The sequence below is a fragment of the Alkalisalibacterium limincola genome (assembly GCF_008017755.1).
GTDB lineage: Bacteria > Pseudomonadota > Gammaproteobacteria > Xanthomonadales > Xanthomonadaceae > Alkalisalibacterium > Alkalisalibacterium limincola.
Window position 1 is genome coordinate 227,869 of record NZ_VRTS01000003.1, and the last position, 115,343, is coordinate 343,211.

Annotated in this window: 90 protein-coding genes, 2 tRNA genes and 9 pseudogenes (2 of these 101 only partly in view); 41 read left to right on the forward strand and 60 right to left on the reverse strand. The window is 67.1% G+C overall.

Going from position 1 to position 115,343, the window contains the following annotated elements:
* Positions 1-2,144 (reverse strand): annotated as a pseudogene (locus FU658_RS15150) (amino acid adenylation domain-containing protein); its annotated part reaches 1,087 nt to the left of the window's first position; the annotation flags it as partial.
* Between the two features lie 23 nt (positions 2,145-2,167).
* Here FU658_RS15150 and FU658_RS06150 point away from each other — a divergent pair.
* Positions 2,168-3,574, forward strand: a complete 1,407-nt coding sequence (locus tag FU658_RS06150; protein ID WP_255505450.1) for a TIGR03013 family XrtA/PEP-CTERM system glycosyltransferase — start codon at positions 2,168-2,170, stop codon at positions 3,572-3,574.
* Here the strand turns inward: FU658_RS06150 and FU658_RS06155 are convergent.
* Complete coding sequence (locus tag FU658_RS06155; RefSeq protein ID WP_147891280.1) at positions 3,532-4,065, reverse strand: J domain-containing protein; 534 nt, start codon at positions 4,063-4,065, stop codon at positions 3,532-3,534. The genes FU658_RS06150 and FU658_RS06155 overlap by 43 nt on opposite strands.
* Positions 4,066-4,230: 165 nt before the next feature.
* Here FU658_RS06155 and FU658_RS06160 point away from each other — a divergent pair, with 165 nt between their 5' ends.
* The 18 genes and pseudogenes from FU658_RS06160 (at position 4,231) to FU658_RS06250 (ending at position 26,876) form a co-directional block, all read left to right on the forward strand.
* A complete protein-coding gene (locus FU658_RS06160; protein ID WP_255505451.1) occupies positions 4,231-4,797 on the forward strand; it encodes an XrtA/PEP-CTERM system exopolysaccharide export protein in 567 nt (188 codons plus the stop codon).
* Positions 4,794-6,344: an XrtA system polysaccharide chain length determinant gene (locus FU658_RS06165; protein ID WP_147891282.1), complete on the forward strand. Its 1,551-nt coding sequence runs from the start codon at positions 4,794-4,796 to the stop codon at positions 6,342-6,344. The genes FU658_RS06160 and FU658_RS06165 overlap by 4 nt, the downstream gene beginning before the upstream one ends.
* Positions 6,345-6,354: 10 nt before the next feature.
* Complete coding sequence (locus tag FU658_RS06170) at positions 6,355-6,882, forward strand: P-loop NTPase family protein (RefSeq protein ID WP_147891283.1); 528 nt, start codon at positions 6,355-6,357, stop codon at positions 6,880-6,882.
* Positions 6,883-6,911: 29 nt separating this feature from the next.
* Positions 6,912-7,100, forward strand: coding sequence for a P-loop NTPase family protein (locus FU658_RS06175; protein WP_147891284.1), 189 nt, complete (start codon positions 6,912-6,914; stop codon positions 7,098-7,100).
* Positions 7,101-7,159: 59 nt separating this feature from the next.
* Positions 7,160-8,449 carry an outer membrane beta-barrel protein gene (locus tag FU658_RS06180; protein WP_187265952.1) on the forward strand — a complete coding sequence of 430 codons (1,290 nt, stop codon included), beginning with the start codon at positions 7,160-7,162 and terminating at the stop codon, positions 8,447-8,449.
* Between the two features lie 14 nt (positions 8,450-8,463).
* Positions 8,464-9,654 carry a glycosyltransferase gene (locus FU658_RS06185; RefSeq protein WP_255505452.1) on the forward strand — a complete coding sequence of 397 codons (1,191 nt, stop codon included), beginning with the start codon at positions 8,464-8,466 and terminating at the stop codon, positions 9,652-9,654.
* The gene (locus FU658_RS06190) at positions 9,651-10,916 is read left to right on the forward strand and encodes a glycosyltransferase (protein WP_147891286.1); all 1,266 of its coding nucleotides are present in this window, start codon (positions 9,651-9,653) and stop codon (positions 10,914-10,916) included. Before FU658_RS06185 ends, FU658_RS06190 begins: the two co-directional genes overlap by 4 nt.
* Positions 10,906-12,018 (forward strand): glycosyltransferase, encoded by a 1,113-nt coding sequence (locus tag FU658_RS06195; RefSeq protein ID WP_147891287.1) that lies wholly within the window; start codon positions 10,906-10,908, stop codon positions 12,016-12,018. Before FU658_RS06190 ends, FU658_RS06195 begins: the two co-directional genes overlap by 11 nt.
* On the forward strand, positions 12,015-13,262 hold the full coding sequence (locus FU658_RS06200) for a glycosyltransferase family 4 protein (RefSeq protein WP_147891288.1): 1,248 nt from the start codon (positions 12,015-12,017) through the stop codon (positions 13,260-13,262). Before FU658_RS06195 ends, FU658_RS06200 begins: the two co-directional genes overlap by 4 nt.
* Entirely contained in the window at positions 13,259-14,554 is a 1,296-nt protein-coding gene (locus FU658_RS06205) for an O-antigen ligase family protein (RefSeq protein ID WP_147891289.1), read from the forward strand. Before FU658_RS06200 ends, FU658_RS06205 begins: the two co-directional genes overlap by 4 nt.
* Before the next feature lie 59 nt (positions 14,555-14,613).
* Positions 14,614-16,488 (forward strand): asparagine synthase (glutamine-hydrolyzing), encoded by a 1,875-nt coding sequence (asnB, locus tag FU658_RS06210; protein WP_147891290.1) that lies wholly within the window; start codon positions 14,614-14,616, stop codon positions 16,486-16,488.
* A 22-nt stretch (positions 16,489-16,510) separates the two neighbouring features.
* Complete coding sequence (murJ, locus tag FU658_RS06215) at positions 16,511-18,067, forward strand: murein biosynthesis integral membrane protein MurJ (protein WP_147891291.1); 1,557 nt, start codon at positions 16,511-16,513, stop codon at positions 18,065-18,067.
* A 199-nt stretch (positions 18,068-18,266) separates the two neighbouring features.
* Positions 18,267-19,391, forward strand: coding sequence for a hypothetical protein (locus tag FU658_RS06220; protein ID WP_147891292.1), 1,125 nt, complete (start codon positions 18,267-18,269; stop codon positions 19,389-19,391).
* Positions 19,392-19,484: 93 nt separating this feature from the next.
* The gene (locus FU658_RS06225) at positions 19,485-20,321 is read left to right on the forward strand and encodes a class I SAM-dependent methyltransferase (protein WP_147891293.1); all 837 of its coding nucleotides are present in this window, start codon (positions 19,485-19,487) and stop codon (positions 20,319-20,321) included.
* Between the two features lie 34 nt (positions 20,322-20,355).
* Positions 20,356-22,349, forward strand: a pseudogene (asnB, locus tag FU658_RS06230) (asparagine synthase (glutamine-hydrolyzing)).
* A gap of 347 nt (positions 22,350-22,696) precedes the next feature.
* Positions 22,697-24,193, forward strand: a complete 1,497-nt coding sequence (locus FU658_RS06240) for a hypothetical protein (RefSeq protein WP_187265953.1) — start codon at positions 22,697-22,699, stop codon at positions 24,191-24,193.
* Positions 24,194-24,578: 385 nt separating this feature from the next.
* Complete coding sequence (locus FU658_RS06245; RefSeq protein WP_147891296.1) at positions 24,579-26,063, forward strand: hypothetical protein; 1,485 nt, start codon at positions 24,579-24,581, stop codon at positions 26,061-26,063.
* A gap of 120 nt (positions 26,064-26,183) precedes the next feature.
* A complete protein-coding gene (locus tag FU658_RS06250) occupies positions 26,184-26,876 on the forward strand; it encodes a 4'-phosphopantetheinyl transferase family protein (RefSeq protein WP_147891297.1) in 693 nt (230 codons plus the stop codon).
* Between the two features lie 34 nt (positions 26,877-26,910).
* On the opposite strand, the gene FU658_RS06255 is transcribed toward FU658_RS06250, so the two are convergent.
* Together FU658_RS06255 and FU658_RS06260 are read right to left on the reverse strand one after the other, a co-directional pair.
* The gene (locus tag FU658_RS06255) at positions 26,911-29,280 is read right to left on the reverse strand and encodes a phosphoketolase family protein (RefSeq protein ID WP_147891298.1); all 2,370 of its coding nucleotides are present in this window, start codon (positions 29,278-29,280) and stop codon (positions 26,911-26,913) included.
* Positions 29,277-30,401 (reverse strand): acetate/propionate family kinase, encoded by a 1,125-nt coding sequence (locus FU658_RS06260; RefSeq protein ID WP_147891299.1) that lies wholly within the window; start codon positions 30,399-30,401, stop codon positions 29,277-29,279. The genes FU658_RS06255 and FU658_RS06260 overlap by 4 nt, the downstream gene beginning before the upstream one ends.
* Before the next feature lie 109 nt (positions 30,402-30,510).
* On the opposite strand from FU658_RS06260, the gene FU658_RS06265 reads away from it, so the two are divergent.
* Positions 30,511-30,891, forward strand: coding sequence for a hypothetical protein (locus tag FU658_RS06265; RefSeq protein ID WP_147891300.1), 381 nt, complete (start codon positions 30,511-30,513; stop codon positions 30,889-30,891).
* Between the two features lie 1,464 nt (positions 30,892-32,355).
* Here FU658_RS06265 and FU658_RS06270 read toward each other — a convergent pair.
* The 3 genes from FU658_RS06270 to FU658_RS06280 all read right to left on the reverse strand — a co-directional run bounded on the left by FU658_RS06270 (position 32,356) and on the right by FU658_RS06280 (position 34,960).
* Positions 32,356-32,652, reverse strand: coding sequence for a hypothetical protein (locus tag FU658_RS06270; RefSeq protein WP_147891301.1), 297 nt, complete (start codon positions 32,650-32,652; stop codon positions 32,356-32,358).
* Positions 32,653-32,749: 97 nt separating this feature from the next.
* A complete protein-coding gene (locus tag FU658_RS15980) occupies positions 32,750-33,193 on the reverse strand; it encodes a CopL family metal-binding regulatory protein (protein ID WP_147891302.1) in 444 nt (147 codons plus the stop codon).
* 186 nt (positions 33,194-33,379) lie between these two features.
* Positions 33,380-34,960 carry an amino acid adenylation domain-containing protein gene (locus FU658_RS06280; protein ID WP_187265954.1) on the reverse strand — a complete coding sequence of 527 codons (1,581 nt, stop codon included), beginning with the start codon at positions 34,958-34,960 and terminating at the stop codon, positions 33,380-33,382.
* A 498-nt stretch (positions 34,961-35,458) separates the two neighbouring features.
* Here FU658_RS06280 and FU658_RS06285 point away from each other — a divergent pair.
* Both FU658_RS06285 and istB read left to right on the forward strand, forming a co-directional pair.
* A pseudogene (locus tag FU658_RS06285) lies at positions 35,459-36,333 on the forward strand (Mu transposase domain-containing protein); the annotation flags it as partial.
* Positions 36,334-36,370: 37 nt separating this feature from the next.
* Positions 36,371-37,140 (forward strand): annotated as a pseudogene (gene istB, locus FU658_RS06290) (IS21-like element helper ATPase IstB).
* A 442-nt stretch (positions 37,141-37,582) separates the two neighbouring features.
* Here istB and FU658_RS06295 read toward each other — a convergent pair.
* A complete protein-coding gene (locus tag FU658_RS06295) occupies positions 37,583-38,740 on the reverse strand; it encodes a ScyD/ScyE family protein (protein ID WP_147891304.1) in 1,158 nt (385 codons plus the stop codon).
* 680 nt (positions 38,741-39,420) lie between these two features.
* On the opposite strand from FU658_RS06295, the gene FU658_RS14710 reads away from it, so the two are divergent.
* From FU658_RS14710 to FU658_RS06315, 5 genes are all read left to right on the forward strand, one after another.
* Positions 39,421-40,395 (forward strand): ShlB/FhaC/HecB family hemolysin secretion/activation protein, encoded by a 975-nt coding sequence (locus FU658_RS14710; RefSeq protein ID WP_222708364.1) that lies wholly within the window; start codon positions 39,421-39,423, stop codon positions 40,393-40,395.
* On the forward strand, positions 40,350-41,093 hold the full coding sequence (locus FU658_RS14715; protein WP_222708365.1) for a BamA/TamA family outer membrane protein: 744 nt from the start codon (positions 40,350-40,352) through the stop codon (positions 41,091-41,093). The genes FU658_RS14710 and FU658_RS14715 overlap by 46 nt, the downstream gene beginning before the upstream one ends.
* A gap of 50 nt (positions 41,094-41,143) precedes the next feature.
* Positions 41,144-43,261: a two-partner secretion domain-containing protein gene (locus tag FU658_RS06305; protein WP_222708366.1), complete on the forward strand. Its 2,118-nt coding sequence runs from the start codon at positions 41,144-41,146 to the stop codon at positions 43,259-43,261.
* 4 nt (positions 43,262-43,265) lie between these two features.
* Positions 43,266-43,904 (forward strand): L,D-transpeptidase, encoded by a 639-nt coding sequence (locus FU658_RS06310; protein WP_222708367.1) that lies wholly within the window; start codon positions 43,266-43,268, stop codon positions 43,902-43,904.
* Positions 43,905-43,994: 90 nt separating this feature from the next.
* Complete coding sequence (locus FU658_RS06315; protein ID WP_147891306.1) at positions 43,995-44,237, forward strand: hypothetical protein; 243 nt, start codon at positions 43,995-43,997, stop codon at positions 44,235-44,237.
* A gap of 21 nt (positions 44,238-44,258) precedes the next feature.
* Here FU658_RS06315 and FU658_RS06320 read toward each other — a convergent pair whose 3' ends face one another.
* The gene (locus FU658_RS06320) at positions 44,259-45,890 is read right to left on the reverse strand and encodes a GGDEF domain-containing protein (protein WP_187265957.1); all 1,632 of its coding nucleotides are present in this window, start codon (positions 45,888-45,890) and stop codon (positions 44,259-44,261) included.
* A gap of 228 nt (positions 45,891-46,118) precedes the next feature.
* On the opposite strand from FU658_RS06320, the gene fabA reads away from it, so the two are divergent.
* Both fabA and fabB read left to right on the forward strand, forming a co-directional pair.
* A complete protein-coding gene (fabA, locus tag FU658_RS06325) occupies positions 46,119-46,628 on the forward strand; it encodes a 3-hydroxyacyl-[acyl-carrier-protein] dehydratase FabA (protein WP_147891308.1) in 510 nt (169 codons plus the stop codon).
* A gap of 2 nt (positions 46,629-46,630) precedes the next feature.
* Entirely contained in the window at positions 46,631-47,845 is a 1,215-nt protein-coding gene (fabB, locus tag FU658_RS06330; protein ID WP_222708368.1) for a beta-ketoacyl-ACP synthase I, read from the forward strand.
* A gap of 20 nt (positions 47,846-47,865) precedes the next feature.
* On the opposite strand, the gene FU658_RS06335 is transcribed toward fabB, so the two are convergent.
* The 12 genes from FU658_RS06335 to ppsR all read right to left on the reverse strand — a co-directional run bounded on the left by FU658_RS06335 (position 47,866) and on the right by ppsR (position 58,771).
* Positions 47,866-50,346 (reverse strand): TIGR00730 family Rossman fold protein, encoded by a 2,481-nt coding sequence (locus FU658_RS06335; RefSeq protein WP_147891309.1) that lies wholly within the window; start codon positions 50,344-50,346, stop codon positions 47,866-47,868.
* A 258-nt stretch (positions 50,347-50,604) separates the two neighbouring features.
* Positions 50,605-51,933 carry a TolC family protein gene (locus FU658_RS06340; RefSeq protein ID WP_147891310.1) on the reverse strand — a complete coding sequence of 443 codons (1,329 nt, stop codon included), beginning with the start codon at positions 51,931-51,933 and terminating at the stop codon, positions 50,605-50,607.
* Entirely contained in the window at positions 51,930-53,231 is a 1,302-nt protein-coding gene (locus FU658_RS15985; protein WP_425477588.1) for an efflux RND transporter permease subunit, read from the reverse strand. The genes FU658_RS06340 and FU658_RS15985 overlap by 4 nt, the downstream gene beginning before the upstream one ends.
* A 2-nt stretch (positions 53,232-53,233) precedes the next feature.
* On the reverse strand, positions 53,234-55,093 hold the full coding sequence (locus tag FU658_RS15990; RefSeq protein WP_425477589.1) for an efflux RND transporter permease subunit: 1,860 nt from the start codon (positions 55,091-55,093) through the stop codon (positions 53,234-53,236).
* Complete coding sequence (locus FU658_RS14720) at positions 55,093-55,671, reverse strand: permuted SH3 domain-containing protein (protein ID WP_187265980.1); 579 nt, start codon at positions 55,669-55,671, stop codon at positions 55,093-55,095. Before FU658_RS14720 ends, FU658_RS15990 begins: the two co-directional genes overlap by 1 nt.
* Positions 55,668-56,165 (reverse strand): heavy metal-binding domain-containing protein, encoded by a 498-nt coding sequence (locus FU658_RS15155; RefSeq protein WP_147891312.1) that lies wholly within the window; start codon positions 56,163-56,165, stop codon positions 55,668-55,670. Before FU658_RS15155 ends, FU658_RS14720 begins: the two co-directional genes overlap by 4 nt.
* Complete coding sequence (locus FU658_RS15995; RefSeq protein ID WP_425477590.1) at positions 56,048-56,590, reverse strand: heavy metal-binding domain-containing protein; 543 nt, start codon at positions 56,588-56,590, stop codon at positions 56,048-56,050. The genes FU658_RS15155 and FU658_RS15995 overlap by 118 nt, the downstream gene beginning before the upstream one ends.
* Positions 56,591-56,651: 61 nt before the next feature.
* Positions 56,652-57,089: a hypothetical protein gene (locus FU658_RS14370; RefSeq protein WP_187265960.1), complete on the reverse strand. Its 438-nt coding sequence runs from the start codon at positions 57,087-57,089 to the stop codon at positions 56,652-56,654.
* A 91-nt stretch (positions 57,090-57,180) separates the two neighbouring features.
* Positions 57,181-57,255 (reverse strand) — tRNA-Glu (locus tag FU658_RS06365).
* An 18-nt stretch (positions 57,256-57,273) separates the two neighbouring features.
* Positions 57,274-57,349, reverse strand: a tRNA-Ala gene (locus FU658_RS06370).
* Between the two features lie 43 nt (positions 57,350-57,392).
* On the reverse strand, positions 57,393-57,893 hold the full coding sequence (locus tag FU658_RS06375; RefSeq protein ID WP_147891313.1) for a DUF1249 domain-containing protein: 501 nt from the start codon (positions 57,891-57,893) through the stop codon (positions 57,393-57,395).
* Between the two features lie 56 nt (positions 57,894-57,949).
* Positions 57,950-58,771 carry a posphoenolpyruvate synthetase regulatory kinase/phosphorylase PpsR gene (ppsR, locus tag FU658_RS06380; RefSeq protein ID WP_147891314.1) on the reverse strand — a complete coding sequence of 274 codons (822 nt, stop codon included), beginning with the start codon at positions 58,769-58,771 and terminating at the stop codon, positions 57,950-57,952.
* 158 nt (positions 58,772-58,929) lie between these two features.
* Between ppsR and ppsA the strand changes: the two genes are divergently transcribed.
* Both ppsA and FU658_RS06390 read left to right on the forward strand, forming a co-directional pair.
* On the forward strand, positions 58,930-61,308 hold the full coding sequence (gene ppsA, locus FU658_RS06385) for a phosphoenolpyruvate synthase (RefSeq protein ID WP_147891315.1): 2,379 nt from the start codon (positions 58,930-58,932) through the stop codon (positions 61,306-61,308).
* Between the two features lie 133 nt (positions 61,309-61,441).
* Positions 61,442-62,326: a mechanosensitive ion channel family protein gene (locus tag FU658_RS06390; protein WP_147891316.1), complete on the forward strand. Its 885-nt coding sequence runs from the start codon at positions 61,442-61,444 to the stop codon at positions 62,324-62,326.
* Between the two features lie 89 nt (positions 62,327-62,415).
* On the opposite strand, the gene orn is transcribed toward FU658_RS06390, so the two are convergent.
* On the reverse strand, positions 62,416-62,985 hold the full coding sequence (gene orn / locus FU658_RS06395; RefSeq protein WP_147891317.1) for an oligoribonuclease: 570 nt from the start codon (positions 62,983-62,985) through the stop codon (positions 62,416-62,418).
* A gap of 61 nt (positions 62,986-63,046) precedes the next feature.
* Here orn and FU658_RS06400 point away from each other — a divergent pair, with 61 nt between their 5' ends.
* Positions 63,047-63,529, forward strand: coding sequence for a DUF2721 domain-containing protein (locus FU658_RS06400; RefSeq protein ID WP_147891318.1), 483 nt, complete (start codon positions 63,047-63,049; stop codon positions 63,527-63,529).
* 21 nt (positions 63,530-63,550) lie between these two features.
* Here the strand turns inward: FU658_RS06400 and tadA are convergent.
* The 4 genes and pseudogenes from tadA to folD all read right to left on the reverse strand — a co-directional run bounded on the left by tadA (position 63,551) and on the right by folD (position 68,155).
* Positions 63,551-63,996, reverse strand: a pseudogene (gene tadA / locus FU658_RS06405) (tRNA adenosine(34) deaminase TadA).
* Between the two features lie 121 nt (positions 63,997-64,117).
* A complete protein-coding gene (gene guaA, locus FU658_RS06410) occupies positions 64,118-65,686 on the reverse strand; it encodes a glutamine-hydrolyzing GMP synthase (protein ID WP_147891319.1) in 1,569 nt (522 codons plus the stop codon).
* Positions 65,687-65,737: 51 nt separating this feature from the next.
* Positions 65,738-67,195: an IMP dehydrogenase gene (gene guaB / locus FU658_RS06415; RefSeq protein ID WP_147891320.1), complete on the reverse strand. Its 1,458-nt coding sequence runs from the start codon at positions 67,193-67,195 to the stop codon at positions 65,738-65,740.
* Positions 67,196-67,291: 96 nt separating this feature from the next.
* Entirely contained in the window at positions 67,292-68,155 is an 864-nt protein-coding gene (gene folD / locus FU658_RS06420) for a bifunctional methylenetetrahydrofolate dehydrogenase/methenyltetrahydrofolate cyclohydrolase FolD (RefSeq protein WP_147891321.1), read from the reverse strand.
* Between the two features lie 65 nt (positions 68,156-68,220).
* Here folD and FU658_RS06425 point away from each other — a divergent pair, with 65 nt between their 5' ends.
* Positions 68,221-68,532 (forward strand): DUF1244 domain-containing protein, encoded by a 312-nt coding sequence (locus tag FU658_RS06425; protein ID WP_147891322.1) that lies wholly within the window; start codon positions 68,221-68,223, stop codon positions 68,530-68,532.
* 241 nt (positions 68,533-68,773) lie between these two features.
* On the opposite strand, the gene der is transcribed toward FU658_RS06425, so the two are convergent.
* The 7 genes from der to ndk form a co-directional block, all read right to left on the reverse strand.
* Positions 68,774-70,174 (reverse strand): ribosome biogenesis GTPase Der, encoded by a 1,401-nt coding sequence (der, locus tag FU658_RS06430; RefSeq protein WP_147891323.1) that lies wholly within the window; start codon positions 70,172-70,174, stop codon positions 68,774-68,776.
* A gap of 16 nt (positions 70,175-70,190) precedes the next feature.
* Positions 70,191-71,369 carry an outer membrane protein assembly factor BamB gene (gene bamB, locus FU658_RS06435; protein ID WP_187265961.1) on the reverse strand — a complete coding sequence of 393 codons (1,179 nt, stop codon included), beginning with the start codon at positions 71,367-71,369 and terminating at the stop codon, positions 70,191-70,193.
* A 4-nt stretch (positions 71,370-71,373) separates the two neighbouring features.
* Entirely contained in the window at positions 71,374-72,009 is a 636-nt protein-coding gene (locus tag FU658_RS06440; RefSeq protein WP_187265962.1) for a YfgM family protein, read from the reverse strand.
* 80 nt (positions 72,010-72,089) lie between these two features.
* Positions 72,090-72,980, reverse strand: a complete 891-nt coding sequence (locus FU658_RS06445) for a helix-turn-helix domain-containing protein (protein ID WP_147891326.1) — start codon at positions 72,978-72,980, stop codon at positions 72,090-72,092.
* A gap of 5 nt (positions 72,981-72,985) precedes the next feature.
* Positions 72,986-73,717, reverse strand: a complete 732-nt coding sequence (pilW, locus tag FU658_RS06450) for a type IV pilus biogenesis/stability protein PilW (protein WP_187265963.1) — start codon at positions 73,715-73,717, stop codon at positions 72,986-72,988.
* A gap of 10 nt (positions 73,718-73,727) precedes the next feature.
* Positions 73,728-74,879, reverse strand: coding sequence for a dual-specificity RNA methyltransferase RlmN (rlmN, locus tag FU658_RS06455; protein WP_484476959.1), 1,152 nt, complete (start codon positions 74,877-74,879; stop codon positions 73,728-73,730).
* A gap of 18 nt (positions 74,880-74,897) precedes the next feature.
* On the reverse strand, positions 74,898-75,323 hold the full coding sequence (gene ndk, locus FU658_RS06460) for a nucleoside-diphosphate kinase (RefSeq protein ID WP_147891328.1): 426 nt from the start codon (positions 75,321-75,323) through the stop codon (positions 74,898-74,900).
* Between the two features lie 243 nt (positions 75,324-75,566).
* Between ndk and FU658_RS06465 the strand changes: the two are divergent.
* From FU658_RS06465 to FU658_RS06475, 3 genes and pseudogenes are all read left to right on the forward strand, one after another.
* Positions 75,567-76,192 (forward strand): annotated as a pseudogene (locus FU658_RS06465) (TetR/AcrR family transcriptional regulator).
* A gap of 57 nt (positions 76,193-76,249) precedes the next feature.
* Positions 76,250-78,616: a 3-hydroxyacyl-CoA dehydrogenase/enoyl-CoA hydratase family protein gene (locus FU658_RS06470; RefSeq protein ID WP_147891329.1), complete on the forward strand. Its 2,367-nt coding sequence runs from the start codon at positions 76,250-76,252 to the stop codon at positions 78,614-78,616.
* Positions 78,617-78,769: 153 nt separating this feature from the next.
* A pseudogene (locus FU658_RS06475) lies at positions 78,770-79,965 on the forward strand (acetyl-CoA C-acyltransferase).
* A gap of 139 nt (positions 79,966-80,104) precedes the next feature.
* Here the strand turns inward: FU658_RS06475 and FU658_RS06480 are convergent.
* The 4 genes from FU658_RS06480 to FU658_RS06495 form a co-directional block, all read right to left on the reverse strand.
* Entirely contained in the window at positions 80,105-80,464 is a 360-nt protein-coding gene (locus FU658_RS06480; RefSeq protein ID WP_147891330.1) for a hypothetical protein, read from the reverse strand.
* 114 nt (positions 80,465-80,578) lie between these two features.
* Entirely contained in the window at positions 80,579-81,727 is a 1,149-nt protein-coding gene (locus FU658_RS06485) for an NAD(P)-dependent alcohol dehydrogenase (RefSeq protein WP_222708370.1), read from the reverse strand.
* Between the two features lie 232 nt (positions 81,728-81,959).
* Positions 81,960-83,339 (reverse strand): serine hydrolase domain-containing protein, encoded by a 1,380-nt coding sequence (locus FU658_RS06490; RefSeq protein ID WP_147891331.1) that lies wholly within the window; start codon positions 83,337-83,339, stop codon positions 81,960-81,962.
* A 210-nt stretch (positions 83,340-83,549) separates the two neighbouring features.
* Complete coding sequence (locus FU658_RS06495; protein ID WP_187265965.1) at positions 83,550-84,044, reverse strand: nuclear transport factor 2 family protein; 495 nt, start codon at positions 84,042-84,044, stop codon at positions 83,550-83,552.
* Between the two features lie 520 nt (positions 84,045-84,564).
* Here FU658_RS06495 and FU658_RS06500 point away from each other — a divergent pair.
* A complete protein-coding gene (locus tag FU658_RS06500) occupies positions 84,565-85,029 on the forward strand; it encodes a hypothetical protein (RefSeq protein ID WP_147891333.1) in 465 nt (154 codons plus the stop codon).
* Positions 85,030-85,200: 171 nt separating this feature from the next.
* On the forward strand, positions 85,201-85,824 hold the full coding sequence (locus FU658_RS06505) for a tyrosine-type recombinase/integrase (RefSeq protein ID WP_147891334.1): 624 nt from the start codon (positions 85,201-85,203) through the stop codon (positions 85,822-85,824).
* 196 nt (positions 85,825-86,020) lie between these two features.
* Here the strand turns inward: FU658_RS06505 and FU658_RS06510 are convergent, their stop codons facing one another.
* The 3 genes from FU658_RS06510 to FU658_RS06515 form a co-directional block, all read right to left on the reverse strand.
* Positions 86,021-88,105: an alpha-2-macroglobulin family protein gene (locus FU658_RS06510; protein ID WP_187265966.1), complete on the reverse strand. Its 2,085-nt coding sequence runs from the start codon at positions 88,103-88,105 to the stop codon at positions 86,021-86,023.
* Positions 88,068-90,701, reverse strand: coding sequence for an alpha-2-macroglobulin family protein (locus tag FU658_RS14375; RefSeq protein ID WP_187265967.1), 2,634 nt, complete (start codon positions 90,699-90,701; stop codon positions 88,068-88,070). Before FU658_RS14375 ends, FU658_RS06510 begins: the two co-directional genes overlap by 38 nt.
* Positions 90,702-90,894: 193 nt before the next feature.
* Positions 90,895-91,719 carry a hypothetical protein gene (locus FU658_RS06515; protein ID WP_147891336.1) on the reverse strand — a complete coding sequence of 275 codons (825 nt, stop codon included), beginning with the start codon at positions 91,717-91,719 and terminating at the stop codon, positions 90,895-90,897.
* Positions 91,720-91,833: 114 nt separating this feature from the next.
* Here FU658_RS06515 and FU658_RS06520 point away from each other — a divergent pair, with 114 nt between their 5' ends.
* Complete coding sequence (locus tag FU658_RS06520; RefSeq protein WP_147891337.1) at positions 91,834-92,829, forward strand: RNA polymerase sigma factor; 996 nt, start codon at positions 91,834-91,836, stop codon at positions 92,827-92,829.
* A 142-nt stretch (positions 92,830-92,971) separates the two neighbouring features.
* On the opposite strand, the gene FU658_RS06525 is transcribed toward FU658_RS06520, so the two are convergent.
* A complete protein-coding gene (locus FU658_RS06525; protein ID WP_147891338.1) occupies positions 92,972-94,111 on the reverse strand; it encodes a serine hydrolase domain-containing protein in 1,140 nt (379 codons plus the stop codon).
* Positions 94,112-95,391: 1,280 nt separating this feature from the next.
* Between FU658_RS06525 and FU658_RS06530 the strand changes: the two genes are divergently transcribed.
* Entirely contained in the window at positions 95,392-97,047 is a 1,656-nt protein-coding gene (locus tag FU658_RS06530) for an amino acid adenylation domain-containing protein (RefSeq protein WP_147891339.1), read from the forward strand.
* A gap of 145 nt (positions 97,048-97,192) precedes the next feature.
* On the opposite strand, the gene FU658_RS06535 is transcribed toward FU658_RS06530, so the two are convergent.
* The gene (locus FU658_RS06535; RefSeq protein ID WP_147891340.1) at positions 97,193-97,375 is read right to left on the reverse strand and encodes a hypothetical protein; all 183 of its coding nucleotides are present in this window, start codon (positions 97,373-97,375) and stop codon (positions 97,193-97,195) included.
* A gap of 124 nt (positions 97,376-97,499) precedes the next feature.
* Between FU658_RS06535 and FU658_RS06540 the strand changes: the two genes are divergently transcribed.
* Positions 97,500-97,706, forward strand: coding sequence for a hypothetical protein (locus FU658_RS06540; RefSeq protein ID WP_147891341.1), 207 nt, complete (start codon positions 97,500-97,502; stop codon positions 97,704-97,706).
* A gap of 68 nt (positions 97,707-97,774) precedes the next feature.
* Here the strand turns inward: FU658_RS06540 and FU658_RS06545 are convergent, their stop codons facing one another.
* The 18 genes and pseudogenes from FU658_RS06545 to hisC form a co-directional block, all read right to left on the reverse strand.
* Positions 97,775-98,533, reverse strand: a complete 759-nt coding sequence (locus tag FU658_RS06545) for a cell envelope integrity TolA family protein (protein ID WP_147891342.1) — start codon at positions 98,531-98,533, stop codon at positions 97,775-97,777.
* Between the two features lie 351 nt (positions 98,534-98,884).
* Complete coding sequence (locus tag FU658_RS06550) at positions 98,885-99,712, reverse strand: GIY-YIG nuclease family protein (RefSeq protein ID WP_147891343.1); 828 nt, start codon at positions 99,710-99,712, stop codon at positions 98,885-98,887.
* A 165-nt stretch (positions 99,713-99,877) separates the two neighbouring features.
* Entirely contained in the window at positions 99,878-100,984 is a 1,107-nt protein-coding gene (locus FU658_RS06555) for a serine hydrolase domain-containing protein (RefSeq protein ID WP_187265968.1), read from the reverse strand.
* Between the two features lie 341 nt (positions 100,985-101,325).
* The gene (locus FU658_RS06560; RefSeq protein ID WP_147891345.1) at positions 101,326-101,694 is read right to left on the reverse strand and encodes a VOC family protein; all 369 of its coding nucleotides are present in this window, start codon (positions 101,692-101,694) and stop codon (positions 101,326-101,328) included.
* Between the two features lie 27 nt (positions 101,695-101,721).
* Complete coding sequence (locus FU658_RS06565; RefSeq protein ID WP_147891346.1) at positions 101,722-102,348, reverse strand: RNA polymerase sigma factor; 627 nt, start codon at positions 102,346-102,348, stop codon at positions 101,722-101,724.
* Positions 102,349-102,384: 36 nt separating this feature from the next.
* Positions 102,385-103,713, reverse strand: coding sequence for a sialidase family protein (locus FU658_RS06570; protein WP_147891347.1), 1,329 nt, complete (start codon positions 103,711-103,713; stop codon positions 102,385-102,387).
* Between the two features lie 80 nt (positions 103,714-103,793).
* Positions 103,794-104,144, reverse strand: coding sequence for a tRNA-binding protein (locus tag FU658_RS06575; protein WP_147891348.1), 351 nt, complete (start codon positions 104,142-104,144; stop codon positions 103,794-103,796).
* 181 nt (positions 104,145-104,325) lie between these two features.
* Complete coding sequence (locus tag FU658_RS06580) at positions 104,326-105,639, reverse strand: NAD(P)/FAD-dependent oxidoreductase (protein WP_321167734.1); 1,314 nt, start codon at positions 105,637-105,639, stop codon at positions 104,326-104,328.
* Positions 105,623-106,525 (reverse strand): UTP--glucose-1-phosphate uridylyltransferase GalU, encoded by a 903-nt coding sequence (gene galU / locus FU658_RS06585; RefSeq protein ID WP_147891349.1) that lies wholly within the window; start codon positions 106,523-106,525, stop codon positions 105,623-105,625. The genes FU658_RS06580 and galU overlap by 17 nt, the downstream gene beginning before the upstream one ends.
* Positions 106,522-108,435, reverse strand: coding sequence for a polysaccharide biosynthesis protein (locus FU658_RS06590; RefSeq protein WP_255505453.1), 1,914 nt, complete (start codon positions 108,433-108,435; stop codon positions 106,522-106,524). Before FU658_RS06590 ends, galU begins: the two co-directional genes overlap by 4 nt.
* A complete protein-coding gene (locus tag FU658_RS06595; protein ID WP_187265969.1) occupies positions 108,432-109,292 on the reverse strand; it encodes an MraY family glycosyltransferase in 861 nt (286 codons plus the stop codon). The genes FU658_RS06590 and FU658_RS06595 overlap by 4 nt, the downstream gene beginning before the upstream one ends.
* A 182-nt stretch (positions 109,293-109,474) precedes the next feature.
* Positions 109,475-110,647: a lipopolysaccharide assembly protein LapB gene (lapB, locus tag FU658_RS06600; protein ID WP_147891351.1), complete on the reverse strand. Its 1,173-nt coding sequence runs from the start codon at positions 110,645-110,647 to the stop codon at positions 109,475-109,477.
* Positions 110,644-110,937, reverse strand: coding sequence for a LapA family protein (locus FU658_RS06605; protein ID WP_147891352.1), 294 nt, complete (start codon positions 110,935-110,937; stop codon positions 110,644-110,646). The genes lapB and FU658_RS06605 overlap by 4 nt, the downstream gene beginning before the upstream one ends.
* Before the next feature lie 86 nt (positions 110,938-111,023).
* The gene (locus FU658_RS06610; RefSeq protein WP_147891353.1) at positions 111,024-111,323 is read right to left on the reverse strand and encodes an integration host factor subunit beta; all 300 of its coding nucleotides are present in this window, start codon (positions 111,321-111,323) and stop codon (positions 111,024-111,026) included.
* Between the two features lie 74 nt (positions 111,324-111,397).
* Positions 111,398-113,071, reverse strand: coding sequence for a 30S ribosomal protein S1 (gene rpsA, locus FU658_RS06615; RefSeq protein WP_147891354.1), 1,674 nt, complete (start codon positions 113,069-113,071; stop codon positions 111,398-111,400).
* A 196-nt stretch (positions 113,072-113,267) separates the two neighbouring features.
* Positions 113,268-113,953, reverse strand: a pseudogene (cmk, locus tag FU658_RS06620) ((d)CMP kinase).
* A 9-nt stretch (positions 113,954-113,962) separates the two neighbouring features.
* Positions 113,963-115,263 (reverse strand): annotated as a pseudogene (gene aroA / locus FU658_RS06625) (3-phosphoshikimate 1-carboxyvinyltransferase).
* Positions 115,260-115,343: the 3' end of a histidinol-phosphate transaminase gene (hisC, locus tag FU658_RS06630; protein WP_187265970.1), read on the reverse strand. It continues 1,032 nt past the right edge of the window; the window shows 84 of its 1,116 coding nt (coding positions 1,033-1,116); its start codon lies beyond the right edge, outside the window; it ends in the stop codon at positions 115,260-115,262. Before hisC ends, aroA begins: the two are co-directional and overlap by 4 nt.

Sequence of the window (115,343 nt, forward strand, 5' to 3'; positions counted from 1 at the left end):
GCCATGCCGACGATGGCGATGGCCCCTCCGGTCGCCTTTCGCGCCTGCACCGGGCCCGTGTCCCTGCCACGATGGAGTTTCTCGAGGGCGGCAATCGTGGGCCGGTCGTAGATGTCGCCGACCGTGACCGTTGCGACGCCCGACTCGCGCATGCGCGAAAGGAACGCCAGCACGGTCACCGAGCGGGCACCCGCGTCGAACAGGTTGGCCGAGTCGGGCAGGTCGGGCTGGCCCAGGAGCTCGCGCCACAAGCCGCCTATCGAAAGGGATTGGGCGGAGTCATCGGTCGAGCTCCCGTTCCTTGCCTGCGGCGTGGAGAACGCGGGCGACGGCAGGGCGCGGCGGTCGGTCTTGCCGCTCGACAACAGGGGCAGGGCGTCCATCGCCACCACCGCATCGGGCAGCATGTAGTCGGGCAGCTGGTCGCGCAGGAAGTCATGGACGTCGTGCAGCGAGGGCGCAGCGGCCCCCGAAGGCACGAGGTGGACGACCAACCGTGTTTCCCCGAGCGGATCGGGCAGGGCGGATGCGACGCAATCGCGAAGGCCGGGGTGACGGCGCAGGCGGGCTTCGATCTCGCCGAGTTCGATGCGGTTGCCGCGGATCTTGACCTGGTGGTCGATCCGGCCTAGGCACTCCACGACGCCGTCGGGGGTCCAGCGACCGAGGTCGCCGGTGTGGTACATGCGCTGGCCCGGGTGGAAGGGGTCGTCCTTGAACACCGCCTCCGACAGCTCGGGTCGCCCGAAGTAGCCCTGCCCGACCTGGACGCCGGCGATGACGATTTCGCCCTCCTGGCCCGGCGCGACCCTCCTGCCTTCCGGGTCGAGCACATAGATCCGCGTGTTCGCCACCGGCGCGCCGATCGGGACCGGGTTGCGCTCATGCGCCGGGTCGCATTCCCAGCGGGTGACTTCGATCGCGGCCTCGGTCGGCCCGTACAGGTTGGACAGGCGTACCCCCGGCAGGCACTCGTGGAAGCGACGCACGGAGTCGGCGGGGAGTGCTTCGCCCGAACACATCACCCGGCGCAGCGAACGGCACTGGGCAGCCGAAGGTTCGTGCAGGAACAGCCTGAGCATCGAGGGCACGAAGTGGGCGAGGGTGATGCCCTCGTTGCGCACCAGGCTGGCGATGTAGGCGGGGTCGCGATGGCCGCCTGGCCTGGCGACGACCAGCATGGCGCCGGTGGTCAGCGGCCACAGGTATTCCCAGACCGATACGTCGAAGGTGAAGGGGGTCTTCTGGATTACCCGGTCCCCGGGGCCGATCGGCCAGTCAAGCTGGCCCCACAGCAGCCGGTTGACCACGCCTCGATGGGCGTTCACGGCCCCCTTGGGGCGACCGGTCGAACCCGAGGTGAAGATGACATAGGCCGGATCGTCGGCCGAGCCCGCGACCTGCAGCGGTTCGTCCCCCGGAGCCTCCGCCCCGGCGAGGCCTTCGACCGCCAGGCGCGGCGTGGCCCGGGGCAGGGACGTGGCGGCCAGGGACAGGTCCGCTTCAGGGCCGATGACCGCCGACAGGTCGGCATCCTCGCAGACCTCGCGCATGCGCTCGCCAGGCATGGCGGGGTCCAGCGGGACGAAGGCCGCGCCGGACACCAGTACCCCGAGCAGGGACTGGAACATGCCGTGGCCGCGCTGGGCGCATACGCCCACACGGTGCCCGGGGCCGATCCCATGGCTGGCAAGGGCCCGCGACACGCGGCCGACCTGGGCTGCCAGCGTGCGGTAGTCCAGGTCGTGTCCCTCGAAGCGCAGCGCCACTTCTTCCGGATGTCGGATCGCGGCGGATGCGAACAGATCCCCCAACCGCAGCGTCGGGTCGAAGTCGATGATCGGGCCGCTGTCTGGATCCGCTGGTGCCGCTTGCCGGGGTTGTTCCCCCGAAGAGGTGCTCGATGACATTCCCGCGCTGCTCCGTAAGGTGCGCGGTGCCTTCCGGGCGTTAGCGGCGCAGGCCGGTCGATACGCCCGGCACACCCTGATTCCCCCGTCATGCAACCGCCTGATACCTGCACACAACGAAGGGCGCCAGATCGAGAGGACATCGGCCCGCAGTGTGGCCGGGGGTTGTCCTGAGCCGGTTGTTCGACGCGTTGGGGTCGGAGCCAGACGGGAATTCCCGTCCGGCGATCTCATCGGGGAGTTCCAGGATCCATGTCGTGCGAACGCTGATCGCCCTCTTCAATCCAGCCCGGAAGTGGTTGCTGCTCCTGCTGCTGCTGGAGTTCGTGGGCCTGGTGGCGATGTTCCACCTGGCCACCTGGACGCGCTTCATGGGTGACGAGGAGCAGGTGGCGAGGTTCTTCGGTGAGGTGATGCCGCGCAGCATCATCTTTGCACTCGTCCAGATCCTGGCGATGACCGCGCTGGGCCTTTACGTCATCCAGTCGCGCGAAGGCCTGCGCGGGCAGGTCGTGCGCACCGTCGTGGCCTTCGCCGCCGGTGGCGTGCTGATGATCATCGCCCAGTACCTCCTGCCCCTGGATCCCACCGGGCGCGGGGTGCTGTTCCTCGCCCTCGTCTTCGGATTCACGATGGTGGTGGTGCTGCGCACGCTGTTGCAGGGCCTGTTCTCCACCCGCTGGCTGCGTCGGCGCATCCTGGTGCTGGGCGCCGGCGAGCGTGCGGTCCACATCAACACCCAGCTCAGGCGGGATGCCGACCGCCGCACCTTCCAGATCGTCGGGTTTTTGGGCGTGGACGGCGTGAGCGAACAGGTCCCGGTCGAGCAGCGGGTCCACGCCACCGGACCGCTTCACGAGCTGTGCCGGCGCCTGAACATCGACGAGATCGTCGTGGCGCCAAACGATCGGCGCGGCACGCTACCGATGGACGACCTGGTGGAGTGCCGCCTGCGTGGCGTGCGCATCGTGGAGCTGTCGGAATTCTTCGAGGAGGAGACGGGCAGGATCACGCTCAGCGCGGTCAATCCGTCCTGGATGGTGTACTCCTCGGGCTTCAACCTGGGGCTTGCCCGCAGGGTGACCAAGCGGGCGTTCGACATCGTTGTCGCCAGCGTGGTGCTGGTGCTTGCGCTGCCGGTCATGGCGCTGACCGCGCTGGCGATCATGATCGAGTCCGGCCTCCGAAGTCCGGTCATCTATTCGCAGGACCGTGTCACACAGGGGCACAGGCACTTCCGGGTGTACAAGTTCCGCAGCATGCGGACCGATGCCGAGCGCGATGGCGTCGCACGCTGGGCCACTGCCGACGACGACCGGGTGACCCGGGTGGGGCGCGTGATCCGCAAGCTGCGCGTCGACGAGCTGCCGCAATTGATCAACGTGCTCAGGGGCGACATGAGCTTCGTGGGCCCCCGTCCCGAGCGCCCCGTCTTCGTCGACGAACTCAGTGCCGCGATCCCGCACTACGGTCTGCGCCATGCGATCAAGCCCGGGATCACCGGCTGGGCACAACTGCGCTATGCCTACGGCTCTTCCGTCGAGGATGCACGCGCCAAGCTCGAATACGACCTGTTCTACGTCAGGAACCACAGCCTGGTCTTCGACCTGCTGGTGCTGCTTCAGACCGTGGAGGTGGTGCTGTTCCGCAAGGGGGCAAGGTGATTGCGGTCCCGGGCCGTGGAGACGAGCGCGGGTGGCGAGCACTCCTCCACGCAGGCGCGCACCCCCGGGCCACCGCGGTCGCGGACGCCCATGCGCTCCAGCAGGACCCACACAAGTATGGCCAGCAATGCCAGGAGGGAAGCATTGAAAAGCGCCAGCAGCCAGGTGCGGCCGGCACCCTTGAGCCGGGGACTGCGCTCGGGCTCCCAGTGCCCATCGCCCGCGGCCCGGGGACCGGGTGCAGGCGGCGATCCCGGCATGCGGCCGTGCCGGCGCTGGAAATCCCGCAACCGGCGGTAGGCCCCGTTGATCTCGGCCAGCACATCGCGGGCGTTGGTGTCGCCGTTCAGGTTGGCTGGACGCACGCGGTCGGGATGCAGATCGCTGACACGGCGGCGCCATGCGGCCTCCAGCTCTGCAGGCGAGCAGCCGGGCTTCGCGCCGATCGTGGCGAAATCCGCAAGATAGTCCTGGCCAGGTTTGCTGCGCATCGTCCGGTGCTGACCCCCTTCCACGTTGGACTCTAACGCGACCGATGCTGTCTGTCGCCGTCGTCGTCCACACTCGCCTACCGGGGAATAGACATGTCCATCTCAGGTTCCAACACGTGGCTCTCCGGCCTTTTCGTTCTGCTTGTCCTCCTGTTTACGGTTTCCGTGGCACAGGCCAGACAGGAGGGGTCGGCAAATTCCACCGTCGGGGGAATCACCACCGACGAGTACCACATCGGTGTCGATGACATGGTGCAGGTGGAGGTGTGGCGAAACCCCGAGCTCAGCGTCACCGTCCCGGTCCGCCCGGACGGCATGATCTCCGTGCCCTTGATCGGTGATGTTTCGGCGGGTGGACGATCCGCCCAGGACGTGGCGAGGGACATCGAGCAGCAACTTGCCGAGTATGTGCGCGAGCCGAAGGTGGCGGTGATCCTGACTGAATTGCGCAGCCACGAATTTCTCTCCCGGGTTCGCGTGACGGGAGCGGTCAACCGCCCGGTGTCGCTGCCCTACCGCCAGGGGATGACGGTGCTCGATGCGGTCCTGGAAGCCGGCGGCGTGAACGATTTCGCCGCCGCGGGGCGCACCCGCCTGTACCGCAAGGACAACGGCGGCGCGACCCGCAGCCTCCCGGTCAACCTGCAGCGGATCCTGCGGCGTGGCGACCTGGAGACGAACATCGAAGTCCAGCCCGGTGACGTGATCACCGTCCCGGAGCGTGCGCTGTGAATGAACGTCGTCTTCCAGGGCCGCCGGGGAGCCGGCGGCCCCAGGGGCCCGACCTGTTGGCCGAGGTGCCGGTGGTCGTGGCCGAATTCCGTCGCCGCAGCCTCGTGCTTGCCATCGCGTTCGCGCTCATCGCCCTTCTGGTCCTGGGCGTGGGCATGATGTGGCCGAAGCGCTACGTGGCCACCGCCACCATCGTCGTGGGCGAAAGCAACATCATCGAGCCCCTGATGCGTGGCACCGCGGTGCCGACCGAGGTGGCCGACCGGGCACGCATCGCCCGCGAAGTAATCTTCTCCAATCGCGTCATGGCCGACGTGGTGGAGCGCGGTGGCTGGGACACCCGGTCGCTCGACCCCGTGGCAAAGGAGCGCCTGTTCAACGAAGTCAGGCGCCGTACCGACATCGGCGTTCCCGGACCAAACCTGATACGGCTGAGCTATAGCGATAGCGATCCGGAGCGGGCTTTCCGGGTCGCCGACCATTTCGTGGCCAACTTCGTCTCGCAGAGCCAGGAGGCCAAGATGGCCGAGAGCCGCGAGGCCTACGAGTTCATCGCCAAGCAGGTGGACGAGTACCACACCAAGCTGATTGCGGCCGAGGAGCGGCTGAAGAAACTCCGCGACGACAACCTCGATGCCCGCCCCGGTGCCGAGGTGGATGTGTCGCGGCGCATCGCCGAGATCCGCCGGACCCTCGAAGACGCCCAGACCAACGTCGCCGAGCTGCAATCGAGGCGTCGGGCATTGCTGTCGCAGATCTCCGGCGAGGCGCGCGTGTCCGACGAACGGATGCGCTCATCCCAGGTGTCCACCCGGTTGCGCGAGCTGCAAAGCGAACTCGATCGCCTTCGCCTCGACTACACCGAGCAGCACCCCGACGTGATCCGCACGCGCAACCAGATCGAGGAGATGCAGTCGGGCGCGCGTCGAGACACCGGCCAGGCATCCACCGGCTTCGGCTCGGTCGATCCGACCATCAATCCGCTCTACCAGCAGCTTCGCGCCGAGCTGGCACGGGTGGACAGCGACCTTGCGTCGCAATATGCCCGCGTAGCCCAGACGCGAACCCAGCTTGATTCGGAAATGGGTCGTGCCCGACGGGTATCGGATTCCGACATCACCCTGGCCGAACTCACGCGCGACTACGAAGTCAACCGCGAGCTCTACCAGGACCTGTTGCGACGTCGAGAGAATGCGCGGGTGTCGATGAACCTCGACGAGGATCGCAAGGGGCTCAACCTGTGGGTGCAGGAGCCGCCCACGGTGCCCTTGAGCCCGGAGGGACTCCGCCTGGCGCACTTCGCCGTCGCCGGCGTGGTCCTTGGCTTCGCGATCCCGATCGGGATGCTGATCACCGTGTTGCGCCTGGATCCGCGCTCACGTCTTTCCGGGCAGCTCGGTGCCGCCTCCGGCCTGCCGATGCTGGTCGGCATACCCGAGTATCGGACGCGCCAGGACCGGCGACGGATCCGCGGCAGACAGCTGGCTGCCATCGCGGCGGTCCTCGCGGTACTCGCCATCTATGCAGTGGTTGCGCTGACCCGATGAGGATCAATCCGTGAACATGCCACATCTGAAGAAGGAAAACGGCTCAGGCGCCAGCACTCCCGAGACCGGGAGGACGCTGGTGCGGGCCAACGAGAATGCCCTGACGCTGACGCGCAAGGAGATCGACGCGCGGCGCATCATCCATCACGGCATGGAGGACGAGGGGCCTGCCGATGCATTCCGCGACCTGCGCACGCAGTTGCTGGCGCGCGCGGGGAGCCGGACGATCAGCGTCCTGGTCACCCCGGTGGCGCGTGGCCGCGGCGGCAGCTTCGTCGCGATCAACCTGGCCGCCGCGCTGGCATTCGACGAGCGCCAGGCGGTCGTGCTGATCGACTGCAACCTGCGCCATCCGTGCCTGCACCAGCGCCTGGGCGTGGCGCCGGCACCGGGCCTCACCGACTACCTGAGTGGGCGCACCGACTCGCTGGAGGCAATCACCCACGCCACCTCGGTGCCCCGCCTGTTCCTGATCCCGCGGGGGGCACGACCGAGGCCGGAGGCGAGCTCCTTGCCTCCAACCGGATGCTCTGGCTGATCGATTCACTACGAGGGACGGATGACGACGTGTCCATCGTCCTCGACGCACCGGCGGTATCGAGCTCCCCGGACGCGCGCATCGCGTCGGGTCTTGCCGAGCAATCAATCCTCATCGCGGCCTACGGCCGGGATACACCGCAGGCTGTCGCAGAGGCCGGGCGGGCACTTTCGCCCGACCGTTTTTCGGGGGTCGTCTTCAACAGGGTGCCAGCATGAACCATCAAACGGGGGGGCGTCGCCGCGGGCGGCGCAATGGGCATGGCCAACGATTGGCCGTGATATGGGGAGCCTTGCTGCTGATGGTCCCGCCGGGCCTCGCGAGCGCGGCGGAACTCGACTACCGGCTGGGCGTGTCGCTGCAGTACAGCGACAACATCGCGCTCTCCGAGACCGACGAGATATCGGAAACGATCCTCATTCCATCGGCGGCCTTTGTCTACACGCAGGAGGGCGAACGCCTGGACCTGCAGGCGGCGGGCAGCCTCGAGCACCGCAGCTACCTGGACAACTCGTTCTCGAGCGAATTCCGCTCGCAGTTGGCCTTGAAGGCCGACGTTGCAATCCTTCCACAGGCCCTGACCTGGACCCTCCAGGACTACCTGGCCACGCTGCCGATCGACGCGCAGGATCCGGCACGCCCCGACAACGTCCAGACCACGAACCTGTTCCTCACCGGCCCCACCTGGATCGTGAGGCCCTGGGAGCGCACGCGCCTGCAGCTCGAGGCCCGCTATGCCAACACCTACGCCGAGACCACCGACGAGTTCAACAGCGACCGCTTGAGCTTCGCGGTCCGGGGATTCCACCAGACCAGTCCCCTGGCCACCTGGTCCTGGCACGTCGAGTTCTACGACGTGAATACCGATGACAGCATTGCCACGGTCTATGACTACGAGCGCCGCGACATCTATGGTCGTTACGAGCGCAACCTCCCGCGCTGGGGCATGGCTGCCGAGGCCGGCATCACCCGCGTGCGTCCGGAAGGGCAGGGCTGGGACGAGGAGCCGCACGTGGTCGTGGAGGCCTCGTGGACCCCGAACGACAGCTTCCGTGCCAATGCTGCGCTCTCTCGCCGTGTCAGCGATGCGGCCTTCGACATCATCCGCAATGCGCCTACCGTGGGCGATTTCGACCTCGACCATGCGATCCCCGCGCTGCAGATCAACGAGCCCACTGCCCAGTTGTTCGTGGAGAACCGGGCCAACCTCCGGATGACCAATCGCGGCCGGGGCAACACGCTGACCGTCAACGCGTTCTACCGCGAGCAGGAATACCTCGAGGACGCGTTCCTGGACCAGTCCAGCCATGGGGCTTCGGTGGTGTTCAACCGGCAGGTCCGGGCGCGGGTTGCCATCGGTGCCTACGTGCGCGCCGAGCAGCGCCGCTACGAATCGGTTTCGCGGCGCGACCGCGACTTCGAGGGGGGCGTGAACTGGACCTGGTGGTGGCTGCGCAACGTGGCTGTCTCTGCTGGCGTCAGCCACATGCGCCGTGACAGCAACGCGCCGGGGCGGGACTACACCGACAACCGCGCGACCGTCAGCCTGATCTACCGGCGTCGCTGAGGAGGTGGGTGCGCGTGGCGATCGCTGTCTCTCTTCCCTTGCTCGTCCTGGCGGGCTCGCTCGCGCTGATCGGCTGGACCTACATCGGGTATCCACTGCTCATGGCGCTGATGGCCCGGGGATGGGCGCGGCCGGTGGTGACCGCCAGCTGGGAGCCCAGCGTGTCGGTGTGCCTGTGCGTGCATAACGCGATGGCGTGGCTTCCGGCGAAGGTCGCCGACGTGCTCGGCCACGACTATCGCGGCCGGCTCGAACTGGTGGTCATCGACGACGGATCCACCGACGGGACGGGCGAGTGGCTCAGGGCGCTTGCCGGCGACGCCAGGGTTTCGGTGCAGTCGATGGACCAGCGGCGCGGCAAGTCCGCGTGCCTGTCCGATGCCGTCGCGTTGGCACGCAACGAGGTCCTCGTGTTCACCGACGTGCGCCAGCATTTCGAGCCCGGAAGCATTTCCAGGCTCTGCGAGGCGCTGTGGAGTGGCGGCTACCGGGTGGTCGGGGGCGCGCTGGCATTCAGGAGTGCGGAAGGTTATGCGCGCTCCCTGGACGCCTATCGCCGCTACGAAGCCTGGTTGCGTCGAAACGAGTCGGCCAGCGGATCGGTGGTCGGGGTCAGTGGGGCCCTGTATGCCCTGCGCCGAACCGATATGCCGGTCCCGCCACAGGGATTGATCCTCGACGACGTCTGGGTGCCGATGATGGTCGCCCGGCAGGGCGGACGCGTCGGTCTGGAACCCCGGGCGATCGCCTGGGACCAGCCCTGTGCGAACCCGGCCCAGGAGGCCCGCCGCAAGCGCCGCACCCTCGCGGGAAACTGGCAGCTGCTGGCGCTCTGGCCCGGCCTGCTCCTGCCGTGGAGAAACCCCCTGTGGTTGCGCTTCGTCAGCCACAAGGTCCTGCGCCTGCTGGTCCCGTTCGCCATGCTCGCCACACTGGTGGCCAACGTGGTCTTGCTCAACGCGCACCCGGTGATGGGCGTGCTGCTCGCCGGGCAGGCGGCGGGGTACGTGCTCGCACTGGCCGGCTGGGCCTGGCCCGTCCTGCGCCGCGCCCTGCCGGTTCGCCTGGCCAGCACCTTCCTTGAAATGAATGCCTACGCTGCGCTGGGCCTGCTCGACTACCTTCGCGCCCGGCACTCACATCTGTGGTCCTCGTCCGAGGCGCCGGCGTCCGCGCCGAGGGCGCCGCTGGAGACGCGCCGATGAACAGGTCACGCGACATGCGTCCACGCAGGGTGCTCTATGTGGTTTCGATGTTTCCGTGCCTGTCGGAGACGTTCATCGTCCGCGAGATCGAGCAACTCATCGAGCGCGGCGTCGACGTGCACATCGTCAGCCTGAAACGCTGCTCCCAGTCGATCGTGCAGTCGTCGGCCGCGGCGTTGATGCCGCGCGTGCTGCAGCCGGTGGGATGGCGCACCTCCCTGCGCGGACTGGCGCAGGCCCTGGTGTCGCGCCGGGGGCCGCTCGGCACCTGCGTCGCGGGCCTGGTGGGCGGCCTGTGGCGCCAGCCGGTGGTCCTGGGAAAGACCCTGGTCGCACTTTGGCGCACCCTGGGCGTCCTCGGGGAAATCGAACGCTTCGATCCCGACCTGGTGCACGCGCATTGGGCCACCTATCCGTCGTCCATTGCGTGGTGCGTCCGGATCCTGCTGGACGTGCCGTTTTCCTTCACCAGCCACGCGCACGACATCTTCGTCGAGGACCAGATGCTGGCGCGCAAGCTGGCGGAAGCAGCGCTTTCAGTGACCATCTCGGAGTTCAATGTCCGCTACCTCACCTCGCGCCACGGGCAGGCGTGGGCCCCGGGGCAACTGCAGGTGATCCACTGCGGCGTCGACCGGCGTCGCCTTCCAGACCCGGCCCAGGCTGCGGACCGGGAGGAAGGCCTGGTGGTGTGCGTTGGACGGCTGGACCCGATCAAGGGCTTCGACGTGCTGATTCGCGCGCTGGCCCAGTTGAAGGGCTGCGCCGTCGACTTCCGTTGCGTGATCGTCGGTGAAGGGCCCCTGCGCCACCCGCTCGAGCGCCTGCGCGAGGAGCTGGGACTGGGCTCGTGCATCGAGATGCCCGGTGCCATGCCCCAGGAGCAGGTGCAGTCGCTGATGGCCCGTGCCAGCGTCTTCGTCATGCCAAGCGTGGTGACCCCGGAGGGCAATCGCGATGGCATCCCGGTGGCCCTGATGGAAGCGATGGCAGGCGAGGCGGCGGTGGTGGCCACCCGGGTTTCGGGCATTCCCGAGCTGGTCGCCGACGGGGTGACCGGCCTGTTGGTGGAGCCCGACGATGCCCAGGCATTGTCCCGGGCGATGCGTCGCCTGCTGACCGACCCGGTCCTGCGCTCGCGACTGGGCGCTTCCGGCCGCGGCCACGTCCTCGAGTCGTTCGAGGTCAGTGTCCAGACCGAACGGCTGCTGTCGCATTTCTCCCGCGCATTGATGCAAAGGACTCCCCACCATGTTGGCTGAGCGGATCCTGGTGGTGATCGACGAGATGGAGGTCGGGGGCAGCCAGCGCCAGGTCGTGAACCTGCTGCTGGGGCTTGCCGCGCAGGGCCGGCAGGCCGAGCTGCTGTACTTCCGGTCGCCCTCGTTCCTCGTGTCCGAGCTCGCCGGTGCCGGCGTCCGGGTCCATCGCATCCTCAAGCGCGGTCGCTACGATCCGGTGTTCGTCTGGAAACTGGCGCGTTTCCTCCGCCAGGGGCGCTACGACCTCGTGCACTGTTTCTCCATCACCGCGGAAGTCTGGGTCCGCCTGGTCCTGCCGCTCGTACCGGGAACGCGCTTCGTGTGTTCCGTGCGCGGGTTGTCGACGGAGCTTTCCCCGCTGACCTGGCGTGCGAAGCGCTGGGTGCTGCGCCGGGCGGAGGCAACGATCTCGAATTCCACCGTGGCGGCAGCCTACGTGGCCCAGCGATGCGGTATGCCGGTGGACAGATTCGACGTGGTGCCCAATGGCCTGGAGCTGCGCGAGGAGCGTGACCTGCAGACGCGCAACGCGCATCGGGCCCTGCTCGGGCTCCCCTTGTCCCAGCCGCTGCTGTTGTTCGTCGGGCGACTGGTGCCGCAGAAGAACCTAGGGACACTGTTGCAGGCGATGGCCTTGATCCCCGCTGGCCGGCGACCGTTGCTGTGGCTGGCAGGGGAGGGGCCCGAGCGCACCATGATCGAAGCGCTCGTCCGTCGACTCGACCTCTACCGCTGCGTGCGCCTGCTCGGCGAGCGCGACGATGTCGAGGTGTTGATGGCCGCAGCCGACATGCTGGTGTTGCCATCGCGCGAAGAAGGCCTGTCCAACGTCATCCTCGAAGCGATGGCCTCCGGCCTGCCGGTGGTGGCCAGTGCCGTGGGTGGCAACACCGAGCTGATAGAACACGGTCGCACCGGGTTGCTTTGCGATCCGTCGAGCGCTCAGTCGATCGCAGAGTCGATCATGCGTCTGTTCGACGAACCCGACCTGCGCCGGCAGCTGGCGCGCTGCACGCGCGAGAAGGTCGAGCGCGAGTACTCGATGGAAGGGATGGTGGAGCGCACGATGGCCATCCACGACCGCTGCATGGGTGTGGCATGAACGCTTCGGCGGCCAACCCGGTCAAGAAGCCCGCTTGCCCCGGTGCGTCGTCGGACCCGGGCGGCGTCGCGGCGTCGTCTGCCACGCTGCCTCCGGTGCGCGTACTCATGGTGGTGCAGGGTTACTTCCCGTCCGTGGGTGGGGCCGAGCGGCAGGTGGTCACCCTGGGCCGTGCCCTCCAGGAGGGTGGGCACCACGTCGAGGTGCTGTGTCCGCGTTTCGACGACGAGCATCCCGCCGGAGCGGGAAGCTGCAAGGGGCTCCCGGTCTGGCGCATCAACTATCCCCGCTGGCCGGTAGCGGGCACGCTGGTCCTGTTGTCCAGGCAGCTGTATTTCCTGTGGTCGCGGCGCCACACCTACGACGCCATCCACGTCCAGATCGCGGACCAGATGGGCGCGCTGGCTGCCGTGGCGGGCCGCTGGCTCGGCAAGCCCGTGGTGGTCAAGTTCGCCGGGTCCTGGGAGCGCGAGCATGGCTCGCTGCGGCGCGACGGGTTCCTGCCGAAGGTGTTGCGCATGATGCTGCGCAGGGCCTCCGCGATCCAGGCCACCAGCCTGCGTTTCATGGACGAACTCGGGGCCCTGGGCTTCAGGGCCGACCGGCTCCATTGGCTGCCCAATGCCGTGGACCTGAGCCACTTCCGCAAACGTCCCGACGAGGTGCGGCGGGTCGATGCGCAAGGTCGACGCACGCTGCTCTTCATCGGACGCCTCGAACCCGACAAGGCGCTCGACGTGCTGCTCGAAGCGTGGAGCCGATCGCTTGGTAGCACAACGGCCGCCTGGCGCCTGCGCCTGGTCGGGGAGGGTGGGCAGGAGGCGCGCCTGCGCGAGCTGGCCCGGACACTCGGCGTGGAATCGAGCGTGGAGTTCGTCGGCGAGATCCCGCTGGTGGAGGACGAACTCTGGGGCGCGGACGCCAGCGTCCTGCCATCCCTGCGCGAGGGCCTGTCCAACGCATTGCTTGAAGCCATGGCGGCTGGCCTTCCGGTGATCGCCACACGGGTCAGCGGCAGCGAGGATTTCATCCGCACCGGCGAGAACGGATGGCTGTGCGAGCCCGGGGACGTGGCGTCGCTGACCGCGGCACTGGACGCACTGGGGGCGACGTCGCCGCAGGTGCTGGCCCGGCTCGGGGCCCGCGGACGCCAGGTCGTCGAGGCACGTGCCTCGTTGCCCGTCGTGACCGGGCAACTGCTGTCGCTGTATCGGGGGAATACGCCAACGGGGGAGTCGGCGTGAAGGTCCTGCTTGCGCTGATCCTCGCGTACACGACGTTCCAGGTCCATCTCCCGTCCTACCTGGGCATCCCCGGCGTCAACGTCATCAACATCCTGGTCGCGGTGGCCTTCGTCATCATCTTCCTCGTCGGGCGACGCGGTGAACGCCTCGATCGGCCCATGCTTGCCGGGCCGATGCTGGCGTACTTCGCTGCAATGATCCTGGCCACGGTGATCGCGGTTGCGGCCCGCCAGGACAACCTGATGGACGACCTGACGTATCTCAAGACGACGCTGTTCTACCCGCTTTTCTACCTGTTGTTCTATTACGGAATCCGGACGCGCCGCGAGGTCTGGAGGCTGGTGGCACTCGGACTCGTCCTGGCCGTGTTGGCTGCGGGCGAGGCGTGGTGGCAGGCGATCGAGCTGGGCGTGGGGATCTACGAGGAATCCCACCGCGCCTGGGGACCGTTCGGGGAGAACCACCGGTCCTCCAACCTGGCGGGCCTGTTCTACGCCATGTTCGTGCCGGTGTTCGCCTCGCTGCTCGTCCTGCAGCGCTCGAGCACCGCATTGCGGGTCGTGGCGGCCATCGCGCTCGTGATCACGCTGGGCGCCGTCGTATTCACCTATTCCCGCTCCGCCTATGCCGTCACCCTGATCGCCCTGGCCCTCGTGGCCTGGAAGCGCGGCGTCGGAACGATCGCCGTGCTGGCGCTGATGGGCATGTTGGCGCTTCCCTTCCTCCCGGAAGGGGCCACGCAACGCGTCCAGGAAACCCAGGTGGTGGACGAGCACGGCATGGTGCGCCTGGAGGAAAGCGCCGCGAGCAGGCCCGAGATATGGGCCGGTGCGCTGGAGATGTGGTCGCGCGCTCCGATGGGCGTCGGCCATGGTCGCTTCCCGGAGGAGATCGGGCACTACAGCGACCATGCCGGCATGGATGCCCACAACTTCTTCGTCCTGACCCTGGCCGAGGCGGGCGTGTTCGGCCTGCTGGCCCTGGTATGGCTGGTGGCCCGACTCTGGCGGCTGGGCCGCTGGATGACGTGGTGGTCGACCAGCGACCTCGCGGCCATCGTGACCTGGAGCTTCCAGGCAATGCTCATATGCATCGTCCTGGGCAACATGTTCAGCAGCTTCTTCCGGGAGGGGGCATTGATGGGCATGGTCTGGGCCCTGGCCGGCAGCCTGGAGCGCCTCACCCAGATCAGTTACGAGGAGGCCATGGAAGAAGCCGGGGAAGCAGGCGAGCCCGGGACCGACACCCAGGACGCCGACATCGGGATGGCGTCGTCGGGGTCCACGGCATGATCGGGCTTGTTCGCCCGGCGCGCCTGGCGTCTTCCCGATCCAGGGGAGGAGGCTGAGCCATGTGCGGAATCGTCGGCGTGGTCACCGATGGGCACCATGCCCCTCCCTCGACGCAGGTGGGGCAGGCGATGAATGCGGCCATGCTGCATCGGGGGCCGGACGAGGGCGGGGTCTACCGCGATGGGCAGGCGCTGCTGGGCATGCGGCGGCTCGCCATCATCGACCTGGCGGGTGGCCACCAGCCGATGCAGGCCGGGGACGGGCGCTTCCACCTGGTCTTCAATGGCGAGATCTACAACCACCGGGCCGTTCGCAGGCAGCTTGAAGCACTCGGACACCACTTCGCCACCGCATCGGATACCGAAGTGGTGCTCCACGCCTGCATGCAGTGGGGCGGGGACGCCTTCGCGCGACTCGACGGGATGTTCGCGATCGCCTTCTGGGATGCGCAGGAGCGTCGGCTGCTGCTGGCGCGCGACCGGATGGGCAAGAAGCCCCTGTTCCTGTGGCAGGGTCCGGGGCGGCTGGGCTTCGCCAGCGAACTCAAGTCGCTGCTGCATGTCCCTGGCGTGGAGCCCGAATTCGACCGTGCGGTGCTCCCGGCCTACCTGGCGTTCGGCTACATCCCCACGCCACGCTCCTGCTTCGCCGACGTCACCAAGCTGCCGCCGGGACATTTCGCGATCTACCATGCCGGCCAGCTCGACGTGCACCGTTACTGGTCGCTGGATTTCGAACCCGGCTTCCAGGGCAGCGAGGCCGAAGCCGCGGATGCGCTGGCCGGATTGCTCGACGCCGCGGTATCGCAGAGGCTGATGTCGGATGTCCCGTTCGGGGCGTTCCTCAGCGGTGGACTGGACTCCAGCGTCGTCGTGGCATTGATGGCCCGGCACATGGACCGGCCGGTGAAGACGTTCACCATCGGCTTCGCCGAGCAGCGCTACAGTGAACTGGCCGATGCGTTGAAGGTGTCCCGGCACCTGGGCACCGAACACCACGAACTCGTCGTCACGCCCGATGCCACGCAGTTGATCGAACGCCTGGTATGGCACCTCGACGAGCCCTTCGCCGATGCCTCGGCCATTCCCACTTTCCTGGTTTCGGAGCTGGCCGGTCGGCACGTGAAGATGGTGCTGTCGGGGGACGGAGGCGATGAGGCCTTCGCCGGCTACGAGCGCTACCTGCGGTGGCTGACGCTGGAGCGGCTCGGTCCGCTGAAGGGCGTCACGGCGAGGGGCCTGAGGCTTGCCGCCGGCGTACTCCCGGGCATGCAGGGATTCCGTCTGCGCGGCATCGCCGAGCGCCTGGGCCAGCCCTATCCGGACAGCTACCTCAGCGGTGTGGCGCTGAGCAGGCCGGCACAGATGGAGGCGATGCTGGGCGAGGCGGGCAGGGAAGGGTATGCGTCGCTGCATCCGCTGTTCAGCCACGACGACCGCCGGCCGGGCATCGACCGGATCGTCGACGCCGACATCCGCAGCTACCTGCTCGACGACATCCTGGTCAAGGTCGACCGGATGAGCATGGCCGCGTCGATCGAGGCCCGCGCCCCCTTGCTGGACCATCGGGTGGTCGAGTTCGCCGTACGCCTGCCGCAGCACATGCGCATCCGCGGTGGTCGCGGCAAGCACCTGCTGCGCGAAGTGGCCCGTCGCTGGCTGCCCGCCGACGTGCTCGACAAGCCCAAGCAGGGCTTCGGGATCCCCCTGCGCGAGTGGTTCCGCGCCAGCCTCGGTGACATGGCGGCGGACGTGTTCGCCTCGCGCTGCTTCCGCGAGCGCGGCTGGCTCGACCCCGTGGCCGTGGATTCGCTGCTTCGGGCCCACCGGACCGGTGACCAGGACCAGTCCGGAACCCTGTGGCAGGTGCTTTGCCTGGAGCTGTGGGCGCGCCAGTTCATCGACCAGCCCTGCGCCCTCCAGGCGGTGTCGTGAGCGGCGGCCGGGGTGATGCGCGATGAGCCGATTCGGAAGCGCCATGGGACTGTCGGCCATCGGGATGGCCAGCAAGGTCCTGGCGATCGCCAAGACCATGCTGATCGCCGCGCTGTTCGGCGCCGGTGCCAGCCTGGATGCCTTCTGGGTGGCCTACACGCTGCCGCTGTTGCTGCCGGCGCTGCTGACCAACGTCGTGACGGTGGCCTTCGTGCCACGCTTCATGGCCAGCCTGGAGGGATTCGAAGGGCCGGAGGCATGGCGCGGCGCCAACACCCTGTTCACCACGATTCTCCTGCTGTCGGTATTCGCGGCAGCGGCGATGATGCTGTGGGCACCGGTACTGGTGGGCGTGCTGGCGCCCGGCCTGGCGCCGGAGACCCAGGCCGAGGCCGTCCGCCTGACGCGGATGCTGATGCCGACCATTCCGCTGCTGACGGTCTCCTCGCTGCTCAGTGCGATCAGCAACGCCCGCGAGCGCTTTACATTGCCGGCGCTCGAGGGCGTCCTGACGAACGTCGCCGTCATCGCCTGCGCATTGGCGCTGGTGCGCCCGCTGGGCGTGGGGGCATTGATCATCGGCGTGGTGGTCGGCCTGGTGGCGCAGGCCATCGTGCTGGTGTCGGGCAACTGGTCGATGCTGGTGCGCAACGTGCGGCCGGCGCTGGACTGGCGGCATCCCGATTTCCGCGCACCGGCCGCACACCTGATGCCGCTGCTGATCGGTTCGGCGGGTGCGATCCTCGCCAGCCTGGTCAGCCAGTTCTTCCTCTCCCACGGGGAAAGCGGCGCGATCTCGCTGATGGCCTACGCGATGATGTTCGCCTTCCTGCCCGTGGAGGTGTTCGCCCAGGCGGTCATCACCACCTTCTATCCCACCTTCGGTCGCCACTTCGCGCGCGGCGAGCTCGTGCAGGCCGCGGAAGCCTTCGCGGACGGCATCCGCTTCGTGCTCTTCCTCACCGTGCCCTGTGCGATCCTGCTGCTGGTATACGCCGAGCCGCTGATGGTGCTGCTGCTCGAGCGCGGCGAGTTCACCGCCTCGGATTCACGGGCAGTGGCGACGTTGGCCGCGATTCTTGCCGTGGCAATGGTGTTTCGCGCATTCGCCTACTTCAATCACCGCATCCTGCATGCCGCTCTGAAGCCCTGGCTGCAGGTCGGCATCGGGCTGGCGTGCGTCGCCACGCATATCGTCCTGTGCGCGCTGTGGATCTCCGACCATGGTGCCGTGGGTGTCGCCTTCGCGATGCTGTCGGCCACCGTCCTGGAGGCGTTCCTGTCGGTGGCGGCAGCCGGCTGGGTGCTGCGCATCCGCTGGCACACCCGGCTGGTACGCGAGATCGGGCGCCTGGCGCTGGTCGCGTTGCCGATGGCCCTGGTCGCGGTCGTGGGCTTCGAATGGATCTGGCCGCCCGAGGAACAGGCACGGGTGCGCATCAGCCTCGTCGGCATGGGCCTGGCGGCGGTCAGCCTGGTGGTGGGCCTGGCAGTGGCCCGGCTGGTCAGGCAACCCGACCTGCAGTGGCTTCTCGGCGTGCTCCACCTGCGCCGACTGGCCAACGCCGAACGACCCTGACTAGAGGAGACGGCCACATCCAATGAACGCCTTCCGAAACCCCAAAGGGATGGCCTTCGCGGCGGCGCTCACCGGGGGCATCCTGGCCGTCCCGGCGAACACGTTCGCTTCCGGTCCCGTTCCGGGGCAGGGCGCGTGCCCGGGATATCCGGTGGCGTCGTCCGCCCCGGCATCGGGCCAGTCGCCGGCAGGGGCGAGGATGAGGCCATCGTTGGGCCAGGCGATCTCCGGGCCCGGCGACTCGACCTGCATCGTCCGCGCCACCGACCACAGGTCCCAGCCGGTGGGGGATTTCGCCCGGGTTCCGTACTCGCGCACCCAGGCCTTCAATGCCGACGACACGCTGATGGTCGTGTTGGCCGGAGATGGAATGATCCACCTGCACTCGGTGCAGGAGCTCGCGCATGTGCGCGAGCTGCCCGACGTGGGCGGCATCGATGGAGAGCCGCAATGGCACCCCGGCACGCCGCACCTGCTGAGGTATTTCCCGCGCGCGAACCGGGCAGCGATCGCGGAGCTCGACCTCGACTCCGGGGAGTCGCGGGTGCTCGTGGATTTCACGAGGAAGCCGCTGCCGTGGGTGGGTGTGGACCGGGTCACCACGCGCTGGGAAGGCAGCCCCTCCGCAGACGGGCGCTACTGGTGCCTCATGGCCTACAGCCGAGGGGAGCATTTCCAGGGTGTGTTCACCTACGACCTCGAGCAGGACGTGGTGCTGGCCCACCGGACCATGGACCGCGCTCCCGATCACGTGAGCATGTCGCCCTCGGGCCGACACTGCGTGGTGTCGCACGAGCGCGATGACGGCGGGACGCGGGTGTGGGACCGGGCACTGGGCCGGTCGAGGCTCCTGCATGCCGCCTCGGAGCACTCGGACCTGGCGCGGGGTCGGGGCGGCGAAGACCTGTATGTCTTCGTCGACTACGACACCGACGGCTACCTGGTGGCGCTGGACCTCGACACGCTGGTCCGGACCCGGCTCCTGCCGACCTACATCGACGGCAGCACGACCGCCTACCACGTGTCGGCGCGCAACATCGACCGACCCGGCTGGGTGGTCATGTCCACCTACGCCAGCAAGGGGCCGGAGCAGCCACTGCATGGCCGCGTCCTGGCGGTGGAACTGGTCGAGGACCCGCGGGTGGTGGAACTGGCCCGACACCACTCCAGGTTCTCGAACTACTGGACGGCACCGGTAGCCACGGTCAACCGCCAGTTCACGCGGGTGCTCTTCAACTCCAACTGGGGCAGCGGGCGCGAAGGCGACATGGACGTCTATTTGATCGTCGTGCCGCCAGCGCTGCTGCAGGGTGCGCGGGAATGACGCACGCATCGCGGCGGCGTCGATGGCCGTTGCCGGCCACTCACGACGTGACCTACGGGGAATCGCATCGAATCTGTGCTGGTGGGAAACACAATGGAAATGACACGAACCGACTTCGACACAAGCGAGCGTTTCGAGTTCGGTGAGAACTGGTCACGGTTCCTGGGCGTGCTCAACGACGAGCGCATCGACGAAGCCCAGGCCGCACTCGAATCGATGCTGGGCGAGGGCTCGCTTGCGGGGAAGAGCTTCCTCGACATCGGTTCCGGCAGCGGGCTGTCCAGCCTCGCCGCGCACCGGCTCGGGGCGCGCGTGCGCTCGTTCGACTTCGATCCGCAGTCGGTGGCCTGTACCCGTGAACTGCATCGCCGCTATGGCGCGGAGCGCGGGAAGGAATGGCAGGTCGGGCAGGGCAGCGTCCTCGATGGCGCCTTCATGGCGCAACTGGGCCAGTTCGACGTGGTCTATTCCTGGGGCGTGCTCCACCACACCGGCTCCATGTGGCTGGCCCTGGAGAACACGATCCAGCGCGTGGCCGACGGCGGGCGCCTGTTCATCGCGATATACAACGATGAAGGCTGGTGGTCGCGCGTGTGGTGGCTCATCAAGTACTACTACATCCGCATGCCCCGCATGCTCAAGACGCCTTATGCCTACACGGTGTCGCACACCCTCACCGCACTCAACATCATCAAGCAGACGTTGAAGTTGAGGCCGATGGTCGCGATTCGCCCGTTGCTGGAGTACAAGCCAGGGCGTGGAATGAGCGCGAAGTACGACCTGCTCGACTGGATGGGCGGCTTTCCCTTCGAGGTGGCACGCTACGAAGTGCTGGTCGACTACATGGGCGCCAGGGGTTTCGACCTGTTGAAGGGGATTCCAAACCGGGGGTCGGGATGCCACGAGCTCGTGTTCCAGAAACGCGCCTGAGACCCCTCGCGGGCGCCTGCGAAGGGAGTGGGACATGTGCGGGGTAGCCGGGGCGTGGGGACTTAGCCACTTCGCCCGCCTTCGCGATTGCCTGCCGCTGATGACCCGGTCGATCGCGCACCGCGGCCCCGACGACGAGGGCGTGTGGAGCGATGAGACGGCCGGCATTGCACTGGGCCACCGGCGCCTGGCGATCCTCGATCTGAGCGAGAGCGGGAACCAGCCGATGGTGTCGGCCTCCGGTCGCTGGGTGATCGTGTTCAACGGCGAGATCTACAACCACGAATCGCTGCGGCATGCACTCGAGGAGGCTGGCAAGGCCCCTGCCTGGCGCGGACACTCCGACACCGAGACCTTGCTCGCCGCGATCGACGCCTGGGGCTGCATCGAGGCGATCCAGCGCTGCACCGGCATGTTCGCGATCGCCCTGTGGGACCGGCGCACGCGCGAGCTGTGGCTGCTGCGCGATCGGATCGGTGAGAAACCGCTGTGCTACGGCTACGTCGACGGGGCCTTCGTGTTTGCCTCGGAGGTGCGGGCCCTGCGCCACGTGCCGGGGTTCCAGGGCGCGATCGACCGGGATGCGCTAGGGCTGATGCTCAACTACAACGCGCTCCCGGCGCCCTACGCGATCTACGCCGGGATCCACAAGCTACCCGCCGGAACCTGGCTGCGCCTGCGTGAGCGCGACCTGCGCGGCGCGCACCTGCCGCAACCGCAGGCGTACTGGTCGGTGGCCCAGGCCGCGGCCGAAGGCGCGCGACATCCCTTCCCGGGCAGCGCCGAAGAGGCTGTCGACCAGCTGGAAGGACTGCTGGGGGATGCGGTGGGCCTGCAGATGGTGGCCGACGTGCCGCTTGGGGCGTTCCTCTCGGGGGGCGTGGATTCCTCGACCATCGTCGCGTTGATGCAGGCGCGCAGCCGCCGGCCCGTGAAGACCTTCACCATCGGCTTCGACGAGGAGGGGTTCAACGAAGCGGGGCATGCCCGTGAAGTGGCCCGCCACCTGGGCACCGAGCATACGGAGCTGTATGTTCGGCCGGAGGATGCGCTGGATGTGGTCCCGCGCCTGCCCACGTTGTATGACGAGCCGTTTGCCGACAGTTCCCAGATTCCCACCTACCTGGTATCGGCCCTGGCCCGACAGCACGTCACGGTCAGTCTGTCCGGCGACGGCGGCGACGAGCTGTTCCTGGGCTATCCGCGCTATCTGGAGGCCAGCCAGCAGAAGCGCGGCCTGGAACGCCTGCCGGGGGCCATGCGACGCGCGCTGGGCCATACCGCCCAACGCACGCCAGGATGGGTGCTGGCCGGCCTGAGGCAGGTGGGGGCGAGGGTGCCCGCCGCGTCCAGACTGCGCCACCTCGACGCCGCCCGCCTGGAACGGTTCGGGGATCTGCTGTTGGCCCGGGACCCGATGGCCCGCTACCACGCGATGATGTCGGGCTGGACCGGCCTGGAATCCGTCGTGCTGGGGGCTCGCCCACGAGACACCGCCTACCAGCAGACCGCCGCGTGGCGCGGGGCGATGGGGTTCGCCGAGAGCCTGGGGGTCATCGACCTGCTGGAGTATCTGCCCAACGACATCCTCGCGAAGGTCGATCGCGCGGCCATGGCCGTGAGCCTGGAGACCCGGATCCCGATCTCGACCACCGGGTGGTGGCCTTCGCGCTCTCGTTGCCACTGGACAGGAAGTGGCGCGATGGACAGGACAAATGGGTGTTGCGGCAGCTTTTGTACCGCTACGTGCCCCGCAAGATGATCGATCGACCCAAGATGGGTTTCGGCGTTCCCATGGCAGCCTGGCTGAGGGGCCCGCTTCGGGAGTGGGCCGACGCCCTGCTGGATCCCGCAGCCATGCGGGCCCAGGGGTACCTCGACGTGCCCAAGGTGCAACGCAAGTGGGCCGAGCACCGCTCGGGGCAGCGGGACTGGCAGTACCATTTGTGGGGAATCCTCATGTTCCAGGCATGGCTCCAGGCGCAGAGCGTGGCGGCAAGCCCCCACAGGGAACGGTTGGCGGGGTAGGGCGGGGCGGTTGCGACGCCCGGGGAAGGCGGAGGGCCGAGCCCGGCGCGTGAATCCCCCGTCAAATTTTCGGGCCGGTCGCTCCCGGGGCAAGGCCGATTCGGTCGCGTGAAGGCCGTGTGGACAACTGTCGGCGCCCTTTTCCGGGATTCGAGTATGAATTAACGCTGAACAGTTGACGGAGGATCCGCTTTCCCCTGCCCGTATCGAGCGGCTCGACGGCCCTTTCGGCGCCCCGAAGTTCCTTGGGTGAAAAATTTTGACACCGCTGTCACAGATTTGACTCGCAGCTTAAAAGCAAAGTTCGCCCTGCTACGCATCCCCCAGCGTAGAGAGCGAGGAAGAAATTGAAGCGAGCAAATTTCGGTGTACTTGCCGTTCCGGCAGTAGCCTTCATCCTGGGTGTCGTGGGTTCCGCGGCTCCGATCTCCGTCTCCGCCAACGACCGCCTGATGGTCGATACCGGAAGTTCAGCCACCCCATCCTCACCGCCGCCGCACTCGCGTGGCCGTGCCCGCCGTGTGATCGAGGAGAACCTGCCCCAGCCGGAGCCCGAGCCGACCCCGCCGCCGCCGCCACCGGAACCCACTCCGCCACCGCCGCCGCCGCCGGAACCCACGCCGCCGCCGCCCACCCCGCCGTCGGGTTCGATGGTCAACGCGTGCGCCACGCACTACGACAACGGCTATACCCCGGTGCTTGGCCAATCGTCGCTGACCCAGCCCTCGGCCTCTCGTCCGGCCAAGAACGTGCGCACCACCGATGCACGTTTCGGTACCTGCGTTGTTCGCGTGACCGACCACCGCAACGAGCCGACCAACCAGTTCGCCCGGACGCCGTATTCACGCAAGCAGGCGTTCAACGTCGATGACTCGCGCATGATGATCGTGGCGGGCGACGGCACCTACCATCTCTACGATGGCAACAGCCTCGCCTACATCCGGGCCCTGCCGGAGCTCGGCGGCGATGATGCCGATGCCCAGTGGCACCCGACCGACCCGGACCGGCTGCGCTTCTTCGACCGCAACAACCGCATGCGGCTGGCCGAGATCAACGTCCGCACCGGTGCCGTCACCACGCTGGTCGACTTCAACAACGTCGGATTGCCGTGGAGCGGGGTGACCCGGGTCTGGACACGTTGGGAGGGCGCTCCGTCGAAGGACGGTCGCTACTGGTGCCTGATGGCCCAGGGGAGCAACGACAGCATGCGCGGCGTGTTCACGTTCGACCTGCAGACCAAGTCGATCATCGGCACGCGTTCGATGAGTGCACGCCCCGATCACGTCAGCATGTCGCCCTCGGGCCGCCATTGCGTGGTCTCGCATGTGCGGGCGAACGGAGGCACCACCTCCTGGAACCGCAACCTGACCCAGTCGCGCCACCTGCACGCCGCCTCGGAGCACTCGGACCTGGCCCTGGCCAAGAACGGCGACGACCTGTACGTGTTCGTGGACTACGACACCGATGGCAGCCTGAAGATGATCAATCTGGATACCGGGGCCCATACCTCGATGTTCAGCACGTACATCAGCGGCTCCGCTACCGCGTACCACATCTCGGCACGGAACCTGGACACCCCGGGCTGGATCCTCCTGTCGACCTACAGCAGCAGCGGTACCGAGCGTTGGCTGCACCGCAAGGTGATGGCGGTCGAGCTCAAGCAGAACCCGACCATCATCAACCTGGCGCACCACCATTCGGCCTCCAACGGCTACTGGACGGCACCGACGGCCACGGTGAACCGCGACTTCACGCGCGTGGTGTTCAATTCGAACTGGTCCTCGACGTCGGCTACCGACGTGGACGCCTACCTGATCCAGTTGCCGCACGGACTGGTGGAGTAAAGGGGGCTGATGCCCTGGCTGCTCCGGACACGCCCCGCTCGCGCGGGGCGTGTTCGTTTGGACGATCCCATGCCTGCCAACCCACCAGTTTCCAGCCTACAGGTTTGAACTGGCACTTAACCCGTGCGCAAGGCCTGGGCCTGAGATCCCGCCCTTACGCGAACCCGGGGGCTGTCCAATGTTCCAGTTCCTTGGACGAAAAAAAATGCGGCGCAGTTCACAGTTTTGATTTTCAAAATTTCACACAGTCTTCGCACTGCCCACCCCCCAGGGCAGCGTGAGGTTAACTTTGAATATCAAGCACCTGCGTGCCATTTCTGGCACTGTACTTTCGATAGCGCTGGTCTCCGGGCTGGCAAATGCCCAGGCCCTGCCGGAGCTGGCCATGCCCACGTGGTCGCAGCAACCACTGACGTGGAGCAGCGCTGCGGTCACCAACATCGCCGGCCAGACGCCCATCAATGCCACCCCGGTACCGATCCTGCCCGCGCAGACGGTGGGTGCGCACACCGTTCCGTTCGACTATTTGAATTTCGCCTGGGCCTTTCCGAGCGCCGCCCCGCCCGTGGTGACGCCGCCTCCGGGTCCCGGCCCTGCCCCGACGCCGCCGCCCCCGGGCCCCACGCCGCCGCCTGCTCCTACGCCGCCGCCGCCGTCTCCGGCGCCGCTGCCGCCGGGCCTGAGTGTCGAGGCCTGCGCCGGCCACTATGACGGTGGCTACACCCCGATCCTGGGCCAGTCCAACGTGGCTCCCGATTCGCGGCCCCGCCCGGCGAAGGGTGAAGCCGTGACGGACTCGGCCTACGGCACCTGTGTCGTTCGCGCCACCGACCACCGCAACGAGCCGACCAACCAGTTCGCCCGGACCCCGTATTCACGCAAACAGGCGTTCAATGCCGACGACTCCCGCATCATGGTCGTCGCCGGTGACGGCACCTACCACCTCTACGACGGCAACAGCCTCGCCTACATCCGGGCGCTGCCAGAGCTGGGGGGTGACGATGGCGATGCCCAGTGGCACCCGACCGATCCGGACCGGCTGCGCTTCTTCCACCGCAACAACCGCATGCAGCTGTCCGAGATCAACGTCGAGACGGGCACCGTCACCACGCTGGTCGACTTCAACAACGTCGGGTTGCCGTGGAGTGGTGTCACCCGGGTCTGGACGCGCTGGGAAGGTGCCCCGTCCCATGACGGCCGTTACTGGTGCCTGATGGCCCAGGGGTCGGGCGACACGATGCGCGGCGTCTTCACCTACGACCTCCAGACCCAGTCGGTGGTGGGAACGCGTTCGATGAGTGCGCGCCCCGACCACGTCAGCATGTCCGCATCGGGTCGCCACTGCGTGGTCTCCCATGTCCGGGCCAACGGCGGTACGACTTCCTACAGCCGTGACTTCAGCTCGTCGCGCCACCTGCACGCGGCCTCGGAGCATTCCGACCTGGCGCTGTCGAAGGCGGGCGAGGACCTGTACGTCTTCGTCGACTACGACACCGACGGCAGCCTGAAGATGATCAACCTGGACACCGGCGCCCACACCTCGATGTTCAGCACCTACATCGGCGGCACGGCCACCGGTTACCACATCTCCGCGCGCAACAGCCAAGTGCCCGGCTGGGTCCTGCTGTCGACCTACGGCAGCAGCGGCAACTGGTTGAGCCAGAAGTTGATGGCGGTCGAGCTCAAGGCCAACCCGACCATCATCAACCTGGGCCACCACCGTTCGTCCGCGAACAGCTACTGGTCGACCCCCGTGGCGACGGTCAACAACGACTTCACCCGGGTGATGTACAACTCCAACTGGGGCTCGTCTTCGGACGGCGACATCGAGGCCTACATGCTCCAGCTCCCGCACGGGCTGGTGGAGTAGGGCTCCGGCATCACCCGTTGAAGGAAGAAGGCGCCCCGCTCTAGCGGGGCGCCTTCGTTTGCGCGGCGCCAGCGCCGATCGGGCTGGTCGGCGTGGCACGGCGCATGCGAAATTGAACCCATGCACCCAGAAGCGAACGCATGGCGGGGCGGCTTACAGGTCTTCGACATCGATCTGGACGCCCTCGATGGAAGGTCGGCCCTGAACGGGCTTGACCTGCTCGACGACGAGGAACGCCGGCGTGCCGCCCGGATGGCGACACCTTTCCTGCGGCAGCGTTTCGTCGCAGCTCACGCTGCCACGCGCCTCGTCCTCGCCGAAGCGCTCGGCGTGGACGCCGCGAGTCTCGGGTTTGCCACCGGCTGCCACGGCAAGCCCTTGCTTGCCACGCCCCGGCTGCAGGGATTCCACTTCAACCTGAGCCATTGCCAGGGGAGGGCACTGCTGGCGATCGCGGATTGCGAGGTCGGCGTCGACGTCGAGGGCTGGATCGGTCGCGACACCGGGCGACTGGCGGTGGACGTGTTGTCTGCCACAGAACTGGCCCGGTTCCATGAATGTCCGTCCCACGACCAGCCGCGCGAGCTGGCCCGTCACTGGTCCGCCAAGGAAGCGCTGCTCAAGGCGTGCGGGCTCGGCCTGCAGCTGGATCCGCTGTCGGTTCCAGTCGACACCCGCGGCGGATGGCACAGGCTGCCGCCACCGGCCGGTTCTTCACCGTGGTGGCTTCAGCGGATCGAACTCGACGGACCGTTTTGCGCCTTCGTGGCCAGCGAACGACGCATCGATGCCGCCCTGGTAGCGTATCCGTGAGCGGCACCGCCACCCAATAGACCGGTCCGGCGAGTCAATGCGGCCAGGTCCACTCGCGGATCGCGGCCTTGTCCACGCCGTACTCGTGCGCGTGGCGGCGGCAGTCGATCTGCTCGTCACGCAGCTTCTCCTTGACGTGGGCCCCGGTGGCGGCCAGCTGCGGCACCCGGTTGATGGCTTCGATGGCGAGGCTGAACCGATCGATGTTGTTCTCGATCGCGAGCTCCATCGGGGTGTTGATGCCCCCGCGCTCCTTGTACCCCCGGACGTGAAGGTTGCCGTGGTTGGTCCGACGATAGGCGAGCCGGTGGATCAGCCACGGGTAGCCGTGGAAGTTGAAGATGATCGTCTTGTCGCGCGTGAACAGCGAGTCGAAGTCGGCATCATCGAGCCCGTGGGGGTGCTCCTCGCGTGGCGTCATCCGGAACAGGTCGACCACGTTGACGAAGCGGATCTTCAGCGCCGGGAAGTGCTCCCGGAGCAGGGCGGTGGCCGCCAGCGCCTCCAGGGTGGCGATGTCGCCGCAGCCGACCATGACCAGGTCGGTTTCGCAGCCCTGGTCGTTGCTTGCCCAGTCCCAGATGCCGATGCCCTTGGTGCAGTGTCGTATCGCGGCCTCCATGTCCAGGAACTGCAGGTGGTCCTGCTTGTCGCAGACGATCACGTTGACGTTGTCATGGCTGCGCAGGCAGTGGTCTGCCGTGAACAGCAGGCAGTTGGCATCCGGTGGCAGGTAGATGCGGGCGACTTCCGGACTCTTGTTGACGACGATGTCCAGGAACCCCGGGTCCTGGTGGGTGAAGCCGTTGTGGTCCTGCCGCCAGACGGTGGACGTGATGAGCAGGTTGACCGAGGCCACCGGCGCGCGCCACGGCAGGTCCCTGCACATCGCCAGCCATTTCGCGTGCTGGTTGTACATCGAGTCGATGACATGCACGAAGGCTTCGTAGGTGGCGAAGAGGCCATGGCGGCCGGTCAGCACATAGCCCTCCAGCCAGCCTTCGAGCGTATGTTCGGAAAGGATCTCCATCACCCGGCCCTCCGGGTCCAGGTGGCCACCGTCGGCGTCCTCGGGAAGCATGCCGTCGAGCCAGAACTTCCCTGACGCCTCGTAGACCGCATCGAGCCTGTTCGAGCTGGTCTCGTCGGGCCCGAAGAGTCGGAAGTTGCCCGGATTGCGCTTCATGATGTCGCGCAGCATCTCCCCCAAGGGCCGCGTGTTCATCGCCCGCAGCGTGGCGGGGGTGCCTGCCGCCACCGCGTAGCTGCGGAAGTCGGGCATGCGCAGGTCGCGACGCAGCAGGCCACCGTTTGCATGCGGGTTGGCGCCCATGCGGCGGGTGCCGCGCGGAGACAGTTCGCGCAGGGCAGGGACGAGGCGCCCGTGGTCGTCGAACAGCTCCTCGGGTCGGTAGCTGCGTAGCCAGTCCTCCAGTGCACGCCGGTGTGCCTCGTTTCCGCGGGCATCCTTGAGTGGAACCTGGTGGGACCGCCAGGAGCCTTCGACCTTGTGCCCGTCGACCTCCTTGGGCCCGGTCCATCCCTTGGGCGAGCGCAACACGATCATCGGCCAGGTCGGTCGCGTCACTTCGTCCGTCTGCCGGGCCTGCTGCTGAATCGCACGGATCCGTGACAGGCAGTGGTCCATCGCCTCGGCCATCTGCCGATGCATATCCATCGGCTCGCTGCCCGACACCATGATGGGTTCCCAGCCATAGCCACGCAGCAGGCTGACCAGCTCTGTTTCCGGTATGCGCGCCAGCACCGTGGGGTTGTTGATCTTGTAGCCGTTGAGGTGCAGCACCGGCAGCACGGCGCCGTCGCGCTTCGGGCTCAGGAACTTGTTCGAATGCCAGGCGGTGGCCAGCGGTCCGGTTTCCGCCTCCCCATCGCCGACCACGGCGACCACCAGCAGGTCGGGATTGTCGAAGGCCGCGCCAAAGGCGTGCGAAAGGCTGTAGCCCAGCTCGCCACCCTCGTGGATGGAGCCGGGCAGCTCCGGCGTGCAGTGGCTGCCGAAGCCTCCCGGGAAGGAGAACTGCTGGAACAGGAGCCGCATGCCTTCCTCGTCCTCGCCCTTGTCGGGATAGGTCTCGGAGTACGCGCCTTCCAGGTACACCGGCCCAAGCACGCCCGGCGCGCCGTGTCCGGGGCCGGCAATGAAGATCGCATCGACATCGTGATCGCGAATCAGGCGGTTGGTGTGCACGTAGACGAACGACAGCCCGGGGCTGGAACCCCAGTGCCCCAGCAGGCGCTGCTTGATGTGTTCAGGCTCGAGCGGTCCACGCAGCAGGGGATTGTCCTGCAGGTAGATCATGCCCACGGCGAGGTAGTTGCAGGCGCGCCAGTAGGCGTCCAGCGCGTCCAGCTCCTGCTCGTCGATCGATGTGCCGTTGCTCATTGCTGCTCTCCTTGCCGATCCATCATCAGGCGCCACTGGCGTACCATTTCCTCTTCTTCATTGGCACGCATCGCCAGCACCGTAACGGCCGAGGAGGGTGCGCTGACACGCACGACGTCCTCGACCGACGCATCGTTGCTGGCCGGGTCCAGGACGACTCCGAACGGCGCCAGCGTGGCGCAGGCCTCTTCGCGCAGGGAGGCATCGTTCTCGCCCACGCCCCCGGTGAACACCAGGGCGTCGACCCGACCGAGCACCGCGATGAGGCCGCCGATGCAACGCCGCAGGCGATGGACGTACACAGACAGCGCGAGTCGCGCTGCCGGGTCCCCAGTGCGCGCCGATTCCCGGACCCGACGCATGTCGGCGTGCCCGCAAAGGCCAAGCAGGCCGCTTCGCCGGTTCAGGAGGTCGTCCAGCCCTCCGGCATCGAACTCCCCGGACCTCAGGAGATGCACGATCGCGCCGGGATCCAGGTCACCGCAGCGCGTTCCCATCACCAGACCCTCCGTGGGCGTCATGCCCATCGACGTGTCCACGCTTCGCCCCCCGGAAATCGCGCAGGCACTGGCCCCGAAGCCCAGGTGCAGGCTGATGATGTTCAGCTGCTCCGGCGACCTGTCCATCGCCTGGGCAGTGCGCCGGGCGACGGCGGCGTGGGATATGCCGTGGAAACCGTAGCGACGCACTCCGTGGTTTTGGGCAAGCGAGGAGGGCAGTGCGTACGTGGCCGCCTCGGCGGGAATCGTATGGTGGAACGCGGTGTCGAAAACCGCGGCCTGCGACGCCCCGGGCATGCGGCTCTGGCATGCATCCATGAGTGCGAGACTGATGGGGTTGTGCAGCGGGGCAAGCGGCGCGAGGCGGGCGATCTGCGCGCGGACCTCCGGCGTCACCAGCACAGGCTGCCGGAACAGCGCACCGCCGTGCACCACCCGATGGACGACCCATGCCGGTGGATCGAGGCCAGCGTCGGCAAGCGTCTGCTCCAGGGCCGTAGTGGCTGATTCCGGCACATGCCAGTCCACCGGCACGCTGGTCGCCTCGAGCCGTGGGTATCCATCGTCGGAAAACCAGCAGGACTTCAGGGAAGAGCTGCCGGGGTTGAGGACCAGGAGCACGGGGGCAGTCCCTAGGACGGCGGCGGGGACGGAACAGCCATACGGACTTCAGGCTAGCATGGCCGCTGCGTTCTACCCGGACCGGTTCGTGGCCCAAAAGGAGTGAACCATGCGTTCTCGTGTTTGCATCAGCTGGTCGGCCGTACTCGTGGTTCTCGTGGGATGCGCGTTCGAGCGCGGCAATGCCCAGTGGCCTTCGATTGGCCGGGTGGCAACGATCGATGGCGTGGTGACGAGCTACGACAGGGATCCCTGGATGGTCGATGGCGACGGCATCATGATGGTGGATTCATCTGCGCACGGCCGCGTCACCGTACTGGTTCCGGCAAGGATCAATCTCTGCCAGGCCCGGGGAATGGACGTGGCGACGTCGGCAGAGCCCGGCGACCGATTGCGGGTGACCGGCGAGGTGGTCGGCCACGCACGCATCAGTGCATGCAGGTCCACGGAGCACGAGGTGGCTCGGCTCGTGGTTGACGCCATAAGGTGACCCCACCGTAAGGTATTGAATAAAGGGCCTCGGGGCGGAGTGCGCGTTTCGCTAGTTGGCTGTGCGTGCGTCAACAAGACGCCCCAAATTTCGTGAAAGCGCCAAGTCTCACCCCAACTTTTGTCAAAGCGGCAACAGGACGCCCGATATTCCTGTGAGGCGCCAAAGCGCCGCCTCATATTTCATCGAAGCGCCAACAAGTCGCCCCAATTTCGGCGAAGGTTAGGTCTCAGGAGGATCCGGCAGGCCATGTGCTGCCCCAATCTCACTTAGATTTCTTGCAGAGTTTGGGTTTGGAGGAGCGGGGGCGTCGAGCTGGGCGAGAGATTCGACGTACCGGGTCGTCAAATGGGGCCAATTCGCACTGTTCGTTGAGACTCATCGGAACCCAATGCAGGTGAAGCTCCACAATCCGTCCTGCATCGAGCTTCAGCAGACAATAGGGCCAACTGAGAGATGGGGCGGGCCCCTCTCGCAGCTTGCCGTTCGGGGATCGCGAGTGAGACGCGAGTACTCGAATCGCGCCTTCCCAAAGGCCCCGCGCCAAGATTCGTCGGATCACTAAGACACAGCATCCAACATCGTCGCTGTTCAGCAGGCGCTTGCTTCTCCTCACGTCCGGGGCCATCGGAGGGAGGAGTGGACTGATGTTTGCTGCGTGATCTGGAACCAGCCAAACCACCAGCCTGCCGACCAGGGCCAACGCGGGACTGGGGATTGCCGTCAAGTTCATCCAGGGCGGGGATGCATCTCCGTTATTGCTAAAAGGTGGGATCACCCGAGAGGGTTTCAGATGCCTCACTAGGCTAGATGAGGCGTCTGGAGCCTGAGCGGCGAGAACAGCAGCTTCCCAAACCCGAAACAGCGGATTCGCTGTCTCCAACGACAGCCGTCCGAACGGCAAGGGCTTGTCGCTTGCAAGCTGCGTGAGCGTAAATACATCGGCTTCATCAAATCTGAGCGGCCGTCGGGGAGCTTTGATTCTGCGGTGTGTCATCCCGAGTGGCCTGCGAGATTCGTCAGCATCGAATCCTGAAGAACCGATAAGGCAGTCCAGTGTGGCATCGGCTGGACAACGGCCATCAGGGCTCAACACCGTCCAAGTTGCTCGATGCGAACAAGCACGAATCCAATCCCCGAGGCCAACCCGAAGCACATCTCCCGCAGGAAACTCCTTCTGCCGGACGCTGGCTCGGCCATGGGAGAAGAAGTCGTGGGTACACCTGCAAACGCCGATATCATCAGACCCAGGAAAGTTTGGGTGCAGGTCGGACTTGCAACGGGGGCAAGCACTAAGAAGACGAACTCGATGCCATGGACATCGCTTGATGTGCGGAAGCTGATGAATCGAGGAGTGGTATCCAAAACGAGCGCATTCCGGGCACAGCGACAGGGGTCGAGCAGCCGGGTCCCATGTACCGGGTAGCTGGACCGGAAGCCACGCCTCTTCAGGCCAGTAGCGAGTCAACTGCGGACGAACGCTTCAGCCGCTCCTATGCCAAGCCTTGACCATGCGATCTTCAGGTCGGGATTTCCGGCAAGCGCAAGGCTCACTGCGTGTTCGCGTTCCAGTGGCAGCATCAGCAGGGCCTGACGCTGCTCCGCAGTTGAAGCCTCGTTTTCGCTAGCAGCTGGACCTATTGGCACTGCCGCCAGCTCCAGGGCCTGCTCGCCAGCGCGTTGGGGAGAGAAACTGGCGCAGGCGACCAGCGCCGGCAGCAACGCGGCCAGGCCCAAGGCCCGGTATAGGGGTTTGGTCATTGGTGACTCCGAAAATCGGGTGGCGGCCCTCGGTAGGGCCAGGCATGGCGCGCAAGTGGGCGGGTTGCACTACCCGCGCGGCGCGCCGTCCACGGAGTCAGGCGATCGGTGGCCTAAGGGGACTGCCAAACGGCCGGGCACGCGTTGCACCGGCCGGGCCAGGCCACAACGCTGGAGAAGCGATCCATCCAGCAGGGCTGGCGCTGCTCAAAGGAAGCGCGGTGCCGCACGCCATCGCGCAGCTGCAGCCTTGGCAGCTGCCGACGTCACAACAATCGCCGCACGCTTCGCCGGCGCCCCCCAGGCGCTCAGTCCGTTCATGGCAGTCGGGCAAACCGGCAACTTGATCGGCTCCCGCGGCTGCCGCTGGACCTTTCACGTGCGCGTGCGCAGCAGGAGCCCAGCCGCTAAACGCCAGTGCGAGCAACAGCAGCAGACGGATCAAATTGGCGGACAACGCGGGCATTTTCGGAGTATAGGCCGCTGCTTCTCGCCGCGCGAACTCGAGGGGTGCCGCCGAGTCGAGGATTGGGCGGCCCATTCAGGAACGCGTGGAAGCGACAAGAGGCATGGATAAATCTGCTCGTCCGCCCGGAGGGCCTCTTGTCCTCGCACTTGGCCGACCACAAAGATTGAACCTAACGGTCGCTTCTGGCGGCAGGGTGCCGAGGCTGGGATCGGTTGTCGCCCGTGGGCAGGCGCGGGGAGCGCGCGAGCAGCCTCGCGCTCATGACTCCGCCGAATCGAGCTTCCCGTCCTGCTGCGGCGCACGCTCCAGCCAGGTGAGCCGGGGCAGCCCGATGGGGTTGGGCAGGGCGCGACGGTCGATTTTGCCGTTGGGTGTGAGCGGCAGCGCAGGCAGCACGGCCAGATGTTGTGGCCGCATGTAGGCGGGAAGCCACTGCGCGAGATGGCGGCGCATCGCCGCTATGTCCGGTTCACGCCCGAAGGCCGGTGTCAGGTAGGCCACCAGGCGGACATCGTTCGCACCGAATTCAAGGGCGACGACGACCGCCTGGTCTACGTCGGGGTGCTCGCGGAGCCGAACTTCGATTTCACCGGGTTCCACCCTGTATCCGCGAATCTTGAGCTGGAAATCAATCCGGCCCAGGTGCTCGAGTTCGCCACGGGTGTCCCAACGCCCCAGGTCCCCTGTTCTGTAAAGTCGCGCGGTCGGGTCCGCGCCCGCGGGGTCGGGGATGAAGCGCTCGGCAGTCAACTCCGGACGCCCGAGGTAGCCCAGGGCAACGCCTGCGCCACCGATGCAGATTTCGCCCGTGTGTCCGGGTGTACAGGGCTCCAATTGCTGGTCGAGGAGCACGATGTGGGTGTTGCCCACCGGCCGGCCGACGCGGATTCCGGCTGCAGGCTCGTGGACCTTCCACAGCGTCGACCACACCGTGGTCTCCGTGGGACCGTAGAGGTTCCACACTTCGACTGCGCGGTCGAGCAGCTGTCGTGCCAAGTCCGGTGCCAGGGCTTCGCCACCCACAAGCACGCGGAAATCCGCTCGCCCTTGCCAGCCCTCGCCCATCAATCCGATCCAGGTCGGTGGCGTCGCCTGAAGGACGGTGATCTGCTCCACTTCGATAGCCTGCATGATCTCCAGCGGGTCGATGAGATCCAGAATAACGAGACGTGCACCGACCAGCAGGGGCAGGAAGAGCTCCAGCACGGCGATGTCGAAGGATAGGGTCGTCAGTGCGCCCATCGTGTCGCGTGGGGAAAGTCCCGGGTGCTGACGCATGCTCATCAGGAAATTGACCACCGAATGATGGCTCAGCACTACGCCCTTCGGACGACCGGTGGAGCCGGAGGTGTAGATCAGGTAGGCCGGTTCCCGGGCACTGTCGCTGTCCGGGATCTCGGGTGGCATCGCCAGCGCCATTCCACCGTGATCCTTCACCGTGGAGGGGTCCAGCAGTGGCGTGCCCCCGGCCCAGGGGACCTGGCTTGCGGTCGTGATCAGCAGGTCCAGCGACGCGTCCTCGGCGATCATGGCCAGGCGCGCCTCGGGAAACAGCGGGTCCATGGGCACGTAGCAGGCGCCGGCGCGCAGGACCGCAAGGGGTGCGGCCAGCATCCAGAATTCGCGTTCCAGGCAGATGCCGACCCGACAGCCAGGTCCAATCCCGCGCGCTCGCAGCATAGACGCTAGCGCCTCGACCGCCTGGCGCAGCTGCCGGCCATCATGGCGATCGGGACCGCAGATGATTTCCTGGTCAGGGGAAAGGTGGCGCAGGATGAAGTCATCAAGCCGCAGTTCACGCGGTACGGGCAGTGTCGGGCCACTCACCGACGCCGCCAACCAGCGTTCGCTCTGGCCAGGCGCCCTCGGGCCGGGTTCGGAATCGACGTCGAAAACACCCATCACGCATCTGCCCTGCCAAGCTCTGGTAACTTGCTGGAACGCGCGTGCGGACGGGCAGAGGACAACGGTTACTTGCCCAAGATTCAGCGAGAGCCATAGTCAGCTATGGGGCCGCTCAGGTTGGATGGGGACAATTGTCAGTCGGGCGCAAAGCGCTTGCCTTGCCGAACGTCCCCCTATGGCCGGCAGCCAAAGTGACGACCGACGGCCCGGCTCGACCCGAAGCATCGGTAATCGGGCGGACTGACTCTCGGTCGAGCTCGCCCTAAGGCCAGAAAGCCCGGCCTTGGGTTAGGAGAAGTGAAATGACCGACTACACAGGCTTGGATGTCTCGGGGTGCTCCGTGTCGATCTGCATCATCGACATTCCCTAAACCCTTGTGGTGGCGACGGCATCCGTGAGGCAGAATCCACACACTGGCCGTTCCGGGGCCGGGCCGGGCGCGCAAGGTGAACACCCGGTTCCTGGCGATGGCGACGCACTATCTGTTCGAGCCGGACTTTTGCAACGTGGCGTCGGGCTGGGAGAAGGGCCGGGTCGAGAAGGCGGTACTGGATGGCCGGCGGCGGATCTGGCAGCGGGCGCAGGAAGAGCGCTGGAGCAGCTTCGCCGAGCTCAACGTGTGGCTGGCGACCCAGTGCACGCAGGGCTGGTCGGCGCCGCATCCGGACTGTCGGGACATGAGCATCGCCGAGGCGCGGGCCTTGGAACTGCCGGAGCTCATGCCGGTGCCGGCGGCGTTCGACGGCTACGTCGAGGCCGATGCCCGGGTGTCGAGCACCTGCCTGGTGACGGTGGCCCGCAACCGCTATTCCGTGCCGTGCGCCCTGGCCGGGCACCGGGTGGTGGTGCACCTGTACCCCGAGCGGGTGGCCGTGGTGGCGAACCGCGCCGTGGTGGCTGAGCACGCTCGGATCCTTGACCGGGACCGGGTGGTCTACGACTGGCGGCACTACGTACCGCTGATCGAACGCAAGCCCGGCGCGCTACGCAACGGGGCGCGTTCGCCGACTTGCCTGAGGCGTTGCTGCAACTGAGCCGGCACTTGCTGCGCCGGGCCGGCGGCGACCGGGTGATGGCCCAGGTGCTGGCGGCGGTGCCGCGGTTTGGCCTGGAGGCGGTGCTGGTGGCGGTGGAACTGGCGCTGGAATCGGGCCGGCCCAGCGGCGAGCACGTATTGAACCTGCTGGCGCGGCTGCACGAAGGCCCCCCACCGGATCGTGTGGAGACGGCGCTGACCGTGACCACCGCCCCGCTGGCTGACACAGCCCGCTACGACCACCTGCGTGCGGAGGTGGCCCGTGAGTGAGCTGATCGCGGCATTCAAGGCCTTGCGGCTGCACGGCATGGCCGGCGGCTATGCCGAGTTGCTGGACAATGGCGGCCCCGACGTGGCCGCGCCGAGTGGATCGTGCGGCATCTGCTGGAAGCGGAGACGACCGACCGCGCCTTGCGGTCAGTGCGCTACCAGATGCACGCGGCCCGATTCCCGCTGCACCGGGACCTGGCGGGGTTCGAGTTTGAACAGTCCAAGGTCGACCGGCGTCAGATCGAGCAGTTTGCGACCTTGGCGTTTACTGAGCGGGCCGAGAATATCGTTCTGATCGGCGGCACCGGAACCGGCAAGACCCACTTGGCCACGGCGCTTGGCGTGGAGGCAGTGGGCCGGCACGGCAAGCGCGTGCGGTTCTTCAGCACGATCGAGCTGGTGAACGCCCTGGAGCAGGAGAAGGCGGCCGGCAAGGCCGGCCGCCTGGCCAACCAGCTGCTGAATCTGGACATGGTGATCCTGGACGAGCTGGGCTACTTGCCCTTCAGCCAGGCCGGCGGAGCGCTGCTGTTCCACCTGCTATCCAAGCTTTACGAACACACCAGCGTGGTCATCACCACCAATCTGCTGTTCGCCGAGTGGGCGAACGTATTCATCGACGCCAAGATGACCACGGCGCTGCTGGACCGGTTGACCCACCACTGCCACATCGTCGAGACCGGCAACGACTCCTACCGGTTCCGGCACAGCAGCCGGACGGTCAAGGCCAAGATCCGGGCCCGGGAGCAGGCCCGGACACAACAGGCGAAGGAGGATGCCGAGCCGGCTACCGAAAGCGGCGGCTGAGGCTACACTGCGAACAACCCCGGGGCTGGACTCCCCCGGTCCATGCCCTGGTCAATTTTCATCGCGCAGGGCTGGTCAATATTGGACGCGCCTTAACAGCCTCGCCGAAAGATGAGGCGACTTGTCGACCGCGCGCAAAAATTGGGGTGGGTTGTTGGCACTGAAAACGGGCGAGTGTTGACACTTGCGGGTGTAACTTGTTGACGTCAAACACCGACCAATCCGATCCCGGTCGGTGTCACTAGCTGGAACGCGCGTGTAGACGGGCAGCGGACAACGTTACGTGCCCCAGACCCAACGAGAGCCATCGCCGGCTATGGGGCCGATCAGGTTGGATGGGGACACTAGTCGGTCGGGCGCCGAGTTGCTGGTCTTGGCGAACGCCCCCCTACGGCTGGCAGCCGGCGCCGGATTGACTCCGACGCCGGGACAGTCGCGTCTATTACCAATCTATTCGGCGAACAGTCGGTGCGAACACGTTGTCCAGCAGCCAGAGGTTGTCGTTCCTGTCGAAAGTAATGGCGCCCGGTAGAAACAGGCTGCCGTCGCCGCCGACAATGATTTCGCAGCTGTTTTCGGCAACGTTGCAGCGCTTGACGCTTCCACCCACCACGGGAATCCCGAGATCGGGGGCCACCGCGGCAAGGAAGCCGTTTTCCTCGAACTCGACAACGTAGAGCTGTCCACCAGGTCCGAATTCGATATCGATGATCGAATTCAGGCCAGTGACTACCTTGGCGCATTCATCCGACGGACACTTGACGTTACGCGCTTCAGGCTCGATTCGCCATACGCTGGCAAGGCCTGGCGGTGTGGGCTGGCCGAGAAAGTTCTCGCCCACGGCACCAGTGAGCTCAGCGACGTAGTAGGCTCCATCAGCCCCGACAGCAACCGCGGTCGGAACCGGTTCGACCGGACAATTGGTGTTCTCATCCAGCGGGAACTGCACCAGGGGCTCCTGGGTGTCCGGATCGACTACCGGGTCGAATGTGGCAACAACGTCGACCTTGCCCCTGCGGTTGGCATGCAGCAAGGTGTTGCCCGCCGCATCGGCAATCAGCACATCGTTGGGGGACAGGGCCGTAAGATGGTACGGATTGGTCTGCGGGCCGGCTGAGAACCCACCAGGCGGCTCGCACGCGAAGTTCTTCCAGCCGGGCTTCTGTCCCGGGGCATTGACCGGCCAGTTACCTAAAGTGAAGCTCTCGATATCTGCGGCAACACGTAGATGCTCCCTTGAACCAGGGTTCGCGCGGAACAGTGCGGCCCCCACGGCCAGGTCCAGTCCAGAGCGGGTGGCAAAGAAACTGCGATTGCCAATCGGCTCCAGCCCATTGATGAAAGTCGGCGCGATTGCACCAAAGCCGCCTTTATCCATGACAACCGGCAGTGAAATGAGGTCGCGGACACCGTTGGCGCGAATTTCCCTGACGGTATCGAAATCGGCCACCAGGATACTGCCGCTGGGAGTCGCGGCAATGTCGAATGCCGGGCCGGTAAACGTGAACGTTTCATGCGGCTGAGGTCCATTGGCCAGCGCCAGGCTGCTGAGCAGCAACAGGCCGGGTGCGATCACACGAGTTGTTGATGCAATAGTCATGAGGATCTCCGGTTTCTGGGTTGTCGTGCGGAGTGGGTACCCGGCGGCAGCCGCATTCTTCGGCGGCACGCAGGCACGCAGGCACGCAGGCACGCAGGCACACACATGTAGTGTTTTGCTCCCCGGGTACTTTTGGTCAACGGGAAGGGGTCGGCCGAGCGGACACGCCCGCCTCCTTAATAGCGCATAATGTATATTATGTAACTTACAGCATTGCGAAGCCTGAGCTGCGTTCTCAAGCCCACGCACCCCGGCCTCTTGTCGCGGATCTTCTCCCCTCGGGATCGATGGGTGTGCTGTATTCCTCCCTCCGTGTGCACACCCCACTGGAGGAACAAACGCGGGTTCATCTCGACCCCGGGCACCTCGAGGTGCCCGTCGAGCATTGGAATCAGCGACCACGTCACGGACTCGGACGTCCCGCTGTGCTGGCCGTCTCCCGGCACATGAACCGCGTCCATGGTGCCTGCACGACCTGCCTTGACCACGCCCGGAAAAAGGCGCTTATGGCTCCCACGCCTACCCGGTCTTCCATCTGCCCGGCCTTCGTCCCGACCCCTGCACCGGCAGATGACCCGGTTCCCCCCGGATAGAGGCAAGCGCCCTTCCGGGCACGAACTCCCCCGTTCCACCCGCCCACCGACCGTGGGCGCGGCACAGTCCCTCCGGGGAAGGTATCCATGACGATCCGAATGAAGCTCCTGCCCTTGGCGCTGCTTGCGTTGAGCCACACCGCCTACGCGCAACAGCCGCCGGGCGCCGGCAGCCAGTACATCCAGCTGCCCCAGCCGGTCGACCAGCCCCGCGCTGCGCCGCGACTGCTCATCGAGGAATCGACGACCGCCGTCGACCCGGGCACCGAGGGCACCCGGGTGCTGGTCAACGAGCTGCGCTTCACCGGTGCCACGGCCTTCCCGGACGCCGAGCTGCGGTCCGCTTCCGGCTTCGTGCCGGGCACGCAATCCACCCTGCCCCAGCTTCGGGCCATGGCCGAGCGGGTCACGGCCTACTACCGCGAGCGCGGCTACTTCGTGGCGAACGCCTATCTGCCGGCCCAGGACATCAGCAACCACGCCGTTACCATCGCGGTGAGCGAGGGCCGCCATGGCGACGTGATCGTTCGCAACAACAGCCGACTCTCCGACAGCCTGGTCCACGATGTCCTCGGCGACCCGGGCACCGGCGAACCGATCCTGATCGAACCGCTGGAGAGCCGCCTGCTGCGTCTGTCCGACATTCCGGGCGTCAACTTCCGCTCGACGCTTGCGCCGGGCACCGCCCCCGGCAGCAGCGACCTGATCATCGAGGTCGACCCGCATCGCCGGGTCACCGGATTCGTCGACGCCGACAATGCCGGCAACCCCTACACCGGCGAGTATCGAGTCGGCGGCCAGGTGAACCTCAACAACCTCGCCGGCCGCGGAGACGTTGCCAGCCTGCGCCTGCTGACCTCCGGGTCGGGCCTGAACTATGGCCGCGCGTCGTACCAGACGATGCTGGGACGCGCCACGCTCGGCGCCGCCTACAGCCATCTCGACTACGAACTGGGCAAGCAGTTCGCGCCGCTGGGCGCGAACGGCACCGCCAAGGTCGCCAGCCTGTTCGGGTCGTGCCGCTGGTCCGGTCGCGCCAGACCAACCTCCATGCGGGGCTGACGCTGGAACACAGGCAGTTCGAGGACCGTCTGGACCTGTTTCCGGAAGCCACCCGCCGCGCCAATGCCAACGTGGCAGGCCTTTCCTTTTACGGCGACTTCCGTGACACGCTCTTCGGCGGGGGCGACAGCCGCTTCCACATGATGCTGTCCGGCGGCCGACTGGACATCCGCTCGCCGGTTCCGCGGGCCAACGACGCAGCGACCGCCCGCACCCACGGCGACTACGGAAAGCTCTGGGTCCATGGCAGCCGCGTGCAGTACGTCACCGACACGTTCTCGATCAACACCGCCCTCACCGCGCAGCTGGCCTCGAAGAACCTCGACCCGTCGGAGAAGTTCGTGCTCGGTGGCATGGACGGCGTGCGCGCCTATCCGCAGGGCGAAGGCGTCGGCGACGAGGGCGTGGTCGCCAGCGTCGAAGGCAGGCTGCTGATGTCGCGCATGTCCGGCCACGTCCCTGGCCAGGTGCACCTGCTGGGATTCGTGGACGCCGGCCGCGTCACCGTCAACAAGAATCCGTGGGCGGCCGGCGACAACACGCGCGACCTCAGTGGCGCCGGCATCGGTGCGATGTGGAGCGAGCCCGGCAACTGGCTGGTGCGCAGCTACTACGCCCGTCCGCTGGGAAACGAGGAGTCCGTGACCGTACCCCACGAGTCCGGTCAATTCTGGATCCAGGCCGTCAAGTACTTCTGATGATCCTGCCGTACCCGCGCCGCTTCACGCGGCCAACGATGGAATCCGCAATGAACAATTCAATCGCTTCCAGCCCCACGCGCTTCGCGGTGTCCACCCTTTCCGCGGCCCTGCTCCTCGCCCTCGCCACGCCAGCGCTCGCGCAATCCACGGCGCCCACCGGCGGCCAGGTCGCCGCAGGCGAGGCCGGCATCGTCCACAGCGGCAACCAGACCACGATCACCCAGGGCAGCGACCTGGCGATCATCAACTGGCAATCCTTCAGCATCGGCGCCGACCAGACCGTCGTGTTCCAGCAGCCCGGTGCCAGCTCGATCGCGCTCAACCGCGTGGTCGGCGCCGATCCGTCGGTGATCATGGGCACGCTGACTTCCAACGGCCAGGTATTCCTGGTCAACCCCAACGGCGTGTTGTTCGGCAACGGCGCGTCGGTGAGTGTCGGCGGCCTGGTCGCCACCACGATGAACCTCGGCGACGCCGACTTCCTCGCCGGCAACCTCCGCTTCACCGACGCGGGCAGCGGCGACGTGGTCAACGAGGGCAGCCTGCAGGCCAACAACGGTGGCTATGTGGCCCTGATGGGCCGCAACGTGCGCAACGACGGGGTGATCCTGGCGCAGTTGGGCAGCGTCGCGCTGGTCGGCGGGGAAGCCGTCACGATCGACGTCGCCGGCGATGGCCTGCTCAACGTGTCGGTGACCCAGGGAGCGGTCAACGCACTGGTCGAGAACGGCGGCCTGATCCAGGCAGATGGTGGGCGCGTGCTGTTGACGGCCCAGGCAGCCGGCACCCTGCTCAACACGGTGGTCAACAACACCGGCGTGATCCAGGCGCAGACACTTGAGAACCGCGAAGGAACGATCCGGCTGCTGGCCGACGTCGCCACCGGCACGGTCAACGCTGGCGGTGTCCTCGACGCCAGTGCACCGACGGCCGGCGCCGGTGGCTTCATCGAGACCTCCGCCGCCAACGTCAACATCGGTGCCGGTCTGCTGGTGAGCACGGCCGCCGCGAACGGCAGTACCGGCACCTGGCGGATCGGCTCGCAGGACTTCACCATCGGCAGTGCCGACGGCGACAACATCGCGGGTACGACGCTTTCCGCGCAGCTGGTGACCAACAACATCACCATCGACACCACCGGTTCCGGCACGGGCAGCGGCAGCATCTTCGTCAACGACGCCGTCTCCTGGACCGCCAGCGGTGCGCCCACCACGCTGAGCCTGGTCGCCGACGGCAACGTCGAGATCAATGCCGCGATCACCGCCACCCACGGCAATCTTTCCGTGTGCTGCGGCCAGGACATCAACGTCAACGCCGCGATCACGACGACCAACGGCAGCGTGCTGCTGGCGGCCGGCCGCGACGTCAACCAGTTCGCCGACATCACCGTGACCGACGGCAACCTGGCGATGTGCGCCGCCAACGACGTCAACATCGACGGCGCCATCACCGTCACGCGCGGCACCGACGACCCCACCCGCAGCCTTGGCCTGTCCCGCGGACTGACGCTGCGTGCGGACACCGACGGCACCGGCCCGGGCGTCGAGGGAGGCACCGTGCGCTTCGCGCCACTGGCCCCGCAGGCCACGGTCACCGCGGCTCCGGTAGCCATCTTCTACAACCCGGAGTCCTACACGGCGCCGACGGACTACAGCACCCATTTCACCCTGACCGAAGGGGCGGCGCTGAGCAGCTACATGCTGGTGTTCGCCCGGGCCGTCGGCCGTGAAGCCGACGGCACCACCACCGCGATCCTCGACGGCCTCAAAGGCGATCCCAACGGGGTGAGCCTGGTTGCCGGGCCGAATGCGGTGGCCAACTACGCTTCGGCCGAAGCGGGCACCCACGGCATCACCTACAGCGGCTACACCCTGGGCGGAGCAGACGCCGGACTCTACGCACTGGCGGAGAATTGCTGCGGCCCCGTGACGGCGCACACCACCGGCACCATCGCAGCAGCGGCACCCACTCCGCCGCCGCCACCGCTGCTGCCAGCGCCGATCGTGTCGCCAGTCCTTGCACCCGCAACCCTGGTGGCGGTTTCCCAGCCGCCACCGCCCGCCACCATGCTCACGGTCGTTCCCGCCGAGGAAGAGGTGCATGAAGTCCCTGAAGCACCGCCCTACGCTGCCCCGGTACGTGCGCCCAAGCCCTACCGGAACTGATCGCATGTCCGCACCACGGGCATGGTTCCGGGGTGTCGCGCTGGCGGCTTTGTGCACCGCCTGCGCGACGGTTTGGGCAGGCAACGACATCGCCGGCCCGGACTTCGGCGACCACGAGGCGTCCACCGAGGTCAGGCAGGTGGCGCAATGGGTCGGCAGCGCCCGCGACAACGATGGGCTGCCGTTCATGCTGGTCGACAAGGTCGCTGCCCGCGTCTACGTGTTCAACGCCGTCGGCGACCTGCTGGGCATCGACTCGGCCCTGCTCGGCTCGGCGCGTGGGGACACGACCGCCCCTGGCATCGGCGACCTGCCGCTGGCGCAGATCCGCCCCGAGCACCGCACCACGCCGGCGGGCCGGTTCGTGGCCCACCTGGAGAAGGACGTCCGCGGCAGCAGCATCCTGGTGATCGACTACGAGGCCTCCATCGCCCTGCATCCGCTGGTGCCCGGCTCGCCCCACGAGCGGCGTGCCGAACGCCTGCGCAGCGACGACCCCGACGAGAAGCGGATCTCCTTCGGCTGCATCAACGTGCCGCAGGATTTCTATGAATCCGTGGTCCGGCGCGCCTTCGCCGGAACCGCGGGCGTCGTCTACATCCTTCCGGAAACGACGCCGATCAGCGACTTCCTCCGTGAGTAGATCCACGGGCTGAGCGCTGGTTTGACTTCAGTCAGCGTGGATTTTGGCGTTTCGCGTTGTCATGGATGAACGACCACCCCGGAGAACGACATGCCCCGCATCTACGACCGACGCAGTGGCCGCACGCTGGCCCATCTCGACGACGCAGAGTTCAAGCGCTTCATGACCCTGTTCGAGGAGCCGGTGCACGACGAGGAGGCAGCGACCCTCGATCCGATGGCAGTCGAACGGCTCAACGACGCCGGCGACGCGGGCACCGTCGGGCTGCTCGTCGAGCAGATCCTGGCCGGACCCGACGACATCGACATCGCCTGGGATGACTCCACGCCCTGAGGATTCGACGCAGCAGCGCTCCTACGCCAGGGCATCGTCCGTTTCGGCGGCGTTGCGGGCCGCCTCGACACGGTTGCCACCACTGCGCTTCACCGAATACATGGCCTGGTCCGCACGCTCCAGCAGGTCCGAGGCCGACTCCCCGTCACGGGCGGTGGCGATTCCGATCGAGACGCTGACCGATGCCGGTCCCCGGCCTGCGGCGTCCGCGTCCGGCCCCAGCGTCGCGATCGCGCGGCGCACGCGTTCGCCCACCACCCGAGCCTCCTGTCGCGACGTGCCGGGCAGCAGGATCACGAACTCGTCTCCACCGAGCCGTGCCAGGGCGTCGCCGCTGCGCATCTGCAGTTTCATCGCCGAGCTGACCGCCTGCAGCATGGCGTCGCCGTGGACGTGGCCCAGCGCGTCGTTGAGCTGCTTGAATCCGTCGAGGTCCGCGAACAGCAGGCTGACCGGCTCGCCACGCCCCCTCACCTGCAGCACCGTGGCCAGCTTCTCCTCGAACGCACGGCGGTTCAGCGCGCCGGTCAGGGCGTCCTGAGAGGCCTGCACGATCGCCTCGTCGCGCTGTCGCGCCATCGACGCGGCGCGGTCGGCCAGTCCCGCCGAAAGGACCAGCGCCTCGAACGCGGCCGCCACCAGGGCGGTTTCCGTCGCCAGGAACCAGCCGGGCCAGAGCCCGTAGACCTGCAGGCTTCCCGCCACGGTCAGCAGCAGCAACGGCGTCCACCCGACCAGGAAGAAGCCCGCATAGCGGGAGCCGCGACGCCAGGCGGACCACGCCACTGCCAACACCAGCGGACCCCCCAGGAGGATCAACGGGTTGGCCAGCCCGGCCGCGCCCAGCGCGGCCACCGTCCACGGCACGAACCCGAGCACCCCCAGCACCGCCACCAGGCCCACGTAGCCCCGCAGCCAGGGCATCGCCGCCGGAAGGAACCGCTTCACCTGGGCGAAGTGGATCAGGAACAGGACCGAGGTGACCAGCGACACCACCACCGCTGCCCTGCCCCACTCCCGCGGCGCCTGTGCCACCCAGCTCCACCCCAGCGGGCTGCCCGCGAAGCCGGTCTGGATCAGTTGCACCAGCGCGTAGGCCAGCAGGTAGCCGGCGTAGTAGAGGAAGGTGCGGTCACGCAGCCTCACGAAGAACACCAGGGCGATCGCGGCCATGCCCGCCAGGAACGCCAGGCAGGTGCTGACCAACGCGATCCAGGCCGCGTCATCGGCGAGCACGTCGGCCCGGCTGGCGATCTCGAAGGCGAGCCGCCCGTTCACGGCCGCCTGCTGCTGCAGCTCGAACTCGAACGGCGCGTCCGCACGGGGCACGGTTTCAAGTTCCACCGCGATGCGCCCATGTCCCAGCCAACCCACCCGCTGGACGTCGAGCAACGCGGCACCGACGGCTTCCCCAGAGCGCGGGGATACCCATTGCAGGCGTTCCATCGACGGGCTCAGCACCACCAGCATCGGTTCGCCGATCGCGCCGTCGCCACCCTCGACCCACAGCCGGATCCGGGCGGGTGCGGCCTGGCGCGGAATGCGCTCCAGGCGAGCCGGGTCGAAGCTGTTCCATTCGCGGGCTTGTGCGTCGCCCTCCAGCGCCTGCCAGGCGCCACGCAGTTCCGCCCCGTGCGCCGCCCCGCCGTGCACGGGAGCTCCCCAGGCCAGCCACGCCAGCCCGAGGACAAGCACACACAGTGAAATTCGGCGCACGTGGAACCCTGCGAAGGCGGACGCGTGGCCCATCATAGCTGCCCTCGGGCCACCGCTCCCATGCGGGAGACGGGCCACCATTCGCAGGCGAATGTATCCAATCGCGTCCTGCGGCCCGATAATGCCCAGTCCTCCCGCTGACCGGCGCCACGCCAAAGCCCTCCGATGTCCGACTCCTTTACCCGCGAACAGCTCATCGCCTCCGGCAAGGGCGAACTCTTCGGCCCCGACAGCGGCCGGCTGCCGTTGCCCCCGATGCTGATGTTCGACCGCATCACCCACATCGCCGACGAGGGTGGTGAACATGGGCAGGGCCAGGTCATCGCCGAGCTCGACATCAGCCCCGACCTGTGGTTCTTCCAGTGCCATTTCGAAGGCGACCCGGTCATGCCCGGCTGCCTGGGCCTGGACGCGATGTGGCAGCTGGTGGGCTTCTACCTGACGTGGAAGCGCCTGCCGGGCCGCGGTCGCGCGCTGGGGGTGGGCGAAGTGAAGTTCACCGGCCAGGTCCTGCCCACGGCCAGCAAGGTCACCTACATCATCGACATCAAGCGGGTCGTGGCGCGCAAGCTCAAGCTGGCGATCGCCGACGCACGCATGGAGGTCGACGGGCGCGAGATCTACCGCGCCAGCGACCTGCGCGTGGGCCTGTTCTCCGACACCTCGCAGTTCTGACCATGCGCAGGGTCGTCATTACCGGTCGCGGCATCGTCTCCTGCCTGGGCAACGACCTGGGCAGCGTCACCCGCTCGCTGCGCGAGGGCGAATCCGGCATCCGCCACGACGCGAAGTTCGAGGAAATGGGCTTGCGCAGCCATGTTTCGGGCGCACCACGGATCGAGCTGGAAGCCCGCATCGACCGCAAGCTGCGCCGCTTCATGGGCGACGCGGCGGCCTATGCCTACGTGGCGATGGCCGATGCGATCGAGGAGTCCGGCCTGCCGACCGACGTGGTGTCCAACCCGCGCACCGGCCTGCTGATGGGTTCGGGTGGCGGCTCTCCGGAACACCAGATCGAGGCGGCCGACACCCTTCGCGCCAAGGGCGTGCGGCGCGTCGGCCCCTACCAGGTCACCCGGACGATGAGCTCGACCGTCTCGGCCTGCCTGGCCACGGCGTTCGGGATCCGTGGGCTGAACTACTCCATCTCCTCCGCCTGTGCCACGTCCGCCCATTGCATTGGCGCGGCGGTGCAGCAGATCCAGTGGGGCATGCAGGACGTCATGTTCGCCGGCGGCGGCGAGGAGCTCAGCTGGGGCATGGCATCGCTGTTCGACGGCATGGGTGCCCTGTCGACCAAGCGCAACGACTCCCCTGCCCTCGCTTCGCGCGCCTACGACGCCAGCCGCGACGGCTTCGTCATCGCCGGCGGCGGTGGCGCCCTGGTGCTGGAAAGCCTCGAGCACGCACAGGCGCGCGGCGCACGCATCCTGGCCGAAGTGGTCGGCTATGGCGCCACCTCCGATGGCGTGGACATGGTCGCGCCCTCGGGTGAAGGCGCGGCTGCCTGCATGCGCCAGGCCATTGCCGGCATCGACGGCGGCATCGACTACATCAACACCCACGGCACCTCGACCCCGGTCGGCGACACCTGCGAGCTGGGTGCGCTGCGCGACGTGTTCGGCGATGCGGTGCCTCCGTTCTCCTCGACCAAGTCGCTCTCGGGCCACTCGCTGGGCGCGGCCGGCGTGCACGAGGCGATCTACTGCCTGGCGATGATGGATCACGGCTTCATCGCCGGATCGATCAATGTCGAGGATCCGGACCCGGCCGTGGCCGGCATGGACCTGGTCACGCGCTCGCGCGACGCCGAGGTTCGCACGGTGCTGTCGAACAGCTTCGGTTTCGGTGGCACCAACGCCAGCCTGGTGCTGCGCCGCTTCGAGGACTGAGCGCCCGTTCGCCTGTCGGATCAGGCGAACGAGGCCATCACCGGCCCCTGGCCTCGTGCCATCTCGACCGCCGTGCCGATCGCGTGTGCGAGCACCGGAGGCACGCCGGGGCTGTCGCTTTGCCGCGCCGCCTCCAGGATCGCCATCGCCAGCGCCGGTTTCGATCCCCGTCGCGCCGCCTGTTGCAGCGTGCGGGTCGCCGGGCTCGCCGCCGGCCGTTCCCCGCCCTCCCCGTCGACATCCAGCGCCGCCACCTGGCGGATCAGGGTCTCGTAGCCGGCATTCCACAGGCAGCGTTCGATATCGGGCTCGCGCAGCTGGCTGATGTGACGCTGCGCGGGTCGTCCTTCCAGCAGTCCTTCCGCCACGCTTCGATAGGTGTTGCCCGCGCCATCGCCGTCGCACAGCACGTGCCACTCGATGCCCAGCGCGTCGGCCATGCGCACCAGCGGACGGATGCCGCACTGGGCGAACTCCACGCAGGCCACCCCTTCGCCAGCCAGGTCGAAGCCCAGGGCCGCACTGAACTCGGGCAGGTACCAGAACTCGCTCTCGCCCTCCACCAGGAGCCAGCATCGCGCGAACAACGCGTCGCCGTGGCGTGCCCGCACGTGGTAGGTGACCTTGCGCAGTTCGTCGGGTTCCAGGCTGTCCGCCTGCAAGCGCCGCACCTGCAATGAGCCATCGCTGCGGTACAGGCGCTGCACCGCGGTGAGCGGTGCGGACGAGAGCAGCACGCCGCTCTCGGTGGCCACGACGCGCTGCAGCTCGATGGCCTCGATCAATCGCCACACCGCTGCCAGCAGGATCGGATGCAGCCCGGCCTCGGGCTGCTCCATCAACACCACCGGATCGCACCGCGCCGCATCCTCGCTCCGGTCCAGCAGTGCACCCAGCAGGAACAGCACCCCGACCAGGGCCGCGCCGCCGCCGTGCTGGGCGAGCGGCAGGGGCTCGTCGCCATCGGCGTCGCCCGTGCCGTTCGCTGGCTGGCCGCCGTTGCCCCGCAACGCCTGCGCCATCGCGCCGATCAACGCCGGCGCTGGCGCACGCACCAGGTCGACACCCCGGCCGATGCGCTGCGCCAGCTCGAATGCTGCCTGCAACCCCTCCTGCATCCCCGCCTCGCGCGGGGCGTGTGCGCCACCGGAGAGTCGCTGGTGGAATGCCTCCAGGCGCTTTCGAACCGCTTCGGGGTCGGAGGCGCGCCCGGCCCGGGCCTGGACCTGCGTCCCACGCACCAGATGGCCACCGCGCAGCAGGACGAGTGGACTGGCCTCGCGCAACGCAGCCACGGTCTCGTCGTCGAGTTCCACGGCTTCGCCGGGGCTTTCCCAGTCCAACGCCTCGGCGTGGGCATGGATCGCCCCGCTGCGGTCGCGGCGGGCCTTCAGGCGCAGGCTGATCCGACGCACTCCGCCTTCGTCGCTGCGCAGGACCTGCTTGAGCACCGGCGTGTCGAGGCATTTCCAGGAACCCGGGCCCGGCTCGACCAGTTCCAGGGTGATGGCGATCGGGCCACCCTTCCCGCCCCGGGGGCGATGGAAGTCAACCGCGCGGAAACCGGCCACCCCGCCCTCGGAGGGCAGCAGGACCAGCGCCAGCGCATCGAACAGCGTGGACTTGCCGGCCCCGTTCTCGCCAATCCACACGGCCAGCGTGTCGAACTCCAGGCGGGCTTCCCGCAGGCCGCGGAAGTTGCGGACCGACAGTCGCTTCAGGGCCATGGCACCGTCGGGTCCATGACACCGGGCTGCCGCCGGCCGGTGCACCGTTTTCACGGGCCTTGCGTGCCTCGTGGATGATTCGGGTCGCCTCCGCCGGCTCGTCGGTGATGTGCCACAGCGCGGTATCGTCGGGTGCGATGGTGTTCTCGCGCAGCGCCGACGCCTCCAGGAAGCCGCGCAGCGCGCCCAGTAGTCGGCGCCCATCGTCACCACGGGGAAGCGCTCGATGCGCCCGGTCTGCATCAGCGTCAGCGCCTCGAACGCCTCGTCGAGCGTGCCGAAGCCCCCGGGCATCAGCACGAAAGCGCACGAGTACTTCACCAGCAGCACCTTGCGTACGAAGAAGTAGTGCAGCTGCAGCTGGTGATCGAGGTAGGCGTTGGGTTTCTGCTCGTGGGGCAGTTCGATGTTGACGCCGTAGCTGGGCCCGCCACCCTCGCGGGCACCGCGGTTGGCCGCCTCCATGATGCCCGGCCCCCCGCCGGTCATGATCGCGAAGCCCGCCTGCGCCAGCTGCCGTGCCGTCTCGCGGGCCATTGCGTAGTAGCGGTGGTCCTCGGCGAAGCGGGCCGAGCCGAAGATCGTCACGCAGGGCCGGTCGATGTGCAGCGAGGCGAAGCCGCGCAGGAACTCCAGGAAGATCCGGATCGCGCTTTCGTGGTCCTCGGGACGGGTGTGCCGGCTGCTGAGGAACTCGCGCTCGGCGCCGAGCGTGGCTTCCAGCAGGCTGGGCCTGTCGCGGGGCGGATTGTCCTTGTCCATCAGCTCATCCACGCCGTGCCTCGTCGGGCATCGTGGATCACAGACTAGCAAGCGCGGCGCCTGGAACGAAAAAGGCCCGACGTCGCACCCAGGGGGAGGCGACGTCGGGCCATGTAAGTGTCCCAAGTTTGCTGAAACCAATCCTTGGTCGGCGCTCCACGCTCCTATCAACGCCTGCGCCCAAGGGACACAGCGAGCATGTGCCAATACCCGACCCCTGTCCGTCGGAGAAAAGCCGAGTCGCGTGTAGGATTTTTCCTACACGCAGCGTCAGTCTTCCTCCAGGGGGTCCACCAGCGCGGACGCGGTGGCCGCGGCCAGCGCAAGCCAGGCGTCCCACACCGACAGGCGCGCATCGATCCGCGCCGCCCGCGCCTGCAGCGCAGCCTCCTCGGCCAGGAGCGCGGGGCCGAGATCGGTGGCACCGCCCGCGTGCAGGCGTCCGGCCAGCGTCGAACGCTCGATGGCCAGCCCAGTGGCCTCCTCGACTTCCTCGAGCGCGCCGTGCCGCCCGGAAAGCACCAGCACCGAGCGCTCCACCTCCACCCCCACCTGGCGCTGCAGCAACACCTGGCGTGCCTGCGTGGCGTCGGCCCCGGCACGGGCCAGCGCCACCCGGGCGCCGGCCGCATCGAACAGCGGCACCGACACGCGCAACTCCGGTCCGAACGCGCCGGGTTCGCGCCGCACGCCCACGTCGAGTACATCGACGCCGCGTCCGAACCCTTCCAGCGCCAGTGCGGCGGCGGCACGCTCGCGTTCGGCCGATGCGGCCTCCAGCTCCGGCCGCTGCCGCTGTGCGATCTCAAGCAGCACGGCCTCGTCCAGCACCGGACTCGGTGGCCTCGGCAGCTCCCCGGGCAACACCAGCGCGGTCCCCCGCTCCAGTCCCATCGCCAGGGCCAGGTCGGCGCGCCGTTCGGCGAACTCCGCATTCGCCCGCGCCACCATCGCCCGCGCATCGGCGGCTTCGCGCTCGAGCTCGAGCAGGTCCAGGATGCCGACACGGCCGCGCGCCTGTTCGCGGTGCATCAGGTCGAGCCGCTCGCCCAGCACCGCCACCCGTTGCGACTCGATCGCCGCGCGCTCGCAAGCCGCCAGCGCCGCCAGGTGGGCGGCTTCCACTTCCCGTGCCATCGCCAGCAGCTGCCCGGCCGCCACTGCGGTGGCCTGCTCCAAGGCCGCGTCCGCCTCGGCCACCCGCCGCGGTCGCTGCAACACCGCGATCAGCGACTGCATCAGCCCGTACTCCAGCATCCAGCCACCGCCGTCGCGGCGCAGCCCCATGACCGACAGCATCGGGTTGGGCAGCAAGCCGGCCTGCCAGCGCCGCGCCGCCTCCGCGTCCAGATCCGCCAGCACCGCATGCACGCCGGGGTGGTTGGCCAGCGTCCAGGCGACGGCCCCGGCGGTGGACAGTTCGCCCTCCGGCAGCGGCCCGGGCGCGTCCAGCGGTGCCAGCCCATCGCGCCCGAAGTCGGCCCCGGCGTCGCCCAGGGTGGCGGCGATCGCCGCTTCATCCACCTTCGGCGGCGCCGTGGCGCAGCCCCCGAGCACGACCGCGAGCGCGACCATGCCGGCAATCGTGGCGTACTTCATTGGATTTCTCCGGTGTTCAGTGGCGGCTCCATGGCGCTGCGCCTGACTTCGCGCCCCAGCAACAGACGGTAGACCGCCGGGATCACGAGCAGCGACAGCAGCGCTGCAGTGATCATCCCGCCGAGCATCGGTGCGGCGATGCGCTGCATCGTCGCGGCACCGGCACCCGAGGCCAGCATGATCGGCAGCAGTCCGGCAATGATCGTGATCACCGTCATCGCCTTGGGCCGGATGCGACGCAGCGCGCCTTCGGTCAGCGCGAGCTCCAGCGACTCCATGTCGCCGAGCCCACCCCTTTCGCGGGCGCGCTTCACCGCCGAGTTCAGGTAGATCAGCATGATCACCCCGAACTCCGCGGCCACGCCAGCCAGCGCGATGAAGCCCACCGCCACTGCCACGGACCAGGCATAGCCCAGCAGCCACAGCAGCCACACGCCCCCGACCACGGCCAGGGGCAGGGTCAGCATGACGATGCCGGCCTCGATGGCCCGGCCGAAGGCCATGTAGAACAGCCCGAACACGATCACCAGCGTCAGCGGGACCGCGATCCACAGGCGCGCCTTGGCCCGCTCCATGTACACGTGGGTGCCCGCCCAGTCCCAGCTGTAGCCGGCGGGAAGCGCGGTCTCGGCCAGCACTTGCTCGGCGCGCCGGATCCAGCCGCCCATGTCGGCATCGGCCAGGTCCAGGAACACGAAGGTCGTGGGCCGCGCATCCTCGCTGCGGATCATCGGCGGCCCGTCGCTGATGCGGATGTCGGCGATGCTGCCGAGCTGCACGTGGCTTCCCGAAGGCGTCACCAGGGGAAGCTCGGCCAGCGCCTCGGGCGAATCACGCCACGACTGCGGCAGGCGCACGGCGATCGGGTAGCGTTCGCGGCCCTCGATGACCGTCGACACCGACTCGCCGCCCACCACCGAAGCCAGCAGCGACTGGATCGACCCCATGGACAGGCCATGGCGAGCCAGCGCCTGCCGGTTGGGCTCGACCTCGATGTAGCGCGCCCCGGCCACCTGCTCGGCGAAGGCCGAACGCGTGCCCTCCACGCCCTGCAGGCGCGCGGCCAGGTCGGTGGCCAACTGCGAGAGCACCGGCAGCTCCGGCCCGCTGACCTGCAGCCCCAGGGGCGTGCGGATGCCGCTGACCTGCATGTTGATGCGGTTGAGGATCGGTGGCACCCAGGCATTGGTCAGGCCGGGCACCTGCACCGCTGCATCGAGCTCCTGCACCAGCTTGTCCATCGTCATGCCGTCGCGCCATTGCGAGGGCGGGTGCAGCTGGATCACGGTCTCGATCATCGTCAACGGCGCCGGGTCGTGGCGGTGTCCGCGCGCCCGGCCTTGCCGAACACGGTGGCCACTTCCGGCACCGACTTGATCATCCGGTTGGTCCGCTGCAACAGCACCTGCGCCTCCCCGGGCGACAGTCCGGGCAGCGTCGTGGGCATGTACAGCAGGTCACCCTCCTCCAGCTCCGGCATGAACTCGCTGCCGATCCGGCTGGCCGGCCACAGCGTGGCCAGCATCACCACGCCGGCCAGCACCAGCACCACCACCGGGTGGCGCAGGCTGAAGCCCAGTGCCGGCCGGTAGGCCGCCATCAGCCAGCGCGAAAGGCGGTGGTCCTGCTCGTCCATGATCGGGCCGCGGATCGCATAGCCCATCAGCACCGGCACCAGGGTCACCGACAGCGCCGCGGCCACCGCCATCGCCCAGGTCTTGGTCCAGGCCAGCGGGGCGAACATGCGGCCTTCCTGCGCTTCGAGCACGAACACCGGCAGGAAGGACAATGCGATCACCAGCAGGCTGAAGAACAGCGCCGGACCGACCTCTGTGGCGCTCTCGCGGATCACCTGCCAGTGGTCCGCACCCTCGGGACTGCGGCCGTGGGCCCGGCGCCACTCGGCCAGGCGCTTGTGTGCGTTCTCGATCATCACCACGGCCGCATCGACCATCGCGCCGATCGCGATCGCGATGCCGCCCAGCGACATGATGTTGGCGTTGAGCCCCTGCATGCGCATGATCGCCAGCGCCACCAGCACGCCCAGCGGCAGGAACAGCGCGATGACCAGCGAGGAACGCAGGTGCCACAGGAAGATCGCGCACACCAGCAGCACCACCGCGATCTCTTCGACCAGGCGGTGGCTGAGGTTGTCCACCGCACGGCCGATCAGCGCGGAGCGGTCGTAGGTGGTGACGATCTCGACGCCGGGCGGCAAGCCGCCCTGCACCGCGGCCAACCGCGCCTTGACCGAATCGATGACGGCCTGGGCGTTCTCGCCGTCGCGCATCACCACGATGCCGCCGACCACCTCGCCCTCGCCGTCGAGCTCGGCGATGCCGCGCCGCGAGGCCGGGCCCAGGCGCAGCTGCGCCACGTCTCCCAGCAGCACCGGCCGGCCGTCCGCCGCCACGCCCAGCGGCACGGCCCCGAGGTCCTCGAGGCTGCGGATGTAGCCCACGCCGCGAACGAAGTACTCCGCCTCCGACATCTCGATCAGGCCGCCGCCGCTTTCCTGGTTCGCATCGCGCACCGCGGCCAGCACCTGCTCGAAGCCCAGCCCGTAGGCCTGCAGCCGCCGGGGATCGATCTGCGCCTCGTACTGGCGTACGTAGCCACCGACGCTGGCCACCTCGGACACGCCCGGCAGGCGTTGCAGCTCGAAGCGCAGGAACCAGTCCTGGATCGAGCGCAGTTGCGCCAGGTCGACCTGCCCGCTGCGGTCGACCAGCGCGTACTGGTAGATCCAGCCCACGCCGGTCGCATCCGGGCCCAACTGCGGCTCCACGCCTTCCGGCAGTTCGCCACGCACCTGCGAGAGATACTCCAGCACGCGGCTGCGCGCCCAGTACAGGTCGGTGCCATCCTCGAACAGTACGTAGACGAAGGAGTCGCCGTACATCGAGAAGCCCCGCACCGCCCGCGCCCCCGGCACCGCCAGCATGCGCGTGGTGATCGGATAGGTGACCTGGTCCTCGACGATCTGCGGCGCCTGGCCCATGTAGCTGGTGCGCACGATGACCTGCGTGTCGGACAGGTCCGGGATCGCATCCAGGTTGATGGTGCGCAGCGACACGATGCTCAGCACCGTCACCAGCGCCACCGCCACCAGCACCATGCCGCGGTGGGCCAGCGACCAGTCGATCACCCGCGCGATCATCAGTGCCCGCCCCCGTGGTCATGGCCCTGCATGCGCTGCAGGCCCGACGTCAGCTCGGCTTCGGAATCGAGCAGGAACTGTCCCGACAAGACGATGCCGTCGCCTTCGGACAAGCCCGAAACGATCTCGGTCCAGCCTTCGTGGATCGCGCCGAGTTCGACGGCCACCGGTTCGAACCGGTCTTCCCCCGCCAGGCGCACCACGCGGTTGCCCTGGCGCGTCCGGATCACCGCCGAGGACGGCACCACCAGCACATCCTCACGGCGCGTGCCGGCGATCTCCGCATCCAGCCACGCGCCGAGGGGTAGCGCGTCGCCCGCCTCGGGAATCGGGAAGCGCACCGCCAGGGTTTGCGTGACAGGGTCCACCGAGGGTGCGATGTAGGAGGCCTCGGCACGCCACTCGGTGCCGGCCAGGCCCGGCAGGGTGAAGCGGCCCTCCACGGTGTCGCCCAGCTGCATGCGCTGGGCCGGGAACAGCAGCGCCTCGATCCAAACCTGGCTGCGCGGCGTGATCTCCAGCACCGTCTCCCCCGCGGCCACCGAACCGCCCTCGCGGGCACCCAGCTCGGCGATCACGCCATCCACGGGCGCCCGGAGCGGAAGCCTGCGGCGCGATTCGCCCGACTGCTCGATCGCATCGATGTCGCTGTCGGCGACCCCCAGCCGGCGCAGCGTTCGCGCGCGCCCGCGACGCTGCGTCCGCCCAGCAGCAGCTCCTCCTGGGCCTGCACCAGGTCCGGGGAATAGATCTCCGCGACCACCGCGCCGCGACGCACCGGGTCGCCGACCGCACGCACATGCAGGCGCTCGATCCAGCCCTCGCTGCGCGTGGACAGGCGCACCACGCCACTGGCGTCCGGCACCACCCGGGCGCCGACACGGAACAGCGGCGCCAGGCTGCGGCGCTCGGGATGGCCGATGCGCACCCCCAGGCTCTGCTGCAGCGCGGGGCTCAGTGCCACCGACGCGGCCTGGCCCGGCGCATGTGCAGCCTCGCGCGTGCGCGGCACCAGGTCCATGCCGCAGATCGGGCAACTCGACGGCTTGTCGTCGGTGATGTGCGGATGCATCGGGCACACATAGGTCGTGGCCCCGCTCGTCGCAGGGTCGACGTCGACCGGTGCAGGCCGCGCAGGGGCGGGCTGGGCAGCGGCAGGCTGGGCGGGTGCCGCGACCGGCACCTCGCGCGCACCAGGTTCATTCCGCAGATCGGACAGCGGCCCGGTCCGTCCTGGACGATGGTGGGATGCATCGGGCACACGTGGCGGATCGCGGTGAGCGGCCCCGTGGCGTCGTGTCCGTGATCATGATCATGATCATGATCATGATCGTGGTCGTGCACATGCGCGGCATGCCCCTCCCCGGCGGGCGCCGCGCCGGGCGCGTCGTCGCGGCCACAGGCGCCAAGCAGCACGACCAGTGCAAGGAAGGAAACGAGGACGGCGCCGCGCAGCACGCGCAGGCGGGCGGGGAGTCGTCGGATTTGGAAAGCCATGATCGATACGCCTTGGATCGAAAACCGGGATGCCGGCGCGGGTGCCGGGCAGGAACGGGTTTCAGGCGTGGATCGGTGGCCTCAGCAGGCGCGTGGCCTGCAGGACAGGGGGAACGGCAGCATGCCAGGTGGCGCCGTGCAGCTGCGCGTGGACCGGTGCCGGCCAAACCCCCAGGGTGATGAACATGCTCGGCGTCGCGCAGCGCGCGACGCACTCGGCGTCACAGCCCGTGTGGGCGTGGCCGGCAGCGTCCGCCTCGTGGCAGTCCGACCCGGCCGAGGCCGCCAGCGCGGTGTCGACCGCGTCGTGGGCGCCGCCGTGCATGGCATGCCCTGCGTGCGTGGAAGCTGCCACGGCGTCCGTCGTCGCTTCGGGCGCACCCTTCGGACAACACGGCATCGCACCGAACGACGCCATCGGCCACAGCGACAGCGCCAGCAGCAGGAGCAGCAGCCTGCCGGCACGGCCGGTGGAGCGATGGCGGATCATCGGGAGCATGGGCGAATGCTATCACTCCGGCAGCCAGCGATAAACGCCGGTGCCGAAACGAAAAAAGCCCGCGTGAGCGGGCCTTGTTCGTTCGCGAGGATGGCGTCCCTACGGGGATTCGAACCCCGGTCGCACCGTGAAAGGGTGGTGTCCTAGGCCTCTAGACGATAGGGACGTTGTACTCGCTGAAAAGTGGTGGAGCCAGCCGGGATCGAACCGGCGACCTCTACAATGCCATTGTAGCGCTCTCCCAGCTGAGCTATGGCCCCACTGCTGGAAAGCCCGGAAGCTTAGCGTCGGGTTCGCGACCCGTCAAGCGATTCCGAGCGAATTCTTTTCCTGCGACCCAAGGCCATTGCGCGAGCGCAGGCTGTGACGGCCGTGGCCCTGCTCGTCGATGTAGGCCAACCACTTGTTCAGGAACGCATTCATCCGCAGCCGGTGGTTGAGCAGCGTGGAATGCGCGGGACGCAGGCCCAGCACGTCCTGCCAGCGGCGCCCGGCGTAGCAATGCGTCGCTTCGACCTGCAGCGCGTCGTTGTACATGCGCACGTGGGCCGAAGGGTCGGCCTCGCCCGTCTCCGGATCCAGCAGTCCGTAGGTCAGTTTGAGTTCGACGGTGTAGGCATGGCGGGCGATCACGCTCAGGTGCAGGTCGAGCCCGTCGCCGATGCTCGACACGTACTCCCCGGGTGCCAGGTCGGCCGGCGCGAAGATGCGCTGCAGGCGCTGGTGGTTCTCCGCGTACAGGCCCATCAGCCAGGCGAACCGGCTGAAGCGGGGGATGACGGCGGTGGCGCGTGTGGCGAGCATTTGCCGGATGCTAGCACGCGTCCGGCGGACCCCAGCGGGACGCGCTGGGCACCGGTTCAGTACATGTGGCGCTCGATGCCGAGTGCGGAGAGCACCTTGCTGGAAATTTCCTCGACCGAGGTGTGCGTCGTGCTCAGCATCGGGATGCGCTCGGCCTTGAGCAGCGTCTCGGCCGCGGCCACTTCCTTGCTGCATTGCTCGATCGTGGAATAGCGCGAATTGGGCCGGCGCTCCTGGCGGATGTGCTGCAGGCGCGACGGCTCGATCGTCAGGCCGTAGAGCTTCTTGCGGTGCGGACGAAGGGCCTTGGGCAGTTCCATGTTGTCCAGGTCGTCCGGGGTCAGCGGATAGTTCGCCGCCTTGATGCCGAAGTGCAGCGCCATGTACAGGCAGGTCGGTGTCTTGCCCGAGCGCGAGACCCCGACCAGGATCACATCGGCCTGGTCGTAGTGCAGGTCCACGCCGTCGTCGTGGGTCAGCGCATAGTTGGTCGCATTCATGCGCTGCTCGTAGGCGGCGAAGTCGACGATGCCGTGGGCCTTGTTCACCTGTGGCTTGCGCGCCCGCCCCAGCTCCGACTCCAGCGGTGCCATGAATTGCGCGAACACGTCCATCATCAGCGCCCCGCTGGCCCCCAGTACCGCATTGATGCCGTCGTCGACCACGGTGTTGACCACGATCGGGCGCTGGCCGGTGCGCACCCCGGCCTCGCGGATGATTCGCGCGGCCTGCTCGGCCTTCTCGCTGCTGTCGACGAAGGGCAGCCGGCGCGACTCGAAGACCACGCCCTCGAACTGCGTCAACAGGCTGTTGCCGACGTTCTCGGCGGTAATGCCGGTGCCATCGGAGATGAAAAACACGGGACGCGGGGAACTCATTGCCACTCCAGGGCCGGCCGATACCGACGGTTCTCACGGATTTCCCGGAAAATCAAGCTTGTATGCATTTCCGGTGGATCGCATCATATGCGATTCGCGGCGTGCGTCCGCACCCGCCTGCCCTGCCCTCCCACGGCATTCCCAACAGGAGTCCGGTTTTGAACGCGAACGTGCTTTGGCTGCACGAGCTCAGGCTCACCGATCTTGCCCAGGTCGGCGGCAAGAACTCCTCCCTCGGTGAGATGATTGGAAATCTCGCGCAGCTGGGCGTCTCCGTCCCCGGGGGCTTTGCCACCACCGCGAGTGCGTTCCAGGAGTTCATCCGCGTCAACAACCTGGCCCAGCGCATCCAGGACAAGCTGGCCAGCTTCGATGTCGAGGACGTCGACGCGCTGACCGCCGCCGGTGCCGAGATCCGCGGCTGGGTCATCGACGCGCCGCTGCAGCCGGAACTCGAAGCCGCGATCCGCGAGTCCTACGCGAAGATGTGCGAGGAAGCAGGCGCCGGCGAGATCGCCGTGGCCGTGCGCTCCTCGGCCACCGCCGAGGACCTGCCCGACGCCAGCTTCGCCGGCCAGCAGGAAACCTACCTCAACGTCGTCGGTGCCGACGACGTGGTGGTCAAGGTCAAGGAGGTCTTCGCCAGCCTCTACAACGACCGCGCCATCGCCTACCGCGTCCACCATGGCTTCAAGCACGAGGACGTGTTCCTGTCCGCCGGCATCCAGCTGATGGTCCGCTCCGACATCGGCGCCGCCGGCGTGCTGTTCACGCTCGACACCGAGTCCGGCTTCCGCGACGTCGTCTTCATCACCTCCAGCTACGGCCTGGGCGAGAACGTCGTGCAGGGCGCGGTGAACCCCGACGAGTTCTACGTCTACAAGCCCACCCTGAAGGCCGGCAAGCCGGCCATCCTGCGCCGCCAGCTCGGTTCCAAGGCCATCCGCATGGTCTATTCCGACGCCCCGGGCGAGCGCGTGCGCGACGAGGACACCCCGGCCGAGCTGCGCAACCGCTTTTCGATCACCGATGCCGACGTCGAGGAGCTCTCGCGCCAGGCGCTGGTCATCGAGGACCACTACGGACGCCCGATGGACATCGAGTGGGGCAAGGACGGCGACACCGGCAAGCTCTACATCCTGCAGGCGCGCCCGGAAACCGTGAAGTCGCGCGCCACCGTCAACCAGATCGAGCGCTACCACCTCTCCGGCCAGTCGAACGTGCTGTGCGAGGGCCGCGCGATCGGCCACAAGATCGGCGCCGGCACCGCCAAGGTGATCCGCTCGCTCAAGGACATGAACCGCGTGCAGCCCGGCGACGTGCTGGTGGCCGACATGACCGACCCCGACTGGGAGCCGGTGATGAAGCGCGCCTCGGCGATCGTCACCAACCGCGGCGGCCGCACCTGCCATGCGGCGATCATCGCGCGCGAGCTCGGCGTGCCGGCCGTGGTCGGCTGCGGCAACGCGCTGGATTCGATTCCCGACGGCGCCGAGGTCACCGTGTCGTGCGCCGAGGGCGACACCGGCAACATCTACGAGGGCAAGCTGGACTTCGAGCGCATCACCACGGACCTTGGCGACATGCCCGAGGCGCCGCTGAAGATCATGATGAACGTCGGCAACCCGGAGCGCGCGTTCGACTTCGCGCAGCTGCCGCACGCCGGCATCGGGCTGGCCCGGCTGGAGTTCGTCATCGCCCGCCAGATCGGCGTGCACCCCAAGGCGCTGATCGAGTACGACCGCCAACCGGCCGAGGTCAAGGCGAAGATCGACCCGCTGATGGCCGGCTACGCCGACCCGGTCAGCTACTACGTCGACCGCCTGGCCGAGGGCATCGCCACGCTGACCGCGGCGTTCGCGCCGCACCCGGTCATCGTGCGCCTGTCGGACTTCAAGTCCAACGAGTACGCCAACCTGATCGGCGGCGAGCAGTACGAGCCGCACGAAGAGAACCCGATGATCGGCTTCCGCGGCGCCAGCCGCTACGTCGATCCCAGCTTCGCCGACTGCTTCGCGCTGGAATGCCGCGCGATGAAGAAGGTGCGCGACGAGATGGGCCTGACCAATGCCTGGGTCATGATCCCGTTCGTGCGCACGCTCGAGGAAGGCCGCAAGGTCATCGAGGTGCTGGAGAAGAACGGCCTCAAGCGCGGCGACAACGGCCTGAAGCTGATCATGATGTGCGAGCTTCCCTCCAACGCGCTGATGGCGGAGGAGTTCCTGGAGATGTTCGATGGCTTCTCGATCGGCTCCAACGACCTCACCCAGCTCACGCTGGGCCTGGACCGCGACTCCGGCGTCATCGCCCACCTGTTCGACGAGCGCGACCCGGCGGTGAAGAAGCTGCTGTCGATGGCGATCAAGACGGCGAAGGCCAAGGGCAAGTACATCGGCATCTGCGGCCAGGGCCCGTCCGACCACCCGGACCTTGCCGAGTGGCTGATGGAACAGGGCATCGAATCGGTCTCGCTCAACCCCGACACCGTCGTGGACACGTGGCTGCGGCTGGCCAAGCTCAAGGCGTCGAAAGGCTGATCACCTGGCCTTGAAGCAGGCGCTGCTAGATTCACCAACGTGAAAAACTTGCCCCGCACTGCGGGGCAAGTCGTTTCAGGGACTGCCCCGTGTCGAGCGATGCGGACCCCGTCCAGACAAGGAGATCAGACGCATGAACCAATTCACCGAATACTTCGCCGAGGTCGACTGGGGCACCCTGATGGCGGTGTGGGGCATGCGCGTGGTCAGCGCCGTGCTCGTCCTGCTGCTCGGGCTGTGGCTGGCCCGCCTGGTCACCCGGCTGGCCAGTGGCGCACTGACGCGGGCGCACTTCGACACCATGCTGGTCAGCTTCCTCCGCCGGATCCTGTATGCCGCGGCGCTGGTCATCGTCTTCGTCACCGTGCTGGCCCAACTGGGCGTGCAGACCACCTCGTTGCTGGCGGTCATCGGCGCCGCCGGCCTGGCCATCGGCCTGGCGCTGCAGGGCTCGCTCGCGAACATCGCCGCCGGCATCATGCTCATCGCGTTGAGGCCGTTCCGGATCGGGGACACCGTCGAGGTGGCCGGCCAGACCGGCGTGGTCGAGCAGGTGCTGGTGTTCCATACCGTGATCAAGTCCTTCAGCAACCACGAGATCATCCTGCCCAACGCGCAGATCACCTCGGCGCCGATCGTCAACTTCACCGCGCTGGGCCAGCGCCGAATCGAGGTGCCCGTGGGCATCAGCTACGACGCCGACATCCGCGCCGCGCGCGAGGTGCTGGTGGGCCTGGCCAAGGCGCACGAGAAGGTGCTGGAAGACCCGGCCCCCAGCGTCATGGTCAATGGACTGGGCGACAACAGCGTCGACCTGACGCTGCGTGCGTTCGTCGAGACGCCCGACTGGGCGGGCACCCGCAGCGACCTGATCGAGGCGACCCACCGCGAGCTGGGCAAGGCCGGCATCGGCATCCCCTATCCGCAGCGCGACGTGCACCTGCGCTTTCCCGACGGTGTGAAGCTCGAGGACAAGCGCAAGACCGAGGCCAGCGAAGCCCGCGCCAACGCGTCCTGAGGCATCACGCAGCGTGCCATCCCCGGAACGGGTGGCACGTGGGGCCCCGGGCGGCTACCTGCCCCTGGGGCCGCTGCCGCAGCGGCGTATCACGCGTTGCCGCCCAGCCGCCCCATGTACTGCCGGTAGTGGGCCAGCTCCGCCACCGAATCGCGGATGTCGCTCAGCGCGGTGTGGGCGGAGTTCTTGGTCAGTTGGGCCAGCACTTCCGGTGCCCAGCGCCGGGCCAGTTCCTTGACCGTGCTGACGTCCAGGTTGCGGTAGTGGAAGTAGCGCTCCAGGTCCGGCATCAGCCGCGCCATGAAGCGGCGGTCCTGGCAGATCGAGTTGCCGCACATCGGCGACTTCCCGGCCGGCACCCACTGCGCGACGAAATCCAGCGTGCGCATCTGCGCCTCCTGCATCGACACGCCCTCCTCCAGCACCCGCCGCCACAGGCCCGAGCCGCCATGCTGGTTGCGATTCCAGTCGTCCATCGCCTCGAGCGTGGCCAGCGGATGGGTGATCGCCAGCTCGGGCCCCTCGGCCAGCACGTTGAGCTCGCGGTCGGTCACCAGCGTGGCGATCTCCAGGATCGAATCGGCCATCGGGTCCAGCCCGGTCATCTCCAGGTCGATCCAGATCAGGTTGTCTTCATGGGCGATGACGGGTGTGCTCATGGGTGTCCGTAGCAATGGGGAGACGGCATGATACGCGAGGCCACCCCAGGAACCCGCCTCGATGCTGCCCATGTCGCTCGACCAGTACCAGGTCCTCACCTCCATGCTGGCCCCTGCCCTGTTGATGGCCGCGACCGGCTCGCTGCTGATCTCGGCGAACGCGCGGCTGGCACGCGTGGTGGACCGCCTGCGCGCCGTCATGGCGGAATGGCAGGACGCCGACGAGGCCCAGCGCGCCGAACTCGAGGCCGAGATCCGCAGCCAGCGCACCCGAAGCGGCTTCAACCTGCGCGCCTGCCTGATGCTGTACCTCGCCCTGGCTGCATTCGTCGCCACCAGCATCGCGCTGGCCATCGACGCCTTCACCAACTTCGCACTGGGACCGCTGCCGACCATCACCGCCCTGGTGGGCACCGGCTGCCTGCTGATGGCCAGCATCTACCTGGCCCTGGAAGTACGCATGGCCATTCGCGGCCTGGACGCCGAGATTTCCATGCAGATGCGCCAGAGGCCCTCCGGGCCGAAGCCTGGAGCGCGCGCCTGACCATGCAGGAACGCGACGGGCTCAGCGCGTGCGGCTGCGCTTGCCCTTGAAGTAGCTTCTCAGGCGTTCGCCCGCCTCCTGAGCCAGCAGCCCACCCTGCACCTGCACGCGGTGGTTGTGGCGCGGATCAGCCATCAGGTCGAAGACACTGCCGCAGGCGCCGGTCTTGGGGTCCGGGGCGGCGAACACCACCCGCGCCACGCGGGCATGCACCATCGCCATCGCGCACATCGCACACGGCTCCAGCGTCACGTACAGCGTGCAGCCCAGCAGGCGATGGTTGGCCAGCCGCATGCCGGCCTGGCGCATCGCCACGATCTCGGCATGCGCGGTGGGGTCGTGTTCGGTGATGTTGCGGTTCCAGCCTTCCGCCAGCAGCACCCCGTCGGGGCCCACCAGCACCGCGCCGACCGGAATCTCGTCGTCCTCGCGCTCGGCGCGCCCACCCAGCGCCAGCGATGGCGCATCCAGCGCGTGTCTGCTTCGCTGAACACCTCCGGCCCGCCGTCTTGCGGCGAACCGGGGGCGCTCGGCAGGTCGGGCCGGCTGTCGCTCATCGGGGGTGGTCACACCGGGCGCAGGCCCGGTTCACTCCCACTCGATCGTGGCGGGCGGCTTCCCACTAATGTCATAAACCACACGAGAAATACCACGCAACTCATTGATTATTCGGCGCGAAACGATGTCGAGGAACTCGTAGGGCAAGTGCGCCCAGTGGGCCGTCATGAAATCGATCGTCTCCACCGCACGCAGCGCGATGACCCATTCGTAGGCGCGCTGGTCGCCGACCACGCCCACCGACTTCACCGGCAGGAACACCGCGAACGCCTGGCTGACCCGGTCGTACAGGTCATGCTTGCGCAGCTCGTCGATGAAGATGTGGTCGGCGCGGGCCAGCAGCTGCGCGTACTCCGGCTTCACCTCGCCGAGGATGCGCACGCCCAGGCCCGGGCCCGGGAACGGGTGCCGGTAGACCATCTCGCGAGGCAGGCCCAGCTCGACGCCGATGCGCCGCACCTCGTCCTTGAACAGCTCGCGCAGCGGCTCCACCAGGCCCAGGTTCATCTTCTCGGGCAGGCCCCCGACGTTGTGGTGGCTCTTGATCACGTGCGCCTTGCCGGTGCGCGACCCGGCCGACTCGATCACGTCGGGGTAGATCGTGCCCTGCGCCAGCCACTTCACGTTGTCGATCTTCGAGGATTCCTCGTCGAACACCTCGATGAACATCCGGCCGATGACCTTGCGCTTGGCCTCCGGGTCGGCCACGCCCTCGAGCGCGCTGAAGAAGCGCTCGCGCGCGTCGACGCGGATCACCTTCACGCCCATGTGCTCGGCGAACATCGCCATGACCTGGTCGCCCTCGTGCCAGCGCAGCAGGCCGGTGTCGACGAACACGCAGGTCAGGTTCTCGCCGATCGCCTCGTGCAGCAGCGCCGCCACCACCGAGGAATCCACCCCACCGGACAGGCCCAGCAGCACGTGGTCGGTGCCGACCTTCTCGCGCACGCGCGCGATCTGGTCCTCGATGATCTTCTCGGCGGTCCACAACTTGTCGCAGCCGCAGATGTCGGCGACGAAGCGCTCCAGCATCGCCGTGCCCTGCTTCGTGTGGGTCACCTCGGGATGGAACTGCACGCCGTAGTAGCGGCGTTCTTCATCGGCCATCGCCACGATCGGCACCGACGGCGTGCGCGCGGTCACCTCGAAGCCTTCCGGCAGCTGGCTGACGCGGTCGCCGTGGCTCATCCACACATCCAGCCGCGGCGGCGCGCCGGGGTGGTCCTTGAGGTCGTTGAGCAACGCACACTCGTGGATCACCTCGGCCTCGGCGTAACCGAACTCGCGTTCCAGGTCGGCCTCGACCACGCCGCCCAGCTGCATCGCCATCGTCTGCATGCCGTAGCAGATGCCGAGGATCGGCACGCCGGCGTCGAATGCCTCCTGCGGCGCGCGCGGCGCATCGGCCTGCGTGGTCGACTCCGGTCCGCCGGAGAAGATGATCCCCTTCGGCGCGTACTGCGCGATCTCCGCCGGGTCATGGTCCCAGGCCCAGATCTCGCAGTACACGCCGATCTCGCGGATGCGGCGGGCGATGAGCTGGGTGTATTGGGCCCCGAAATCGAGGATCAGGATCTTGTCGGAATGGATGTCGGTCATCGGGGCCTGGGCGGTGGTGCGGACGGGGGTGCGCAGAGTTCGGGGTGGAGGTCAGCCGACCTGGTAGTTCGGCGGTTCCTTGGTGATCTGCACGTCGTGGACGTGGCTCTCGCGCGATCCGGCGTTGGTGATGCGCACGAACTGCGGTCGCGTGCGCATCTCGTCGATGCTCGCGCAGCCCACGTAGCCCATCGACGCGCGCACGCCGCCGACCAGCTGGTGGACGATGTCGCGCAGCGGGCCGCGGTAGGGCACGCGGCCCTCGATGCCTTCCGGCACCAGCTTGTCGGTGTCGGCGGTGTCCTGGAAATAGCGGTCCTTCGACCCCTTCTCCATTGCGCCCAGGCTGCCCATGCCGCGGTAGCTCTTGTAGCTGCGGCCCTGGAACAGCTCGGCCTCGCCGGGGCCCTCCTCGGTGCCGGCGAACAGGCCGCCGATCATCACCGTCGACGCACCGGCGGCCAGCGCCTTGGCGATGTCGCCGCTGAAGCGGATGCCGCCATCGGCGATCAGCGGGATGCGGTCCTGCAGCGCCTCGGCCACCATCGCCACCGCGGTGATCTGCGGCACGCCGACACCGGCGACGATGCGCGTGGTGCAGATCGAGCCGGGGCCGACACCGACCTTGACCGCGTCGGCACCGGCATCCATCAGGGCCAACGCCGCATCACCGGTCACGATGTTGCCGCCGATCACCTGCACGTCGGGGAAGTTCTTCTTGACCCAGCTGATCCGGTCCAGCACGCCCTGGCTGTGGCCGTGGGCGGTGTCGACGATCAGCACGTCCACGCCGGCCTGGGCCAGCGCCTCGACGCGCGCCTCGGTGTCGCCGGCCACGCCCACCGCGGCACCGGCCAGCAGTTGCTCGTCGGCGTCCTTGGCGGCATTGGGATTGTCGCGCGCCTTCTGGATGTCCTTCACCGTGATCAGCCCGCGCAGGCGGAATGCATCGTCGACCACCAGCACCTTCTCGATGCGGTGCTTGTGCATGAGCTGCAGCACTTCGTCGTCGGCCGCGCCCTCGCGCACCGTCACCAGGCGATCCTTCTTGGTCATGATGTGGCGGACCGGATCGTCGAGCTTGCGCTCGAAGCGCATGTCGCGGCTGGTCACGATGCCCAGCAGCTGGTCGCCATCGACCACCGGCACGCCGGAGATGCGCCGCGCCGTGGTCAGCTTGAGTACCTCGCCGATCGTCGTCTCCGGACCCACGGTGAACGGCTCGCGGATCACGCCGGCCTCGAAGTTCTTGACCTGCTGCACCTCGCCGGCCTGGCGCTCCACGCTCATGTTCTTGTGGATGATGCCGATGCCGCCCAGCTGGGCCATCGCGATGGCCAGGCGCGCCTCGGTGACGGTGTCCATCGCCGCCGACAGCAGCGGCAGGTTCAGGCGCAGGGAACGGGTGAGTCGGGTCGAGAGGTCGACGTCCTTGGGCAGGACGGTCGAATGCGCCGGGACGAGCAGGACGTCGTCGAAGGTGAGCGCTTCGGCCTGGATGCGCAGCATGGGGCGGCTCCCGGAAGGTGAAGCGCGCCATTATAGCGTGACCCGGGGCCCCGGCGTCGTGTCACCGCATGCCGGGTGCGCCGGCCGCCTCCGGCTTCAGCCTGCGTCGAACGCCTCGGCGGCTTCCAGCGTGTTTTGCATCAGCGTCGCCACGGTCATCGGCCCCACCCCACCCGGTACCGGCGTGATCCAGCTGGCGCGCTCGGCCGCGGCCTTGAAGCCCACGTCGCCCACCAGGCGCCCGTCGTCGAGCCGGTTGATGCCCACGTCGATGACCACCGCCCCGGGCTTCACCCACTCCCCCGGCACCAGGTCGGGCTTGCCCGCCGCGACGACGAGGATGTCGGCCTGCCCCACCGCCTGCTCCATCACCTCGCGCGGCGTGAATCGGTGGCAGCACGTGGTCGTGCAGCCCGCGATCAGCAGCTCCATCGCCATCGGCCGCCCCACGTGGTTGGACACCCCCACGATCGTCGCCGAGCGCCCGCGCACCGGCCGGTCGGTATAGGCCAGCAGCGTCGTGATGCCGCGCGGCGTGCACGGCCGCAGCCCGAACTGGCGCAGCGCCAGGTGCCCCACGTTGGTCGGATGGAAACCGTCGACGTCCTTGCGCGGATCGATCCGCTCGATGATGTGGTTCGCATCGCGCCGGTCCGGCAGCGGCAGCTGCAGCAGGATGCCGTGGATCGCCGGGTCGGCATTGAGCCGGTCGATCAGCGCAACCAGCTCGTCGTCGCCCGCGTCGTCCGGCAGGTCGAAATCGACTGCCCGGATGCCCACCTTCTCCGCCGCCCGGCGCTTGTTGCGCACATAGACCGCCGACGCCGGGTCATGCCCCACCAGGATCACGGCCAGCCCCGGCCGCGACTTCCCCGCCGCCAACCGACGCGCCACCCGCCCGGAAAGATTGTCCAGCAGTTCCTCGGCGATCCGCCGGCCATCCAGGATTCGAGCACTCATTGCGTTGCGTTGGCCTGCTAAAGTCGAGGCGAGATTATCCCCGAACCACAACGGTGCCCGCAAAGATGAGCCAAAAGCCCGACCGATCCGACCTCGAAGCCGCCGCCTTCCGCCGCCTCCTGGCCCACCTGGACTCCCGCAAGGACGTCCAGAACATCGAGCTGATGACCCTGGCCGGCTTCTGCCGCAACTGCCTGGCCAACTGGTACCAGGACGCCGCCGAAGCCGCCGGCACCCCCGTAAGCAAGGACGAAGCCCGCGAAGCGATCTACGGCATGCCCTACAGCGAGTGGAAGGAAAAATACCAGCGCGAGGCCACCCCCGAAGAACTGGCGAGGTTCAAGGCCGCCCAGGCGGAGCACGGCGAGGGCAACTGATCCCCTCCCCCCTCCTCTCCCTCTCCGGCGGCGCGCTCCCCAGCCCCACCTACCCGCGCGAACTCCCCAACACGCCGAAGCCCCCGCGACCCCACCTGCCGGGGTGTGTCGGGTAGGCCTCCCAAGAATCTTTAAAGAAAAAGCCCCCAACGGGGGCTTTTTCGATTCGGGGAGGCCTACCCGGCGCACCCCGGCCCGCGAGCCAAAAACAAGCTCGCGAGAAATGTTTGCAATCAGAGCGTTACTTGCGCTTCTTAACGTGCTGCATCAAGCGCCGCCGACTCTTCAACTGCCGATCGGTCAGCTTGTTCTTCTTCCCCTCGTAAGGATTGTCCCCCTCACGGAACTCGAAGCGCACCGGCGTCCCCACCAGCTTGAACCGCTTCCGGAAGAAGTTCTCCAGATAACGCCGATAGCTGTCGGACAGCGTCTTGATCCGCGACCCGTGCACGATGAAGGTCGGCGGATTGTCCCCGCCCGGATGCGCGAAGCGCAGCTTCGCCGCATGCCCCCGCACCACCGGCGGCGGGAACGCCGCATAGGCCATCTCCACCGCCCGCGTCACCTCCGCGGTCGTGAACTTGCGCGTGGCCGACGCGTGCGCCCGATGGATCGCCCGGTACAGCTCCGCCAGGCCAGAACCGTGCTTGGCCGAGATGAACACCACCTCCGCCCACTGCACGAACGTGAACTTGCGCGACAGCATCGCCTGCGTCTGCTCGCGCTGGTAGGTGCTCAGGCCATCCCACTTGTTGACCGCCACCACCAGCGCCCGGCCCGCTTCCAGCACCGCGCCCAGCACCGTCGAATCCTGGTCGGTCACACCCTCGGTCGCATCCAGCATCACCACCGACACCTGGCTGATCGCGATCGACTGCAGCGTCTTGATGACGCTGAACTTCTCGACCGCGTCCTCGACCCGGGCGCGGCGGCGGATGCCCGCCGTATCGATCAGGCGGTACTTCTCGCCGTCGCGGTCCAGGTCGACCGCGATCGAATCGCGCGTCGTGCCGGGCACCTCGGAGGCGATCATCCGCTCCTCGCCCAGCAAGCGGTTCACCAGCGTCGACTTGCCGACGTTGGGACGACCGACGAAGGCCACGCGGATCCGCTCCGGATCGTGCTCCATCTCGGCGGCCAGCCCTTCCTCCGGCAGCCGCTCCATGACCGCGTCGAGAACGTCGTCCAGGCCGCGGCGATGCGAGGCGGACACCGCGATCACGTCGGACAGCCCGAACGACGCGAAATCCGCCAGAGCGTTCTCTTCGTTGACGCCGTCGGTCTTGTTGATGACCAGCAGCACCGGTTTGTCGATGCGCCGCAGCCACGACAGGATCTCGTGGTCCAGGCCGGCCGGGCCCTCACGGCCATCGACCACGAACAGGATCACATCGGCTTCTTCGGCACCCGCCCGCGCCTGGCGCTGCGTGGCGCCGGACAGGCCTTCGTCCTCACCGGCCATGCCGCCGGTGTCGACCAGCACGAACGGCCGCTCCTCGTCGAGCCGGCAGATGCCGTAGTGGCGGTCCCGGGTGACCCCGGGCTCGTCGTGCACCAGCGCGTCACGCGTGCGCGTGAACGCATTGAACAGGGTCGACTTGCCTACGTTGGGGCGCCCGACCAGGGCAACCATGGGAAGCATGGCGGGCGCTCCGGCGTCAGAGTCGCGACACGCGGTAGGCCACCAGCTGGCCGTGCGTATCGAGGATGTAGGCGATCGAATCCAGGGACACCTGCGGCGCGCCCCGGATCGGATTGCGGCCGACGCGCGCACGCGCGGCCGGCGCGCCGGTGGGCAGGTCGAACCAGTGCACGTAACCTTCGCTGTCACCGACCAGCACGTGCTCGGCCTGCACGGCCGGCGTCGTCACCCAGCGGTTGCGCAGCGCCTCCTGGCGCCACAGCGAGGAGCTGTTGGTGCGGTCGAGCGCCCACAGCGTCGAGTCCACGTCGCCCGCCAGCAGGTAACGCCCGGAAAGCGCCAGGCCGGCGTAGCTCTGCAGGTCCGTGGCCCACAGCGGCTGGCCGTTCTGCGCCTGGATCGCCATGACCTGGCCACCGTAGCTGGCCGCGTAAATCTCGTTCACGCCCAGCTGCATCGCGCCACCGATATCGCCCAGGCGCTCGATCTCGCTGCGGCCCTGCGGTTCGGCGACGCGCTGTTCCCACACACGCAGGCCATCCTGCATGCGCAGCGCAACGACCACGCCGTCCTCGTAGCCCACGTACACCAGGCCCTGGCCAAGCAGCGGCGCGGACTTGCCGCGCAACGCCAGCGCCGGCGTGGTGCGCTCGAACACCCAGCGACGGTTGCCGTCGGCCGCGTCGAAGCCGAAAACACGGCCATCGATGGAGCGAACCACCACCAGGCCCGAACCCACGGCAGGCATGGAGACGACCTCCGAGGAGACCCTCGCGCGCCAGCGTTCGCCGCCGCCGTCGGCATCGTAGGCCACCACGTCGCCGTCGAGGCTGCTGGCCACGACCAAGCTGCCGCCTACGCCCGGGGAGCTGGAGAGCCGCAGGCCGGTTTCGTTGCGCCAGATGTCCTGGCCGTTCTGGGCGTCCAATGCAAACAGGCTGCCGCCGGCATCGGCCGCGTACACGCGCCCACCCGCCAGGGTCGGGGCCATGCGCAGGCCCAGCCGGCGCTCGCCGTCACCGATGTTGCGCTGCCACAGCGTTTCCACGCTCAGGCGCGGCTCGAAATCGACCAGGGCCGCCGGCGCGGTGGCCTCGTCGGGTGCCTTGTGGAACCACCCCCCGACCCGGGTGCCACAACCCGCCAGCAACACGATGGCCGAAGCCATAAGGATCCACTTGGTGGTGATTCGCATGGGCTCAGGCCTCCGGTGCATCGACGCTGCCGCCGAGGTCGTTCAATTTGAACTCGACCAGCGCACGCGAGGGCGCGGCGCTGTCGAGGTGGGTCAGGGCGTCGACATAGGCCATGCGGGCCTCGCGGTCGCGCCCCAGTGCCTGCAGGGCATCGCCGCGCAGCTCATGGGCCATGCCGGCATAGCCGGCACCGACCCCCTCGAGCAGCGAGAGCGCCTGTTCGTGGTCGCCGGCAGCGATCTGCAGGCGGGCCTTGCGCAGCGCAAGCAGCTCGTCCAGCGCGGGGTCCGCGTTGCGGCCGCGGGCGGCCTCCAGCGTTGCGATGGCGGCCTCGTGATCACCCTGGGCCACCTCCAGCGAGGCCTGGCGCAGCGCTGCCAGTACCGCATAGGGGGAGTCCCCGAAGTCGCTCTGGATCGCCTCGGAGTGCGCGCGCGCCTGCGCGAGGTCGCCGCCCTCCGCTGCGATCACCATGCGGTGGTACTCGGTTCCTGCCGCGAAGGCCTTGTTGGCCTGCTGCGTCTGCCACCAGTTCCATCCCAGGATGGCGGCTACGCCGACCAGGATACCGGTGACGATGGTGGCTCCATTCTGCCGAAGCCAGGCGCGAACGAGTTCGCCCTGTTCGTGTTCATCCATATCGATTGCCATACTCGGACTGGGCCCGGCGCGGGACGCGCGGGCGTTGAAGGAAAATCACCAGAACCAGACTGGGGGACTCAGCCACCGAAGGTGGCAAGCCGTCCCTCGGAGGATACCGCAAACCGCGCCACGTTGGCCCGGCTGAAGGGTGCCGTATCCTGCACTTCGCCGCCTGAAACCACCTCCACGGCACCGACATTGCCCAGCGTGACGCGGGCCACCTCGCCGGCGGGATAACGCAACTCGTCGCCCGGGTGCATCAGCGCCTGTTCCAGCCGCTGCCCCTCGGTGCCCACCACCTCGACCCAGCTTTCGCCGGTGAAGCGCAGGACGAAGGCACCGTCCGCACTCGCCGCCTGTGCCGGTGCCGGCGCCGGCGCGTCCAGGCGTTCCTGGGTGCGTGCGCGGAACGGCGCGATCGATGCGATGACGGTGTCGGGAATGACCACCTGGGGACGCTGGATCTGCAGCTCGTCGCGCGCAATGCCCACATCGAGCGGAGTGCCCACGCCTCCGGAGCGCTCCAGCGGCGCATCCAGGCTGACCCGGGTCGGAGCCTCCGGACCCTGGGTGGCAACGATGAAGACCGGCACCACCAGCACGCCCGTCAGGACCACATAGACGGCACGACGGCCGGCCTGCTCGACAAGACGCTGCAGGCGCGTGCTCGGGGCCATCGCCACCAGCGGCGGCGGCGCGGCCTGATGGCCGATCTCCGCGGCGAGGTCGACCGGCACGCCGACCAGCCGGGCGTAGTTCCGGGCGTGGGCACGCGCGAACAGCGGTGCACCCAGCCGCCCGTGGTCGTCCGCCTCCAGGCCACTGATCACATGGTTGGGCACCCGCAATGCCTGGGCCACCTCGGCCACCGACATCGCGCGCGCCTCGCGCGCGCGGCTGAGCTGCTGCCCCAGGCTGAGTTCCTCGCCTTCAGGCTGGCCGGAGTCGTTGCTGCGTGGATCGGTCATGGGTTTCAGTTGCCGGGCGTGGACGGGCGGAACTCCGGGAACTCGCTGGCGAGCCTGGAGCGGTAACGGTGCGCAGCGTCCCTGTCGCCGAGTCGATCCTCGATGCGGGCGGCCAGGTCCAGTACTTCCCCGTCGGGCGGGCCACTGGCCTCGCGCCGCTGGACAAATGCCCGTGCCCGCATGTAATCCCCTTTTTCATACTGTATCAGGGCCAGTTCCTGCAACACCCGCGGGTTGCGTCCGTTCGCCTCGAGCGCCCTGCGCAGGTACTCCTCGGCCGCGGGAAGGTCGCCGGTGCGGCGTGCGCAGGCACCGGCATTGGCCAGGGCGGAGTCCGGCGAACGGTAGAACGGATCCTCGATCGCGCGCTCGAACCAGCGCAGCGACTCGCGCTCCTGGCCGTGCTTGCACAACCAGGTGCCGTAGTTGTTGGCGATATCGCCGCGATCGGGTTGCAGCTCGGTGGCGCGGCGGTAGGACACGCCGGCCTGCTGGTCGCGACCGATGCGTTCGTTGAGCAGCCCCATCATCGTGTGGGCATTGGCCGAGCGCGGGTCCAGGCTCAGCGCATGCTGCAGCCGGCCCAGTGCCACCTCGTACTGGCCGTCCTGGATGTACTGCTGCGCCAGCGCGACGTTCTCGTCGGCGGCACGTGAGGACTGCGTGGGTTGCTGCTGTGCCCGGGGGCCGGAGGTGCCGGCACAGGCGGCCAGCGTGAGTATCAGAATCGACGCCAATGCGGGATTCTTAAGCTGCGACATCCGGATTCCCCTCTCCCTGTAGCTTCTTCTTGAAATCGGCCTGGCGGCGCGTGCGATCCACCACCTGGCCCTTGAGCTGCCCGCAGGCCGCATCGATATCATCCCCGCGGGTGCGCCGCACCATCGTCAGCACACCCTCGTCCAGCAGTATCTTCTGAAACGCGCGGATGTCCAATTCCTCGCTGCGCTCGAAGCGCGTGCCGGGGAACGGGTTGAACGGAATCAGGTTGACCTTGGCCGCGTCCTTCATCTGCGCGGCGTTGTCGAAGGCGTGCATCAGACGGGCCAGCGCGCGGGCTTGCTGCGGCTGGTCGTTCACGCCCTTCATCATCGTGTACTCGAACGTGATCGAGCTGCGCGGCTTGCGCCTGACGTAGCGCACGCACGACTCCATCAGCTCGGCGATCGGGTACTTCTTGTTCAGCGGCACCAGTTCGGTGCGCAGCTCGTCGGTCGGCGCGTGGAGCGAGACCGCCAGCGACACGTCGGACTCCTCGCCCAGGCGGTCGATCATCGGCACCAGGCCGGCGGTGGACAGCGTGACGCGCTTGTTCGCCAGGCCGAAGCCCAGGTCGTCGCGCATGATGCTCATCGCCGTGACCACGTTGTCGAAGTTCAGCAGCGGCTCGCCCATGCCCATCATCACCACGTTGGTCAGCTTGCGCTCGCGGTGCGGCACGTTGCCCAGGTGGCGTGCGGCCACCCAGACCTGGCCGATGATCTCGGCCACCGACAGGTTGCGGTTGAAGCCCTGCGTGGCGGTCGAGCAGAACTGGCAGTTCAGCCCGCAACCCACCTGCGAGGACACGCACAGCGTGCCGCGGCCCTTGTCGGGAATGAACACGGCTTCGATGGCGTTGGCGCCATCCATGCCCAGCAGCCACTTGTGGGTGCCGTCGATGGACGGCTTCTCGAAGATGACCTTGGGCGGAACGATCTCGGCATGGCCCTTGAGCTTGGCCCGCAGCGCCTTGCCGAGATCGGTCATCTCGTCGAAGTCGGTGACGTGGCGGTGGTAGACCCACTTCATGATCTGGTGCGCACGGAAGCGCTTCTCGCCGAGCCCGGCGAAGAAGTCCTCCATGCCCCGGCGATCCATGCCGAAGATGTTGGTCAGGGTCTGTTCCACGTCAGCCACCGTTTCGTTGCCCGCGCCTCAGCGCGAGCAGATCTCCGCGTCGGAGAAGAAGTACGCGATCTCGACCTTGGCGGTCTCGGCGGCGTCGGAGCCGTGCACGGCATTGGCGTCGATCGAGTCGGCGAAGTCCGCACGGATGGTGCCGGCGGCCGCGTCCTTCGGATTGGTCGCACCCATCAGGTCACGGTTGGTGGCGATCGCGTTCTCGCCTTCCAGCGCCTGGATCATCACCGGGCCGGAGATCATGAACTCGACCAGCGCGTTGAAGAACGGGCGCTCCTTGTGCACCGCGTAGAAGCCCTCGGCCTCCTCGCGGGTGAGCTGCTTCATCTTCGCGGCGATGACCTGCAGGCCGGCGTTTTCGAAACGGGTGTAGATCTGGCCGATGACGTTCTTGGCAACGGCATCGGGCTTGATGATCGAAAGGGTGCGCTCCAGCGCCATGGGCTTGGACTCCAGGAAATAAATACGAATGCGTGAGGGCGGGAAGAAACCTGCCCGTAGACCGGTAAGCCTAACACCAAACCCACGGATAAACGCGAACTTAGGAGACTTTCCGCTGCAGATTCTAACGTGTTCCGGGCCCCGGCGACAGCGGTCGGCAAGGGGTTTCATTCAGGCGGATTGACCCCGGGCCGGCCGTGGGTCTAGTCTCTAACGACCGTTTGAATCGAGCGCTCGCTAGACATGACTGCAAGCACGCACTTCTCGACCAAGGAACGCATCATCGGCGCGCCGAGGAGCTTTTCGCCCAGCACGGCTTCTCCGGCACTTCCCTGCGCCAGGTGACCAGCCGCGCCGACGTCAACATCGCGGCGGTGAACTACCACTTCGGCTCCAAGGAAAACCTCATCAACGAGGTGTTCCGCCGCCGCCTCGACGAACTCAGCGCCAACCGCCTCATCGCCCTGAAGGCGGCGATGGCCAGGGACGAGGTCAAGCTCGAGGAGGTGCTGGCGGCCTTCATCGAACCTGCCCTGGCGCTGACCATCGACCACCGCGGCGGCTCGTCCTTCGTGCGCGTCATCGCCCGCGCCTATGCCGAGAAGAACGATGGCCTGCGCAAGTTCCTCTCAGACAACTACGGCCACGTGCTGCGCGACTTCGCCCGCGCCATCCAGTCCTGCCTGCCGGAGCTGGGCAAGGAGGAGCTGTACTGGCGCCTGGACTTCATCGCCGGTGCGCTGACCTACGCCATGGCCGACTTCGGCCTGATCAAGCGTCGGCCCAGCGCCAGCGAAAAGGACCACTGCAACCATGCCGCGCGCGAGCTCATCGCGTTCGCCGCCGCCGGCCTACGCGCGCCGACCTGACCCACCGGTCCGGCGCCCTCCCCCACCGTTCCATCCTCCCCACGGAGTCATTGTTCAATGTCCAAGCATCTCCAGATCCGCAAGGTGGCCGTCCTCGGCGCCGGCGTGATGGGTGCGCAGATCGCCGCCCACCTCGTCAACGCCGACGTCGACACGGTCCTGTTCGACCTGCCTGCCAAGGAAGGCGACCCCAATGGCATCGTCAACAAGGCGATCGCCAACCTCGGCAAGCTCAAGCCCTCGCCGCTGGCCACGAAGGAGCGCGCGGCGGCGATCACGCCGGCCAACTACGACCAGCACCTGGAGCTGCTGCGCGACTGCGACCTGGTCATCGAGGCGATCGCCGAGCGCATGGACTGGAAGCGCGACCTCTATGGGAAGGTGGCGCCGTTCATCGCCGACCACGCCATCGTCGCCTCCAACACCTCGGGCCTGTCGATCAACGGCATGGCCGAGGTCCTGCCCGAGGCGGTGCGACCGCGCTTTTGCGGCGTGCACTTCTTCAACCCGCCGCGCTACATGCACCTGGCCGAGCTGATCCCCTGCAAGGGCACCGACAAGGCCGTGCTTGAGGGACTGGAAACGTTCCTGACCACGACGCTGGGCAAGGGCGTGGTCTACGCCCGCGACACCCCGAACTTCATCGGCAACCGCATCGGCGTGTTCTCGATGCTCTCGACGATGGTGCACACCGAGGCCTTCAAGCTGGGCTTCGACGAGGTCGATGCGCTGACCGGCCCGGCCATCGGCCGCGCCAAGTCGGCCACCTACCGCACCGCCGACGTGGTCGGCCTGGACACGATGGGCCACGTCATAAAGACGATGGCCGACACGCTGCCCGATGACCCGTGGCGCGAGTACTTCGCGCCCCCGGCCTGGCTCAAGGGCCTCATCGACAACGGCGCCTTGGGCCAGAAGACCGGCGCGGGCGTGTTCCGCAAGCAGGGCAAGGAAATCCAGGTGCTCGACCCGTCCAGGGGCGAGTACGTGGCGAGCAGCGGCAAGGCCGCCGACGAGGTCGTGGAGATCCTCAAGACCCGCGACCCGAAGGAGAAGTTCGCCAAGCTGCACGCATCCGACCACCCGCAGGCGAAGTTCCTGTGGGCGATGTTCCGCGACCTGTTCCACTACTCCGCGGTGCAGCTCGAGGACATTGCCGAGACCGCCCGCGACGTCGACCTGGCGATCCGCTGGGGCTACGGCTGGAAGCAGGGTCCGTTCGAGACCTGGCAGGCGGCCGGCTGGCAGCAGGTGGCGAAGTGGATCCAGGCAGACATCGACGCCGGCAAGGCCATGTCGTCCGCCCCCCTCCCCGGCTGGGTCACCGACGGCCGCGACGGCGTGCACACCGCGCAGGGCAGCTACAGCCCCTCGGCCGGCAAGGTGGTGCCGCGTTCGGACCTGGCCGTCTACCAGCGCCAGCGCTTCCCCGACCCGGTGCTGGGCGAGCAGCCCAGGCATGGCGAGGTGGCCTACGAGAACGACGGCGTGCGCCTGTGGCACGACGGCGACGGCATCGCGGTGCTGAGCTTCAAGACCAAGATGCACACGGTCAACGACGCGGTGCTCGACGGCATCCAGGAAGCGATCGGCGTGGCCGAGCGCGACTTCCAGGCCATGGTGATCTGGCAGCCGTCCGAGCCGTTCTCGGCCGGTGCCGACCTGGCCGGGGCGATGGGCCTGCTCAAGGACGGCAAGGTCGAGGCGTTCAACGACATGGTCGCGAACTTCCAGGCCACCAGCCAGCGCATCAAGTATTCGATGGTGCCTGTGGTCGCGGCCGTTCGCGGGCTGGCGCTGGGCGGTGGCTGCGAGTTCCAGATGCACTCGGCGCGCACGGTCGCGGCGCTGGAAAGCTACATCGGGCTGGTCGAGGCCGGCGTGGGCCTGCTGCCGGCCGGTGGTGGTCTCAAGGAGATCGCGCGACGCGTGTCGCAGGCCAGTGGCGATGATCTGTTCGCCGGCCTCAAGCCCTACTTCGAGGCGGTGGCGATGGGCAAGGTGGCCACGTCGGCGCTGGAGGCGAAGCAGTTCAAGCTGCTGCGCGAGGACGATGTGGTCGTTTTCCACCAGCATGAGCTGCTGTACGTGGCCAAGCAGCAGGCACGGGCGCTGGCGGAGTCGGGTTACCGGCCGCCGATGCCGGGGCGCAACATCGCCGTCGCTGGTGATGTGGGCGTGGCGACGCTGAAGATGATGCTGGTGAACATGCTCGAGGGCGGGTTCATCTCGGAGCACGATTACGAGGTGTCTTCGCGGATCGCGACGGTGTTGTGTGGTGGCGAGGTGGATCGCGGTGCGGTGGTCGACGAGGAGTGGCTGCTGCGCCTTGAGCGTGAGCACTTCGTGGCTTTGGCGCAGATGCCGAAGACGCAGGAGCGGATCATGCACACGCTGAAGACGGGCAAGCCTCTCAGGAACTAAATAGTCGCAGGACGGAAGGCCAAGAGCTGGAGATCCTCGCCCGGCCTCGGCGCGCCGGGCTTACCCCCGAATCGAAAAATTGCTGCGCAATTTTCCTTTAAAGATTCTTGGGGTAAGCCCGGCACGCCGAGGCCCCGAATTGAGACCGAATATATGAGCAAGCAGACGCAAGAGGCCTACATCGTTGCAGCCACCCGGACGCCGGTTGGGAAGGCGCCGCGGGGTGTTTTTCGCAATACGCGGCCGATGATTTGTTGGCGCACGTGTTGCGCGAAGTGGTGAAGCAGTCGCCGGGGATCGATACCTCGCGCATCGACGACGTGGTCGTGGGTTGCGCGATGCCGGAGGCGGAGCAAGGGATGAACGTGGCGCGGATTGGCGCGCTGCTGGCGGGGCTGCCGGATACGGTGGCGGCGCAGACGATCAACCGGTTCTGTTCGTCGGGGCTGCAGGCGATTGCGCTGGCGGCGGATCGCATCCGGCTGGGTGAGGCCGACCTGATGATCGGTGCGGGCACCGAGACGATGTCGATGGTGCCGATGATGGGCCACAAGGTGGCGATGAATCCGAAGGTGTTCACCGACGACAACGTGGCGATCGCCTACGGCATGGGCATTACCGCCGAGAAGGTGGCGCAGCAGTGGAAGGTGAGCCGCGAGGACCAGGATGCGTTCGCGTACGCCTCGCACCAGAAGGCGCTGGCGGCGATCCAGTCGGGCGAGTTCCGCGATGAGATCTCGCCCTTCGAGGTCGTCTCGCACCAGCCCGAGCTGGGGTCGGGGGCGATCAAGGAGTACAAGCGCCTGGTCGAGAACGACGAGGGTCCGCGGCCGGACACGTCGGAGGAAGGCCTGGCGAAGCTGCGCACGGTGTTCGCCGCTCGCGGGTCGGTCACGGCGGGCAATTCCTCGCAGATGTCCGACGGTGCCGGCGCGGTGATGCTGGCCTCGGAGAAGGCGATCAAGGAGTACGGCCTGACGCCGCTGGCGCGCTTCGTGGGTTTCGCGGTGGCGGGCGTGAAGCCGGAGATCATGGGCATCGGTCCGATCGCGGCGATTCCGAAGGTGCTGGCGCAGGCGGGCATCACGCAGGACCAGCTGGACTGGATCGAGCTCAACGAGGCCTTCGCGGCGCAGGCGCTGGCGGTCATCCGCGATGTGGGGCTGGATCCGTCAAAGGTGAACCCGCTGGGTGGCGCGATCGCGCTGGGACATCCGCTGGGTGCCACCGGCGCGATCCGTGCAGCCACGATCATCCACGGCATGAAGCGCCGTCAGCACAAGTACGGCATGGTCACGATGTGCATCGGCACCGGAATGGGCGCGGCGGGGATCTTCGAAGCGCTCTGAGGTCTGCCGGTAGGCGGTTCGACACGCGGCTCGTCCCTGGACGGGCCGCGTTTCTTTTGGGGCTTCGGATTCTGGTGGACTTGGGGTGGCTCGCGGGCGACAGCGCCGGCTATTGACAGCCCCCGCCAGGAGCGGTCGGTCAGAGCGAAAGCGCCTTCGCGTTGCGGATCAGTTGTTCGTTCTCGGGGCGCACGGTGATGGTGTTGTTCAAGTCCACGACCGGCAGGTAGTAGCGCCGCGTGTCGAGGCCCATGCCCCGCATCCGCTCGTGCAGCACGTCAGCCACGGCGTCATCGTCAACGCTCTCGAAGCGGTACCGGACGCGCGCGTCGTTGAGATCGCGCAGCGTGCGTCGGGTGACACTGCACGACTCGCGCCCGTAGACCACCAGGTAGGGGCGGTCAAGCAATGGCTCCACGCTCACGGAGGGGCGCTGCAGGTGCTGGTAACCCTTGTAGGCGGCGAAGCCCACTAGGGCGATGAGGAAAATCCGCATCATGGGTGTGCATCCTTGCTGGGGTGGTTGGGGGAGAACATCGCCGAGCTCCGACCGGGATGCAACGAGAACTTCTTACCGTGGCGTGGTCCAAGTCCGGACGCGTTGGTCACTCAGCTACTCCGTCCCCGTTTGTCCTGCGGGGCGGGCGGACAAGTGCCCCCCCATCGTTATGAGGCTCTTGCCCCGCGTGCGGCCCTGTTCCAGGAACTCGATGGCCTGGGGGACCTGGTCCAGGGGGAAGCGACGATCGATGACCGGGCGCACGGTGCCGGCTTCCAGCATTTCGCCCAGCACAGCCAGGTCGTCCTTGTTGGCGCTGGCGAAAAGCGTCACCTGGGTCTGGCTGGCGAAGGACGCGGTAAGCCGGGTGGCCAGCATGCGGCCCAGGGGACCGAACCACGGGTTGTTCTTCGGCCCGGTCACCATGACCAGGGTTCCCTCCGGCTGCAAGGCATCCCGCAATGCCGCGACCGGATGGTTGCCGACGTTGTCGATAACCAGGTCGTAGCGCGGGCCGCCGCGGGTGAAGTCCTCCTGCGCGTAATCGATGGTGTGGTCGGCGCCAAGCGAGCGCACCAGTTCCGTGTTGCGCGCACTGCTCACGCCGGTCACTTCGGCACCCATTGCCTTGGCGATCTGCACCGCAAAGGTGCCGACTCCGCCAGAGGCGCCATTGATCAGCACCTTCTGCCCGGGCTGCAGCTGGCCTGCATCGCGCAGCGCCTGAAGCGCGGTGATCGCGGCGATTGGAACGGCCGCGGCCTGTTCGAAATCGATGTTCTCGGGCATATGGACCACGGTGCGGCTTGCACGCACCACGACGTACTCGGCGAACGCGCCGTTGGCGGCACCGAACACCCGGTCCCCCGGCTTGAAGTCCTTGACGGCAGAACCCACTGCCTCGACCGTGCCCGCGAAATCAACACCGGCGCGCGGGTCCTGCGGTCGACCGACCCCCGACGACAAGCGCATCACGTAGGGCTTGCCGTGCAGGTAATGCCAGTCCAACGGATTCACGCCGGCCACATGTACACGCACCAGCAAGTCGTCCTCTGCCGGCACCGGCCGTGGCACGTTCTCGAGCAGCAGCGCCTCGATGCCCCCGTAGCAATGTACGCGGATCGCCTGCATCGAGTCACTGCCTTGCGGCAGTGCGGCAGGATGCGGGCAGGCCGCATCGCGACTGAGTGCCAGCGCGAACACGGTGCCCGCTGCAACCAGCACGCCGAGAAATCCCAACAACAGCTTGTTGCGACGACGCATGGCAACTCCCCCGGGGACCGGACCCCTTGGGCACAAGGTGCGCCGCCGCCCGCGCGCCCACACGTGCCGATCGTCATTGCGCAGTCAAGGTTTCGACCAAGGTCGTCAGATTTATTAGTAGCCCTGTACAGAGGTCATGTTCGCGACCGGTTCGCCCAGCACTTGCTCGATACTCGTCTCCAGCTTCGGCTCACTTCGGCGAGGAACAACCATTGAATCCAACCGGATCGGGTCAGTGGCGGGGTGTTCGGCTCCTCAGCGACCGAACGACCAGAATCGTGCGGAGGATGCCCCAAATGATCGCGATCGAACCGATCGCCACGACGAGATAGCCGACATCCGGCGCGAAGAGGAGCATCCCCTGCAGGCGGATCTCGAACATATGCGGAAGAAGCACCAGTACGCCGACCGCAATCGTGGCGCTCGCCAGCAGGGGAAGCCCGACGTGCCAGCCCCACCGGATCCATGCCTTTCGGGGACGGCGATCGGGATGGCGGCGCCAGCGCCGGAGCAGGAAAATGGTCCGGGCCGCGGCGATGAGTTGCACGAAAAGCAGAGCCGCAAGCCCAATCACCGGGGCGATGAATATGGTTGGAGCCACCTCGGCGGGTTCCTGGCCCCTCAGTACCTTTTCCACAGCCTGCTTGAGCTGCTGGAAATTCGGACCCGAGGAATAGCTGTTCGCGTTGATCAGCACGACGTATCCCCAGCCTTCTTCGGGAAAGAGGGCGATGGTGCCGGTGAACCCCTCTCCGTCTCCGCCGTGGAAGACCCGCCTGGATGGATCCACATCCGCAATCAACCATCCGAGCCCGTAGAAGACGCGGTCCTGAATCTGCACCTCGGGCTGGAACATCTCCTGGACGCCTTCGGCGGAAATGATGCGGGTGCCGTCGAGCGATCCGCCATTGAGCAGAACGCGGGCGAAGCGTCCCAGGTCCGCGGCGCTGGATACGAGCCCCCCGAGGGGAAGCACCCGCCGGCTGTAGGGTAGGTTCTCCACTGGCACGACCCTGCCGAAAAAATACTGATGCATGCCGGCCATCCCGTGCGCTTCGGCAGCCGGCACGGAGATGAAGCTTCGACCCATTCCAAGCGGAGCGAAAACCTCTTCCTCGACCAGCTCTTCGTAGGTGCGCCCGGAGACCGCCTCGAGGATTGCGCCCAGGACGGTGAAGTTGGAGTTGCTGTAGTGAAACTCCGTGCCGGGCTCCGCGACCAGATCCTCCTCCGCAAGCTCCCGTGTCGCCTCTGCCAGGGCTTCACGGGAGATGTCGGTGCTTCCGAACGAGAGACGGCCCGACAGGGTCGACAGTCCGCTGGTTTGGGACAGGAGGTGGCGCAAGGTGATATCTGCCGAGGCGTCCGGGTCGGCGACGCGAAACCAGGGCAGATACCGTTGGACGGGGGCGTCCAGCTCCAGCTGTCCGGATTCGACCAGGCGCATGACCACCAGTGCGGTGACCGATTTGGTGATGGATGCAAGCGGAATCGGCGTTTGCGGGGTCACCTCGCCACCGTCCTCCGAGACGCGGCCATACCCCTTGGCGTGGACAACCCCCTCGACTCGCACGACGACGAGCGCGGCACCCGGGATGTCCAGCTTCTCCAGCTGTCGATGAGGTAGCGGTCCACGCGCGCCAACGCTTCAGGGTCCGGTACGCCCCGCGCAGCCAGGCAGACGGACGTTAGCGTCAGCAGGAGACCAGTGGCGAGTACGACATGGAAGCGAAGCTGGGGAGGACGCACGGCGGGAATCCTTCGGTTCGCGTATCGAAAGCATAAACGCCGCGATTGCCCGTCTCCAGCGGCGAACTTGCGCCTAGCAGCGGCCCACCTCGATAAGCTTGTCGATGCAGGGCGTGAGCGAGCGCGACAACAGTCGCCAGTCACCCTCCTCCTTCACCCAGGTACTCATGTATTTCAAGGGGCCCCAGCGGCCTACCGGTCGCAACGTGCCATCGATGTCCATCCGCCCCATCACGATGGCGACGTCTCCGTGGAACAACACCTCGGTACCGGAAAGAGTGACGACCCTGGCGTCCCATGCCTGCAGTCCTGCGATCACCTGATCCTTGTTCTCGAACATTCCACCCGGTGTCAGCACCCGAAAGTTGTCGAGTGCGACCCGGGAAACGAACGTTGGATCGCGATCGACGATCTGGGAATGCGCCAGTTCGGCATCGAGTCGCAGCAGGGTTTCGCGATCCGTGTCCCGCGTGGCGTCACCGTCCTCCTCGAATGTCATGACCGAGACGGTGGACGCGAACACCGTCGCCGACAGGAGGAGCGTGAACGGCCACTCGCCAATTTTCATCCTCATGCTCGTTATCCCTACGCCACAGGGGGTCAACGCGGTTCGAGCCCCATCAGTTCCGGTGTCGCCAGCACGGTATTGAGATCACAAAACGCCCGAACGCGCCTCCGGAACCCCACCAGCACCGCTCGCGCCGATCAGGGTCATGATTGCAGTGGGAATGAGGCCAGTAGACTTCACTCCAGTTCCCGTTTCCTACTTCCCCAGGACTCAATGAGCTGACTCGCTGTCTTTGCGAACGTCAGCGTTGGGCCTGAAAGGCCATCGCCCGCTTAGTCGGATGTCGGCCAGGAGCGGCCGTTCTGGCTCCGTCCTGTTCACGAAGCCTACGGCGCGCGTATAGCCACATAGATGCTTAGCGGTTGTACTCTTCGCCCACGACGGCAGCACACTGTAAGTCAGCGCCCCCGATCTCCCATTGCGTGCGCCTGGACTCGCGTGACTGGAATGCGAGTCGGCGGCTAGCGCCAATGGGAGCAAAGTCTCGTTGGCCTTCTGACAATAGATGTGGAGCTTTCAAATGAAGAAGCTACTAATGGCGTCATGCCTTCTGATAAGTTTGCCAGCGCTCGCAGTCGCAGACTCTGTCAAGTGTGAAACTGCTACCGCCAGCCGTAGTCCGCAGGAAGAGGGATATTTGCCTCTTAGCGTGGCGTCAATTTTTGCTGTCTTGGCCGACCCTCGCAAGCATCACGGGCGACGAATCGGCGTCGCCGGAATCTATCGGCAGTACTACGATCGAATAGCCATTTATCCCACCGAAGCTCACTACGGCGCCGCGGATTTCACTTCTGTGATCTACGCAGATTTCCCGCGGTGCGCCGATCCTGACGTCCTTGAAGAGATGGCTTCTTGGGAAGGTAGTTTCGTGGAGGTAACAGGGGTGTTCAACGCAGACTTACATCAATTCGGTGCAGGGACGCTGCAAGAAGTTGAGCTGGTCAGAGTCTGGGGGCAAAAGGGCGAGCGTCGGGCATCCCCTTGATGACGGTGTTGGGCATCGTAGCTCGGTCAAAAGCCTGCCCCAGCTGGTTCTTGCGGAAAGCGCGCGCACCCAGGCCGCGCTATCACTCTGACTCCTGAAGAGCGCGCCTCCGGTCCGGACTGCGCCCCTTCAGTCGACGAGCGCGACCATGAGAGTCCCGTAGGACACCTCATGAACACCGAAGCCCCCACCGCCAAGCCCACGCCCTGGAACAAGGGCAGGATGATCGGCCAGAAGGCGCCCCTCAAGGTTCGGGACATCTGGGCCATCCGTGTAAGGCTACAGCTGGGCCGAAAGACGCGGGATCTCGCCCTGTTCAACTTGGCGATCGATTCCAAACTCAGGGCCTGCGATCTGGTCAAGCTGCGCGTCGCTGACATAGCCCATGGGACGCGCATAAGTTCGCGAGCTCTCGTGGTGCAGCAAAAGACCGGCCGTCCCGTCCAGTTCGAGATCACCGAGCAGACTCGAGATGCGCTGACCGCCTGGATCTCAGCCAAAGGACTGGGAGGTACCGACTTCGTGTTTCCCAGCCGTCTCCACCAGTCGCCACACCTCTCGACCCGGCAGTACGCCCGTATCGTCCATGGGTGGGTGGATTCCATCGGTCTGGACGGCGCGTCCTATGGCACCCACACCATGCGCCGGACGAAGGCATCGTTGATCTACCGAAGGACCCGGAACTTGCGCGCGGTCCAGATCCTACTGGGACACACAAAGCTTGAGAGCACCGTCCGCTACCTCGGTATCGAAGTGGACGACGCGCTGGAGATCGCGGAGCAGACGGACGTTTGAGCGTCGGTATCGGCCGGCCCGCGCATTGGCGCGGTCCGGCCAGAAGCGGCCGGTGGAATCAGGGGCGAGTCGTGGCCGGGACGCTCAAGAACAAGAGGTCACTCGGGCAGAGTTGACGGGAAGGCCGCTCCCCAGCCCATGCCCCATCCCATCTATCTGTCGAGACCCGAACGATTCTCCCTTGCCTCCCAAATCCTCATCGATACGAATTCCCCCGGTCGGTCGAAATGCGCACGCGCTGTGCTGCGGTGCGGGCACGACTGGCATTGCCGTACATCAGCTCGGCCGTGGCCGGGGCGGCCAGGTATTCACCGGCGTTGCCGACGCGGGCGAAGTAGTGCACTTCGTGCCGGCCGGGCGGCAGGCGCTCGGCGTAGAACCTGGGGCTGCGCGGGTCCAGGCGGCGGGTGGTGAACCACGCGCTGCCGGTGCCCGAGAGGCTTTGCAGGTCGAGGCCTCCAACGCCGCTCAGGCGCAGGTCGGTCGGCTGCAGGCCCCCGGGCACGGAATCGGTCAGCGCCACGAAGTGGCGAACCGCGGAGGTGGATACCACCAGCGTGACGCGCACCCAGTCGCTCTCGCGCAGGGTGTCCTCGTCAGCCGGTGACCAGGCCCCGCTGCGCAGCACGTCGTACCTGCGCTCGATGTTCACGCCAACGGCGGAAGGCTGGGCCTGGCGGGCGTCCTCCTGGAAGCGCAATTCAGCCACGTAGCTCGACGCCAGTTCGGGCGTGAGCGGGGTGAGGCGCAGGTGGCCGATGTCATCGGCGGAGCCCTCCCATCGGGTGCGGTCGGCATCCGGCGCGATCTGCAGGCGCGTCGCGCTGTCACCGGCCTTCAGGTCCGCCTGTATCGCCGACCCTCGTGTCGCGGCGACATGGCGCAGCGCCATCAGGCACGTGGCACTGCTCTGGGTGTCGGTGCCCTCGATACCCCCGGCGAACAGATCAGTCAGCCCCGCGATCAACTCGCTTCGTTCGACCTGCAGGTCAGGAACCCCTCGCAGCAGGTCGATCAACGCACATTGCTCGCGCATGGCCGAACCCATCCACCGGCTCCAGTCTCCCGTGGGGGTGACCACTCGACGCGCGCCGCGCCGGGGCGCGTCCTCCAGCAACAGGCGATAGGCCTCGGCAACCTCCGGGTCGTCGTTGCGGACCATCCCGCGGGTGGCGGCGATGCGCGCGGGAAGGGCCAGGGAGTCCCACTCCTGCCAGATCATCTCGCGCGTAGCCTCTGGAGCCGCGACGCCTTCGCTCGCGAAGGCAGCGTCGGAATGATGCTTCTGGCTTGTGGACGATCGAAGCGACGCCACAAGGAACTGCTGCCCGCTTTCGACGACGTGCGCGGGTGGTGCATGGCCGAGCTCATCCAGCATTTCGAGCGCGCGCAGCGAGTAGGCGGTCAATGCGACGTTCCCCCGCTCATCCATGAATGACCACCCTGCATTGATGGTGCCTGCGAAGAAATGGAAGGCACCTTCGAAGTCCTGGAATACGGCAGCGTTGTCGAGTGCCTCATCGATGGCGGCTTCCGCGTCCGGCCACGAATCGTCCCCCCGGGAAAGGGCCAGTGCGGCGCCCACCGCGCGACTGAGCATCTGTTCCCAACAGCGATGCGGATAGTCGCGAAGGTCGTGGGTCCAGCGATCCGTCAGCCCTGCGCCCCCTCGCAGCAGGTCCACCTGCAATTGCGGGTCGGTGGCCCCTGCGGGCAGCGCCGGCATGCCCAGCGCTACCCCCTGCTGCGGCACCCAGCCGGCCTGGACGCGATGGCCCTCGACCAGCACGGAGGAAACCTCGATCCGCGCACCGACGCCGTCGCCCCCTCCCCTCGTGCGGACGGCTGCGACGGCCTCCACGGTACCGGGACCGAGGGGGGCGATCTCCAGGGAAAACGGAACCTGTCCGCGTGCCGGCAGCTCAAGCGTGTGCGCGACCTGCGCGTCGGAGCCGGCGCCGCTGGCCTGCAACGCCACCTCGACCGATGAAGCGTCGTCGGTCGTGTGCCTCGCATTGCCGATCAGGCGGGCGCGGTCCCCGGGGAACATCCGGACCGGCGCCTGCAGTCGCGCCTCGACCGGAAGCCCGCTTTCGATCGTCGCTTCGGCCATGTCGAAACCGTCGCCATCATCAGCGCTCCAGGCAATGGCCCGCCAGCGGGTGAGGTTGTCGGGCATGGTCACTTCGAAGCTGCGCTGCTCACCGGCCTCGAGCCGCATGTCCGCGACCCACAACGCGGTATCAGCGAACGCGCCGCGAACCCTCGCCAGTCGGGCCACCAGGCCGTCCGCACCCGTTCCGGCCGACCCGGTCGGTGCATCCGGCTTTCCCCTCCCGGCGTGGAAGATGTCGGCGAGGTTGATCCGAGAGCCGGTGACCTCGATGCGGTCCAGCTCTTGCGATGCGTAATCGCCCAACGCCATGCCGGCAGGTGGCGCGGGCGGCGGGGGGTGCCGCCGCGTCGTCGAAAATCACAGGGGGTTCGCCAGGCAGCGGATCGAGTCGAACCGTCCACTCCGGCCCCGAGTTCCAGGCGCCAAAGTCGTGCAGCGACGGTGTACTGCCGGCGCCTCGCCAGTAAAATTTGCCCAGCCAGAACGGCCCATGCGGATCGGAGTACTCAAGGTAGTCCCCGGCCAGCGCCCGCAGCGCGTCGCCCATGACGCTGACGGTGATGCTGCGGGGTCCGTCCGACAGGTTGTGCACGGTGAGCGACGTGCGCTCGCCCGGCTCGACCTGCGCATGTTCGAACGCGATCGCGACCGGTGCCTGGTTCGTGGCTGGAACCTCGAACGTCGTCGTGGCCGTCTCCACCGCCCTCGGCGGAGAGAGGTGACCGTCCGAGGACGCATCGGGTGGGGAGCGCAGGTAGGCGGCAAGCTCCACGTCGCCGTCGATGCCTGCGGGCAGCGGCAGGTCGAACAGTCCGGCCGACGATCGAGTCCGCGCATGCATGTGGGCAAGCACACGACCATTGCGGAAGATCACGAACAGGACCGGCCTTCCGACCTCGACCTGTCGCAGCACCACCTTCACCGGAGCACCCAGCTCTGCGGGGGGCTGGGCGACCTCCAGGATGGGGGCCAGTGCAGCGGGCGGTGCCCGATCACCGCTCCAGACGTATTGGACCAGCGCCGCCGGCGCGGCATCCCCGCTGCGCGCGGTCAACCGATAGCGACCGCTTCGGGTACGAGGGAAGTCGCAGGCCTGCATGACACCGCCGCGCAACTGGCAGGCGCCAATACGCTGGGGTTGCGGCTCGCCCTGGAATCCGGCGAGGAAGTCGACCTCGACGTCGATCACCTGGCCGGGCACGGCCGTGCCGTCGGCATCGATTACCACCGCCTCGGCCCTGACCGGCGTCTGCGCGTCCAGCCAGCGGGGTTCCACCCTCAGCCCGACGAACGCATCGTGCCGCGTGAAGCGAGCGGCAGCCGCATTGGTGACCGTGCCCTCGCGTGAATCGAGGGCCAGTTCGGCAGCGACCTGAAGTTGTCCGAATGCCGGCAGCTGGTCAGGCTGGATGGCTTCCGCATTGAAGGTGACCGGAACCTCGATCTCGAGGTGCCCGTCGGCATCGGTGCTCTCCGGCGGCACCACCGGGCGCAGCGGAATCCCCCCGCGGGCCTGTTCACTCATCACGTCGACGAACGTGAAGGCTGCGAACTCGGGATACGCCCGGGAGAGCGGGAGCCCGGTCAGCATGGTGGTGATATTGCGTAAACCGACGCCTGCGGCGGGCCCTCCGGAGTAGTAACCACCGCTGATTTCGACCTTGAAGATGTCGTCTTCGCGCAGCACCCCATCGTGGGCGCTGGCCTCCGCCCACAGGTCCTGGGCACGGTAGGTTCCGACGAAGAAGCAGGCGCCCTCCTCGGATCGGTAGGGCTCTTCGAAGGGCGTCACGCAATAGGCACCGTCGTTGGCGTGCAGCGGCAGCACGACCTCGCCGATCCAACCGTCGCTGGCATCCGGACTGGCCGGCCAGCTGCGGATGAGCTTGTCCTCGTCCACGCTCATGAGATGCAACGAGTCCGACAGGTCCGGCGAGCGTGGCATCTCCAGCTGGCCAGCGCGATCCGCGCGCTGCCACAACCGGAACCGCACGGTGTCTCCGGCGCGGTACAGCGGCCGGTCCGTCACCCCCCAGGCGCGATCCCTGCCCGGGTTCGCAAGCACCAGGCGGTTTGCGGAACCCAATGGCAGCACCGCTCGCCGAACGTTCCGCCCGCGCCCGGCTTCCGCCCGCACGAACCATTCGTTGCGCGCCAGCGCCTGGCGGTCGAGCAGATAGCCGTCCGGCAACTTGATACGGGCGATGCCATCGGCGTCGCTGCGGGCCGTGGCCACGGTCACCGGCGCGAAGTCGGCGGCGTCGGTCGCGTCGCCATCGACGCCATGCCGCATCAGCTCGGCATTGGCACCTGGCACCCCGTCGCCCGTCTCCAGATCGTTGATCCAGACCAGCACCTCGTCGGCCGCCGCGATCGCGATCACGTCGAGCTGGGGAGCGGCGATCTGAAGCGATTGGGCACGGCGCCCCCAGTCGGTTCCGGTGGCGGGGACGGTCCACCGCACCCACCCCCCGTCCCGCAATGCCCGCCGCGTCTGGCGGTCATCGAGGGGCATGTCCACATTGGATGATCCATCGGGAACCGGAATCGCAGCCGACCCATGGCTGCGTCCGAGTGCCGCGACCTCGAGCGTTCGTCCCGGAGGGGCGTTGGTCGCGGCGATCGGCAGCGGCGCGGCAGGATCTGCCAGCAGCAGCGATGAGGACGGTGCGCGCAGTGCCGGCGGGTGGTCGCCGGTCTCGACCCACACGGTTGCGCCTGCGACGGGCCGTCCTTCGGCGGTGCGAAGGTCGTCAGCCACATCGATCCGGATGCGGGCGCGCGCATCATCGATGCGAAGTTGCGCCACCTGCCCCAAGGGCAGCGCCAGGGCCGGGCCACCTTCCGCGGTCGAGAGCCGCCGGATGCCCGAGGACCACCGGACCAGTGCGCGCCGGCGGGCAACTGGCGTTCGAACTGCGCCCGAGAGGCCGGATCAAGCTCGCGATTGAACGTCAGCCAGACGATGCCCGGCGGCAGCGGACCGTGGCGCCCGCCTGCGCATCCACGGCCACCTGGCGGTCCGGGGTGCACGCCACCGTAACTGCCCGCGGCTCCTCTCCGAGGCGCGCGCGCAGAAGCACCTCTTCCTGGACCCCCGGCAGCGGACCTTCCTCACCCACCAGGCCGGGCGCGACGGATAGTTCCAGCATCCCGAGTCGCGGCACGTCCTGCGGCAAATCAAGGGTGAAGGCTGCCGGTATCCACCCCTGCCGCTCCCCGGGGCGTAGCACGACCGGAATCGGTTGCCCGTCGACCGTGAGCTCGAGCACCTGCGCGACGGCCGTGGCGGAAACGTCCTGGTTGGCGCGAATGTGGAGCCTGGGCGTCTCGCCAGACCACTCGATCAGGAAATGGGGTGCACTCAGCACGGGCCGGGGCGTGTCGGCCCCGACGATCCGCGCCTGCACGACGCCTCCCTCCTGGGTCGCGAACTCCGGCACGTGGACGAGGTAGGACGTGGCATTGCGCGCCGGCTGCCCGTCCTCGAATTCGCAGGCCAATTCGGTATCGCTGTACCAGACGCAGCGCTCGAACGGTACTTCGGGCTCCAGTTCCACCCCGGACGAGCCCTGGTAGTGCCAGGTGGCCATCGGCTGGTCGAAGGTAAGCTCCACCCTCTCCGGGTAGATCGCCACGTCCGTCGCCGCGGCCACACCCGGGGCCAGCGCCGCGAGCGCAGCCCACCCGAACGCCCGCGCCCGCACCCGCCTCGATCCGTTCTTCATCCTGTCCCCGTCACGATCGCCGCCCGCGGCAGTAGTCACATAGGCTTTCAAAGAAATCTCTATCAGCCACCGTCGTTATTGAAGCATGCCTTTTTAACCGCCCGAACGTGTCACATTTCCCGGCGAGGTCCGTCCATCCAGGCATCGGACACACGACGAGCCCACATGAACCTGCCCGCCACCACCTTCGACACCGCCCTGAAAGCCGACTTCACCGCCGCGCGCCTCGGTGACCGCGACGCGTTCGCACGCCTGGTGCGCGCCACACAACGCATGGTCACCAGCGTCGCGCTGGCGGTAACGCGCGACATCCAGCTCAGCGAAGACATCGCCCAGGAAACCTACCTCAAGGCGTGGAACACGCTGGATGCGATCCACAACCCCGACAGCTTCCTGCCGTGGCTGCGCCAGGTCACCCGCAACCGCGCGATCGACCAGCTGCGCCAACGGCAGCGCCACGGTGTGGTGGCGGGAGATTCGGACACCCACCTGGCCAACGCGCCCGACCGCGGCCCAGGCCCCGAGGCCGCGCTGATCGGCTCTGAAGAAGTGCATTTGCTGGAACAAGCGCTGGACGCGATCCCCGACGAAAGCCGCGACGTGCTGCTGCTGTTCCACCGCGAAGGCCAGAGCAGCCAGCAGGTGGCGCAACTGCTGGGGCTCAGCGATGCTGCGGTGCGCAAGCGCCTTCAGCGTGCGCGTGAAGCCGTGCAGGCGCACGTGCTGGCCAGCGTGGGCGAGATCGCCCGCTACAGCGCACCGGGCGTCGCCTTCACCGCCCTGGTCACCGCGTCAATGGCGACGGCCCCGGCCAAGGCCGCAGGTGCGGGTGCCGCGACCGCCTCGGCGACTGCGGGGAAGTGGGCACTGGGGGCCGTGGGCAGTGCACTGGCGGCGGTGGGCCTGGTGGTGGCCGCCGTGGCCTGGGAGGCACGGTGCTACATTCGCCGCGCGCGCAACCCGACCGAGCGGCGCGAGCTGCAGGTGTATGCCGTCCTGTTTGGCACCCTGATGGCGAGCTTCATCAGCATGCTGGCGTGGTCAAAGCATGCGCAGTGGGAGTTCACCACCACGCTGGCGGTGTCGGTGGTGTATGCGCTGCTGATCATTGCGATGGGTGTGCGCCGGCATCGGATTCATAGGCGGCATCGGGGTGGGTGATCACTTTGGCATTGCCGCATACACGGCGCGTATGTGCTGACGATGGTGTATCCGGAAGTGGAGTCATGGCTGCATTCGGCCAGAAGCAGACATTGACCTTACTCTCTATAGCGCTCCCTTCCGGCTCTGTTCGACGTGAAGGTCAACCTTCAGATCTTTCACTCGAACCAGCTAGGACACCCAAGAACCCCTCCAGTTCTTCAGCTAGCGCCAAGCCATTGCTGCTATTTGCGAAGAACACGACGCCGTAGCCCTGTGCTGGGATGACCATGAAGTAAGCATTGGCATGCTCGTTAACACCGCCATGAGCGTATTTCATGCCTGCTTCGGTACTTGAGCGCCCAAATCCAAGTGCCCACGATTCGATCCCAAACGACGTCCGGATCGGCTGGTCATCTGGCAGCACCACCTGCTCTGAGAGCATCTCAGCGTAGGTATCCGGTTCCAAGCCACGGCCTTCGATCACCGCGAGTGCAAACTTCGCAAGATCTTCCGCGTTGCTGTGCAGACTATGAGCTCCGCCGAATACCGAAAGATCCGTGTACCAGCGATCTTCTTCGGCCACTCCTGCTTCGTGCCCGTATGCTTTGTGAGCATCCCAGTGAGCATTACGGGTAAACGAGGAATGGGTCATCTCCAGGGGAACAGCTACACGTTCTTGGAAGACGTCTTCAAGCGTTCTGGGTGTCACGCCGTTAAGATGAGCCACGACGGCAACCAAGTACTCATAAGCCTCGCCCGAGTAGCCGAACTCTGTACCTGGGTCGAACTTGATGTCCAGCTTCCCGTCTTCCTCCAAGAAGCGCCAGTTGGGCAGGCCAGTTTGGTGAGAGAGCGCCATGCGCGCCGTGATGCTTCTATAGCGTTCATCGTGCTCAAGCTCCGGAAGAGGCAAGTACTCATGCATGGGGCGATCGAGGTCCAGTGTGCCGTCTTCCACCATCGTCATCACAAAGTATGCGAACACCGCTTTGGATATAGATGCTGCCTCGAACACAGTTTCCGGCCCCACGGGCTCAGCAGTATCTGCACGCACGACGCCAAAACTGCGAAGGTAGGAAATGTCGCCTTTGCTAATCACTGCAACCGATAGGCCTGGAATCTGAAGCTCCTCCATCTTGGAAAGCAGGAACTCGTCCATGGCAGGGCTGGGGATCGGAGTGCCGTCGAGCCTTGTAAGTTCAAGAGTAGCATTTTCATTCGAGACAGGCGTTTGGAACTCTGCGTTGCAGCCCAACAGGACGGCAAAGCAGAAAATAGTGATGACAGACTTAAAATTCATATTGTGGCGTTCCGTGGATGGTGTGTATGGCGGGACATTGCTTGCAGCAAACAATCGAATCACATCAAGGAACGCTCACACTTCCTCTGACGTTTTCGTGACTGTAGTTCCCAAGTGTTTTTCGTCGGAGCGTTAAGTCGCCACCGACATCATTCACGGTAAGCGTCCCCCACCCCAACTTGCGTACAAACACACTTCCATCCACGTGTTTTAAAGTTGCCCCACCTAGTCCGATCTTCCCGATTTCGACGTCTCCGAGCACGCGTTCAGCCGAGAGCTGCCCCAAGCCAACCGAGTCGACAGTTAGGCTCCCGATGTCCTGCGCGTCCAAGTGACCGCCTCCCAGGCTCGCAACAACCGCGCCTTGAATGTTCGTCAATTCCAGCTGACCTAACCCGACCTGCGCGTGCACAGCGGCTACGTTGTTGATCGAGACTTGGCCCAATCCCAACTCGAGATCGACTAGTGAACGTGCAGGGATACTGCCTTGGATGTCGAAATAGGCGTAGTTGCTAGTGCCGTCACGCAACCATCGGGGTACCGCGCTTGACGCCCCCCGGGTTGTGCGAATTTCTATCCCGACTCGCCCTTCCCCGGACGATACTTGTCGAATGTCCAACGCCTCAAGGCGTTTTCGTGTTGAGGCGCATTTCCGTACGGTGAGCACGCCATCGGAGTGATCGCTTCCAGTCAGCCGCACGCGATCGACACCCAGCTTCAGATGTAAAGCCGTCAGGGTCTCCGCATCTAAGTTAAGAGTAGAAGTCGAACTCTCAGCGCACTGTTGCTCAGCAAAAGCCAGCGACGGTACCAACACTAGAATGGGTATCAAAATTTTGAACATGTTTATCTCTGGTAGTGGTGAGCACACACGCGGAAGAATGCGGGATCTACAGGCGATTCCTCACGCCCGGCGCCCCGTGTTATGTATGTGGTGGTGTAGTGCACCATATCACCATCGCTGAGGCTGTCAACCCGGGGGGCCTTCATCGGCCCTCCCTGCGCGACACCACGCGGGGAGCGGGTAGACACGACGAGCTGTAAGTCGCTCTGCCAGCTCAAGAACATCTATGGGGTCGCGCAGCGACAGAGGACCCAAGCTCTCGGAAACTGCTTCGGGTCGCCAGGCGACTGACGGCCAGAAGGGGGCGTTCGATTCGAAATTGCAGGCCACTGGCGAGCCTCATGGATGTGAAAGCGAGGAGCACGTCACTGGTGTCCGCTACCCGGCGACTCGCGCGTTCGAGCCTGTTACCAGAGACTGACCGAGTAGATCCGGGATGAGTGTTATCAACGTCGACGGCGGAAGCGGCCCGGTCCGCGCAGCGCCCCGGGATTCGACCGCGCCACTGGCGCTCGGTCAGAAGGAACGCTGGTTGGCGGCCTCGTCGAGTGGCCCTGCCCTCTCGGTCCCGCGTGAAATGCGGCTCGACGACTTCGTACTTCGCCACCTTTCCCCGGACCAGGAAATCATCTGCGGTGCCGATCGCCATGATGGTCGGCAGCTGCGCCAGGCGGTCGAGGCGTTGTCGTCCATGCTGCAAGCGCGCGGGATTCGACGCGACTGCCGGGTCGGCATATGCCTGGAGCGCGGATTCTGGATGCTGGCAGCACCCTTGGCGGTCATGCGCGCCGGCGCCTGCTACGTGCCGATGGACCCGCTGTTCCCCGAGGCGCGCCTGTCCATGATCGCTGATGATGCTTCGCTGGATCTGCTGATCACGACCGCGGAAGAGGTCCACTGGGCAGGGAGTGTGCGTCTGCTGGATCCCACCACCGTGCAACATCACGGCAGAACGGCCCAAGCGGCGCCATCCGAGGTCCAGGGCAACGACAGTGCCCGGGAACCGGCCTACCTGATCTACACATCAGGCTCCACGGGACGTCCAAAGGGCGTAGTGCTGAGCCATCATTCGGTGGTCAATTTCCTGATGACGATGCGTGAGCGTCCGGGACTGGCCCGGAGCGATACGATGGGCGCACTGACAACCCTGTCCTTCGACATCGCTGTGCTCGAGCTCTTCCTGCCGCTGCTGGCGGGCGCACGTCTCGTGATCCTCGATTTGAGCGACCCGCTGGAGATCATGCAGGCCATCGAGCGTGAGCAGATCACCGTTATCCAGGCGACGCCACCGACCTGGATCGGCCTGATCGGCGAAGGCTGGCAGGGTCGACCGGATTTCCGTGTGCTGGTGGGTGGCGAATCCCTGGCGCCGGATCTGGCGCGACAGTTGCTCGAGCGCGCAGCCGAAGTGTGGAACCTCTACGGTCCCACGGAGACCACCGTGTGGTCGACGCTGTGGAAGGTACGCGAGCCAGAAGCCGGAATCCGCATCGGCCGGCCGGTTGCCAACACACACATCCTCCTGCTCGACGATCAATTGGAACCCTGTACACCAGGACAGCCAGGCGAGATCTGCATCGGTGGCGCAGGCGTCGCCCTGGGATACCTCGATCGCCCAGAGTTGACCGCCGCGCGTTTCATCCCCGACCCCACGGACGTTGACCCGAGCGCCCGACTGTATCGAAGCGGGGACGTGGGGCGGTGGGACCCTCGTGGCGAACTCGAGCACCTGGGCCGGATTGATTTCCAGCTCAAGATCCGCGGCTACAGGGTGGAACCCGGAGAAATCGAAGTCCGGCTCCGCGAGCACCCCGACGTCGACCAGGCGGTCGTCGTCGCGCGCGAGTTCGGCGCCAACGACATCCGCCTCGTGGCCTACCTGACACCCGCCTCCGGGCGTGACACGGACGTGGCGGCGTTGCGGCGGCATCTCGCACAGTGGCTTCCCGCTTACATGCGGCCCCAACACCTGGCGGTGCTGCCCGCGTTGCCGCTTACGCCCAACGGCAAGATCGACCGACGCGCCCTGCCCAACCCCATTGGACTGCAGCGGGCCCCGAAGCCGGACGGAAACCTCCGTTCCGCGGAGTGATGGGCGCGAACGCGACTCGCGCGTGCTCCCAACGCCCGCTCACGGGCGACACCAGCTCACGGCTTCGGCACCCTGCGGCCAGAAGCGGCCGGTGGCGCGAAGCACCACGGTCGTCCAAGTGTGTGCTCTCGATACCACGGGGAAGTCAGCGCTTCCTCAAAAGCCTGACGATGTATCGGCCTGCTCCCGCGAAGACGCCAAACATTCCTACTGCGATACCGAGGAACGCGAGGGCTTTGCCCGCGTAGACAAATCCACTGGACGCAACGGCCAACCCCGTCATCGCGACGAGCCACCCTGACAAAGCCACCTTGAAATAGACGTCCATTCTTTATCCTCTGCACATTTTGCCCAGCAGGCAATCAACGCACACGTGCCGAGACTGCAGGCGAGCTTTGGCCAGAAGCGGCCGGTCTACTCATCGCTCTTCACGAGCGCGAGCGGCGGCCGAGGTGCGCGACCTCAACCTGCTGCCGCAACTGCCGATGGACAGCCTGCAACTGATCTGCGGCTTGGTCGTTACCACCATGATGAACGCGGCCACCGACATCCTCGACCTGCACGCCGACCAGCCCCGAGCCGAGCAGGATCTCACCGAGGACTTCGTCAAGCAGCTGCGACTGATCTTCCTCGGTGCGCGCAGCTGGAAAGCGAACTGAGTTGCGACTGAGAGCGAGACTGCCAAAGTCGAAGACCCGCACTGCTCCCTGAATCACAAGCGCGCTACTCAGTCCTCGCGAGGGTGAAAGATCATCGGGTCCAACTCGACGGTCTCCGCGCCCACGAACAGGTCCTCAGGAACAGGTTCGCAAGGTGGGGCCGCGTGAAGCGCTGCGACCAGCGCCTCCTCAACCGGCTCTCCCCCCGTACCGACGACAGACACTACCTGGCCCGATGTGTCGACAGTGATGGTCACGGCATTTTTCCGTTCCAACCAGACCGTCGGCTTCCACCACGACACGTCGAAGCGACACCGCTGCTTGTACTCCGCCTGTTGTCTTGGAATTCCGACGTTTGCGTGCCATTGCTTCTCGAAGTAGGCGTCCTGATGCACGCGTCGCACCGCGGCCAGACGCGCAGCCGCCGCCTCGGGCGATTCAACGCTGGGTGCATGGAACACCATGCTGACCTCACGTTGAAAGACGTCCTCGAAGCCTTCGTACGGGAGAGGGTCGGAGCGGTAGACGGCTTCAGTGATGGCGGTCCGGCCGGCCTGGTCGAATTCGCAGTTCGACAGGAAATCGACGTCCAGGACGGTTCCACCCGGCAGCTGGGTTATCCGGGCTGAGCAACTTGAACTCGGGACCAGTGCAGTGCTCCCCAGGCTACTCAACCACTCCCTCTGGATGACGGAGTGGATCACCCATGCGTATTCACTGACCGCAGGGTCGGGAGGCTGGGCACGGGCGGAACCCGCGATAGCCGAAACGAGCACCAGGAACGCCAACGAAGTGGCTCTCATCGCGAAAAGCACCTGCTGCTCCATGCATGCCTCTGATCGGGGTGTCGTGACCAACGGTTCGCGTCTCGATTGGCGTGCAGGCAGGGAGGCTTCACGACGCGCGGGGTGAGGGTACGCGGACGACATTTGCCGCACAAGGACCGCGTCTCGTCCACGCCCGGACAATGCACTCGTATCGGTACTGCACCACCGCAAGCATGCGCGCCACCGCACGGATTGATCGGGCATCCGCCTTCACCCTGGTGACTTGCCGTAGTCCGGACTGGCGCGTTTACTCCGGACTCCTCGACCGCTTTGGACTGGCCGGGGCGCGCGGTCGGCACGTCGGTGTTCGGCCAAGAGCGGACTTTCCGTCAGAGCTCTTGTCCGCCGCTCTCAGAGGTGCGGGAGCAGCACTCCCGCGCTGAGAAGGGTCGCCTGATCCAAAAACGTGAGAATTGCTTCGTATCCAACACTCGAGAGAAGAAAGCTTTCATCACCCGGGTTCGCCGCCCCGATGAGTTGAGCCAAGCCCGCCCGCAGCAAATCCGAAGCCACGCCGTTCTCGATCACCATAGGCGCATCTTCGACGACAAGCTTCCGAGGAATCACGGCTCTAGGCTCGATGAGCACCCGATTTGCGATCGCACTCGCCGCGAGGGCAGCCACCATTCTTTTGCTTGGCTTTCTGGGTCCCCGATGGGGAGCGCTGTGCGCCAACAGCGTAGTTGCCAGGGGCCGAACGGGAACCGAGCTCACTTCTTCGCAAAGGCGCAGGAAGAATCGGTTCGCAATGCCACGTTCCCCTGGCGCATCCGGCCCGTGCAGTGCAGCGTCGATCCGTCGGAGAGTCTCCTCAGATAGACCAGATGTTCCTTCTCCACCGTCCGTGAGGTTTGTAAGCGGCCCGGTGCCCAGATCGTGCCGCCCAAAGGTTCGAATCAGCTCAATCTCATGTCCGAGGCATTCGGCCTCACGCTCGAAGACCTGGTGGATCCGATACCCGATGGTCGCACCGGCACGCGTAACCGCCCGGATGGTATTGAGCTTGTGTGTTCGTCCCAAGCCGAGCGCTTCGCGCTCATGATGGAAGATCCGCCTGCCCCGACCTTTCCCCACGTAGAAGGGCGTCCCATCAGGGCGGTAGAGCAAATACACGTAGAAGACCTCCCGGCCGATCTGCGCAAGCGCCTCTTCTGCCTCTGCTTTTGTGAGGACCCCCATCGCCGGATCCGCTTCCTTTCCTATCCTAAGACAGCCAGCTTGGGGGAAGTATCCCGTCCAGCGTCAAGTCTTCCGGATATGCCGTGCGCCGATTCCCGCCAGAAGCGGCGGGTTGACCTATGCATCGCGAAGTGGCTTCTGGATGTGTTCATCGAGAGTACCGGGTCAGCGAGAAGCCTGTTCACGGAGCAGAGTTACGAATTCCGGGTTCGCGCCAATCAAGTCCAGTACGGGCAAGACTGCTCGATTTCCATTCTCACTGTTCGTCAAAATGACCGTTCCACTTCCCGTCGATGGCGTCCAGTATGCGAGCGAGAACCCGTCGGTGTCGGACCCTGTATGCATGTAGTAGGGGACCCCGCCTATTACAAAAAGCGTCCAGCCGAGCGCAGGCCCGGCACTTTCTGGGCATATGGAAGCTGGAATGCCATCACACATTTGATTCAGCTGGTCTGCCTGCACACGAGCCCGCTCTGCAATCAGACCGGGGGTCAACGCGTCACGACGCATCAGAGAGATCAGGAACGTGGCGTAGTCGCCGACGTTGGTGACCAGATCATCGGCCGCGGACGGGGTTTCCCGCGTGACCGGAGGTGTCCACGTATCGTTTGAACGGCTACTGGCTACGGCAGCAGGTGGCTCAGACCCGGCCGTGTACGTTGTAGCGGTCATTCCGAGGGGTTTGAACACCAGTCGCTGGGCATGATGGTCGATGCCAGCACCAGTGAGGTGCCCGATGAACTTGGCGACGTACTCGTAGCCCTCACCTGAATAGCCTGCTTCGCCACCTGGATCGCTCCCGAAGCGCAAGCCGCCAGTGCTACGCCAGTTCGGGAACCCGGTCTGGTGATTCAGGGCCAGGCGGGGTGTGAGCCGCTCGTGTCGCGAATCGTCCGATAGATCGGGGTCGAGCCACGTGCTGGACATGGGCTGATCCAGCGAGAATCGGCCCTCGGCGACGAGGCGTAGGATCACCTCCGCCGACACAGGCTTCGTGAGTGAGGCGACGTTGTACCGCGTCTGCGTTGTGGCGGCCTGTCCTGGAGCACTGAGTCCCGCGGCCTGCATCGCAACGATGCGGCCACTCTCGATATGGGCAACCGAAATGCTTGCTGCCCCGCTGCGGTCGAGCACTTCGGGCAGTCCTGTCGCGAGCTTCGCGTTGATCGCTTCTTCTGCAGTTTGCTCGACACCCGGAAAAGCTGGAGAGCTGGCCCCAACCGTTGAAGCAGCGAAGACCGCGATGGAAACAAGGACCTTGTAACGAACCATGGGAAAACACCTTTTCATAGCAGACACAGACTGCGCGGGCCTTCCGGCTCGCTCGATACATTTCTATCGAGATCTGCAAACGTATTGAGGGTTTGAGGCCCGAAGCATTCAGCAGACGATGAGGGCCGACAACAGAGGTGTGACGAAGTACGCCAACGAAGCGACGAGCCGCCAATACTTGCGACAGAAGCGAGGTTGAAGGTCGACCCTGGAACGTAAAGTCGATCTCGCTACCCCGGCCCCTGGGCTACGGATGCGCAGCGACGTTGCTGAGGACCGCCCAGCTTTTCGTAGACATACGGCACGTCCGCTTCGGGTCGACTCCGGCCCTCGCCCGTGATTCAACGACGCCGCGGGCTGTCCGGCGGCTGGTAGACGCTGAGGCCATTGCCGTCGGGGTCGATGAAATCGACTGAGAGCCCGCCGTCCGGGCATTCGCTCACGGGCGCCACGATCTCGACGCCTTTCCCGGCCAGCGCGTCGGCGTAGTCGTCGATGCCGCCTTCCACCTCGAACACCAACACCGGGGAGTCGCCGGCGCGGGCCTCCCTGGCGATGAACACGAGCGAGAGATGGCCGACCTGTCCGGTGGCGTATTCGGGGTCGTGCACTTCCACGGGCACACCGAGGACGTCGCGGTAGAACGCGCAGGCGCGGGCGATGTCGCGGACGAAGAGGACGATGGCGCCGATCTTGCATTGGTCGAGCATGTGGATCTCCAGGTGGTTGTGTCCCCGTCAGTTGCCGCCGGGCGCCGATCTGTGAGCATCTCCTCCCAGGACGATGAGGTGCCCATCGGCATCGTGGGTGCCCAGCCCCGGGCGCCTGTCGATCGCAGCCTTGAGCGCCCGGCGCAGGAGCCCGTACTGCAGGTCGACGCAACGCGACGGCCCTGCCCCGGGAATGGCGGCCCAGGCCTCCCCTGCCGACAGGCCTGCCGTGGCGAGCGACTTCCGGATTGAAGTCAGGCGCTGCCGGAACGCCGTGTCGCTGACGCCCAGGATCCAACGGATCTCCTCGGCCGCGAGGCCGTGCAGGGCCAGGACCGCCACCCTGCGTGCAGCGGGTGGCATCGAAGCCAGCAGTTCACGCAGCCGGGAGTACGCCTCGACCGGTAGGGTTGTCGTGCTTGGGTCATCACCGAGCACCAGGGCCACGGCCGCCTCGCGCTGCCGCCGCCTCACCGCCGTGCGCGCCTGCATCGCTGCAAGCTTGCGCATGACGCCGTGCATCCACGCCGGGTCGTCGCGACCGGCCTCTAGGGCCGCCACCAGGGTGTCCTGGACCAGGTCATCCGCATCACCCGCGCGATGCACGAGGCGCCGGGCCTTGAGGCGCAGTTCGCGGTAGCCCTCGTTGTCCATGGAGGTCCAGTGCTGGCGCGGGTCGGAAGGGACGTCTTACCGGTTGACGGCGCCGCGGAAGAGCTTCACGTCGCTGGAATCATTGGACCTGAAAGTGCTGTTCACCAGCAAGACCTGGCCGTCCGGCCCGGCGGCAAGCTTGCTTCCGAGCAGGCCCTGCATGCTGCCGTTGACGCCGCCGTCCGGGTCGATGCTCCCAGGCACCACCTCGGGCTCGGAAAACGTCTCGCCGCGGTCGATCGAATACACGAAGCCGAGCCCGTTGGGCCGGGTCCCGGGCGCCGGGAACACCTCCCAGGAAACATAGACATGCCCGTCGGTACCCGTGGCGATGGCAGGGAACCCGGTGCTGCCGAAACGTTCGAGCTGGCGGCCGGACAGGTCCACCGGCGTCGTGAACGCCTCCTCGCCCCGGGCCCGGCGCGCGTACTTGATCCGGTAGCGCTGCATCGGCCCTTCGACGCTCTCGCCATACACCAGGTGGACGGTGCCTTCGTCGTCCACGGCGATCTGCGGCGCATCAACGTGACCGGGCCCCGGGTGCACGCTCGATGGTGCAGCGAAGGTCTCGCCGCCGTCCTCCGATCGGGTCACGCGCACGTCGGCGTCGGTGCGCTCGCCCAGCGTCCAGGCGACGTGGACGACGCCTTGCGCATCGACGGCCAGGCTGGGCCCGAAGGCCGGCCCCGCCGCATCTTCCCCGGGAACCCTGCGGGGTGCGGTAAAGGACTCGCCCGCGTCGCTCGAGCGGCTCAACCACAGATCCCCTTCGTAGTCCGTCCAGGCCGCGTACAAGGTCTCGTCCGGGCCCGGCGCGAGGGCAAGGCTGCCGTTGTGCCAGAAATCCGCGGTGACCCGCCCCTTGCCGGCACCGGCGCGGTCGTCGGACAGGTTGCGTGCCTCCTTAAACGTGCGCCCGCCATCATCGGAACGCGCGAACAGGATGTCACCGCCATGCGAGCCACCGGAGAAGATGATCTCCTGCCAGAGCACATGCACCGAGTCGGGCCGTGAATCCGACAGCGCGATCCTCGGCAGCCAGGAGAACACCCCGGGCGTACGCGACACGTCCACAGGTTCCGCCATCTGCGCCTCGCCGTCAGCGGAATAACGCTGGAAGAGCAGGTTCTTGCGGGCCTGGTCCACCCACACCACGGCGATGGTACCGCTGGCATCGATGGCCGCAGTAGGCGCGTCGACGTAGTCGAAGTCGGACTCGTTCATCCGCCATGGCCCCTGGTGGCCACCACCGGAGGCGATTACCTGCGGCTCCTGCCAGGCCACCCGATCCCCCGCCAGCAGCCCCGAAACGAGCGCCACCACCAGCGCTGCAAGCGCGATGCTCCTCACGAAGGAATGCTTCATATGCAGCCACTCCCTGCCGGCCGTGCGACATACGACGTGTTCCTCGAAAAGCTTAAGGCAAACGCTTGCCGCTTCCCACCTCACGCCATCCGCGTGCCGTTGGGCACGGGCCGCTCCAGCGTCGTGATCACCACGCCTTCGTCGGTCGGAAAGCCGGTGAGCAGGAACTCGGACACGAACGGCCCGATCTGCTTCGGCGGAAAGTTGATCACCCCGACGACCTGCCGTCCCACCAGGTCCTCCGCCGAATACAGGTCACGCACCTGCGCACTGGTCTTGCGCTCGCCATGCGGCCCGAAGTCCACCCACAGCTTCCACGCCGGCTTGCGCGCCTCGGGAAACGCCTCCACCCGCACCACCGTCCCCGCCACCAGGACGACCTTGGAAAAGTCCCCCCACGAAATCTCGGCAAGTTCGTCAGCGCTGCTCATCTCCGGAGTATCCCCCACCACCCCACTCCGCCGCGACCCGCAGGCGGGGGTGCGCGGGGTACTCCTCCCAAGAATCTTTAAAGAAAAACCCCGCAGGGGTTTTTCGATTCGGGGAGGAGTACCCCGCGCACCCCCGCTTCCAGCAACTCCCACGCCACCGGGACCAAACCCCGAACAAGCCCTACTCGCGCGCAGCCTTCCACCAATCCTTCACCTGCGCCCGCCAATACGCCCCCTGCGCCGCCAGCAGCCCAAAAGGCTTGAACGCCGAAACCAACCCATAGTCGGAAAGCTCCCGCCAACGCGCATCCCCTTCCGCGATCCCCGCAGCCACCAACTCACCCGCGAACGTCGTCGGCCCCACCCCGTGCCCGCCGAAAGCCTGCGACAGCCAAAGCCCCGGCGCGATCTCCCCGACCTGCGGCATCTCGTGACGCGCGTAGCTCATCAATCCCGACCACGCGGAATCGATCCCCACCCCCTGGAGCTGCGGAAACACCCGCAGCAGATCGCGCATCAGCAGCCGCCGCACGCCCGCCGGATCACGGTCGCGGATGGAGATCCGCCCTCCCCACAGCAGCCGCCCGTCCGGCAACGGCCGGTAATAGTCGAATGCAAAGCGCGTGTCGTAGACCGCCGAACGCGTCGTCATCACCTGCGCCATGCGCTCGCCCAGCGGCTCGCTCACCATCACGTAGGTCGCGATCGGCATCACGCCCCGGTCCACGTCGCGCCGCAGCCCCGCCAGGTAGCCGCCACAGGCCAGCACCACGTTGCGTGCGCGCACCTCGCCGTCCGGCGTCCTGACCCGCCACCCGCTGCCCTCTCGATCCAGCGAAAGCGCCGGGCTGTGCTCGTGCACCGCCACGCCCATCGCCCGCGCCGCCATCGCCACCCCACGCGCATACTTCACCGGGTGGAAATGGAACGAGCCGGGCTCGCTCAACGCCGCGCTGTAGCGATCGGTGTGCAGCTGCGTGCGCAGCGCCGCGCGATCGACCCAGTGCCAGTGCGTGTCGAAGTGGTCGCGCAACAGCGCCTGGCGCTCGCGCAGTACCGCGGGGTCCTTGAACCAGTTCGCCCACAGCACCGGCGCATCGACCCGGTCGCAGTCGATGCGGTAGCGCTGGCTGCGCTCGCGGATCAGCCCGACCGCCTCGCGGGTGCCCCGATGCAGGGCCTTGGCGCGCCGTGGCCCGAGGTCCGCCAGCAGGGCCGCCTCGCCGCGCGAGAACCCGGAGAATACGAAACCGCCGTTGCGACCCGAGGCCCCGAAGGCCAGCGACCTGGCCTCCAGCAGGCAAATGCCGTCCTGGCCCCGCTCGGCCAGCCCCAATGCGGTGTTGAGTCCGGCGAACCCGCCGCCGACGATGCACGTCTCGACCTCCACCACGCCGGACAGCGGCGCAAGGGTGTCCCCCTCGCCCGCCGTCGCGTCGTAGTAGTTGCCAGGGCGCCCGTTTCCGGGCGGCAGGGGCTCAGCTGTTTTCGGCAACGCCCAGCTCGTCCAGCGCCGACTGCATCGCCGCCGCGGCAGCCTCGCTCAGCTTCTCGTTGTCCAGCGCGAACCGGATCGTCGCCTCGATCAGGCCGATGTGGCTGCCGCAATCGAAGCGGGTGCCCTTGAAGCGGTAGGCCAGCACCGGGTCATCGACCAGCAGTGCCGCGATCGCGTCGGTCAGCTGGATCTCGCCACCCGCGCCCGGCGTCGTGCTCTCCAGGAGCTCGAAGATGCGCGGGCTCAGCACGTAGCGACCGACCACGGCCAACGTGCTCGGCGCATCGGCAGGCTTGGGCTTCTCCACCATGTGGGTGATGCGACCGTGGCGGTTGCTGAAGGTGTCGGTCGCCACGATGCCGTAGCTGCCGGTCTTCTCGCGCGGCACGTCCTGCACGGCGATCACGCTGGCCGACTCGGCCTCGGCCAGGTCGACCATCTGCTTGAGGGCGCCATCGCCCCCCCGGTTCCAGATCAGGTCGTCGGGCAGCAGCACCGCGAAGGGCTCGTTGCCGACCACCGGCTTGGCGCACAACACCGCGTGCCCCAGCCCCAGCGCCTCGGCCTGGGTCACGAAGATGGCCCGCACATGCGAGGGCAGCACGCCGCGGATCGTCTCCAGCAGCTCGTGCTTGCCGGCGCGCTCGAGCTTCTGTTCCAGCTCGTAGGCCTTGTCGAAGTAGTCCGCGACCGCGTGCTTGTAGCGGTTGGTGATGAACACCAGCGTCTCGCAGCCCGCCGCGACGGCCTCGTCCACCGCGTACTGGATCAGCGGCCGGTCGACGATCGGCAGCATCTCCTTGGGTACGGTCTTGGTGGCTGGCAGGAAGCGGGTGCCCAGACCCGCGACGGGAAAAACAGCGGTACGGACCCGGGAAGTCAAGACGGGGAGCCCCCTTGGAGTTGGACCACGTTGTTGGACGGTTTCGCCTGGTCGCCCTCGGGCGCATCGGGGCGGTACTCGGGCACGCTGGTGCGAAGGACGTGCTCGATGCGTGACAGGTCATAGCGACCCACGGCGTCGCGCGCCAGCTTCACCGCCCGCGCCACGGAATCGTCGTCCACCTCGCGCGGCTCGGCCTCGAGGATCTTCGGGTGCAGCGTGGCCCGGTACTTCTCGTCGGGATGGAACAGCGATTCGTGCAGCTTCTCGCCGGGGCGAAGGCCCGTGTAGACGATATGGATGTCGCGCCCGGGCTGCTTGCCCGCCACCCGGATCATCTGCTCGGCCAGCATGCGGATCGCCACCGGCGTGCCCATGTCCAGCGTGAAGATCGACTCCTTCGAGCCCATCGCCGAGGCCTGGATGATCAACTGGCAGGCCTCGGGGATGGTCATGAAGAAGCGCGTGACATCCGGGTGGGTCACCGTGACCGGGCCGCCCTGCCGGATCTGTTCGCGGAACAGCGGCACCACGGACCCGGCCGAATCCAGCACGTTGCCGAAGCGAACCGTGACGAAACGGGTCTGGCAGTCGGCCGAGATCTGGTGGCAGACCATCTCGGCCAGGCGCTTGGTGGCGCCCAGCACGTTGACCGGGTCGACCGCCTTGTCGGTCGAGATCAGCACGAAGGTACCCACGCCGGCCTCGGCGGCCGCCCGCGCGGTCACCTCGGTGGCCAGCACGTTGTTGAGCATCGCCTCGCGCAATTCATCCTCGAGCAGGGGCACCTGCTTGTAGGCCGCGGCATGGAACACCGCGTCGACGCTGGCCCGCGACAGCGCATGCTTCATCACCGCCGGGTCGCCGCAGTTGCCCAGGATGGTGGTCAGCCTCAGGGCCGGGTAACCGCGAAGCAGTTCCTGGGCGATGTTGCACAGGCCCAGCTCGGAGAATTCGACCAGCACCAGCTGGTGCACGCCCAGCCGGGCGCACTTGCGGCACAGCTCCGAGCCGATCGAGCCGCCGGCACCGGTCACCAGGACCGTGCGGCCCTCCAGCCAGTTGCCCATCCGGTCCCAGTCACCGGGCACCGGCTCGCGGCCCAGCAGGTCCTCGATCGGCACCTCCTGCAGCTCACCCGGCGCCACGCGCCCGTCCAGCACGTCCTGGATGCGTGGCACGCTGCGGAACGGCAGCTTGGACTTCTCGCAAAGCTGCAGGATGCGCTGCATCGCCTCCGCCCCCACCGAGGGCATCGCGATGACCAGCATCTGCGAAGCGGTCTCGCGGCCGGTCCGCTCGACCTCGTCGAGACGCCCCAGCACCGGCACGCCGTGGATGCGGCTGCCCCTGAGGAAGGGGTCGTCGTCGAGGAAGCCGATCGGCACGTAGCGCGGATCCCGCTTGAGGTCGCGCACCAGCGCCTCGCCGGCCCGGCCGGCACCCAGGATCAACACGCGGAGGCCGGGCTCGCCATCGCCCTGCGCGTGGTGGGCGTCCTTCCAGGCGCGGTAGAGCAGGCGCGGGGCACCCAGCGTGATCACCAGGCCCAGCGGATAGGCCAGCAGCACCAGGCGGGGCACCAGGAAGGCGCGGTCGAAGAAGAGGAACAGGGCCGCACCGATCGCGATGGCGCCGACGACGGAGGCCCGCAGGATATTGAACAGGTCGGGCATGCTGGCAAAGCGCCACAGGCCCTTGTAAAGGCCCATCCGCCAGAACACCAGAGCCTGGATCGCCAGTACCAGCGCCACCTCCGCGCTGAACCACGGCACCGCCGGCGCGTCGACCTGGTAGCTGAACCGGATCCGGTTCAGGCCCACCCAGCACAACCACACCATCATCAGATCGTGGGCGACCACCAGAATGCGCGGCAACCATCCCACCAGCATCCGTTTGCTGTAGGTCATCTACCGCGCCTCCTGCGCATTCGCATCAGCCAAATCCTCTTCATCGACAATCGGGCCATGCACAATCCGGCGATGCCCACGAAGAACGCCAATCCGGCCAACTCAGCGGGGCTGTTCCAGAAACCAATGGCTATTATGGCAGCAACGAGACCCATGAACGTATATAGATACGTAATCCGGGCGTGGGAGTGGCCTTGCCGCACCGCCCATTGGTAGGCGTGCTCGCGGTGGGGCTCCCACCAGCGGCGCCCCCGGGCGATGCGCTCGGCCAGGGTCACGCCGGTGTCGACGATGAATACCGCCGGCAGCAGGCCCAGCAGCAGCCACTGTGGCGGCGCGCTGCGCGAGGCCGCGACCAGCAGCAGCACGGCCAGGCTGTAACCCAGGGCCCCGCTGCCCACGTCACCCAGGAAGATCCTCGCCTGCGGGAAATTGAACGGCAGGAACCCGATGCAGGCCGCGCACACCCCCAGCGCAACCAGGGTCCACGGGCCGTCGAGCGCACCGGGCAACCAGGTCACCGCCAGCGCCACCAGGGCCGCCTGGGCGGTGGCGATGCCATTGATGCCGTCCATGAAGTTCCACAGGTTGACCATGCCGGCCACCCAGAACATCGCCACGGCGATCACCGCCACGTCGAAGGGACCGGTTGGCCAACCCAGCACCGCCAGGGCCACGGCCAGGCCGGCAGCCAGGTGTACCCCCAGGCGGAACAGCGCCGGGAGGTCGCGGTGGTCGTCCCACCAGCCGACACCGGCCACGGCGAGCAAGCCGGCCAGCGCCCACCAGGTGGCCGCGGTGCCGGCCACCGGCCCCAGCTGGATCGCCAGCACCAGCGTGGCGGCGATTGCCGCCACGATGCCGACCCCTCCCCCGCGCGGCGTCGGCACCGAATGGCTGCGCCGCGCCCCCCGGCTGGTCTAGCATCGCGCGCGAAAGCGCGTAGCGCCGCGCAAGCCACGCACCCAGTGCAGCGATACCCGCGCACCCCAGAACCAGGCCCAGCAGCAGCATCGGCAACTGCACGCCCTGCGCCACGTCAGGCATCGGCCAGGTTGTGCACGGGCTTCACCGAGCCCCAGTTCTTGCAACTCGGGCACTGCCAGTGGTGGTTGCGCGCACCGAAGCCGCAATGGCTGCAGCGGTAGGCCGGCGATCGCATGATCAACTGCTCGGTCACCTGCTTCAGGGCGGCCAGTGTCCCGGACAGGTCCGAACTGCCGTCCTCCAGGCTCATCTCGATCAGCGCCGCCTGCCCGCGGATCGACGGACGGCGGCGCAACTGGCTGGACAGGAACTCCGCCGCCGCCGCCCGGCCCTCCTCGTGCTCGATGATGCGTGCCATCGCCAGGATCGGCGATACGCCCGGATGGCGCTCGATCATCTCCGCCAGGAACGCCTTGGCCCGCGACACGTCCTCGCGGTTCTCGTAGATCTGCAGTAGCGGGCGGAGGATCTCCGGCAGGTAGTCCACGTCCAGGCGCGCCACCCGCTCGAAGGCGCGCATCGCCGCCGCGTCGTTGCCCAGGGCCTGCTCGATGCGTCCCTCGGCCAGGCTGGCGCGCACGCTCTGGCCATCGGCGGCGAAGGCGTGCGCGAGCTCCTGCTTGGCCTGTTCATAGTCGCCGCGCTGGCGGGCCGCCTCGGCCAGCTCGCAGTGGAACTGCGCCACCAGCCGCCCCATCGACTCGCCCGTGCTGGACTGGTAGCGGCGCGCATGGTCGATGGCCTTCTGCCACTCCCGCTCGGCCTGGTAGATCGAGATCAGGTGGCGCAGGGCCTGCGGCACCTCCGCGTCGGCCTGCACCAGCTCCGAGAACAGCGTCTCGGCGCGGTCCAGCAACCCCGCGCGCATGTAGTCCTCGCCCAGTTCCAGCAGCGCCATCGTCTTGTGCTGCTCGCTCAGTCCCGGCCGCGTCACCAGGCCCTGGTGCAGGCGGATGGCGCGCTCGATCTCGCCACGCCGACGGAACAGATGGCCCAGCGCCACCTGGGTCTCGATCGTGTCCTTGTCGGTCTCGGCAATCTGCAGGAACAGCTCCAGCGCCTTGTCCTGCTGCTCGGTGAGCAGGTAGTTCAGGCCGCGGAAGTAGGTCGTCGACAGCCGCGTGACACGGTGGCCGGTCTTGCGCGCCCCGCCCCTGCGGCCCACCAGCCAACCACTGAATGCCGCCACCGGCAGCAACAGCACCCAGAGCAGCGACCAGTTCACGACCGCGGCGGATGCATCGGCGGCAGTGGTTCCTGTGCCGGGGCACCCGGCTCGGAAGCCTTCGAGCGCGAGCGTCGCAGTTGCCGCTGCAGCGGCCACACCACGCCCGCCAGCACGGCCAGCCCCCCGAGGATCGCCCCCACCAGCATGGCCAGCAGGACGACCACGCCCAGGGAGAGCGTGAACCGGTCGAAGTACAGGTCGATGACCACCGGATCGGCGTTGAGTGCGCTGAAGGCCATGCCCAGCGCGACGAAGAGGATGGCGATGAGGACCTGCAACACGCGCATGGATTCCAACCTCGGACGGGGTGCCCGAAGCTTAGCTGAAAGCCATCATTTACTGTAGGCGCACCGCGGAAGCGGCGACCTGGAACTCAGCCTGCGTCGGTGACCGGCGCCTGGTTGACGCGCTCGCGCAGTTCCTTGCCCGGCTTGAAGTGCGGGACGTGCTTGCCGGGAAGTGCAACGGACTCACCGGTCTTGGGGTTGCGGCCCAGCCGTGGCGGCCGGTAGTGCAACGAAAAACTGCCAAAGCCACGGACCTCGATACGATCGCCCCGGGAAAGGGCATCGCTCATCAGCTCGAGCAGGGTCTTGACCCCCATGTCCACGTCGTCGGCCTTGAGGTGGCCCTGGCGACGGGTGAGCGCTTCGATGAGTTCGGACTTGGTCATGGATTCGGGCGTCTTGCGGATCGGGCGGCGAAGCGACGGCCCCGGGGATTCCCCCGGGGCCGTGCGATCAACGATTACTCGGACTTGTTGAGCTGCTCACGCAGCAACGCGCCCAGCTTGGTGGTGCCGCTGGAAGCCTGCTGGTACTCGTCCATGATCTCGCGGGTCTCGGCCTCGTCCTTGGCGCGGATCGACAGCTGCAGCGAGCGGCCGCGACGGTCCATGCCCATGAAGCGGGCCTCGACCGACTCGCCGACCTTCAGCATCGTGGTGGCGTCCTCGACGCGCTCCTTGGCGATCTCCGAAGCACGCACGTAGCCCTCGACACCCTCGCCCAGGTCGATCGTCGCACCCTTGGCGTCGACTTCCTTGACGGTGCCGGTGACCAGCGAACCCTTCGGGTTGGCCGCCATGAACTGGCCGAACGGATCCTGCTCCATCTGCTTGATGCCCAGCGAGATGCGCTCGCGTTCCGGGTCGACCGCCAGGACCACGGCCTCGACGTCGTCGCCCTTCTTGAAGTTGCGCACCACGTCTTCGCCGGTGGCATCCCAGGAGATGTCGGACAGGTGCACCAGGCCATCGATGCCGCCGTCCAGGCCGACGAAGATGCCGAAGTCGGTGATCGACTTGATCTGGCCGTTGACCTTGTCGCCCTTCTTGTGCATCGCCGAGAAGGCTTCCCACGGGTTGGACTGGCACTGCTTGATGCCCAGCGAGATGCGGCGACGCTCCTCGTCCACATCCAGCACCATCACCTCGGTCTCGTCGCCGACCTGCACGACCTTCGACGGGTTGACGTTCTTGTTGGTCCAGTCCATCTCGGACACGTGCACCAGGCCCTCGACGCCCGGCTCGATCTCCACGAACGCACCGTAATCGGTGACGTTGGAGACCTTGCCCATGACGCGCGAGTTCGCCGGGTAGCGACGCGCGATGTTGTCCCACGGATCCTCGCCCAGCTGCTTGAGGCCCAGCGAAACGCGGTTGCGCTCGCGGTCGAACTTCAGCACGCGCACGTCGAGCTCGTCGCCCACGTTCACCACCTCGGACGGATGGCGCACGCGCTTCCAGGCCATGTCGGTGATGTGCAGCAGGCCGTCGATGCCGCCCAGGTCCACGAACGCGCCGTAGTCGGTCAGGTTCTTCACGACGCCCTTGAGCACCGCGCCCTCGACCAGCTTCTCCATCAGCTGCTCGCGCTCCTCGCTGTGCTCGCTCTCGACCACCGCACGGCGGGAGACGACCACGTTGTTGCGCTTGCGGTCCAGCTTGATGAGCTTGAACTCAAGCTCCTTGCCCTCGAGGTAGGCCGGGTCGCGCACGGGGCGCACATCGACCAGCGAACCCGGCAGGAATGCGCGGACGTCGCGGATGTCGACGGTGAAGCCGCCCTTGACCTTGCCGCTGATGCGGCCGGTGACGGTGGCATTCTCTTCCAGGGCCTGCTCGAGCTCGTCCCACACCATCGCGCGCTTGGCCTTCTCGCGCGAAAGTACGGTCTCGCCAAAGCCGTTTTCCAGGGCGTCGAGGGCGACCTTTACTTCGTCACCCACCTCGACTTCGATTTCACCCTGGTCGTTACGGAACTGCTCGATGGGCACGATGCCCTCGGACTTCAGTCCAGCGTTGATGACCACGACGTCGGAGCGGATCTCGACGACGGTGCCGGTAACGATGGAGCCCGGCTTGAGCGCGGCGATGCTCGCCTGGCTCGATTCGAACATTTCAGCAAAAGATTCGGTCATTGGATTGGATTCTCGGTTGAACACACGGGCCGTCGCGGCATGCGGGGCCCACCTGTTGTACGGCCGGTATGGCCGCTGTGGATTGCACCTCCGCCGCCCCCATGGCGACGGATGATTGCCCTGCTGCGTGTCGAAACACGACCGGCCAGGCCCTTGGCCCGGCTGTTGACGATGTCCTGGCAGGGGGTCGGGCGGGTCAGCCGTTCCGGAGCGAATCCGGGATGAGGCTGATCACGCGCTCGATGACCTCTTCGATCCCCAGGCCGGTGGTGTCGATGTGGACGGCGTCTTCGGCCGGCCTCAGCGGCGCCACCGCGCGCTGGGCGTCACGGGCATCGCGGGCGAGGATCTCGCGCAGCAGACCCGGAAGATTAACCGAAACCCCTTTATCCTTCAACTGCTTATATCTCCGCTCCGCACGCTCCTCGGCGCTGGCGGTCAGGAACACCTTGTAGGCGGCGTCGGGGAAGATCACCGTCCCCATGTCGCGGCCGTCCGCCACCAGCCCCGGCAGGCGCCGGAAGGCGCGCTGGCGCTCGCGCAGCGCGGTGCGCACCTCGGGGATCGCGGCGATCGCCGAGCCGCCGCCCCGGCGGTCTCGGTGCGCAGTTCATCGGTCACGTCGCTGCCGTTCACCAGCACGCGCGGCTCGTGCTCGCCGTCGTTGGAGAAGCCGACTTCGGTGTCGAAGGTGCAGCGCACCAGGGCGCCGGCATCGGAGAAGTCGATGTTGTTCCAGCCGGCGGCCAGGCCGACGCCACGGTACAACGCGCCGGAGTCCAGGTAGTGCCAGCCCAGGGCGCGGGCAATCGCCCGCGAGATGGTGCCCTTGCCGGAGCCCGAGGGGCCGTCGATGGTGAGTACGGGGATGGTTTGGGTCATCACGCCAGTCTAGCCGACCAGGCCGAATCCAACCCGCCTGGCCATCGCCTCGAAGCCCGGGAAGGAGGTCGCCACGTTGTCGCAGTCGGCGATCTCCACCGCGTCGCCGGCCAGTTGCGCGGCCACCGCGAAGCTCATCGCGATGCGGTGGTCGCCGCGGCTCTCGATGCGACCGCCGCGCAGGCTGCCGCCATGGACCAGGGCGCCGTCGGCCCGCTCCGAAACCCGGATGCCCAGCCTCCGCAGGCCGTTGCACATCGCCGCGATGCGGTCGGACTCCTTGACCCGCAGCTCCTCGGCGCCGCTGACGCTGGTCACCCCGCTGGCGGCCGCAGCAGCGACGAAGAACGCCGGCAGCTCGTCGATCATGTCCGGCACCAGCGCCGGCGGCAGGTCGATCGCGTGCAGCGCGCGTGGCGCACCACCAGGTCGGCCACCGGCTCGCCGCCCTGCTCGCCGGCGTTCTCGATCATGATGTCCGCGCCCATCAGGCCCAGCGCCTGCAGCAGCCCGGTGCGCCGTGGATTGATCCCCACCCGGCGCAGGCGCAGCTCCGAACCCGGCACGATCGACGCCGCCACCAGGAAGAAGGCCGCCGAGGAGAAGTCGGCCGGCACCTCGACATCGCGGGCATGCAGGCGGAACCCGCCCCCCAGCAGCACGTCGCCGGGCCGGAAATGCACCGGCCAGCCGAACGCCTGCAGCATCCGCTCGGTGTAGTCGCGGGTCGGCTTCAGCTCGCGAACCCGGGTTTCGCCGCGCGCGTAGAGGCCTGCCAACAGGATCGACGATTTCACCTGCGCGCTAACAACAGGCATTGAATAATCAATACCTTCCAAACCATTGCTCGCGTGGATTCTAAGAGGTGGCCGCCCCTCCGGGCCGGCGTCGATGCACGCCCCCATCTGTCGCAGCGGCTCGACCACGCGCGCCATGGGCCGTTGCGACAGCGACGCATCGCCGCTGAGCTGGCTGGGAAAGGGTTGCCCGGCCAGCACGCCGGCCATCAGCCGCATCCCGGTGCCGGCGTTGCCACATTCCAGCGTCGTGGCCGGCGCATGCAGTCCATCCAGCCCCACGCCGTCGACCTGGCGCACGCCGGTGCCCAGCGATTCGATCCGCACGCCCATGCGCGCGAACATCGCCGCGGTCGCCCGCGTGTCCTCGCCTTCCAGGAAACCCTGGATGTGGGAGCGCCCCTCGGCCAGCGCCGCCAGCATGATGGCGCGGTGGGAAATCGATTTGTCGCCGGGAACGCTCAGGTCGCCCTGTACCGCCCGCCCCCGTCCCGCCGTCCATTGCAGGCTCATTGCATCACCGCCGAAAGTACCGAAACCAGGCGCGCATTCTCGCGCGCATCGCCCACGCTGATGCGCAGGCAGTGAGGAAG

Bases quoted from the DNA above. Each gene is read 5' to 3' on its own strand.
- FU658_RS06605 (WP_147891352.1), bottom strand. From the start codon at position 110,937: ATGCGCGTGTTGCAGGTCCTCATCGCCATCCTCTTCGTCGCGCTGGGC.
- FU658_RS06225 (WP_147891293.1), top strand. From the start codon at position 19,485: ATGGAAATGACACGAACCGACTTCGACACAAGCGAGCGTTTCGAGTTC.
- FU658_RS06425 (WP_147891322.1), top strand. From the start codon at position 68,221: ATGAGCCAAAAGCCCGACCGATCCGACCTCGAAGCCGCCGCCTTCCGC.
- FU658_RS06390 (WP_147891316.1), top strand. From the start codon at position 61,442: ATGAACCAATTCACCGAATACTTCGCCGAGGTCGACTGGGGCACCCTG.
- FU658_RS14370 (WP_187265960.1), bottom strand. From the start codon at position 57,089: ATGCTCCCGATGATCCGCCATCGCTCCACCGGCCGTGCCGGCAGGCTG.
- FU658_RS06560 (WP_147891345.1), bottom strand. From the start codon at position 101,694: ATGCTCGACCAATGCAAGATCGGCGCCATCGTCCTCTTCGTCCGCGAC.
- bamB (WP_187265961.1), bottom strand. From the start codon at position 71,369: ATGCGAATCACCACCAAGTGGATCCTTATGGCTTCGGCCATCGTGTTG.
- FU658_RS06470 (WP_147891329.1), top strand. From the start codon at position 76,250: ATGTCCAAGCATCTCCAGATCCGCAAGGTGGCCGTCCTCGGCGCCGGC.
- guaA (WP_147891319.1), bottom strand. From the start codon at position 65,686: ATGACCGACATCCATTCCGACAAGATCCTGATCCTCGATTTCGGGGCC.
- FU658_RS06190 (WP_147891286.1), top strand. From the start codon at position 9,651: ATGAACAGGTCACGCGACATGCGTCCACGCAGGGTGCTCTATGTGGTT.
- FU658_RS06485 (WP_222708370.1), bottom strand. From the start codon at position 81,727: ATGCGTCGTCGCAACAAGCTGTTGTTGGGATTTCTCGGCGTGCTGGTT.
- FU658_RS06445 (WP_147891326.1), bottom strand. From the start codon at position 72,980: ATGACCGATCCACGCAGCAACGACTCCGGCCAGCCTGAAGGCGAGGAA.
- FU658_RS06250 (WP_147891297.1), top strand. From the start codon at position 26,184: ATGCACCCAGAAGCGAACGCATGGCGGGGCGGCTTACAGGTCTTCGAC.
- FU658_RS06590 (WP_255505453.1), bottom strand. From the start codon at position 108,435: ATGACCTACAGCAAACGGATGCTGGTGGGATGGTTGCCGCGCATTCTG.
- FU658_RS15155 (WP_147891312.1), bottom strand. From the start codon at position 56,165: ATGCATCCGCACATCACCGACGACAAGCCGTCGAGTTGCCCGATCTGC.
- FU658_RS06315 (WP_147891306.1), top strand. From the start codon at position 43,995: ATGCCCCGCATCTACGACCGACGCAGTGGCCGCACGCTGGCCCATCTC.
- FU658_RS06570 (WP_147891347.1), bottom strand. From the start codon at position 103,713: ATGAAGCATTCCTTCGTGAGGAGCATCGCGCTTGCAGCGCTGGTGGTG.
- ppsR (WP_147891314.1), bottom strand. From the start codon at position 58,771: ATGAGTTCCCCGCGTCCCGTGTTTTTCATCTCCGATGGCACCGGCATT.
- ndk (WP_147891328.1), bottom strand. From the start codon at position 75,323: ATGGCGCTGGAGCGCACCCTTTCGATCATCAAGCCCGATGCCGTTGCC.
- FU658_RS06535 (WP_147891340.1), bottom strand. From the start codon at position 97,375: ATGGACGTCTATTTCAAGGTGGCTTTGTCAGGGTGGCTCGTCGCGATG.
- murJ (WP_147891291.1), top strand. From the start codon at position 16,511: ATGAGCCGATTCGGAAGCGCCATGGGACTGTCGGCCATCGGGATGGCC.
- FU658_RS06495 (WP_187265965.1), bottom strand. From the start codon at position 84,044: ATGAAAATTGGCGAGTGGCCGTTCACGCTCCTCCTGTCGGCGACGGTG.
- folD (WP_147891321.1), bottom strand. From the start codon at position 68,155: ATGAGTGCTCGAATCCTGGATGGCCGGCGGATCGCCGAGGAACTGCTG.
- FU658_RS06245 (WP_147891296.1), top strand. From the start codon at position 24,579: ATGCCCACGTGGTCGCAGCAACCACTGACGTGGAGCAGCGCTGCGGTC.
- FU658_RS06270 (WP_147891301.1), bottom strand. From the start codon at position 32,652: ATGACCAAACCCCTATACCGGGCCTTGGGCCTGGCCGCGTTGCTGCCG.
- FU658_RS06220 (WP_147891292.1), top strand. From the start codon at position 18,267: ATGAGGCCATCGTTGGGCCAGGCGATCTCCGGGCCCGGCGACTCGACC.
- FU658_RS06550 (WP_147891343.1), bottom strand. From the start codon at position 99,712: ATGGGGGTCCTCACAAAAGCAGAGGCAGAAGAGGCGCTTGCGCAGATC.
- FU658_RS15980 (WP_147891302.1), bottom strand. From the start codon at position 33,193: ATGGGCCGCCCAATCCTCGACTCGGCGGCACCCCTCGAGTTCGCGCGG.
- FU658_RS06555 (WP_187265968.1), bottom strand. From the start codon at position 100,984: ATGGTTCGTTACAAGGTCCTTGTTTCCATCGCGGTCTTCGCTGCTTCA.
- FU658_RS06610 (WP_147891353.1), bottom strand. From the start codon at position 111,323: ATGACCAAGTCCGAACTCATCGAAGCGCTCACCCGTCGCCAGGGCCAC.
- FU658_RS06305 (WP_222708366.1), top strand. From the start codon at position 41,144: ATGAACAATTCAATCGCTTCCAGCCCCACGCGCTTCGCGGTGTCCACC.
- FU658_RS06575 (WP_147891348.1), bottom strand. From the start codon at position 104,144: ATGAGCAGCGCTGACGAACTTGCCGAGATTTCGTGGGGGGACTTTTCC.
- FU658_RS06195 (WP_147891287.1), top strand. From the start codon at position 10,906: ATGTTGGCTGAGCGGATCCTGGTGGTGATCGACGAGATGGAGGTCGGG.
- orn (WP_147891317.1), bottom strand. From the start codon at position 62,985: ATGAGCACACCCGTCATCGCCCATGAAGACAACCTGATCTGGATCGAC.
- rpsA (WP_147891354.1), bottom strand. From the start codon at position 113,071: ATGACCGAATCTTTTGCTGAAATGTTCGAATCGAGCCAGGCGAGCATC.
- FU658_RS06530 (WP_147891339.1), top strand. From the start codon at position 95,392: ATGAGTGTTATCAACGTCGACGGCGGAAGCGGCCCGGTCCGCGCAGCG.
- der (WP_147891323.1), bottom strand. From the start codon at position 70,174: ATGCTTCCCATGGTTGCCCTGGTCGGGCGCCCCAACGTAGGCAAGTCG.
- FU658_RS06255 (WP_147891298.1), bottom strand. From the start codon at position 29,280: ATGAGCAACGGCACATCGATCGACGAGCAGGAGCTGGACGCGCTGGAC.
- fabB (WP_222708368.1), top strand. From the start codon at position 46,631: ATGCGCAGGGTCGTCATTACCGGTCGCGGCATCGTCTCCTGCCTGGGC.
- FU658_RS14710 (WP_222708364.1), top strand. From the start codon at position 39,421: ATGACGATCCGAATGAAGCTCCTGCCCTTGGCGCTGCTTGCGTTGAGC.
- FU658_RS06265 (WP_147891300.1), top strand. From the start codon at position 30,511: ATGCGTTCTCGTGTTTGCATCAGCTGGTCGGCCGTACTCGTGGTTCTC.
- FU658_RS06400 (WP_147891318.1), top strand. From the start codon at position 63,047: ATGCTGCCCATGTCGCTCGACCAGTACCAGGTCCTCACCTCCATGCTG.
- FU658_RS06340 (WP_147891310.1), bottom strand. From the start codon at position 51,933: ATGAAGTACGCCACGATTGCCGGCATGGTCGCGCTCGCGGTCGTGCTC.
- FU658_RS06565 (WP_147891346.1), bottom strand. From the start codon at position 102,348: ATGGACAACGAGGGCTACCGCGAACTGCGCCTCAAGGCCCGGCGCCTC.
- guaB (WP_147891320.1), bottom strand. From the start codon at position 67,195: ATGCTGCGCATCCAGGCCGAAGCGCTCACCTTCGACGACGTCCTGCTC.
- FU658_RS06505 (WP_147891334.1), top strand. From the start codon at position 85,201: ATGAACACCGAAGCCCCCACCGCCAAGCCCACGCCCTGGAACAAGGGC.
- fabA (WP_147891308.1), top strand. From the start codon at position 46,119: ATGTCCGACTCCTTTACCCGCGAACAGCTCATCGCCTCCGGCAAGGGC.
- asnB (WP_147891290.1), top strand. From the start codon at position 14,614: ATGTGCGGAATCGTCGGCGTGGTCACCGATGGGCACCATGCCCCTCCC.
- FU658_RS06440 (WP_187265962.1), bottom strand. From the start codon at position 72,009: ATGGATGAACACGAACAGGGCGAACTCGTTCGCGCCTGGCTTCGGCAG.
- FU658_RS06525 (WP_147891338.1), bottom strand. From the start codon at position 94,111: ATGAATTTTAAGTCTGTCATCACTATTTTCTGCTTTGCCGTCCTGTTG.
- FU658_RS15985 (WP_425477588.1), bottom strand. From the start codon at position 53,231: ATGATCGAGACCGTGATCCAGCTGCACCCGCCCTCGCAATGGCGCGAC.
- FU658_RS06480 (WP_147891330.1), bottom strand. From the start codon at position 80,464: ATGATGCGGATTTTCCTCATCGCCCTAGTGGGCTTCGCCGCCTACAAG.
- FU658_RS06295 (WP_147891304.1), bottom strand. From the start codon at position 38,740: ATGACTATTGCATCAACAACTCGTGTGATCGCACCCGGCCTGTTGCTG.
- FU658_RS15995 (WP_425477590.1), bottom strand. From the start codon at position 56,590: ATGGCTTTCCAAATCCGACGACTCCCCGCCCGCCTGCGCGTGCTGCGC.
- FU658_RS06375 (WP_147891313.1), bottom strand. From the start codon at position 57,893: ATGCTCGCCACACGCGCCACCGCCGTCATCCCCCGCTTCAGCCGGTTC.
- FU658_RS15990 (WP_425477589.1), bottom strand. From the start codon at position 55,093: ATGATCGCGCGGGTGATCGACTGGTCGCTGGCCCACCGCGGCATGGTG.
- FU658_RS06520 (WP_147891337.1), top strand. From the start codon at position 91,834: ATGAACCTGCCCGCCACCACCTTCGACACCGCCCTGAAAGCCGACTTC.
- FU658_RS06545 (WP_147891342.1), bottom strand. From the start codon at position 98,533: ATGGAGCAGCAGGTGCTTTTCGCGATGAGAGCCACTTCGTTGGCGTTC.
- FU658_RS06310 (WP_222708367.1), top strand. From the start codon at position 43,266: ATGTCCGCACCACGGGCATGGTTCCGGGGTGTCGCGCTGGCGGCTTTG.
- FU658_RS06155 (WP_147891280.1), bottom strand. From the start codon at position 4,065: ATGCGCAGCAAACCTGGCCAGGACTATCTTGCGGATTTCGCCACGATC.
- FU658_RS06500 (WP_147891333.1), top strand. From the start codon at position 84,565: ATGAAGAAGCTACTAATGGCGTCATGCCTTCTGATAAGTTTGCCAGCG.
- FU658_RS06200 (WP_147891288.1), top strand. From the start codon at position 12,015: ATGAACGCTTCGGCGGCCAACCCGGTCAAGAAGCCCGCTTGCCCCGGT.